The sequence below is a fragment of the Microbacterium arborescens genome (assembly GCF_049707515.1).
Taxonomy (GTDB): Bacteria; Actinomycetota; Actinomycetes; order Actinomycetales; family Microbacteriaceae; genus Microbacterium; species Microbacterium arborescens_B.
This window is the reverse complement of sequence record NZ_JBNAFI010000004.1, coordinates 115,344-223,668: the sequence shown is the minus strand read 5'-3', so window position 1 is coordinate 223,668 and position 108,325 is coordinate 115,344. Positions and strand designations below refer to the sequence as shown.

At 69.9% G+C, this 108,325-nt stretch carries 123 protein-coding genes, 1 tRNA gene and 2 pseudogenes (2 of these 126 only partly in view); 84 read left to right on the top strand and 42 right to left on the bottom strand.

Annotation, left to right across the window (positions count from 1 at the left end; translation table 11 throughout):
* From ACPYN5_RS10400 to ACPYN5_RS10385, 4 genes are all read left to right on the top strand, one after another.
* Positions 1–124: the final stretch of a cation-transporting P-type ATPase gene (locus ACPYN5_RS10400; protein WP_424448903.1), read on the top strand. It extends 2,585 nt beyond the left edge of the window; 124 of the gene's 2,709 nt are visible here — the last part of the coding sequence; the start codon falls outside the window, past its left edge; the stop codon is at positions 122–124.
* An 88-nt stretch (positions 125–212) separates the two neighbouring features.
* The gene (locus ACPYN5_RS10395) at positions 213–686 is read left to right on the top strand and encodes an FMN-binding protein (protein WP_424448902.1); all 474 of its coding nucleotides are present in this window, start codon (positions 213–215) and stop codon (positions 684–686) included.
* The gene (locus ACPYN5_RS10390) at positions 683–1,555 is read left to right on the top strand and encodes an FAD:protein FMN transferase (RefSeq protein WP_424448901.1); all 873 of its coding nucleotides are present in this window, start codon (positions 683–685) and stop codon (positions 1,553–1,555) included. Before ACPYN5_RS10395 ends, ACPYN5_RS10390 begins: the two co-directional genes overlap by 4 nt.
* Entirely contained in the window at positions 1,552–3,099 is a 1,548-nt protein-coding gene (locus tag ACPYN5_RS10385; RefSeq protein ID WP_424448900.1) for an FAD-dependent oxidoreductase, read from the top strand. The genes ACPYN5_RS10390 and ACPYN5_RS10385 overlap by 4 nt, the downstream gene beginning before the upstream one ends.
* A gap of 27 nt (positions 3,100–3,126) precedes the next feature.
* Here ACPYN5_RS10385 and ACPYN5_RS10380 read toward each other — a convergent pair whose 3' ends face one another.
* The 4 genes from ACPYN5_RS10380 to ACPYN5_RS10365 form a co-directional block, all read right to left on the bottom strand.
* Entirely contained in the window at positions 3,127–4,377 is a 1,251-nt protein-coding gene (locus tag ACPYN5_RS10380; RefSeq protein ID WP_424448899.1) for an HNH endonuclease signature motif containing protein, read from the bottom strand.
* Between the two features lie 225 nt (positions 4,378–4,602).
* A complete protein-coding gene (locus ACPYN5_RS10375) occupies positions 4,603–5,091 on the bottom strand; it encodes a hypothetical protein (RefSeq protein WP_424448898.1) in 489 nt (162 codons plus the stop codon).
* Positions 5,088–6,644 carry a sensor histidine kinase gene (locus tag ACPYN5_RS10370; protein WP_424448897.1) on the bottom strand — a complete coding sequence of 519 codons (1,557 nt, stop codon included), beginning with the start codon at positions 6,642–6,644 and terminating at the stop codon, positions 5,088–5,090. Before ACPYN5_RS10370 ends, ACPYN5_RS10375 begins: the two co-directional genes overlap by 4 nt.
* Positions 6,641–7,372: a response regulator transcription factor gene (locus ACPYN5_RS10365; protein WP_424448896.1), complete on the bottom strand. Its 732-nt coding sequence runs from the start codon at positions 7,370–7,372 to the stop codon at positions 6,641–6,643. Before ACPYN5_RS10365 ends, ACPYN5_RS10370 begins: the two co-directional genes overlap by 4 nt.
* 88 nt (positions 7,373–7,460) lie before the next feature.
* Between ACPYN5_RS10365 and ACPYN5_RS10360 the strand changes: the two genes are divergently transcribed.
* Positions 7,461–8,474, top strand: a complete 1,014-nt coding sequence (locus tag ACPYN5_RS10360; RefSeq protein ID WP_424448895.1) for a magnesium and cobalt transport protein CorA — start codon at positions 7,461–7,463, stop codon at positions 8,472–8,474.
* Between the two features lie 78 nt (positions 8,475–8,552).
* Here the strand turns inward: ACPYN5_RS10360 and gndA are convergent, their stop codons facing one another.
* The 3 genes from gndA to ACPYN5_RS10345 all read right to left on the bottom strand — a co-directional run bounded on the left by gndA (position 8,553) and on the right by ACPYN5_RS10345 (position 12,173).
* Positions 8,553–10,145, bottom strand: coding sequence for an NADP-dependent phosphogluconate dehydrogenase (gene gndA / locus ACPYN5_RS10355; protein ID WP_424448894.1), 1,593 nt, complete (start codon positions 10,143–10,145; stop codon positions 8,553–8,555).
* Positions 10,146–10,233: 88 nt separating this feature from the next.
* Positions 10,234–10,752, bottom strand: a complete 519-nt coding sequence (locus ACPYN5_RS10350) for a gluconokinase (protein ID WP_424448893.1) — start codon at positions 10,750–10,752, stop codon at positions 10,234–10,236.
* 20 nt (positions 10,753–10,772) lie between these two features.
* Complete coding sequence (locus tag ACPYN5_RS10345) at positions 10,773–12,173, bottom strand: GntP family permease (RefSeq protein WP_424448892.1); 1,401 nt, start codon at positions 12,171–12,173, stop codon at positions 10,773–10,775.
* A 127-nt stretch (positions 12,174–12,300) separates the two neighbouring features.
* On the opposite strand from ACPYN5_RS10345, the gene ACPYN5_RS10340 reads away from it, so the two are divergent.
* The gene (locus ACPYN5_RS10340) at positions 12,301–13,005 is read left to right on the top strand and encodes a FadR/GntR family transcriptional regulator (protein WP_424448891.1); all 705 of its coding nucleotides are present in this window, start codon (positions 12,301–12,303) and stop codon (positions 13,003–13,005) included.
* A 36-nt stretch (positions 13,006–13,041) separates the two neighbouring features.
* Here the strand turns inward: ACPYN5_RS10340 and ACPYN5_RS10335 are convergent, their stop codons facing one another.
* Positions 13,042–13,164, bottom strand: a complete 123-nt coding sequence (locus tag ACPYN5_RS10335; RefSeq protein WP_424448890.1) for a hypothetical protein — start codon at positions 13,162–13,164, stop codon at positions 13,042–13,044.
* Positions 13,165–13,378: 214 nt separating this feature from the next.
* Here ACPYN5_RS10335 and ACPYN5_RS10330 point away from each other — a divergent pair, with 214 nt between their 5' ends.
* The 3 genes from ACPYN5_RS10330 (at position 13,379) to mfd (ending at position 18,331) form a co-directional block, all read left to right on the top strand.
* Entirely contained in the window at positions 13,379–14,017 is a 639-nt protein-coding gene (locus ACPYN5_RS10330) for a 50S ribosomal protein L25/general stress protein Ctc (RefSeq protein ID WP_424448889.1), read from the top strand.
* A 65-nt stretch (positions 14,018–14,082) separates the two neighbouring features.
* Positions 14,083–14,664: an aminoacyl-tRNA hydrolase gene (gene pth / locus ACPYN5_RS10325; RefSeq protein WP_424448888.1), complete on the top strand. Its 582-nt coding sequence runs from the start codon at positions 14,083–14,085 to the stop codon at positions 14,662–14,664.
* A gap of 58 nt (positions 14,665–14,722) precedes the next feature.
* Positions 14,723–18,331 (top strand): transcription-repair coupling factor, encoded by a 3,609-nt coding sequence (gene mfd, locus ACPYN5_RS10320; protein WP_424448887.1) that lies wholly within the window; start codon positions 14,723–14,725, stop codon positions 18,329–18,331.
* Positions 18,332–18,358: 27 nt separating this feature from the next.
* On the opposite strand, the gene ACPYN5_RS10315 is transcribed toward mfd, so the two are convergent.
* The gene (locus ACPYN5_RS10315; protein WP_424448960.1) at positions 18,359–19,750 is read right to left on the bottom strand and encodes a basic amino acid/polyamine antiporter; all 1,392 of its coding nucleotides are present in this window, start codon (positions 19,748–19,750) and stop codon (positions 18,359–18,361) included.
* A gap of 129 nt (positions 19,751–19,879) precedes the next feature.
* Positions 19,880–22,552 (bottom strand): phosphoenolpyruvate carboxylase, encoded by a 2,673-nt coding sequence (locus ACPYN5_RS10310; protein WP_424448886.1) that lies wholly within the window; start codon positions 22,550–22,552, stop codon positions 19,880–19,882.
* Between the two features lie 113 nt (positions 22,553–22,665).
* Between ACPYN5_RS10310 and ACPYN5_RS10305 the strand changes: the two genes are divergently transcribed.
* From ACPYN5_RS10305 to ACPYN5_RS10260, 10 genes and pseudogenes are all read left to right on the top strand, one after another.
* Positions 22,666–23,475 (top strand): nucleoside triphosphate pyrophosphohydrolase, encoded by an 810-nt coding sequence (locus ACPYN5_RS10305; RefSeq protein WP_424448885.1) that lies wholly within the window; start codon positions 22,666–22,668, stop codon positions 23,473–23,475.
* Positions 23,476–23,506: 31 nt separating this feature from the next.
* A complete protein-coding gene (hisS, locus tag ACPYN5_RS10300) occupies positions 23,507–24,763 on the top strand; it encodes a histidine--tRNA ligase (protein WP_424448959.1) in 1,257 nt (418 codons plus the stop codon).
* 125 nt (positions 24,764–24,888) lie between these two features.
* Positions 24,889–25,632, top strand: a pseudogene (locus ACPYN5_RS10295) (SGNH/GDSL hydrolase family protein); the annotation flags it as partial.
* 96 nt (positions 25,633–25,728) lie between these two features.
* Positions 25,729–26,403, top strand: coding sequence for an O-methyltransferase (locus tag ACPYN5_RS10290; RefSeq protein ID WP_424448958.1), 675 nt, complete (start codon positions 25,729–25,731; stop codon positions 26,401–26,403).
* A 98-nt stretch (positions 26,404–26,501) separates the two neighbouring features.
* Entirely contained in the window at positions 26,502–27,782 is a 1,281-nt protein-coding gene (eno, locus tag ACPYN5_RS10285; protein ID WP_424448884.1) for a phosphopyruvate hydratase, read from the top strand.
* Between the two features lie 31 nt (positions 27,783–27,813).
* The gene (locus ACPYN5_RS10280; protein ID WP_424448883.1) at positions 27,814–28,284 is read left to right on the top strand and encodes an FtsB family cell division protein; all 471 of its coding nucleotides are present in this window, start codon (positions 27,814–27,816) and stop codon (positions 28,282–28,284) included.
* Positions 28,285–28,405: 121 nt separating this feature from the next.
* Positions 28,406–28,876 carry a DUF501 domain-containing protein gene (locus ACPYN5_RS10275; protein WP_424448957.1) on the top strand — a complete coding sequence of 157 codons (471 nt, stop codon included), beginning with the start codon at positions 28,406–28,408 and terminating at the stop codon, positions 28,874–28,876.
* Entirely contained in the window at positions 28,873–30,156 is a 1,284-nt protein-coding gene (locus ACPYN5_RS10270; protein ID WP_424448882.1) for a S8 family serine peptidase, read from the top strand. Before ACPYN5_RS10275 ends, ACPYN5_RS10270 begins: the two co-directional genes overlap by 4 nt.
* A 43-nt stretch (positions 30,157–30,199) precedes the next feature.
* Complete coding sequence (locus ACPYN5_RS10265; RefSeq protein WP_424448956.1) at positions 30,200–31,636, top strand: NAD(P)/FAD-dependent oxidoreductase; 1,437 nt, start codon at positions 30,200–30,202, stop codon at positions 31,634–31,636.
* A gap of 106 nt (positions 31,637–31,742) precedes the next feature.
* A tRNA-Leu gene (locus tag ACPYN5_RS10260) sits at positions 31,743–31,815 on the top strand.
* Between the two features lie 68 nt (positions 31,816–31,883).
* On the opposite strand, the gene ACPYN5_RS10255 is transcribed toward ACPYN5_RS10260, so the two are convergent.
* Genes ACPYN5_RS10255 through ACPYN5_RS10245 form a run of 3 tightly spaced genes read right to left on the bottom strand, consistent with a single transcriptional unit; the run spans position 31,884 to position 33,883 of the window.
* On the bottom strand, positions 31,884–33,044 hold the full coding sequence (locus tag ACPYN5_RS10255; protein WP_424448881.1) for a tyrosine-type recombinase/integrase: 1,161 nt from the start codon (positions 33,042–33,044) through the stop codon (positions 31,884–31,886).
* 15 nt (positions 33,045–33,059) lie between these two features.
* A complete protein-coding gene (locus tag ACPYN5_RS10250) occupies positions 33,060–33,518 on the bottom strand; it encodes an ImmA/IrrE family metallo-endopeptidase (RefSeq protein ID WP_424448880.1) in 459 nt (152 codons plus the stop codon).
* Complete coding sequence (locus ACPYN5_RS10245) at positions 33,515–33,883, bottom strand: helix-turn-helix domain-containing protein (RefSeq protein WP_424448879.1); 369 nt, start codon at positions 33,881–33,883, stop codon at positions 33,515–33,517. Before ACPYN5_RS10245 ends, ACPYN5_RS10250 begins: the two co-directional genes overlap by 4 nt.
* Before the next feature lie 94 nt (positions 33,884–33,977).
* Here ACPYN5_RS10245 and ACPYN5_RS10240 point away from each other — a divergent pair, with 94 nt between their 5' ends.
* From ACPYN5_RS10240 to ACPYN5_RS10155, 18 genes are all read left to right on the top strand, one after another.
* Complete coding sequence (locus tag ACPYN5_RS10240) at positions 33,978–34,223, top strand: helix-turn-helix domain-containing protein (protein ID WP_424448878.1); 246 nt, start codon at positions 33,978–33,980, stop codon at positions 34,221–34,223.
* Complete coding sequence (locus ACPYN5_RS10235; RefSeq protein WP_424448877.1) at positions 34,220–34,450, top strand: helix-turn-helix domain-containing protein; 231 nt, start codon at positions 34,220–34,222, stop codon at positions 34,448–34,450. Before ACPYN5_RS10240 ends, ACPYN5_RS10235 begins: the two co-directional genes overlap by 4 nt.
* A complete protein-coding gene (locus tag ACPYN5_RS10230) occupies positions 34,447–34,578 on the top strand; it encodes a beta/alpha barrel domain-containing protein (protein ID WP_424448876.1) in 132 nt (43 codons plus the stop codon). The genes ACPYN5_RS10235 and ACPYN5_RS10230 overlap by 4 nt, the downstream gene beginning before the upstream one ends.
* A gap of 102 nt (positions 34,579–34,680) precedes the next feature.
* A complete protein-coding gene (locus tag ACPYN5_RS10225; RefSeq protein ID WP_424448875.1) occupies positions 34,681–34,866 on the top strand; it encodes a hypothetical protein in 186 nt (61 codons plus the stop codon).
* The gene (locus ACPYN5_RS10220; RefSeq protein WP_424448874.1) at positions 34,863–35,081 is read left to right on the top strand and encodes a hypothetical protein; all 219 of its coding nucleotides are present in this window, start codon (positions 34,863–34,865) and stop codon (positions 35,079–35,081) included. The genes ACPYN5_RS10225 and ACPYN5_RS10220 overlap by 4 nt, the downstream gene beginning before the upstream one ends.
* Positions 35,078–36,034 carry a hypothetical protein gene (locus ACPYN5_RS10215; RefSeq protein ID WP_424448873.1) on the top strand — a complete coding sequence of 319 codons (957 nt, stop codon included), beginning with the start codon at positions 35,078–35,080 and terminating at the stop codon, positions 36,032–36,034. The genes ACPYN5_RS10220 and ACPYN5_RS10215 overlap by 4 nt, the downstream gene beginning before the upstream one ends.
* A gap of 3 nt (positions 36,035–36,037) precedes the next feature.
* The gene (locus ACPYN5_RS10210; RefSeq protein WP_424448872.1) at positions 36,038–36,781 is read left to right on the top strand and encodes a hypothetical protein; all 744 of its coding nucleotides are present in this window, start codon (positions 36,038–36,040) and stop codon (positions 36,779–36,781) included.
* The gene (locus ACPYN5_RS10205) at positions 36,778–37,248 is read left to right on the top strand and encodes a hypothetical protein (RefSeq protein WP_424448871.1); all 471 of its coding nucleotides are present in this window, start codon (positions 36,778–36,780) and stop codon (positions 37,246–37,248) included. Before ACPYN5_RS10210 ends, ACPYN5_RS10205 begins: the two co-directional genes overlap by 4 nt.
* Positions 37,245–37,589 carry an HNH endonuclease gene (locus ACPYN5_RS10200; protein WP_424448870.1) on the top strand — a complete coding sequence of 115 codons (345 nt, stop codon included), beginning with the start codon at positions 37,245–37,247 and terminating at the stop codon, positions 37,587–37,589. The genes ACPYN5_RS10205 and ACPYN5_RS10200 overlap by 4 nt, the downstream gene beginning before the upstream one ends.
* Complete coding sequence (locus ACPYN5_RS10195; RefSeq protein ID WP_424448869.1) at positions 37,586–38,677, top strand: DNA cytosine methyltransferase; 1,092 nt, start codon at positions 37,586–37,588, stop codon at positions 38,675–38,677. The genes ACPYN5_RS10200 and ACPYN5_RS10195 overlap by 4 nt, the downstream gene beginning before the upstream one ends.
* Positions 38,674–38,973: a hypothetical protein gene (locus tag ACPYN5_RS10190; protein ID WP_424448868.1), complete on the top strand. Its 300-nt coding sequence runs from the start codon at positions 38,674–38,676 to the stop codon at positions 38,971–38,973. Before ACPYN5_RS10195 ends, ACPYN5_RS10190 begins: the two co-directional genes overlap by 4 nt.
* Positions 38,970–39,272, top strand: coding sequence for a hypothetical protein (locus ACPYN5_RS10185; RefSeq protein WP_424448867.1), 303 nt, complete (start codon positions 38,970–38,972; stop codon positions 39,270–39,272). The genes ACPYN5_RS10190 and ACPYN5_RS10185 overlap by 4 nt, the downstream gene beginning before the upstream one ends.
* Positions 39,269–39,673, top strand: a complete 405-nt coding sequence (locus ACPYN5_RS10180; RefSeq protein WP_424448866.1) for a hypothetical protein — start codon at positions 39,269–39,271, stop codon at positions 39,671–39,673. The genes ACPYN5_RS10185 and ACPYN5_RS10180 overlap by 4 nt, the downstream gene beginning before the upstream one ends.
* Positions 39,674–40,030: 357 nt before the next feature.
* Positions 40,031–40,714: a hypothetical protein gene (locus ACPYN5_RS10175; protein WP_424448865.1), complete on the top strand. Its 684-nt coding sequence runs from the start codon at positions 40,031–40,033 to the stop codon at positions 40,712–40,714.
* Positions 40,715–40,718: 4 nt separating this feature from the next.
* A complete protein-coding gene (locus ACPYN5_RS10170) occupies positions 40,719–41,000 on the top strand; it encodes a hypothetical protein (protein WP_424448864.1) in 282 nt (93 codons plus the stop codon).
* Complete coding sequence (locus tag ACPYN5_RS10165) at positions 40,997–41,269, top strand: hypothetical protein (protein ID WP_424448863.1); 273 nt, start codon at positions 40,997–40,999, stop codon at positions 41,267–41,269. The genes ACPYN5_RS10170 and ACPYN5_RS10165 overlap by 4 nt, the downstream gene beginning before the upstream one ends.
* Positions 41,269–41,745, top strand: a complete 477-nt coding sequence (locus ACPYN5_RS10160; protein WP_424448862.1) for a single-stranded DNA-binding protein — start codon at positions 41,269–41,271, stop codon at positions 41,743–41,745. The genes ACPYN5_RS10165 and ACPYN5_RS10160 overlap by 1 nt, the downstream gene beginning before the upstream one ends.
* A gap of 44 nt (positions 41,746–41,789) precedes the next feature.
* Positions 41,790–42,659, top strand: coding sequence for a hypothetical protein (locus tag ACPYN5_RS10155; protein WP_424448861.1), 870 nt, complete (start codon positions 41,790–41,792; stop codon positions 42,657–42,659).
* On the opposite strand, the gene ACPYN5_RS10150 is transcribed toward ACPYN5_RS10155, so the two are convergent.
* Complete coding sequence (locus tag ACPYN5_RS10150; RefSeq protein WP_424448860.1) at positions 42,656–43,498, bottom strand: hypothetical protein; 843 nt, start codon at positions 43,496–43,498, stop codon at positions 42,656–42,658. The genes ACPYN5_RS10155 and ACPYN5_RS10150 overlap by 4 nt on opposite strands.
* Positions 43,499–43,608: 110 nt before the next feature.
* Here ACPYN5_RS10150 and ACPYN5_RS10145 point away from each other — a divergent pair, with 110 nt between their 5' ends.
* The 29 genes from ACPYN5_RS10145 to ACPYN5_RS10005 all read left to right on the top strand — a co-directional run bounded on the left by ACPYN5_RS10145 (position 43,609) and on the right by ACPYN5_RS10005 (position 69,492).
* A complete protein-coding gene (locus tag ACPYN5_RS10145) occupies positions 43,609–44,679 on the top strand; it encodes a DNA cytosine methyltransferase (RefSeq protein ID WP_424448859.1) in 1,071 nt (356 codons plus the stop codon).
* A complete protein-coding gene (locus ACPYN5_RS10140; RefSeq protein ID WP_424448858.1) occupies positions 44,676–46,823 on the top strand; it encodes a BbrUII/HgiDII family restriction enzyme in 2,148 nt (715 codons plus the stop codon). Before ACPYN5_RS10145 ends, ACPYN5_RS10140 begins: the two co-directional genes overlap by 4 nt.
* A 384-nt stretch (positions 46,824–47,207) precedes the next feature.
* Positions 47,208–47,504, top strand: coding sequence for an HNH endonuclease (locus ACPYN5_RS10135; protein WP_307221839.1), 297 nt, complete (start codon positions 47,208–47,210; stop codon positions 47,502–47,504).
* Positions 47,505–47,518: 14 nt separating this feature from the next.
* On the top strand, positions 47,519–47,911 hold the full coding sequence (locus ACPYN5_RS10130; RefSeq protein WP_424448857.1) for a LysM peptidoglycan-binding domain-containing protein: 393 nt from the start codon (positions 47,519–47,521) through the stop codon (positions 47,909–47,911).
* 2 nt (positions 47,912–47,913) lie between these two features.
* On the top strand, positions 47,914–48,264 hold the full coding sequence (locus ACPYN5_RS10125) for a hypothetical protein (RefSeq protein ID WP_424448856.1): 351 nt from the start codon (positions 47,914–47,916) through the stop codon (positions 48,262–48,264).
* Positions 48,265–48,383: 119 nt separating this feature from the next.
* Positions 48,384–48,857 (top strand): hypothetical protein, encoded by a 474-nt coding sequence (locus ACPYN5_RS10120; protein WP_424448855.1) that lies wholly within the window; start codon positions 48,384–48,386, stop codon positions 48,855–48,857.
* A gap of 40 nt (positions 48,858–48,897) precedes the next feature.
* Positions 48,898–50,352: a hypothetical protein gene (locus ACPYN5_RS10115; protein WP_424448854.1), complete on the top strand. Its 1,455-nt coding sequence runs from the start codon at positions 48,898–48,900 to the stop codon at positions 50,350–50,352.
* Positions 50,345–52,216 carry a phage portal protein gene (locus ACPYN5_RS10110; protein WP_424448853.1) on the top strand — a complete coding sequence of 624 codons (1,872 nt, stop codon included), beginning with the start codon at positions 50,345–50,347 and terminating at the stop codon, positions 52,214–52,216. Before ACPYN5_RS10115 ends, ACPYN5_RS10110 begins: the two co-directional genes overlap by 8 nt.
* An 8-nt stretch (positions 52,217–52,224) precedes the next feature.
* Positions 52,225–52,815 (top strand): HK97 family phage prohead protease, encoded by a 591-nt coding sequence (locus ACPYN5_RS10105; protein WP_282501189.1) that lies wholly within the window; start codon positions 52,225–52,227, stop codon positions 52,813–52,815.
* A gap of 61 nt (positions 52,816–52,876) precedes the next feature.
* Positions 52,877–54,109 (top strand): phage major capsid protein, encoded by a 1,233-nt coding sequence (locus ACPYN5_RS10100; protein WP_282501188.1) that lies wholly within the window; start codon positions 52,877–52,879, stop codon positions 54,107–54,109.
* Between the two features lie 86 nt (positions 54,110–54,195).
* The gene (locus tag ACPYN5_RS10095; RefSeq protein WP_424448852.1) at positions 54,196–54,780 is read left to right on the top strand and encodes a hypothetical protein; all 585 of its coding nucleotides are present in this window, start codon (positions 54,196–54,198) and stop codon (positions 54,778–54,780) included.
* Positions 54,777–55,100 carry a hypothetical protein gene (locus ACPYN5_RS10090; protein ID WP_424448851.1) on the top strand — a complete coding sequence of 108 codons (324 nt, stop codon included), beginning with the start codon at positions 54,777–54,779 and terminating at the stop codon, positions 55,098–55,100. The genes ACPYN5_RS10095 and ACPYN5_RS10090 overlap by 4 nt, the downstream gene beginning before the upstream one ends.
* 11 nt (positions 55,101–55,111) lie before the next feature.
* The gene (locus ACPYN5_RS10085) at positions 55,112–55,432 is read left to right on the top strand and encodes a hypothetical protein (protein ID WP_424448850.1); all 321 of its coding nucleotides are present in this window, start codon (positions 55,112–55,114) and stop codon (positions 55,430–55,432) included.
* Complete coding sequence (locus ACPYN5_RS10080; RefSeq protein ID WP_424448849.1) at positions 55,425–55,832, top strand: minor capsid protein; 408 nt, start codon at positions 55,425–55,427, stop codon at positions 55,830–55,832. Before ACPYN5_RS10085 ends, ACPYN5_RS10080 begins: the two co-directional genes overlap by 8 nt.
* A 5-nt stretch (positions 55,833–55,837) precedes the next feature.
* Entirely contained in the window at positions 55,838–56,635 is a 798-nt protein-coding gene (locus tag ACPYN5_RS10075; RefSeq protein ID WP_424448848.1) for an IPT/TIG domain-containing protein, read from the top strand.
* A 2-nt stretch (positions 56,636–56,637) separates the two neighbouring features.
* On the top strand, positions 56,638–57,078 hold the full coding sequence (locus ACPYN5_RS10070) for a DUF7426 family protein (protein ID WP_424448847.1): 441 nt from the start codon (positions 56,638–56,640) through the stop codon (positions 57,076–57,078).
* 290 nt (positions 57,079–57,368) lie between these two features.
* Positions 57,369–60,203, top strand: coding sequence for a phage tail tape measure protein (locus ACPYN5_RS10065; protein ID WP_424448846.1), 2,835 nt, complete (start codon positions 57,369–57,371; stop codon positions 60,201–60,203).
* A 171-nt stretch (positions 60,204–60,374) separates the two neighbouring features.
* On the top strand, positions 60,375–61,160 hold the full coding sequence (locus ACPYN5_RS10060; protein ID WP_424448845.1) for a hypothetical protein: 786 nt from the start codon (positions 60,375–60,377) through the stop codon (positions 61,158–61,160).
* Positions 61,160–62,293, top strand: coding sequence for a Gp37-like protein (locus tag ACPYN5_RS10055; RefSeq protein WP_424448844.1), 1,134 nt, complete (start codon positions 61,160–61,162; stop codon positions 62,291–62,293). The genes ACPYN5_RS10060 and ACPYN5_RS10055 overlap by 1 nt, the downstream gene beginning before the upstream one ends.
* A 2-nt stretch (positions 62,294–62,295) precedes the next feature.
* Positions 62,296–63,189: a hypothetical protein gene (locus ACPYN5_RS10050; RefSeq protein WP_424448843.1), complete on the top strand. Its 894-nt coding sequence runs from the start codon at positions 62,296–62,298 to the stop codon at positions 63,187–63,189.
* 83 nt (positions 63,190–63,272) lie between these two features.
* A complete protein-coding gene (locus ACPYN5_RS10045) occupies positions 63,273–64,220 on the top strand; it encodes a M23 family metallopeptidase (RefSeq protein WP_424448842.1) in 948 nt (315 codons plus the stop codon).
* Positions 64,217–64,360 carry a hypothetical protein gene (locus tag ACPYN5_RS10040; RefSeq protein ID WP_424448841.1) on the top strand — a complete coding sequence of 48 codons (144 nt, stop codon included), beginning with the start codon at positions 64,217–64,219 and terminating at the stop codon, positions 64,358–64,360. Before ACPYN5_RS10045 ends, ACPYN5_RS10040 begins: the two co-directional genes overlap by 4 nt.
* Complete coding sequence (locus ACPYN5_RS10035; protein ID WP_424448840.1) at positions 64,357–64,782, top strand: hypothetical protein; 426 nt, start codon at positions 64,357–64,359, stop codon at positions 64,780–64,782. The genes ACPYN5_RS10040 and ACPYN5_RS10035 overlap by 4 nt, the downstream gene beginning before the upstream one ends.
* Positions 64,779–65,198 (top strand): hypothetical protein, encoded by a 420-nt coding sequence (locus ACPYN5_RS10030; protein WP_424448839.1) that lies wholly within the window; start codon positions 64,779–64,781, stop codon positions 65,196–65,198. The genes ACPYN5_RS10035 and ACPYN5_RS10030 overlap by 4 nt, the downstream gene beginning before the upstream one ends.
* A 9-nt stretch (positions 65,199–65,207) precedes the next feature.
* Positions 65,208–65,666 (top strand): hypothetical protein, encoded by a 459-nt coding sequence (locus ACPYN5_RS10025; RefSeq protein WP_424448838.1) that lies wholly within the window; start codon positions 65,208–65,210, stop codon positions 65,664–65,666.
* Entirely contained in the window at positions 65,659–66,186 is a 528-nt protein-coding gene (locus ACPYN5_RS10020; RefSeq protein WP_424448837.1) for a hypothetical protein, read from the top strand. The genes ACPYN5_RS10025 and ACPYN5_RS10020 overlap by 8 nt, the downstream gene beginning before the upstream one ends.
* Entirely contained in the window at positions 66,183–67,208 is a 1,026-nt protein-coding gene (locus ACPYN5_RS10015) for a glycine-rich domain-containing protein (RefSeq protein WP_424448836.1), read from the top strand. The genes ACPYN5_RS10020 and ACPYN5_RS10015 overlap by 4 nt, the downstream gene beginning before the upstream one ends.
* Positions 67,208–68,518: a hypothetical protein gene (locus tag ACPYN5_RS10010; protein ID WP_424448835.1), complete on the top strand. Its 1,311-nt coding sequence runs from the start codon at positions 67,208–67,210 to the stop codon at positions 68,516–68,518. The genes ACPYN5_RS10015 and ACPYN5_RS10010 overlap by 1 nt, the downstream gene beginning before the upstream one ends.
* A 104-nt stretch (positions 68,519–68,622) precedes the next feature.
* Positions 68,623–69,492, top strand: a complete 870-nt coding sequence (locus tag ACPYN5_RS10005) for an HNH endonuclease signature motif containing protein (RefSeq protein WP_424448834.1) — start codon at positions 68,623–68,625, stop codon at positions 69,490–69,492.
* A 10-nt stretch (positions 69,493–69,502) separates the two neighbouring features.
* Here the strand turns inward: ACPYN5_RS10005 and ACPYN5_RS10000 are convergent, their stop codons facing one another.
* Positions 69,503–69,775: a hypothetical protein gene (locus tag ACPYN5_RS10000; protein ID WP_424448833.1), complete on the bottom strand. Its 273-nt coding sequence runs from the start codon at positions 69,773–69,775 to the stop codon at positions 69,503–69,505.
* Positions 69,776–69,887: 112 nt separating this feature from the next.
* Between ACPYN5_RS10000 and ACPYN5_RS09995 the strand changes: the two genes are divergently transcribed.
* On the top strand, positions 69,888–70,052 hold the full coding sequence (locus ACPYN5_RS09995) for a hypothetical protein (protein WP_424448832.1): 165 nt from the start codon (positions 69,888–69,890) through the stop codon (positions 70,050–70,052).
* 185 nt (positions 70,053–70,237) lie between these two features.
* On the opposite strand, the gene ACPYN5_RS09990 is transcribed toward ACPYN5_RS09995, so the two are convergent.
* On the bottom strand, positions 70,238–70,573 hold the full coding sequence (locus tag ACPYN5_RS09990; RefSeq protein ID WP_424448831.1) for a hypothetical protein: 336 nt from the start codon (positions 70,571–70,573) through the stop codon (positions 70,238–70,240).
* 159 nt (positions 70,574–70,732) lie between these two features.
* Positions 70,733–71,638 (bottom strand): EamA family transporter, encoded by a 906-nt coding sequence (locus tag ACPYN5_RS09985; protein WP_424448830.1) that lies wholly within the window; start codon positions 71,636–71,638, stop codon positions 70,733–70,735.
* Between the two features lie 42 nt (positions 71,639–71,680).
* Here ACPYN5_RS09985 and ACPYN5_RS09980 point away from each other — a divergent pair, with 42 nt between their 5' ends.
* The 4 genes from ACPYN5_RS09980 (at position 71,681) to ilvA (ending at position 75,273) form a co-directional block, all read left to right on the top strand.
* Positions 71,681–72,160 (top strand): MarR family winged helix-turn-helix transcriptional regulator, encoded by a 480-nt coding sequence (locus ACPYN5_RS09980; RefSeq protein ID WP_424448829.1) that lies wholly within the window; start codon positions 71,681–71,683, stop codon positions 72,158–72,160.
* Positions 72,161–72,238: 78 nt separating this feature from the next.
* A complete protein-coding gene (locus ACPYN5_RS09975; protein WP_424448828.1) occupies positions 72,239–72,805 on the top strand; it encodes a LemA family protein in 567 nt (188 codons plus the stop codon).
* A 63-nt stretch (positions 72,806–72,868) separates the two neighbouring features.
* Positions 72,869–74,050 carry an AI-2E family transporter gene (locus tag ACPYN5_RS09970; RefSeq protein ID WP_424448827.1) on the top strand — a complete coding sequence of 394 codons (1,182 nt, stop codon included), beginning with the start codon at positions 72,869–72,871 and terminating at the stop codon, positions 74,048–74,050.
* Positions 74,047–75,273: a threonine ammonia-lyase gene (gene ilvA, locus ACPYN5_RS09965; RefSeq protein ID WP_424448826.1), complete on the top strand. Its 1,227-nt coding sequence runs from the start codon at positions 74,047–74,049 to the stop codon at positions 75,271–75,273. Before ACPYN5_RS09970 ends, ilvA begins: the two co-directional genes overlap by 4 nt.
* 24 nt (positions 75,274–75,297) lie before the next feature.
* On the opposite strand, the gene greA is transcribed toward ilvA, so the two are convergent.
* Positions 75,298–75,789 (bottom strand): transcription elongation factor GreA, encoded by a 492-nt coding sequence (greA, locus tag ACPYN5_RS09960; protein ID WP_424448825.1) that lies wholly within the window; start codon positions 75,787–75,789, stop codon positions 75,298–75,300.
* 82 nt (positions 75,790–75,871) lie between these two features.
* Entirely contained in the window at positions 75,872–76,267 is a 396-nt protein-coding gene (locus ACPYN5_RS09955; RefSeq protein WP_424448824.1) for a DUF4307 domain-containing protein, read from the bottom strand.
* Between the two features lie 79 nt (positions 76,268–76,346).
* On the opposite strand from ACPYN5_RS09955, the gene ACPYN5_RS09950 reads away from it, so the two are divergent.
* The gene (locus ACPYN5_RS09950) at positions 76,347–76,592 is read left to right on the top strand and encodes a hypothetical protein (RefSeq protein ID WP_424448823.1); all 246 of its coding nucleotides are present in this window, start codon (positions 76,347–76,349) and stop codon (positions 76,590–76,592) included.
* A gap of 42 nt (positions 76,593–76,634) precedes the next feature.
* Here ACPYN5_RS09950 and trhA read toward each other — a convergent pair whose 3' ends face one another.
* The gene (gene trhA, locus ACPYN5_RS09945; protein ID WP_424448955.1) at positions 76,635–77,327 is read right to left on the bottom strand and encodes a PAQR family membrane homeostasis protein TrhA; all 693 of its coding nucleotides are present in this window, start codon (positions 77,325–77,327) and stop codon (positions 76,635–76,637) included.
* A 96-nt stretch (positions 77,328–77,423) separates the two neighbouring features.
* On the opposite strand from trhA, the gene ACPYN5_RS09940 reads away from it, so the two are divergent.
* Both ACPYN5_RS09940 and ACPYN5_RS09935 read left to right on the top strand, forming a co-directional pair.
* On the top strand, positions 77,424–78,200 hold the full coding sequence (locus tag ACPYN5_RS09940; RefSeq protein WP_424448822.1) for an isoprenyl transferase: 777 nt from the start codon (positions 77,424–77,426) through the stop codon (positions 78,198–78,200).
* Between the two features lie 191 nt (positions 78,201–78,391).
* Positions 78,392–79,747, top strand: coding sequence for an RNA 5'-3' helicase PhoH2 (locus ACPYN5_RS09935; protein WP_424448821.1), 1,356 nt, complete (start codon positions 78,392–78,394; stop codon positions 79,745–79,747).
* A 42-nt stretch (positions 79,748–79,789) separates the two neighbouring features.
* Here ACPYN5_RS09935 and ACPYN5_RS09930 read toward each other — a convergent pair whose 3' ends face one another.
* From ACPYN5_RS09930 to xseA, 7 genes are read right to left on the bottom strand one after another with little or no spacing between them, the layout of a single operon-like run.
* A complete protein-coding gene (locus tag ACPYN5_RS09930; RefSeq protein WP_424448820.1) occupies positions 79,790–80,443 on the bottom strand; it encodes a response regulator transcription factor in 654 nt (217 codons plus the stop codon).
* On the bottom strand, positions 80,440–81,414 hold the full coding sequence (locus ACPYN5_RS09925; protein ID WP_424448819.1) for a sensor histidine kinase: 975 nt from the start codon (positions 81,412–81,414) through the stop codon (positions 80,440–80,442). The genes ACPYN5_RS09930 and ACPYN5_RS09925 overlap by 4 nt, the downstream gene beginning before the upstream one ends.
* Positions 81,415–81,424: 10 nt before the next feature.
* A complete protein-coding gene (locus ACPYN5_RS09920) occupies positions 81,425–82,819 on the bottom strand; it encodes a class II fumarate hydratase (protein WP_424448818.1) in 1,395 nt (464 codons plus the stop codon).
* Positions 82,820–82,848: 29 nt separating this feature from the next.
* Positions 82,849–83,526, bottom strand: a complete 678-nt coding sequence (locus ACPYN5_RS09915) for a carbonic anhydrase (RefSeq protein WP_424448817.1) — start codon at positions 83,524–83,526, stop codon at positions 82,849–82,851.
* On the bottom strand, positions 83,523–84,164 hold the full coding sequence (locus ACPYN5_RS09910; protein ID WP_424448816.1) for a DUF4245 family protein: 642 nt from the start codon (positions 84,162–84,164) through the stop codon (positions 83,523–83,525). The genes ACPYN5_RS09915 and ACPYN5_RS09910 overlap by 4 nt, the downstream gene beginning before the upstream one ends.
* The gene (locus ACPYN5_RS09905; RefSeq protein ID WP_424448815.1) at positions 84,164–84,397 is read right to left on the bottom strand and encodes an exodeoxyribonuclease VII small subunit; all 234 of its coding nucleotides are present in this window, start codon (positions 84,395–84,397) and stop codon (positions 84,164–84,166) included. Before ACPYN5_RS09905 ends, ACPYN5_RS09910 begins: the two co-directional genes overlap by 1 nt.
* Positions 84,398–84,407: 10 nt before the next feature.
* Positions 84,408–85,730 (bottom strand): exodeoxyribonuclease VII large subunit, encoded by a 1,323-nt coding sequence (gene xseA / locus ACPYN5_RS09900; RefSeq protein ID WP_424448814.1) that lies wholly within the window; start codon positions 85,728–85,730, stop codon positions 84,408–84,410.
* 58 nt (positions 85,731–85,788) lie between these two features.
* On the opposite strand from xseA, the gene ACPYN5_RS09895 reads away from it, so the two are divergent.
* Both ACPYN5_RS09895 and ACPYN5_RS09890 read left to right on the top strand, forming a co-directional pair.
* A complete protein-coding gene (locus ACPYN5_RS09895) occupies positions 85,789–86,850 on the top strand; it encodes a 4-hydroxy-3-methylbut-2-enyl diphosphate reductase (protein ID WP_424448813.1) in 1,062 nt (353 codons plus the stop codon).
* Positions 86,847–87,428, top strand: a complete 582-nt coding sequence (locus ACPYN5_RS09890) for a DUF6264 family protein (RefSeq protein ID WP_424448812.1) — start codon at positions 86,847–86,849, stop codon at positions 87,426–87,428. The genes ACPYN5_RS09895 and ACPYN5_RS09890 overlap by 4 nt, the downstream gene beginning before the upstream one ends.
* Positions 87,429–87,571: 143 nt before the next feature.
* Here ACPYN5_RS09890 and fbaA read toward each other — a convergent pair whose 3' ends face one another.
* On the bottom strand, positions 87,572–88,600 hold the full coding sequence (fbaA, locus tag ACPYN5_RS09885; RefSeq protein ID WP_424448811.1) for a class II fructose-bisphosphate aldolase: 1,029 nt from the start codon (positions 88,598–88,600) through the stop codon (positions 87,572–87,574).
* A 213-nt stretch (positions 88,601–88,813) separates the two neighbouring features.
* On the opposite strand from fbaA, the gene glpX reads away from it, so the two are divergent.
* Both glpX and ACPYN5_RS09875 read left to right on the top strand, forming a co-directional pair.
* Positions 88,814–89,803, top strand: coding sequence for a class II fructose-bisphosphatase (gene glpX / locus ACPYN5_RS09880; RefSeq protein ID WP_424448810.1), 990 nt, complete (start codon positions 88,814–88,816; stop codon positions 89,801–89,803).
* Between the two features lie 164 nt (positions 89,804–89,967).
* Complete coding sequence (locus ACPYN5_RS09875; RefSeq protein ID WP_424448809.1) at positions 89,968–90,150, top strand: UDP-N-acetylmuramyl pentapeptide phosphotransferase; 183 nt, start codon at positions 89,968–89,970, stop codon at positions 90,148–90,150.
* An 89-nt stretch (positions 90,151–90,239) separates the two neighbouring features.
* Here the strand turns inward: ACPYN5_RS09875 and ACPYN5_RS09870 are convergent, their stop codons facing one another.
* Positions 90,240–91,505 carry a DNA recombination protein RmuC gene (locus ACPYN5_RS09870; RefSeq protein WP_424448808.1) on the bottom strand — a complete coding sequence of 422 codons (1,266 nt, stop codon included), beginning with the start codon at positions 91,503–91,505 and terminating at the stop codon, positions 90,240–90,242.
* 100 nt (positions 91,506–91,605) lie between these two features.
* Between ACPYN5_RS09870 and ACPYN5_RS09865 the strand changes: the two genes are divergently transcribed.
* Positions 91,606–92,268, top strand: coding sequence for a DUF6226 family protein (locus ACPYN5_RS09865; RefSeq protein ID WP_424448807.1), 663 nt, complete (start codon positions 91,606–91,608; stop codon positions 92,266–92,268).
* Between the two features lie 87 nt (positions 92,269–92,355).
* Here the strand turns inward: ACPYN5_RS09865 and ACPYN5_RS09860 are convergent, their stop codons facing one another.
* Positions 92,356–93,750, bottom strand: a complete 1,395-nt coding sequence (locus ACPYN5_RS09860; protein ID WP_424448806.1) for an HNH endonuclease signature motif containing protein — start codon at positions 93,748–93,750, stop codon at positions 92,356–92,358.
* A 78-nt stretch (positions 93,751–93,828) separates the two neighbouring features.
* Positions 93,829–94,425, bottom strand: a complete 597-nt coding sequence (locus ACPYN5_RS09855) for an exonuclease domain-containing protein (protein WP_424448805.1) — start codon at positions 94,423–94,425, stop codon at positions 93,829–93,831.
* Positions 94,426–94,533: 108 nt separating this feature from the next.
* Here ACPYN5_RS09855 and ychF point away from each other — a divergent pair, with 108 nt between their 5' ends.
* Both ychF and ACPYN5_RS09845 read left to right on the top strand, forming a co-directional pair.
* Positions 94,534–95,613 (top strand): redox-regulated ATPase YchF, encoded by a 1,080-nt coding sequence (gene ychF, locus ACPYN5_RS09850; RefSeq protein ID WP_424448804.1) that lies wholly within the window; start codon positions 94,534–94,536, stop codon positions 95,611–95,613.
* A gap of 259 nt (positions 95,614–95,872) precedes the next feature.
* Positions 95,873–96,415: a Dps family protein gene (locus ACPYN5_RS09845; protein WP_424448803.1), complete on the top strand. Its 543-nt coding sequence runs from the start codon at positions 95,873–95,875 to the stop codon at positions 96,413–96,415.
* 93 nt (positions 96,416–96,508) lie between these two features.
* Here the strand turns inward: ACPYN5_RS09845 and ACPYN5_RS09840 are convergent, their stop codons facing one another.
* Both ACPYN5_RS09840 and ACPYN5_RS09835 read right to left on the bottom strand, forming a co-directional pair.
* The gene (locus tag ACPYN5_RS09840; RefSeq protein WP_424448802.1) at positions 96,509–97,549 is read right to left on the bottom strand and encodes an alcohol dehydrogenase catalytic domain-containing protein; all 1,041 of its coding nucleotides are present in this window, start codon (positions 97,547–97,549) and stop codon (positions 96,509–96,511) included.
* A gap of 54 nt (positions 97,550–97,603) precedes the next feature.
* Positions 97,604–97,966 (bottom strand): hypothetical protein, encoded by a 363-nt coding sequence (locus ACPYN5_RS09835; RefSeq protein WP_424448801.1) that lies wholly within the window; start codon positions 97,964–97,966, stop codon positions 97,604–97,606.
* A gap of 203 nt (positions 97,967–98,169) precedes the next feature.
* Between ACPYN5_RS09835 and ACPYN5_RS09830 the strand changes: the two genes are divergently transcribed.
* A complete protein-coding gene (locus ACPYN5_RS09830; RefSeq protein ID WP_424448800.1) occupies positions 98,170–98,430 on the top strand; it encodes a hypothetical protein in 261 nt (86 codons plus the stop codon).
* Positions 98,431–98,452: 22 nt separating this feature from the next.
* Here the strand turns inward: ACPYN5_RS09830 and ACPYN5_RS09825 are convergent, their stop codons facing one another.
* The gene (locus ACPYN5_RS09825; RefSeq protein WP_424448799.1) at positions 98,453–98,812 is read right to left on the bottom strand and encodes a hypothetical protein; all 360 of its coding nucleotides are present in this window, start codon (positions 98,810–98,812) and stop codon (positions 98,453–98,455) included.
* 4 nt (positions 98,813–98,816) lie between these two features.
* Complete coding sequence (locus ACPYN5_RS09820) at positions 98,817–99,215, bottom strand: glucose-6-phosphate dehydrogenase (RefSeq protein ID WP_424448798.1); 399 nt, start codon at positions 99,213–99,215, stop codon at positions 98,817–98,819.
* A gap of 167 nt (positions 99,216–99,382) precedes the next feature.
* Here ACPYN5_RS09820 and ACPYN5_RS09815 point away from each other — a divergent pair, with 167 nt between their 5' ends.
* Complete coding sequence (locus ACPYN5_RS09815) at positions 99,383–100,294, top strand: alcohol dehydrogenase catalytic domain-containing protein (RefSeq protein WP_424448797.1); 912 nt, start codon at positions 99,383–99,385, stop codon at positions 100,292–100,294.
* Positions 100,295–100,365: 71 nt separating this feature from the next.
* On the opposite strand, the gene ACPYN5_RS09810 is transcribed toward ACPYN5_RS09815, so the two are convergent.
* Positions 100,366–100,914, bottom strand: a complete 549-nt coding sequence (locus tag ACPYN5_RS09810) for a type 1 glutamine amidotransferase domain-containing protein (protein ID WP_424448796.1) — start codon at positions 100,912–100,914, stop codon at positions 100,366–100,368.
* An 89-nt stretch (positions 100,915–101,003) separates the two neighbouring features.
* Between ACPYN5_RS09810 and ACPYN5_RS09805 the strand changes: the two genes are divergently transcribed.
* Positions 101,004–101,129, top strand: coding sequence for a hypothetical protein (locus ACPYN5_RS09805; protein ID WP_424448795.1), 126 nt, complete (start codon positions 101,004–101,006; stop codon positions 101,127–101,129).
* A gap of 96 nt (positions 101,130–101,225) precedes the next feature.
* Here ACPYN5_RS09805 and ACPYN5_RS09800 read toward each other — a convergent pair whose 3' ends face one another.
* The 6 genes and pseudogenes from ACPYN5_RS09800 to nadA all read right to left on the bottom strand — a co-directional run.
* Complete coding sequence (locus ACPYN5_RS09800; protein ID WP_424448794.1) at positions 101,226–102,731, bottom strand: DHA2 family efflux MFS transporter permease subunit; 1,506 nt, start codon at positions 102,729–102,731, stop codon at positions 101,226–101,228.
* 144 nt (positions 102,732–102,875) lie between these two features.
* Positions 102,876–103,832 carry a glycosyltransferase family 2 protein gene (locus ACPYN5_RS09795; protein WP_424448793.1) on the bottom strand — a complete coding sequence of 319 codons (957 nt, stop codon included), beginning with the start codon at positions 103,830–103,832 and terminating at the stop codon, positions 102,876–102,878.
* Positions 103,829–104,959, bottom strand: a complete 1,131-nt coding sequence (locus tag ACPYN5_RS09790; protein WP_424448792.1) for a cysteine desulfurase family protein — start codon at positions 104,957–104,959, stop codon at positions 103,829–103,831. The genes ACPYN5_RS09795 and ACPYN5_RS09790 overlap by 4 nt, the downstream gene beginning before the upstream one ends.
* Entirely contained in the window at positions 104,959–105,816 is an 858-nt protein-coding gene (gene nadC / locus ACPYN5_RS09785) for a carboxylating nicotinate-nucleotide diphosphorylase (RefSeq protein ID WP_424448954.1), read from the bottom strand. The genes ACPYN5_RS09790 and nadC overlap by 1 nt, the downstream gene beginning before the upstream one ends.
* Positions 105,817–105,894: 78 nt before the next feature.
* Positions 105,895–107,532 (bottom strand): annotated as a pseudogene (nadB, locus tag ACPYN5_RS09780) (L-aspartate oxidase); the annotation flags it as partial.
* Positions 107,418–108,325 carry the 3' portion of a quinolinate synthase NadA gene (gene nadA / locus ACPYN5_RS09775; RefSeq protein ID WP_424448791.1) on the bottom strand. Its footprint extends 406 nt past the window's final position, so the window shows 908 of its 1,314 coding nt (coding positions 407–1,314); its start codon lies beyond the right edge, outside the window — the gene reads right to left on this strand; its stop codon occupies positions 107,418–107,420. The pseudogene nadB and the gene nadA, both read right to left, overlap by 115 nt.

Sequence of the window (108,325 nt, the reverse complement as noted above, 5' to 3'; positions counted from 1 at the left end):
GTCGCGTCCCCTCGCCCTTCAGGCGTGGCTGCTTCCGATCGGCTTCGCGGTCGCGATCTTCCTGGCGGTGGAGGGGTTGAAGGCACTGCGCCGGTCATCCGACCGACTCGATGCAAACGCATAGGAAGCACAGGGGAGAGCCATAACGCCCGGCCGCTACCGTGAAACCAGCCCATCTCCCCCCGGAGGGGCACGACACAGGAGGACCCGCCATGATCCGCACCACTGCCGTACCCCGTTCTCTTCGCGTGACCGCCGCTGCGGCATCCGTCGCCGGACTCGCTCTGCTGGCCGGGTGCTCCGGTCAGGCCGAGGCCGAGCAGCCCGCGTCCGACCCGACGACGCCGTCCTCGGGCGGCGCGTCCTCGACCGAGTCGACCGGCGGCGGCGCGTACGCCGACGGGTCGTACACCGCAGAGGGCACCTACCAGACGCCGGAGGGGCCCGAGACGATCACCGTGACGCTCACCCTCGCAGCCGACACGGTGACCGCGGTCGAGGTGACCGGTGAGCCCACGCGCCGCGAGAGCAAGCAGTACCAGTCGCAGTTCATCGGCGGGATCGAGGAGGCCGTGGTCGGCAAGAGCCTCGACGACGTCGAGGTCGACCGCGTCGCGGGCTCGTCGCTCACGAGCGGCGGCTTCAACGCCGCCGTCGAGGAGATCCGTACCGACGCGGCGGCATGACCTCCGCGGCTGTCGCCCCCGGCCGGTGGCACTTCGACGCCATCGGGACGTCGTGGCGCATCGACAGCGAGGCGCCGCTGCGGGAACCCGAGCGCGCGGCGGTGTCGGAGGTCGTCGAGGCGTTCGACCAAGACTGGTCGCGGTTCCGCCCGGACTCGACCGTCAGTCGGATCGCGGCAGGCGGGACGGCCGCCGCGCTTCCCGACGCCGCGGCGATGCTGGCGCTCTACGACGAGCTCGCCGAGGCTACGGGCGGCTCGGTCAACCCGCTCGTCGGCGACGCGCTCGCGCGGCGCGGCTACGACGCGTCGTACACGATGCGTGATCGCGGAGCGGCGGTGACGCCCGCGGATTGGCGCGAGATCCTCGAGCTGTCGGAGAACCGACTGACCCTGCGCTCGGCCGCGACGATCGATGTCGGGGCCGTGGGCAAAGGGCGGCTCGTGGACCTGGTCATGGGCGCGCTGCGGCAGCGGGTGACCGGGTGGCTCGTCGTCGATGCGAGCGGCGACCTCGCACTGGACGGGGTGCAGCAGCGCATCGCTCTCGAGCATCCGTACGATCCGTCTCGCGCCGTCGGCGTCTGGACCCTCGATAGCGGGGCGCTGTGCGCGTCGGCGACGAACCGGCGCGTGTGGGGTGATGGGCTCCATCATGTGCTGGATGCGCGTACCGGCCAGCCCGTGCGGGAGTACGCGGCGACCTGGGCGGTCGCAGCCGACGCGATGACGGCGGATGCCGTCGCCACCGCCCTCTTTTTCGACGGCGGGCCGCGGTTCGCGGATGCCCGCGGGGCGTCGTGGGTGCGGATGCGCACCGACGGTTCCGTCGAATGGTCACCTCACTGCGAAGCGGAGCTGTTCGTATGACATCCCTCACCGCACTTCGGAACCGGACGGTCGGCGCCCTCGGGCGGGTCTCGATGTACCGGCTGGTCCTCGTGGCGCTCTCAGCGCTCGCCCTGATCGCGTTCGTGCTGACGCTCGTGGGGCAGATCGGGGGCGACCCCCTCGCTCTGCCCGTCTCACTGATGGTGCTGGCCGCGGCGATCATCGCGGTGGATGCCGTCGCGCAGCGTGCCCTCGGTCGGACGTGGCGCATCGAGTCGGCCGTGATCACCGCGCTGATCCTCCTGTTCGTCCTGCGTCCGACGCTCGAGCCGATCGGACTGCTGGGGCTGGCCGTCGCGGGCGCCGTCGCTTCCGCGTCGAAGTATGTGCTCGCGTGGCGCGGCCGCCACATCTTCAACCCGGCGGCGGCGGGCGCGACGGCGCTGACGCTGCTGAGCATCCCGTTCCCCGACCTGGGGGCGTCGGCGTGGTGGGTCGGTTCGCCCGTGCTCGCGGTGCCGGTGATCGTGCTCGGCGGGCTGGTGCTGGTGCGCACCGAGAAGGTGCGGGTCGTCGCCGTCTTCCTCGCCGTGGCGGTCGTCGTCGCGCTGGTGCGCACCGTGGTGCAGTACGCGCAGGTGTCGATCCCCGTCGACGCTACGGTGATCGGCCAGGTGCTGTGGTCGTCGCCGTTCCTGTTCCTGGGCGCGTTCATGCTGTCGGAGCCGTTGACCCTCCCGCCGCGTCGTCGCCAGCAGTACGCCGTTGCCGCGGTCGTCGGGGTGCTCGCGGGCTGGCCGATCCTCATCGGCGAGGTCAGCCTCGGCCAGGAGCGCGCGCTGCTGATCGGCAATCTGCTGGCCTTCGTCTTCGCTTACCGCGCAGCCGTGCGGTTGACGTTCGTCGAGCGGCAGGCGCTGACCCCGTCGGTTCGCGAGCTGACGTTCCGCGCGGACCGCGGCTTCCGTTTCCGTCCGGGACAGTATCTGGAGCTCGAGGTGCCGCACCGTCGACCGGATGCGCGGGGGACACGGCGCGAGTTCTCGATCGTGTCGGCTCCCGCGGAGTTGCCAAAGGTGCGGATCGCGATTCGTGAGGGCTCGCAGTCGAGCTACAAGCAGGCGCTCGCCGGCATCGAGCCGGGCCGTGACCTTCCCGTCACGGGGGTTTGGGGTGATTTCGTGCTGCCGGCGCGCACGGACGCGAAGGTGCTGCTGGTGGCGGCCGGAATCGGCGTGACGCCGTTCGTGTCGCAGTTGCGCGAGATGCGCCTGGCCGGAGAACAGCGGGATGTCGTGATGGTCTATGCGGCGTCGGGGGCCGAGGAGCTGGCGTTCCGGGAGGACATCGTCGCCGCGCGCATCCCGGTGATGGTCGTGACGCGCGATGAGCCGCGGGATCTGCCGCCGCACTGGACGTGGGCGGGAGGAGAGCGCCTGACTGCGGCTGCTCTGGCCGGGCTCGTGCCCGACCTCGCCGAGCGTCATGCGTTCATCTCGGGACCGCCGCGGCTCATCGCCGATCTCGCCCCGGCACTGAGTAAGGCGCGCTCGCTGACGACGGATGCCTTCGCCGGGTACTGAGCATCGTGGCACACCAGTACGGGGATGTCAGAAGGGTGGCGGGGCGTCGGGCGGCCCGCCCGTTCCCGCGCCCGGTGGTGGTGGGTTCGCGGTGTCGATGGTGAAGCACACCGCGGGTATCGGGACGTCTTCGCGGTAGATCCTGCCCAGGGGTGAGGTCCATTCGAGGACTCCGCCGCCGGCCTGCCGGACTTCCCATTTGGTGAACTGTTTCATGGAGTGGTGTCGTTGGCAGAGGTGGGCGAGGTTGAAGATGTGGGTGTGGCCGCCTGTGGCGTAGTCGATGGTGTGGTCGAGTTCGCAGCGGATCGCGGCACGCCGGCATCCGGGGAATCGGCAGTGCTGGTCTCGGGCGGTGAGGAGTTTCTTCATCGACGCGGTGGGCCGGTATGTGTCGATCTCGACGGGGGTGCGGGTGACGGGGTCGATGAAGAGCCGGTCCCACTCGGACACCTGTCCGGCGAGCTGCCGCGCCGTGTCGGCGTCGATCAGCGCGGCCCCCACCGCCTCGGCGGGGTGCTCGTCTTTGCCCATCAGTGTCTCGGCGGTGACGGCGACTTGCACGCGTCCGCGGATCGCGCCGAGCCCGCCGGCCCGATCAGTCCCGTACGTGGGGTCCACGACCGGCGCCCCGCCGAGCACGAGGTCGCTGAGGATGTCGGCGCGCAGCTGATCCATCGTCCGCACGTCGGGTGCCTCGGCAGCGCCCGCAGCATCCGCGCCACCCGCGCCCGCAGCATCCGCGCCACCCGCGCCAGCAGCGCCCGCACCGTCGCCCACCACGCCACCCGCCCCGGCTGGCACTCGTGCGTCCTTGACCGCCTGGCCCATCTGCGTGAGTCGGTCGAGCATCCCCACCGCGATCACCGTGGGGACGGTCGCGATCACATCCGACATCCCGTCGGGACCGTGCAGCATCCGCACGCACCGTCCCGCGGCAGCTTCTCGGTGCCGCTGTGTGAACGACCGCTCATGCAGCTTCTCCGTCAAAGCCCGCAACGGCTCTCGGACTCGGGTGGCGATGTCGCGCTCGCATACCGCGATCGCCGCGACCTCGAACTCCGCGCGCACTTCGGCGGGCACGCCGGCGCCGGTTTTCACGACGACGTCGACGTGGTCGCGGGTGATCCGGCGCGACTCCCACGCCGCGAACACGGCGGGGTAGTCATCCACGATCGTCAACGCGTGATCGATATCCGCCTGCAGTCGGCGGTCGCTGCGCCGCGCCAACCCTGCTGCCTCGGCCGCGACCGACCGCAGTTCCATGTCCGATGCCATCCCACGCACCCCATCACGGCGCGCCTCACGCAGCGCCGACCGACCCAGATCAGCCAGTGCCCGCGTTGTGAGGATGTCAGCGGCGTGCGACGCGTTCAGTGCCTCAGCGAACGTCGAGAACGCGTGGGCGTGTGGCGACGGACCGAGGTCCCCGCCCTGATCGCGCTCAACACGACTCGCTTGCATGTACCCATGATGACAGGGGGTACGACATTCCTGTCGTAATTATGTACGCCTGGGGGTAAGTGGCAGAAGAGCCCGAAGAGGGAGGAGCGGATGCCGCACACCGCCGCCGGAGCGACGACTCACGCGTCCCCCCCGGCGCCGCTGCAGGGCGGATCGCACCTCCTCGACCGCACTCTCGATTTCATCGATCTCGGACACGACGTCGTCGAATCCCTCCGTCGCGTCGCGTCCGGTCAGGCGCGCCCTGAGCACTCTCTTCGCCGCAGCGCGATCGACACCTTCGGGAAGCGCGAAGGCGAGCACGTCGAAGTCGCGCTCGGCGTAGCGATGCACCGTCGCCCGCACCCCGCCGAGGCGCGGCTCCTCGCTCTCGAGATGGAGGTGGGCGCGTAGCTCGGGGTCGTACCCGGTCGCGCCGACGTAAGCGACCTCACCCGAGTCGATGTCGATCCAGACGTACAGCCACGAGCCGCTCGGCTGCACTCGGCCCTCGCGAACGGCAATGATCCGCGTCTCCTGCTCCCTCATTCGGCATCCGCCGCATCGTCGTCTTCCGCTCGCGACGCAGCGGCATCGGGGTCGGCGGGCCGGGCCGTCAGGCGCAGCTCGAAGGTCGTCGAGCCGGGCTCGCTCTCGACGGTGAGAGATCCGCCATGCGCGGCGACGATGGCCCGGGCGATGGAGAGGCCGAGTCCGGTGCCGCCTGTCTGCCGCGCACGCGACTGGTCACCGCGCGAGAAACGCTCGAAGATCTCGTCGGCGATGGCCGGATCGATACCGGGGCCATCATCGTGGACCCACAGGATCGCCGTGCCGCCCTCGACGCGTACGCCCGTGGTGACGGTCGTCCCGGCGGGCGTGTGGACGCGCGCGTTGGCCAGCAGATTGGCGATGACCTGGGTGATGCGGGTGGCGTCCGCAGCGACGACGGCCGGCTCGTCTCCGACCTCGAGGCGCCACTCGTGGTCTTGACCAGCGGCGCGCGCATCGGCGACCGCGTCGACCGCGAGCGCCGTGAGGTCGACGGACCCGTAGACGAGCTCGTGACCCTCGTCGAGTCGCGCGAGAAGCAGCAGGTCTTCGACCAGGCTCGTCATCCGGAGAGACTGCGCCTGGATCCGCTCCAGCGCCGACGTCGTCGTCTCCTCGACGCCGGGTACGCCCTGGCGCATCGCGCGCAGTGAGAGCTCGGAGTATCCCCGGATCGAGGCCAGGGGAGTGCGCAGTTCGTGACTGGCGTCGGCGACGAAGGACCGCATCCGCTCCTCGTTGCGCTGGCGGGCGACGAGAGAGGAGTCGACGTGATCGAGGAGCGTGTTCAGCGCGGCGCCGACGCGGCCGATCTCGTCGTGGTCGTCGGTCTCCTCCTCGGGCACGCGCTCGGTAATCGAAACGGCGCCTTGGGCGAGGGGGAGGGATGCCACCCTCGTTGCGGTATCGGCGACGACACGCAACGGTCGCAGCGACCGTTGAATGACGACGGCGATCGCGGCGCTCAGCAGCAGCAGGCCGCCGATCGTGACGATGGTGATCGTGGTGACGACTGTCGCGACCGTCCTGTCGACCTGCGCCAGCGGGAGCGCGCCGAGACCCGTCACGTCGCCGGCCTTGTAGGTGACCACTCGGTAGGCGCCGAGGTCGCCGATCTCGATCGTGGCGGCGCCGGAGCCGAGGTCGGCTGACGCGAGGTCGTTCAACTCCGCAGCCGTGAGGCTTCGCACCCCGTCCTCGCCGTCGAAGGTCGCGCCGGTGACCGGGCCCCTCGGGTCCTGCACGAGCAGCGTGTAGCCGTAAGGCAGTCCCTGCGTGTTCGCGATGGTCTCCTCCGCCGAGCGCAGGCGCACGACGTAGCTGTTGCTGTCGAAGAGCTTCAGTCCTCGGGTCAGTGACTGCGCGTTCGTGTCGACGGTCCCGACGAGGACGGTCCCGATGGTCGTGGCGAGTCCGACCGCACTCGAGATCAGCGTCAGCGCGACGATGCTGACGACGGTGAGCATGAGGCGGGTCTGCAGCGTCCAGCGCTTGCGGGGGCGTGAGCCCGCGCGTGAACGCCCCGGATCGCGGTCGGACGAAGTCGTCACTGCGGCGCTTTGATCATGTAGCCCACACCGCGGACGGTGTGGATGAGCGGTTCCCGTCCGGCGTCGATCTTCTTGCGCAGGTACGAGATGTAGAGCTCGACCACCGAGGACCGGCCGCCGAAGTCGTAGTTCCAAACGCGATCGAGGATCTGCGCCTTCGACACGACGCGTCGCTGGTTGCGCATGAGGTAGCGCAGCAGCTCGAACTCGGTGGCGGTGAGTTCGATGCTCGTGCCACCACGCTCGATCTCGTGCGAGTCCTCGTTGAGGGAGAGGTCGCCGACGCGGAGGACGGGGTCGGCGCCGCCGGCGGTCGCGGTTCCTGCGCGGCGCATGAGGCCCCGCAAGCGTGCCACGACCTCCTCCAGGCTGAAGGGCTTGGTCACATAGTCGTCGCCTCCCGCCGTCAAACCGGCGACGCGGTCGCCGACGGAGTCTTTCGCGGTGAGGAAGAGCACCGGGACGTCGTCGCCCGATTGACGCAGTCGCTGCAGCACCGACATCCCGTCGAGGTCGGGCATCATGATGTCGAGCACCATCGCGTCCGGCTCGAATTCACGGGCGAGCGAGAGGGCTTCGAAACCGGATGCCGCAGCGCGGACCTCCCAGCCCTCCATCTTCAGCGCCATCGAGAGCAGATCGGTGAGCATCTGCTCGTCGTCGACGACGAGCACGCGCAGCGGGGAGCCGTCGGGACGCTTGAGAGGGGCGGGCGCTGGAGTGGTCATGGTGACATTCTGCGGTGTTCGCTATGGAGAAGCTATGGACGACGCTATGCCTGCGCTGTGAGCGACGGTGGTGGCATACGGTGACGTCATGACGAACGTCGAGACAGCGGTCTACGTCGATGGAGCGCCGGTGCCCGGCGACTTCTCGCCCCGGGCCGCGCTAGCGCTCGCGCGGGAGCGTCAGGGCTTCGCGTGGATCGCCGTCGTCGATGCCGACGCCTCCGAGATCGAGGCGCACGCCGCCGATCTCGGCCTGCATCCGATCGCCGTGAAAGAGAGCCTGCGACCACACCAGCGCTCGATCTTCGAGCGGTTCGACGACAACGCCTTCGTGGTGCTGCAGCCGGCGCACTACGACGACGCCTCCGAGACGGTGCGCTGCGATGAGATCGACGTGTTCCTCGCGCCGCAGCTGATCGTCACGGTCACGAGATCCGATCGGATCGACCTCGCCGAGCTGCACACCCGTATCGAGACGCACCCCGGGCTGCTCCGCCGGGGCTCGGCGTCGGTGATGTGGGTGCTCGCCGAACTCGTCACGAGCGGGTATCGCGCCGTGCTGGACGGCGTCGAGAACGACATCGACGAGATCGAGGACCAGCTCTTCGGCGACGACCCCGGGGTCTCGCGGCGCATCTTCGACCTGCAGCGCGAAGTGATCGACTTGGCCCACGCGACGACACCGTTGCCCGATGTGCTGACGCGTCTCGGGGCGATGCTCACGGCGGCCTCACCCGACGCCGAGCCGGCCGGATGGGACGATGTCCGTGCCCGCGCCCAGTACGTGTCCGAGCGCGTGCTGTCGATGCGGCACACGCTCGATGATGCCCTCACGATCCATGCGACCCTCGTCAATCAGCGACTCGACGAGAAGATGGCGGACATGACCGTGGTGCAGGTGCGTCAGAACGAGCAGGTGAAGAAGATCTCCTCGTGGGCGGCGATCGGGTTCGCCCCGACGTTCGTCGCCAGCCTCTACGGCATGAACTTCCGGTTCATGCCGGAGCTCGACCAGCCCTGGGGCTATCCGATGGCGATCGGCCTGATGGTGCTGCTGAGTGCGGGCCTGTACGGGATCTTCAAGCGCAACGACTGGCTCTGACTCCGACGGCGGAGGCCTCGACGGCGAAGGCCCCGACGAGCGGAGATGCTCGCCGGGGCCTTCGTCAGACGCGGTGGGTCAGTGGGTGTCCTCGGCCTCGACCTCGGACCGGTCGCCCGACCACAGCGTGTGGAACGTGCCGTCCTTGTCGATCCGCTTGTAGGTGTGCGCGCCGAAGAAGTCCCGCTGTCCCTGGATGAGCGCCGCAGGCAGACGCTCCGCGCGCAGGCCGTCGTAGTACGACAGTGAGGAGCTGAACGCCGGAGCCGGGATGCCTGCACCCGCGGCCGCCTGAACCACGTGGCGCCACGCGCCCTGTGCACGGCCGAGCGCCTCGACGAAGTAGGGCGCGGTCAGCAGGACGGGAAGCTCCTCGCCGGTCGCGTACGCGTCGGCGATGCGGTTGAGGAACTGCGCACGGATGATGCAGCCGCCGCGCCAGATCTTCGACACCGCTCCGAGGTCGATGTTCCAGCCGTACTGAGCGGCGCCGGCACGGATCTCGTCGAAGCCCTGCGAGTACGCCACGATCTTCGAGGCGTAGAGCGCGAGGCGCACCTGCTCGATGAACGCGTCGGTGTCCTCGACCGTGAACGCCGAGTCGTCGGGTCCGGGCAGCGCGCCCGACACGTCGCGCTGCTCGCGGTGGCTCGACAGCGACCGGGCGAAGACGGCCTCTGCGATGCCCGACACCGGGACGCCGAGGTCGAGGGCGGTCTGCACGGTCCACGCGCCGGTGCCCTTGGCCCCGGCCTGGTCGACGATGACGTCCACGAGCGGCCGGCCGGTGGCGGCATCCGTCTGACGCAGCACCTCCGCCGTGATCTCGATGAGGTACGACTCGAGCTCGCCACGGTTCCACTCGGCGAAGATGTCCGCGATCTCCGCGGGCGACTTGCCCGTGCCGCGGCGGATGAGGTCGTACGCTTCGGCGATCAGCTGCATGTCGGCGTACTCGATGCCGTTGTGCACCATCTTGACGAAGTGACCGGCACCGTCGTGGCCGACGTGCGTGACGCAGGGCTCGCCCTCGGCGACGGCTGCGATCGACTTGAGGATGGGGCCGAGGGTCACCCACGACTCGTCCGGCCCGCCGGGCATGAGCGAGGGGCCGAGCAGGGCGCCCTCCTCACCGCCCGAGACACCCATGCCGACGAAGTTGAAGCCGGCCTCGCGGACCGCCTTCTCGCGGCGGATGGTGTCGGTGAACAGCGAGTTGCCGCCGTCGACGATGATGTCTCCCGGCTCGAACACGCGCATGAGCTCGTCGATGACGGCATCCGTGGGACGACCGGCCTTGACCATGATGATCGCGGTACGCGGCTTCTGAAGGCTGGCGGCGAACTCCTCGTACGAGAAGGCCGGGATGAAGCCCGCTTCGGGGTGGGTCTCGACGAGCTCGTCGGTCTTCGAGCGCGACCGGTTGAACACGGCGACTGTGTTGCCCTCGCGGCTGGCGAGGTTGCGGGCCAGGTTCGAGCCCATCACGGCAAGACCTACGACGCCGATGTTCGCGGCACCCGACCCGGCCGTCGCGGGCGCGCCGCTCTCGGCGGGCGTCGGACGGTCGACGTCCTCCGGACGCGGTGCGCCCTCGTGGACCGTGGCCGCTTCGTGCGGTGCCTGATCCTGATCGGTCGAGGGTCCTGTCGGTGAGGGGGTCGACGCCATGCGTAGCTCCAGGTTCGCGTGCGGGGTGGGGTGTGCGGGGAGGAACCGGGGCTCCTGCCCACGGCAACTTTATCGGCTGGGGGTCGGCTCAGGCCGACGGTTGCAGACCGAGGCGATCGATGACCTCGGCGACCTGCTGCTGCGGGCTCTGGTCGAGGGTGACCGCGATCGCGTTCTCATCGGCATCGGGCACCTCGAGGGTGGCGAACTGCGAGTCGAGGAGGGCGGGCGGCATGAAATGCCCCTGCCTGCGCATGAGGCGCTCGCGAACCGTGGCGGCCTCTCCGTCGAGGAGGACGAAGGTGACGTTCTCGCGTCGGAGGATGTCGCGGTAGCGGCGGCGCAGCGCCGAACACGTGATGACCCCGGGTCGGCCGGCCGCGATGCTGTCGTCGATCCACGCGGCGATGGTCTCGAGCCACGGGCGCCTGTCGTCGTCGTTCAACGCGTGCCCGGCCGCCATCTTCGCGACGTTCGCGGCGGGATGCAGGTCGTCACCCTCCTGGAACGCCCAGCCGAGGCGACCCGCGAGCATCGCGGCCACCGTCGACTTGCCCGTGCCGGAGGGGCCCATGAAGACCAGGACAGGGGGAGCGGATGCGGTCATGACGAACCTTTCTGTTCCGGTCAGACGAACGCGCTGATGACGAGGACGCCGGCGAGTCCGGTGATGGAGATCGCGCACTCGAGCACGGTCCACGTCTTCAGGGTCTGCGGGATGTCGAGGCCGAAGTACTCCTTGATGAGCCAGAAGCCCGCGTCGTTGACGTGGCTGAGGAAGACCGATCCCGCCCCGATCGCGAGCACGAGGAGGGCCGTCATCGGCCCGTCGAGCGTTTCGGTCAACGGCTGCAGGATGCCGGCGGCGGTGATGGTGGCGACCGTCGCCGAGCCCGTCGCCACGCGGATGACGACCGCGACCACCCAGGCCAGGATGAGGACCGAGATCGACGACCCGGCGACCAGATCGGCGATGACCCCGCCGATGCCGGTGTCGACGAGCACCTGCTTGAAGCCGCCGCCGGCACCGACGATCAGGAGGATCCCGGCGATGGGGCCGAGGGACGAACCGACGACGGCGGTGAGGCGGTCGCGGTCGAACCCGGCGCCGCGTCCGAGCACGATGAAGCCGACGATCACCGCGAGGAGCAGGGCGATGACAGGCATGCCGAGGAAGTCGATGACGACCTTCCAGGCGGCCGTCGAGCCCGGAGCGGCGATGTCGGCCACGGCCTTGAGCAGCATGAGTGCGACAGGAAGCAGGATGCTGCTGAGCGTCGCGGCGAACGAGGGACGACGGACCGGTTCATCGCCCTTCTCCTCGGCGGAGACGAAGAGGTCGGGCACCGGCACGGGAGCCCAGCGCGCGGCGATGGGCGCGAAGAGCGGACCGGCGATGATCACCGCGGGGATGGCGACGATGACGCCGAACGCTAGCGTGATGCCGAGGTTCGCGCCGAGCGCGTCGATGGCGGCGAGCGGACCCGGGTGCGGGGGCACCAGGCCGTGCATCGCCGACAGGCCGGCGAGAGTGGGGATCGCGATCTTCATGAGGGCGACGCCCGAGCGGCGGGCCACGAGGATGATGACGGGGACCAGCAGGACGAGCCCGACCTCGAAGAACATCGGAAGACCGATGATCGCGCCGATCAGTCCCATGACCCACGGCAGGCTGCGCGGCGTCGCGCGCGCCACGAGCGTGTCGACGATGCGGTCAGCGCCTCCGGAATCCGCGAGCAGCTTGCCGTAGATCGCGCCGAGGGCGACGAGGATGCCCACCCCGCCCATGGTCGAACCGAAGCCGCCCGTGAAGCTGCCGACTGTGTCCGAGATCGCCATGCCGGCGATGACGCCAGTGGTCAGGGCTCCGATGGTGAGGGCGAGGAAGGGATGCAGCTTCCCCCAGGTGATGAGTACGACGATCAGGGCGACGCCGATGAGGGCCGCTCCGATCAGCTGGCCGGCGGGCGCGGGAGAACTCGCCTCTGCGGCGGCGAGGAGCACGGGGGGAGAGGGCAACAGGGCCATGAGCGTCCTTGATCTGGCGAGCGGCGACGAGGCCGCGGATCGATTTGTCGTACATATAAACACATGACGCGCGGGAATGCACGACATCCCTTTCGCATCGCTCCCATGTGCCGGGCATAATCGGAGGATGACGCAACGATCGGCGCCGCCGTCGCTTCACGACTCGCTCGTGGAGCGCGTCGGCGCGGCGATCGTGCACGGCGACGTCGCCGCCGGATCCCGCCTCGTCACGGCCGACCTGACCGAGGGGTCGTCACGCGGCGCGGGCCGTGAGGCGGTGCGCGTGCTCGAATCGCTCGGGCTCGTCCGCGTCCGGCGCAGAACGGGCGTCGAGGTGCAGCCGGCCGCGGCGTGGAACGTCTATGCGCCGGAGGTCATCCGCTGGCGGCTGGCAGGTCCCGAACGCGATCGTCAGCTGCATGAGCTGAGCCAGTTGCGCGGGGCGATCGAGCCGCTTGCGGCCAGACTGGCGGCTCACCATGCGAGCGACGAGCAGCGGCGGGAGCTCGTCGACGCGGTCATGGAGATGGCCCGAACGGAGCGGGATGCCGACGGGGCCGTGTACCTCGCCGCCGATGTGCGCTTCCATCGCGTACTGCTCGCCGCCTCGGGGAATCCGATGTTCGCGGCGCTCGGGTCGGTCGTCGAAGCGGTGCTGACCGGACGCACGCAGCACGAGCTGATGCCGCACGAGGCGAACCCGCTCGCGGTCCGCTGGCATCAGGACGTCGCGTTCGCCGTCGCCGGGGGGCGGGCGGAGGAGGCCGCGGACGCGATGGGTCTCATCGTCGCCGAGGCGGACGACGCGATGCGCGAAGCGGCGATCGGCTGACGGCCGACCGGGGGGAGCCGAAGCCCGAGGCGCGGATCAGCCCTTGCGGTAGCCCTGTCGTCCCATCGAGAACAGCGCCAGGGTGACGGAGACGATCGAACCGAGCGTCATCGCTCCGATGATCCAGAAGAGCACGTGTGAGAACCAGCCGTATTCCATTATTCCTCCGGGCGTAGACGATGTCTCGTCCACCTTACCCAGCGCTGGTAGAGTGAAGGAGCACTTCGGCGAGGGATGCCGCGTGCCCGCTCCGCGGGAACCGGGATCCGTGATCGACGAGGGTGTGTGCAGGTCGTTTCCTCTCCACGCGCTCGCGTTCGCGTCGAACCCGCATACCGCTAGCAGGGCCGCGAAGGCCCACAAGGAGAAACGCATGTCCACCGAGACCGACACCCAGGTCGTCGCCGAGACGCGCACCAACTTCGGCAAGGGCTTCGCCCGCCGTCTGCGTGCCGCCGGCAAGATCCCCGCCGTCATCTACGGCCACGGCACCGACCCCGTGCACGTCGCCCTGCCGGGCCACCAGATGCTGCTGCTCGTCCGCCGCGCCAACGCGGTCATCGAGCTGTCCGTTGACGGTGCGCAGCAGCTGGTCCTGGTGAAGGACGTCCAGCGCGACCCCGTGCGCCAGATCATCGAGCACATCGACCTCCTCGTCGTGAAGAAGGGCGAGAAGGTCCAGGTCGACGTTCCCGTCGTCGTCACCGGCGAGCCGTTCTCGGGCACCATCGCGACGCAGGATGCGTCGTCGGTCAGCCTCGAGGTCGAGGCGACCCACATCCCGCAGACCGTCGAGGTCGACGTCGAGGGCCTCGAGGACGGTGCCCGCATCACGGCGGCCGACCTGACGCTGCCCCGCGGTGCCGCGCTGGTGACCGACCCCGAGACGCTCGTCGTCGCCGTATCGGTTCCCGCTTCGACGATCGCCGCCGCCGACGAGATCGAGGCCGCCGACGAGGCGACCGCGACCGAGCAGTCGGACGAGGCCGAGGGCGACGCGAAGTCCGAGTAAGACTCATCCGTGCGGAGCCCGTTCTCACCTGGTGAGGGCGGGCTCCGTCGTTCGAAAGGCGTGCCATGGCCGACACCTGGCTCATCATCGGTCTCGGCAATCCGGGACCCCGCTACGAGGCGACGCGCCACAACGTCGGGCAGATGGTCATCGACGAACTGGCGAGCCGGCGCGGCGAGACCCTCCGCTCGCACAAGGCCAACGCGTGGGTCGCGGAGTCGTGGCTGCGTCCCGGCGCCGCCAAGATGGTGCTCGCCAAGCCCAAGACCTTCATGAACGTCTCCGGCGGCCCCGCCGCTGGCCTCGCGTCGTTCTACGGTGTGGCGCCGGAGAGGATCGTCGTCGTCCACGACGAACTCGACATCCCCTTCGACACCGTCAAGCTCAAAACGGGCGGCGGCCACGGCGGACACAACGGCGTCCGCGACATCGCCAAAGCACTCGCGACGCCGGATTTCGCGCGCGTGCGGGTCGGCATCGGCCGGCCGACGGGCGCGCAGGATCCCGCCGACTGGGTCCTCGACCCGTTCTCGGCCACGGAACGCAAGACGCTCGGCATCCTCGTCTCGGATGCCGCCGACGCGGTCGAGACAGTCGTGGGCGACGGGCTGCTCGCCGCCCAGCAGCGCTTCCACGCGCCCCGCTGAGCGGCGCCGACGCGGGCGTCGACGCCGCCATGTCAGTGGCCGGCGGTAGGCTTCTGTGGTGACAGTTCCCGGGATCGTGCGCGCCCTTTCGCAGGCTGACTCCTTCCGGGAGGCGGTGACCTCCGGCGCCATCGGCAGCGTCGACTTCTCTCTCGCAGACGGCCTCGACGCACCGCTCGTCGCTGCACTGCTCGAGCAGCGCCGGAGTGACGCTCGACCGGCGGTCGTGCTCGCAGTGGCTCCGACGGGCCGCCGTGCCGAGACCCTCGGTGCGGCGCTGCAGTGCCTCATGCCCGAGGCGGAGGTCGTGCACTTCCCGGCGTGGGAGACGCTCCCGCACGAGCGGCTCAGCCCGAGCCCCGAGACCGTGGGCCGGCGCCTCGCGGTCCTCCGGCGCGCAGCGGCGCACGACGGAAGCACGCCACTGGTGATCACGTCCTCCGTACGCGCGGCGCTCCAGCCGCTGGCCGCCGGCCTGACCGACGCCGAACCCGTCTCCCTCACGGTCGGTAAGCGGGGGAGCGACCTCGAGAAGGTCGTCCGGCGCCTCGTCGAGCTGGCCTACCACCGGGTCGACATGGTCTCGCGGCGCGGCGAGTTCGCCGTGCGCGGCGGCATCCTCGACGTCTTCCCGGCTGCAGCCGATCATCCGCTGCGCATCGACTTCTTCGGCGACGAGGTCGATCAGATCCGCGCGTTCTCGATCGCTGACCAGCGATCGCTGCCCGGCGAGGTCGGCGAGGCGGTGCTGCTGCCCGCGCGAGAGCTGCTGCTCACCCCCGCGGTCCGCGAGCGCGCCGGGGCGATGGCCCCCGCGTTCCCGAGCTTGACGGGGATGCTCGAGAAGATGTCCCAGGGCATCCCCGTCGAGGGGATGGAGTCGCTCCTGCCCGCGCTTGCCGAGGGCGTCGTCCCGCTCGTCGACTACCTTCCGCGCGGCTCGGCGGTCGCACTGATCGACCCGGAGCGCTCGCGCACCCGCGCCCGAACACTCGGCGAGACGAACCGCGAGTTCCTCGAGGCGGCGTGGAGCGCGGCGACGGCGGGAGCCGACAGCCCGGTGGATCTCGGTGCCGGAGACTTCCTGACTCTGCCCGCGCTCCGCGAGGCGACGCGCGAGCGGTCGGGCGTGTGGTGGGCGCTGAGCGCCTTCGACTCGGGCGCCGCGGATGCCGCTGACGAAGGGCTCATCGAGACCGGCGACGACCTGCGCATCGAGGGCAGCACCGTGCCGTCGTTCCAGGGCACCGTCGACGGCGCGACGGCGCACATCGGCGACCTGCTGACGCGCGGATGGCGCGTGGTCGTGTGCGCCTCAGGCCCGGGGCTCGTCGACCGTGCGCGCGACGTGCTCGCCGAGCGCGGGATCGCCGCCCGGACGAGCGAGAGCATCGAGCAGATCGGCGATGAGGCCGTCGCGGTCTGCGTCGTGGCATCCCTCGAGCGCGGGTTCGAGTCGGCCGAGGCGAAGCTCGCCGTCCTCACCGAGAGCGAGTTCTACGGCCGGACGATCGGCACCGACGGCCGCGTCGTGAAGAAGCTCGCGACGCGGCGCCGCAACGTCGTGGATCCGCTCCAGCTCAAGCCCGGCGACGTCGTCGTGCACGCGACCCACGGCATCGGTAAATTCGTCGAGCTCGTTCAGCGCGAGGTCTCCAGCGGCGGACGCAACGCGGTCAAGACGCAGCGCGAGTACCTCGTGCTCGAGTACGCTCCCGCCAAGCGCGGCTATCCCGGCGACAAGCTCTTCGTCCCCACCGACCAGCTCGACCAGCTCTCGCGCTACGTGGGCGGCGAGGCCCCGGTGCTCTCGAAGATGGGCGGCAGCGACTGGGCCGCGGCGAAGGGCAAGGCGCGCAAGGCCGTGCGCGACATCGCCGTCGAGCTCGTCAAGCTCTACTCGGCGCGCATGGCCTCGAAGGGGCACGCGTTCGGGCCCGACACGCCCTGGCAGCGCGAACTCGAAGAGGCGTTCCCGTTCGCGGAGACGCCCGACCAGTTGCAGACGATCGATGAGATCAAGGCCGACATGGAGAAGCCGATCCCCATGGACCGCCTGCTCTCCGGCGACGTCGGCTTCGGCAAGACCGAGGTCGCCGTCCGGGCAGCGTTCAAGGCGATCCAGGAGGGCAAGCAGGTCGCGATGCTCGTGCCGACCACCCTTCTCGCCAAGCAGCACCTCGAGACGTTCACCGAGCGCTTCGCAGGATTCCCGGTGAAGGTGCGACCTCTCTCGCGTTTCCAGAGCGCCAAGCAGGCGCGGGAGACGGTCGACGGCCTCGCAGACGGGACCGTCGACATGGTCATCGGAACGCACCGGATCCTGACCGAGAAGGTCGCCTTCAAGGATCTCGGGCTCCTCATCATCGACGAGGAGCAGCGATTCGGCGTCGAGCACAAGGACGCGCTGAAGAAGCTCAAGACCGGCGTCGACATCCTCGCGATGAGCGCGACGCCGATTCCGCGCACGCTCGAGATGGCCGTCACCGGCATCCGCGAGATGTCGACGCTGGCGACACCGCCGGAGGAGCGGCATCCGATCCTCACCTATGTCGGGCCGCGCAGCGACAAGCAGATCGCCGCGGCCATCCGGCGCGAACTGCTGCGCGAAGGTCAGGTGTTCTTCGTGCACAACCGCGTCCAGTCGATCCAGCGGGTCGCGGCGCAGTTGGGGGAGCTCGTGCCCGAGGCCCGGATCGCCGTCGCGCACGGCCAGATGGGCGAGCATCAGCTCGAGCAGGTGGTCGACGACTTCTGGGAACGACGCGCCGACGTCCTCGTCTCGACCACGATCGTCGAGACAGGTCTCGACATCGCCAACGCGAACACGATCATCATCGACCGCGCCGACAAGTACGGGCTGAGCCAGCTGCACCAGCTCCGCGGCCGGGTGGGGCGCGCACGTGAGCGCGCGTACGCGTATTTCCTCTACGACGAGAACAAGCCGCTCAGCGAGACCGCCGCCGACCGGCTCGAGACGATCGCCGTGAACAACGACCTCGGCTCGGGGATGCAGGTCGCGCTGAAAGACCTCGAGCTGCGCGGCGCAGGCAACCTCCTGGGCGCCGAGCAGGCCGGGCACATCGCCGGCGTCGGATTCGACCTCTACCTCCGGATGATCGGCGAGGCCGTCTCGACGTTCCGTGGCGAGGAGGTCGACGGTCCGGCCGAACTGCGCCTCGAGCTGCCGGTGGCTGCCCGGATCCCCGAGGATTACATCGATAGCGAACGGTTGCGTCTCGAGGCCTACCAGAAGCTCTCGGCCGCGGCGGCCGTCAGTGCCAAGGACGACGCGATCGATCTCGTGATCGACGAGCTCACCGACCGCTACGGACGTCCGCCCGGCGAGGTCGAGGGGCTGCTGGCCATCGCGCGCCTGCGTCGCCGTGCGGCTCAGTCGGGCCTCACCGATGTCGTCGCGATGGGGCCGAACCTGCGCGTGGCGCCGGCGCGACTGCCCGAGTCGATGCGGATCCGGCTGCAGCGGCTGTATCCCAAGGCGAAGCTGCTCGCCGGGGGCGAGGCCCTCGTGGTGCCGCTTCCCTCGGCGGGCGGATCGGCCCTCGGCGACGCCGACCTCATCGCCTGGACGGGGCAGCTGCTCGACCAGCTCTTCCCGGTGCCGGCGGCGACCACGGCGCCGACGACCTCGCCGGCCGCGTCCTGAGACGCGGTCTGCGACGCGGTCTGCGCGTCAGAGGCTGATGCGCCCCGTCGCGAGCAGGACGACGGCGCTCACCGCGCCCAGCACCGCGACGGCGAACACGACCCATTCGGTCGGCGTGAACACTCGCGCCCCCGCGCGGCGACGAGCCGCGGCGAAGAGCACCGTGCCGGGCACGATGATGAGCAGCGACAGCAGGAGGTAGTGGGCGCCGGCTGCGATCAGGAGGAAGGTCGTGTAGGCGGTCGCGATGACGGCGATGATGAGGTCGCGCACGCGTGCGCGGTCGCCGGTCCGGTACGTCTCCCCGGTGACGGTGAGCTTCAGCGCGTACGCGGCCGACAGGACGAATGGGATCAGCACGAGCACGCTGGTGAGATCGAGCGCCACCGAGAACGCGTTCTCGGCGAAGAGGACCACGATCAGCAGCACCTGGACCAGCGTGGTGGAGAGCAGAAGTGCACCGACCGGGGTGTCGTCGGCGTTGGTGCGCGAGAGGAATGTCGGCAGGTCACCGGATCGCGAAGCTTCGAGGAGCACCTCGGCGGCCATGAGCGTCCACGACAGGTAGGCGCCGAGGACGGCGACGATGAGGGACGCGCCGATGAAGATCGCTCCAGCCGGGCCGACGATCGTCTCCAGGACGCCGCCCAGCGAGGGCTCGGGAAGAGCGGCGATCTCGTCGCGCGGCAGCACCCCGAAGGAGACGATGGTCACCGAGGCGAAGACCGCGAGCACGCTGAGGAAGCCCAGCAGCGTCGCCCGGCCCACGTCTCGGCGTGAGCGGGCATGGCGCGAGTTGACGCTCGCTCCTTCGAGTCCGATAAAGACGAAGACCGTCACGAGCATCGTCGCTCGGATCTGATCCCACAGCGGTGCACCGGAGGGTCCCGCCCAGTTGGCGGCGAACACCGACGGGTCGAAGACCGTCGCGCACAGCACGACGAACACCACGATCGGCAGGGTCTTGGCGATGCTGACGACGCGGTTCACCGCGGCCGCCGCCCGGACGCCCCGCCGGATCAGGATGAAGAACAGCCAGAGCCCGGCCGACGAGACGGCGACCGCCGCGATGGTGTCGCCGGCTCCGAGGGCTGGGAACACGGCGCCGAGCGTGGAGGTGATGAACACCCAGTAGAAGACGTTGCCCGCGCACGCGCTCGCCCAGTAGCCGAAGGCCGAGAAGTACCCGAGGTACCGGCCGAAGCCGGCCCGCGCGTAGCTGTAGACGCCCGCGTCGAGGTCGGGTCTGCGGTTGGCGAGCAGCTGGAACGCGAAGGCGAGTGTGAGCATGCCGCCGCCGGCGACAGCCCACGCGATGAGCGTGCCCGCGACCCCGGTCTCGGCGGCGAAGCCGGCGGGCAACGAGAACACGCCCGCGCCGACCATCGAGCCGATGACGAAGGTCGACAGCGTGAGCATCGACACCGTGGCCGGACGGCCGCCGGCAGGCGCGAGGACAGGACCCGAGGGGGAGGGGGGATCGGAGGGCACGGGGAGAAAGCCTAACCCCGCTCGCGCACGCCGCCGTCCCCGGTCGTCCCCTCGGCATCACCCCGTGTTCTGGAGTCCCGCCGCCACGCCGTTCACCGTCAGCAGCAGCAACCGCTGCCATTCCGGCGGGGTCGGCGCGTCGTGCTCCGTCGCGCGCAGCACCCGGAGCGCACGCAGCTGCAGCAGCGAGAGAGCGTCGACGTACGGGCTGCGCATCTTCACCGCCCGCTGCAGCACCGGCTTGTTGGCGAGCAGTCCGTCACCGCCGGCGATCCGCACGACCCAGTCGCGCGTGAGCAGCATCTCGTCGACGACGAGCTGCGCGAGGTCGTCGCGGTCGGCGAGGGCGAGGTGGCGCTGCGCCATCCGGGGGTCCGCCTTGGCGAGGCTCATCGCGACGTTGTCGATGACGGTGCGCAGCAGCGGCCACTGCTCGTAGGCCTCGCGCAGCAGCGCCTCGTCGCCGACCGCCTCGAGGGCGGTGCCCAGGCCGAACCAGCCGGCGAGGTTGATGCGGGCCTGGGTCCAGGCGAAGACCCAGGGGATCGCGCGCAGGTCCTCGAGCGACTCGACCGAGAGGCCGCGGCGGGCCGGGCGCGAGCCGAGTGCGAGCAGGCCGATCTCCTCCATCGGGGTGACCGCTGCGAACCAGGGCGCGAAGCCCGGAGCCTTCACGAGCGAGAAGAAGCGCTCGCGCGAGGCGGCATCCATCGTCGCCGCGACATCGGCGTAGCGCTCTGCGGCACGGCTGTTGCGCTGCTCGATCGACGGAGCGGATGCCAGGAGGATCGCGGCGGCGACCTGGTCGATGTGCCGAAGGGCGATGTCGGGGTCGCCGTAGCGGGCGAAGATGACCTCGCCCTGTTCGGTGAGCTTGAACCGGCCGTCGACCGAGTGCGGGGGCTGCGCGAGGATCGCGGAGTTGGCCGGGCCGCCGCCACGACCGAGCGCGCCGCCGCGGCCGTGGAAGAGCGTCAGCTCGATGCGCTGCTCCTGCGCCCATGCCGCGATGCGCGCCTGCGCCTCGTAGAGAGCGAGATTGGCGGCGACCGGTCCGACGTCCTTCGACGAGTCGGAGTAGCCGAGCATGACCTCGAGGCGCCGGCCCGTGGCATCCAGTCGCGCGGCGAACGCCGGGTGGTCGACGATCTCGGCGAGGATGCCGGGAGCCGCCTGGAGGTCGGCGAAGGTCTCGAACAGCGGGATGACGTCGAGCACCGGGGGAGTCCCCTCGGGACCGACGGCGTGGCGGGCCAGCGCGTGGACGCCTGCGAGGTCGTCGGCGGACTGGGTGAACGACACGATGTAGCGGCCCGCGGCGCGGGGACCGAACCGCTTCTGCACCTGCGAGATCGTGCGGAAGACCTCGAGCACCTCGGTCGCGAGCTCGCTGAGCTCGCCGCCCGCCTCGCACTCGGCGAGGACCTTGGCGTGCACCGCCGAGTGCTGGCGAACCTCGAGCTCGGCGAGGTGGAAGCCGAACGTCTCCACGGCCCAGATGAGCTGCTGCAGCGCGCCGAAGGCCTGGCGCGTGGCGCCGGCCTCCTCGAGCGAGCTCTGCACGACACGGAGGTCGGCGAGGAACTCCTCGGGGTCGCGGTAGGCCAGGTCGGCGTTGCGGCCACGGGTCGCGCGGATGCGACGGGTCAGCAGCATCATGACGCGCTTGTGGTGCTCGCCCGGGGCGCGCTTCACGGCATCCGCGGCGCCCTCGTCGTCCGAGGCTGCGAGCCGGTCCCAGAGCGCGCGCAGGGCGGCGTTCGGGGGCGTCGTGTCTCCCGACATGGTCAACCCGCGCCCGACCCGATCGGTGCTGCGCTCGAGCCCCAGCAGCACGTGCTCGGCCGCGATCGCCGCGGCCTTCTTGGTCACGGATGCGGTGACGAACGGATTGCCGTCACGGTCGCCGCCCACCCAGGTGCCCAACCGCACGAAGGGCGACACGACCGGGGGCCGGCTGCCGGCCGCCTCGCCCTGAAGCGCGTCGTCGAGACGCCGATACACGAGCGGGATGGTCGTGTAGAGGGTGTCGTCGAACACGGCCATCACGGCGCGGACCTCGTCCGTCGGCGTCGGCTTCTCCGCGCGCAGCGGCGATGTGCGCCAGAGCGTGTCGATCTCCTCGAGCATGCGCCGGCGGGCACGGCGGTGCTCCGCACCGCCGGCGGCGGCGTTCTCGAGCGTCTCGAGGAGCGTGACCAGGCGGCGGATGCTCTGCGACACCGCGCGTCGCCGGGCCTCGGTCGGGTGCGCGGTGAAGACGGGATGGAACCTCAGCTCGCGCAGGCGGGTTGCGGCCTCGTCCTCGCCGACCTCGGAGGCGAGCTGCGCGTATGCCGCGGGAATCGAATCGCTCGCGCTGTCCTGGTCGGAGATGCCCGCGCGCTCGCGCAGGAGCCGCACGCGCTGGTGCTCCTCGGCGAGGTTCACGAGATGGAAGTAGACCGTGAACGCGCGAGCGACCTCGTCCGCGCGCGAGACGCTGAACGACTCGGCGATCGCCGCGGCCCGCTCGAACGCCTCGGGGGAATCGTCGGTGTAGGCCTGGATCGTCGCACCGCGCAGGCGCTCGACGTCGTCGAAGAGCCCGGGCGAGCCGCTCTCGCGCAGCACCTGCCCCAGCATCGAGCCGAGCATCCGGACATCGGCGCGCATCGCCTCGGGAATCTCCTGCTCGGCCTCGTATCGTCCGACGATATCGATGGCTTCTGTTCGGGTCAGCTCGCGCATGCCTCCAAAGTACTGGCACCGGCGAGTCCCATTTGACACGGCCGTCATACAGCGCTCGCGAACCGCCCGCGTGTCGGCGGACTAGCCTGAGACGGCCCGTACGAAGGAGCCTCATGTCCGATCCGCTGCGCGCCGCCGCCGACACGATGCGCACCGTGCGTGACCGCTGCGTGTGGACCGCGCGGGTCTCGCATCGCGATCTCGTGCCCTACCTCGTCGAGGAGTCTGCGGAGGTGATCGACGCCGTCGAGGCGGGGTCGCCCGCCGACCTGCGGGAGGAGCTCGGCGATCTGCTCTGGCAGGTGCTTTTCCACGCCGAGATCGCCTCGCGCTCGGCATCCGATCCGTTCGACATCGACGACGTCGCCCGCGGGCTGACCGAGAAGATGGTGCGGCGCCACCCGCATGTCTTCGGCGGCGAGACGGCCGAGACGCCGGAACAGGTGCTCGTGCTGTGGAATGCGGCGAAGGCCGCCGAGAAGCGGTCGCGCACGAGCGTGCTCGACGGCGTCTCGCCGCACATGCCGTCGCTCGCGCTCGCGCAGAAGATGCTCGGCAAGGCCGACGCCGTGCTGCCCGCGCCCACCGCCCGACCCGCCGCCCGACCCGCTGCCCGGCCCGCGAAACCTCAGGCGGGCCCCGAGAGCCCGGCATCGCCCCACCCTCTCGGGGCGCACGTGGGTTCTCGCGGGTCGGAGATCACGGGCGAGGCGGCGCTCGGGGACGCGCTGCTGGAACTCGTGGCCCTCGCGCGGGAGAACGGCTGGGACGCCGAGCGCGCCCTCCGGGAGCGGCTGCGAACGCTCGAGAGCCGGATCCGGGCGGTGGAAGCCGGAATCAAGCAGCGGAGCGCGGATGCCGCCGAGGGGGATGCCGACCAGGGGGATGCCGCCGAGGCGGATGCCGTCGACCTGAAAGGATAGGGCGGTGCCCACCGTGAACCCGCCGCGCGGCATGCGCGACTTCCTCCCTGCTGACAAGGCGCGCCGCGAGCGCGTCCTCGCCGTCGTCCGTGAGCGCTACCGGGCGCACGGATTCGATGAGATCGAGACCCCGGTGATGGAGGAGTACGGTCGTCTGCACGCCGGTATCGGCGGCGACAACGAGAAGCTCGCGTACAACGTGCTGGCACGCGGTCTCGACGCCGACGGCATCCGCGCCGTCGCCGACGACCCGTCCGCCCTCACCGACCTCGGGCTCCGCTACGACCTCACCGTTCCCCTCGCGCGCTTCTACGCCTCGCATCGGGCCGAGCTGCCCACGGTCTTCCGTGCCATCCAGATCGCCCCGGTCTGGCGTGCCGAGCGGCCCCAGAAGGGTCGGTACCGTCAGTTCGTCCAGTGCGACATCGACATCATCGGCGACCCCACTCCGCGCGCGGAGGCCGAGCTGATGGCCGCGAGCCTCGACGCGCTGGATGCGCTCGGCCTGACGGGGGCCTCGGTCCGGATCAACGACCGCCGGGTGCTGGACGCGATGCTCGCGACGTTCGGGTTCGCCGAGTCCGAGCGGCCGGGCGTCCTCATCACGATCGACAAACTCGACAAGCTCGGCGTCGACGGGGTCGTCGCCGAACTGCGAGAGCGCGGTGCCGCGGCCGCGGCCGTCGATGCCTTCGAGGCGTTCCTCCGCCGCCCGCAGTCGGAAGCCGCCGGCTTCGACGCCGACGGCATCCGCCGGAGCCTGCCGGACGGAATCGCCGAGGAGGTCATCGCGCACCTCGTCGGCATCGGCGATGCCGTGCGCGCCGCGCGCGGCGGCTCGGCCGAGGTGCCGCTCGTCTTCGACCCCTTCCTGGTTCGCGGTATGGGCTACTACACCGGCACGATCTTCGAACTGGCGCACCCGTCGGTCTCGTATTCGCTCGGCGGCGGGGGCCGCTACGACGGGATGATCGGCCGGTTCCTGGGATCGGACGTGCCCGCCGTGGGCTTCTCGTTGGGCTTCGAGCGCCTCGTCGATCTCCTGTCGGACGCGGCCGGCGACGAGCGCCCCGGGGTGGTGCTCGTGCACGATCGCGATGTGTCCCTCGTGGAGCTTCTGGCGGCCAAGTCCCACCTCGTCGCTGCCGGCTCCCGGGTGCGGGTCGAACAGCGTCCGAAGAACCTCAAGGCTCTGCTCGAGCGCGCGGCATCCGACGGCTACGGCGCCTTCGTCACCCTCCGGACCGGCGACGACGTCCGTTCGGCCGAGCTGCGCCCGATCGGCTGACGCCCCGACGTCCGCTGTCGGAGCTCCCGTCGCCCGACAGCCCCGGGCGTCGGTCGTGCGGGCTGTTCGCACGCCCGACGGCTGGACGTCGGCGCCCGTTCACCCGGCGGTGTTGTGCTGGAGGCATGAGCGCACCCGCCGTCCGCATGGCCACGGCGTTCGGCGGCGCGGTGCTGTCGGCCGGCGCCGTCGCCGTGGCCGCCCGCGCCGTGCTCGCCCACCAGGCGGCGCTCGCGCGCGAGCGCATCGGCAAGCCGCTCGGCGAGCTCGCCGTCGACGCCGACCGGCTCTGGCGCCGGTCGTACGCGGGAGAGCCGGTCCGTCTCGTCATGCTCGGCGACTCCCTCGCCGCGGGTCTGGGCGCCGACCGCCGCAAAGACACCCTCGGCGGGCGGCTCGCCCGCGGCCTCGCGCATCGAGCGCATCGCCCCGTGCGGCTGCGGACCGGTGCCGTGGTCGGCGCGGAGTCGTCGACCCTGCTCGACCAGATCGCCTCATTGGGCGATGACGCCGTCGCCGACGTCGCGGTCATCGTGGTGGGAGGCAACGACGTCACCCACCGCATTCCTCCTGCTGACGCCGCGCGCAGCCTCGCTGCCGCCGTCGAGCTCCTGCGCGCGCGGGGATGCGCTGTCGTCGTGGGGACCTGTCCCGACCTCGGGGCCCTCCGGCCGGTGCCGCAGCCGCTACGGAGTTTCGCCTCGCGCGCCTCACGTGCGCTCGCGGCCGCGCAGGATGCGGCGGCGCGTGCGGCGGGGGCGCGGGTCGTCTCGCTCCGCCGCACCGTGGGCCCGGTGTTCGTCGAGCACCCCGACGAGATGTTCAGTCTCGACCGCTTCCATCCCAGCGCCCTGGGGTACCGGCGGACCGCCGACGCACTCCTTCCCGCCGTCGCCGCCGCGCTCGACGAGGCGATGGCGACGCGGATGCTGGCGCGCGCCGACGTCGTGCGGTTGGCTGAGGGGATGACCGATCCCACCCCCGACGCCTGGAGGCGCACCGACGCGTACCTGACCGACACCCTCGTCGAGCCCGACGCCGCCCTGGCCGCAGCGCTTGCGGATCAACGGGCAGCCGGGCTTCCCGCGATCGAGGTCTCACCGCTGAGCGCGAAGCTGCTCCAGCTCCTCATCCGCATCGGCGGCGTGCGCCGCGTCCTCGAGATCGGCACGCTCGGCGGGTACTCGACCATCGCGATGGCCCGGGCGCTCCCCGGCGACGGACGCCTGCTCACGATCGAGGCGGAGCCCCGCAACGCCGGCGTGGCTCGTCGCAGCATCGCCCGGGCTGGTGTCGACGACCGCGTCGAGGTGCGGGTCGGTCGCGCCGCCGACGTGCTGCCGGGCGTCGACGAGGAGTTCGACCTCGTCTTCATCGACGCCGACAAGGAGTCGAACACCGTTTACCTCGACCACGCCGCGCGGCTGACCCGTCCGGGCGGGATCATCGTCGTCGATAACGTCGTGCGCGCGGGCCGCGTCTGCGATCCCGCCACCGAGGACGAGCAGGTCGCCGGCACGAAGCGGGGACTCGAGATGCTCGCCCGCGACCCGAGGTTCGACGCCACGGCCCTCCAGACACTGGATCTCAAGGGCTGGGACGGGCTGGCTCTGGCGGTGCGGGTCGATCCCGACGCATAGTCCCGGCACGCCCGGTGGCGGCGGCCCTCGTCATCACTAGACTCAGAGTGGACCGACGACGCTCCACGACTCACCCTCCACAAGCAAGGAGTACCCCTGTGGCACTGATCGAGGCTGTAGGCGCACGCGAGATTCTGGATTCGCGTGGCAACCCGACTGTCGAAGTGGAGGTGCTCCTCGACGACGGTATCGTCCAGCGCGCGGCCGTCCCCTCCGGCGCATCCACCGGCGCGTTCGAAGCGTACGAGCTCCGCGACGGCGACAAGAGCCGCTACAGCGGCAAGGGCGTGCTCAAGGCCGTCGCCGCCGTCATCGACGAGCTCGGCCCCGCCATCGAGGGCGTCGATGCGAGCGAGCAGCGCATCATCGACGAGATCCTCATCGAGACCGACGGCACCGAGAACAAGTCGCGCACCGGCGCGAACGCCATCCTCGGCGTCTCGCTCGCTGTCGCGAAGGCTGCCGCCGACTCGGCCGACCTGCCGCTGTTCCGCTACCTCGGCGGCCCGAACGCGCATGTCCTGCCCGTCCCGCTGTTCAACGTCATCAACGGCGGCGAGCACGCCGACAACGGCATCGACATGCAGGAGTTCTTCCTCGCGCCGATCGGCGCCGAGAGCTTCAGCGAGTCGCTGCGCTGGGGCACCGAGGTCTACCACGTCCTCAAGGGCGAGCTGAAGGCCGCCGGTTACGCGACCGGCCTCGGCGACGAGGGCGGATTCGCCCCCGACCTGCCCAGCAACCGCGAAGGCCTGGAGTTCCTCGTCAAGGCGATCGAGAAGGCCGGCTTCAAGCCCGGCTCCGAGATCGCTCTCGGCCTCGACGTCGCAGCCACCGAGTTCTTCAACGACGGCGTCTACCGCCTCGACAACAAGGACTGGTCGGCGGAGGAGCTGACGGAATACTACGTCCAGCTCGTCAACGACTTCCCGATCGTCACGATCGAGGACGCCCTCGCCGAGGACGACTGGGACAACTGGACCGCGCTCACCGAGAAGCTCGGCCACCGTGTGCAGCTCGTCGGCGACGACCTGTTCGTGACCAACCCGGCGCGTCTGGCCGACGGCATCCGCCGCAAGGCCGCCAACTCGCTCCTGGTGAAGGTCAACCAGATCGGTACCCTGTCCGAGACGCTCGACGCGATCTCGGTCGCGCACCGTGCCGGCTACACGACGATGCTCTCGCACCGCTCGGGCGAGACCGAGGACACGACGATCGCCGACCTGTCGGTGGCCGTCAACGCCGGTCAGATCAAGAGCGGCGCGCCCGCACGTTCGGAGCGCGTGGCCAAGTACAATCAGCTTCTGCGCATCGAGGAGGAGCTGGGTGACGCCGCGGAGTTCATCGGCCGTGCCGCGTTCCCGCGATTCCAGGGCTGATCTGCGCTGAAACGTACTGAGAGGGGGAGCCGTGGTCAAGACGACGGCTCCCTCTCCCCGTTCCCGCCGTCGGGTCGACGTCCGCGAATGGATGGGTGGCATCCGCGTGTCGGCCTTCGCTCTCATCATGCTCGGGCTCGTCGTTCTGGCAGCCTGCGTCCTGGTTCCGTCGGTGAGCACCTACCTCGATCAGCGCGCTCAGATCGCCGCGCTCGAGGAGTCGGTGCGCGTCGGTCAGGAGGAGGTCGACGCCCTCTCCGCCGAGCGCGACCAGTGGCGTGATCCGGCGTTCATCATGACTCAGGCGCGCGAGCGGCTGTATTACGTCCGTCCCGGCGAGGTCGTCTACCTCATCGACGACGACCTCCCGGCATCCTCCCTGCCCGACGACCCCGCAGCGGTGTCGAGCGACGTCGAGCGGACGCGGACGGACTGGATGTCGCAGTTCGTCCGCTCGGTCGTGACGAGCGGGTCGGCCCGCACGGCCTCTTCCGTTCCCTGACGTTGTGCGTGCACGACCGCGCGCGCAGGTGGTGACCCAGGAGTCCGCCAGCGGCGGGCGGTAACCTGTCAGCGTGACCGATACCGCGCTGACACCCGCGACCGACGCCGACCTCGAGGTCATGCGTGAGCAGCTCGGGCGTCCGATGCGCGGTGTCGTGGGCATCGCCGCCCGCTGCGCGTGCGGCAACCCAACGGTCGTCGCGACGGAACCCCGTCTGCCCGACGGCACACCGTTTCCGACCTTCTACTACCTGACCCATCCCGGTGCGACCGCGGCGATGTCGGCCCTCGAGGCGACTCACGTCATGCGCGAGCTCTCGGATCTCCTCGCTGAGGATGCCGAGATCGCCGCGAGCTACCGGCTCGCCCACGAGCAGTACCTGGCCGACCGCGCCGCCTACGGCGAGGTGGACGAGATCGCGGGGATTTCGGCGGGAGGCATGCCCACGCGTGTGAAGTGCCTGCACGCCGTCGCCGCGCACGCCCTCGCCGCCGGCCCGGGCGTGAACCCGATCGGCGACCTGTCGCTCGAGCGCGCGGACTGGTCACCTGAGCGCTGCACCTGCGCGACCCCTCGGGTGGCCGCGTGACGAGGCGCGCCGTCCGGTTCCTGCGCGCAGCCGTCGTCGGCGCGCTCGTCGTGACCGCAGCGACGGCCGGAGCGGTCGCGCCGCCCGCCGCGCCCACCGAGCCCGCCGACCCCGCGCGTCAGGCCGAGTACTGGCTCGACGACTACGGCATCCGCACCGCGTGGCAGACGACGCGCGGCGCCGGAACGACCATCGCCGTCATCGACACCGGCATCGGACGCGGTCCAGCCGAGTTCGACGGGGTGGTCAGCGCCGGCGCGGACTTCTCCGGCTCGGGGAGTGCCGACGGGCGGACCCCCGTCGGCGGGGATGACCGCGACCACGGCAGTTGGGTCGCGTCCCTCGCGGCGTCGCGTGGAACGGGACCCGACACCGGGATGATCGGCGTCGCTCCCGAGGCGAAGCTGCTGTCGCTGTCGATCGGGTTCGGCGGCAGTTCCGACATCCCCTTCGCAACCCAGGTCGCGGACGCCATGGTGTGGGCCGTCGACCAGGGCGCCGACGTGATCAACCTGTCCTTCACGACGAACCTGCTCGAGTGGGACCCGTCGTGGGACACGGCATTCCAGTACGCGTACGACCACGATGTCGTGGTGGTCGTCGCCGCGGGCAACCGCGGGACCGGCACCGACCGCGTCGGGGCGCCGGCGACGATCCCCGGTGTCCTCACCGTCGGCGGCGTCGACCGCACCGGCGTCGCGAGCCAGGAGGCCTCGACGCAGGGCATCACGATCGGCATCTCGGCCCCGAGCGAGGGTCTTCTCGGCGTCTCGGCCGACGGCCGCATCGTCGTCTGGGACGGCACGAGCGGTGCGGCGCCCATCGTCGCCGGCGTCGCGGCCCTGGTGCGATCCGCACACCCGGGTCTGGATGCCAACAACGTCATCAACCGCATCATCAAGACCGCCCGGGGGGTGCCGGGTGTGTCGGCCAAGCCCGATCCCCTTTACGGCTACGGACTGCTGGATGCCGCTGCTGCCGTCAGCTCGGACGTTCCGGCGGTCTCGGAGAATCCGATGGGCGATCTGGCGGAGTGGGTGCGTATCTACCGACGCGCGGAACAGGCGCCCGCCCCGCAGCCCACGACCACCCCCGTCGCGCTTCCCTCGCTTCCCGCGGCCGATCCGCCCTCTGCGCCCGCCTCGCCGCTGCTGCCGAGCGTGGACACGCTCCTGTACGGGACCGTCCCGCTCCTGGGCGTGAGCATGGCCGCTATACTGGTGGCGCTCGGCGTCACTGCTGCTGTCCGGCGCATCCGATCGGCCCGCGCGTCGCGCTAGCCGAGCCCCCGATCAAGGAGTTCTTCCGAACGTGTCCACATCTGTGCCCCAGATTCTCGTCGTCGGCGGCGGCTACGCCGGCTTCTACACCGCTTGGAAGCTCGAGAAGCACCTTCGCAAGGGTGAGGCCGAGGTCACCATCGTCGACCCGCTGCCGTACATGACCTACCAGCCGTTCCTCCCCGAGGTCGCGGCCGGCGAGATCGAGGGTCGTCACGTCGTCGTGGGTCTGCGCCGCCACCTCAAGCGCACCAACGTCGTCAACGCGAAGGTCACCAAGATCGACCACGCGAACAAGGTCGCCACCATTACGCCCGCCCAGGGCGAGCCGTGGGAGCACCGCTACGACCAGATCGTGGTGACCGCCGGTGCCGTCTCGCGCACGTTCCCGATCCCGGGCATCGCCGACAACGCGATCGGCCTGAAGACGGTCGAAGAGGCGATGGCGATCCGCGACCGCATCCTCATTAACTTCGACCGCGCCGCGAACCTGCCCGCCGGTCCCGAGCGCGACCGCCTGCTCACCGTCGTCGTCGTCGGCGGCGGATTCGCGGGCATCGAGGTGTTCGCCGAGCTGCGCGCGATGGCATCGTCGCTCCTGAAGAGCTACCCGCAGCTGCGCTTCGAGGACACGCACTTCCACCTCATCGAGGCGATGGGGCGCATCATGCCCGAGGTGTCGCTCGAGACCAGCCAGTGGGTGCTCAAGGACCTCGCGAAGAAGGGTGCGAACGTGCACCTCGACACGCAGGTGCAGGGCGCCGAGGGCGGCAACGTCGCGCTGTCGACCGGTGAGGTCATCCCCACCGACGTCATCATCTGGACCGCCGGTGTCATGGCGAACCCGACCGTCGTCCGGGGCAGCGACCTGCCCGTCGAGGAGCGCGGCCGCATTCGCACCCGCGCCGACCTCCGCGTGGGCACGCCGGAGGAGATCGTCGAGGGTGCCTGGGCCGCGGGTGACATCTCGGCCGTCCCCGACCTGACCGGCGGCGGCGTCGGCGGGTACTGCGTTCCGAACGCTCAGCACGCGGTCCGCCAGGCCAAGCTCCTCGCGAAGAACCTCGTCGCGGTGCTTCGCGGCGAGACCCCGCGCGAGTACTTCCACAAGAACCTCGGCGCGGTGGCCGGTCTCGGCCTCGGCAACGGCGTGTTCCAGTCCGGGAAGATCGCGATCAAGGGCTTCTTCGCCTGGGTCGCGCACCGCGGCTACCACGGCCTCGCGATGCCCTCGTGGGAGCGCAAGTGGCGCGTCGTGGGCGACTGGTGGATGAACCTCTGGCTCGGCCGTGACAACGTCGCGCTGCAGGCGTCGCTCACCCCGCGCGCCGCCTTCGAGGAGTTCGCCGCGCGTCCGCGCCCGGCGCAGCCCGAGCAGGCCAACCCGCAGCCCCCGATCGACCCGAAGAGCGTCGCGAAGGACGAGGGCCCCGAGACCGTCGCTCCCGCCGAGAAGGACAACAGGGTCGCCGCGAACTGACGTTCCTGCATCCTCGAGGCCCCCGCACCTTCCGGTGTCGGGGGCCTCGTCGTCTCCGAACCCGGAGGCGGACCCCGTCGGCGGCGGACGGGTAACGTGGAAGCGGGCCCCCGTAGCCCAATGGCAGAGGCAGGCGACTTAAAATCGCTTCAGTCTGGGTTCGACCCCCAGCGGGGGCACCGCTTAAATGCTGGTCAGAGGCAAAAACGGCCGCCACGAACTTCGGTTCGCGGCGGCCGTTCGCTATTTACTCGCTGTTTTGGCCGAACGCCTCGAGCGCTGAAGTCGCGTCGGGACCGATCGCGAGAGGTTGTGCGTAGTGCTTCCGTGTCGTGTTGTCGCTCGTGTGGCCGAGTTGATCTCGCGCGACGACGATGCCGAGTTCGTCCCGGAGACGGGTGGCGACCGCCTTCCGAAGCGACCGGGGCGTCACATCGGCGTACGGCGTGCCGGCGAGGGCATCTCGCCAGCTGCGCCGCAGGTTGTGGGGCCAGCGCAGAGTGCCGACAGCTGAGGGGAAGACCCAGTCGCAGTATGAGTCGATGCGTCGCCGAGTGAGTACGTCGGCCGCATATCCCGGGAGCTTCAGCACCCGACGCGAAGCGTCCGTCTTCGGGTGCTCCTGCCAGAACACCTTCCCATCGGTCCCGAGCACGACGATGCCATTGATTGCGATCGTCGCGTGCGGGAGCGCATCGAGATCGACGTCCTGCCATCGCAGGCCGAGCACCTCGGTCGTGCGCGCACCGGTGCCGGTGTAGAGGTCGAAGAGGTCACCGAGATCTGCGGTCCTCCGGTTGCCGCGCTTGTCCGGGGTGGCATCCCACGCCCTCATGAGCGCGCGCATCTCCCTGATCGAGTGCTCGTCGGGAGCGACGACCGGCTTGCGTGGCTGGACTATCCGACCGACGTCGCGAACCGGGTTGCTCGGGATGGCACCGTGCCGCACAGCTAGCGCGAAGACGTGTTGCAGCAGCGTGCGAGTCGTCTTGGCCGTAGACGCCCCGTTCGACTCGGTAACGCTCTTCAGGAAGCGGTCGACACGCGGGACCGTGGCTTCCCCGAGACGCACATTCCCGAACCCGACCCGAACGATCGTCGACAGGATGTCGGTGTATCGCCGGATGGTCGCGATCGCGAGCTCCGATCGCTCCGGCTCGGCGAGCCATTTCTCCGCGGCCTGCTTGACGGTCGTCGTGGGGCCGAGATCCTCGTCGGCGGGGGCGAGGTGCGCCTTCATCGCGCGTATGAGCGTCCGCTCGGCGTCGGCCGGCGTCTTGCCCTGGCGCTGCATCTTGCGCGTCTTCCCGTCAGATCCGCGGAGGTAGGCGACCGCGGTCGGTTTGCCGTCGACGACGGTCCGGCGGATCTTCCCCCACGTCTCGAGCTCTAGTGGTGGCCGTGCCATCGGCGCGCCTCGCTTCTAGTGGTGGTCGGCTGTCTCACGGTGGTGCCACATTCCGGCGCCCAATTTCGCGCCGAGGTAGACGGTGTCGCCAAAGCGGGTGAGGATGCGCTGGAACGCCTCGACGATGTCGGTGGTCACATCCAGCTCGAGCGCGATCGCGTCGACGTGGCCGGCGTGGATGATCTCCGCGAGCTTGTACTCGTCGATATCGATCAGCCGGAGTGCCGCCCATTCGTCCGCGCGTCGCTCCTGTTTGGCGTTGCGCGGGCCGAAGCGACTCGGGACGTCGGCGAACACCGCGTGCGCGCACTCGTGGGCCGCGACGGACCGGTGCAGGCGACGACGCATTCCGGGACGCAGTCGGATCAAGCTCAGGTGGTGGATGTACTCGCCGTCGCGGTCCTCGGGTAGCTCGGCGTAGATGACATCGACACCGAGCGCGTCGATCGTCTCGCGTATATGGTCGTCGATCACTCGTCTCCCTCGTCGCCGCCGCGGTCGCGCCCCTTGCGCTTGGCGACCGCGCCGAGGCTATCCGCGGCTTCCGACACCGAGCCGAAGCGGCCGGCGATTACGTTCGCCGGCGCCTCGCGCTCCTCGAGGTCGAAGCGCTCTTGCGCGCGCTGCACGATCACCTGCGCATCCAGGCCGACGATCTCGCCGATCTGGTAGGCGACGGGGACGGGGATCGATCGCTTGCCGGTCACGTAGTTGTCGAGTGCGCTGCGAGCGATATCCAATTCACGGGCGACCGACGAGATACTCATTCCCGCCGCTGCGATCTCGGCACGGATCTGCTTACCAAGAGCCGCGTTGAAGCGGTCGGCACGTGACTTCATATGGGCGACTCTAGCACCGCTGCGACTACGATGTGTAGTCAAATCGGGACACTCTTGCGTTGCATGTACCCATTTGACGATGTACTGTCCTCGTATGGCTACAGACACCCGACGCACCGTCGCCGCAGCGGTGGCATTCGAGATCGGTCAGGCCGACCGCTCGAAGCGGTGGCTCTCCGACCGCACTGGCATCCCGTACTCCACCCTCGACCGCAAGCTCAAGGCTCAGGTCGACTTCAACTTCAGCGAGCTGTTCCTCATCGCCGAGGCGCTTCGCATCGAGCCTTCCCGGTTGACGCCGCCGGCGTTCGTTCCCGCTCACGAGGCGGTCGCGTCGTGAGCGCCGCGTCGCAAGCGACGGAGCGTAGCGGGCCGGTCCTGACGACCGCGCGAGCCGCAGCGTATTGCGGGATTGCGAAGCAGACCCTCTACAACCTCATCTCCGAGGGCAAGCGACCGGGTGTCGACTTCCCTCGCTACTTCAAGCAGGGGCGGCTGAACGTCTTCTACGCAGCGGATCTCGACGAGTTCCTCTCGAACCGCATCACTCCGGCGTGCGCAGCATGAACGGCATCAACCCCGACGAGCTTCCGCTGTGGTTCGCGATCCCGGCTGGCCTGGTGCTGTGGGGCACGTGGATCGCCATCTGCGTCGGCGAGGCGCGCGAGAGGCTCCGCCGGATGAGTCAGCAGTGACACCGACCGCCACGCGCTGACTCACCACCGATCACCCGGGGCGCCGTCCCCGATGTTTCGTCGCGCCCCGGTGCGGCACTCGACCACCCGAAGGAAACAGGCATGACCATCGATCTCGCGGAAGCCGTCGAGCTTCCGACCCCCGTTCCGGCCCGCGTCGGCCAAGGCGTCGAGCTCCGCGTGAGCCGTGACCGCGACCTGCTGGCGCGTGCGGCCATTCTCGCGACGGGTGGTTTCGCTGCGGCGGTCGCCCTGCTCCTGATCCTCGGAGCGGCGGTGATCGCGTGACCCTCGCCGACGCCGCGCTGGTGACCATCCCGACGCGCCTCAAGGTCGACGACCCTCTGCAGGTGGGCGACATCGTCACCGTCGACGACGTGCGCTGGAAGATCCGCGCGCTGAGCCGCACGGGCGCTGCCCGGCTGCAGTCCATGAACACCAGCAACGTCGACATCTGGTGGACGACCACCGTCGACACCCTCCCGAAGCGAGAGAACCGATGAAGCAGCCCACCGCCCGAATCGTCGTCCCCGCAGGCGCTGACCGCGAGCTCTGGCTCGCCGAGCGCGGCGAGGGCGTCACCGCGTCCAACGCGTGGCGCATCGCCCGCGCCGGCCTGAAGGCCCGCCGCACGATCGTCGAGGAGAAGATGAACGGCGCCCGCTTCCGCGGCAACGCCGCGACCCGCGCCGGGTCCGCCCGCGAGGCCGCGCTGCTCGATGAGGCCGCCGAGCGCCTGCAGAGCGTCGTCGCGAACGACGCGCTCTGGGCGGCCGCCGACAACGATCTCCACCGCGCGACCCCCGACGGCTTCGGCTGGGACGGCGACGGCCGCCTCGCCGTCATCGAGGTGAAGTCGCACGAGCACGGCTGGGAGCACGACGGCATCCCGATCGAGCACTACGCACAGCTGCAGTTCCAGATCCGCGTCATGGGCGCCGACTTCGGCCTCTACGGCTTCGAGGTCCGCGACGAGGACGACCAGCCGCCCGTGGACGGCGCGACCTGGATCGTCGTTGAGCGCGACGAAGAGATGATCGCCTGGCTCACTGAGCGCGCCGACGACTTCATCGCCTGGCGCGACGCGGGATGCCCCGACGTCGACGACCTCCCCGACGACGTCGCCGCCGCCCTCGAGGCGTGGGTTCCGCTCAAGCTCGCGCTGACCAAGGCTGCCGAGGCGGAGAAGGCTGCGAACGCCGCGCTCAAGAAGGCGATCGCGAAGCTCCCGCACGCCGCCCGGTTCGGTGCCGTCGGTATGGGCAAGAGCGGCGGGTTCCAGCTCTCCGTCAGCGAGACCGTCGCGATCGACGAGACCGCATGGGCGGCCGCCGACCCCGACGCGCACGAGCGTGCCGAGCGCATCCGCGTCGAGCTGGCCTACGCCGAAGCCGACGCCAAACACCGATACCCGAAGACCTCGCGTCGCACGACGCTCAATTTCCAGGAGGCGTGAGCCATGCCCGAACCCCGCACCATCCCCGTCGAGGCCGCCCGCGCCGCCGTGCTCGCCTCCGGCCAGCTCGCCGCGATCGACGGCCCGCACTTTCTCGCCGACCCGGAGGCCGAGTGGCTCCGGTATCACGTCAAGCCCGAGCCGCCCCTGCTCGCCCGCGTCATCATCACCCGCACCGGCCAGCAGCCCCGCGAGATCGTCGTCAGCTGGGCCGAGTACGAGAAGCAGGAGCAGAACACCCCCGACTGGAACGCGACCCGCGCCGAGAAGCCGATGACGATCTTCGGCTCCGAGGTCGAGCGCCACGCGTACCGCGTCGTCTTCGCCGACATCCTCGCTCCGCTGCTCGAGGCAGGCACCGACCGGATCGACACGAGCACATACTCCGATGACCCAGGCGCGCCCAGCGAACCGACCGGCCGCGACTGGGCCGCCGAGATCGAGGCCGCGCAGACGATCCTCGACATCGACACGATCGACCGCGAGGCGCGCGCCGTCCGCGCCTTCCGCGCCGACGCCGAGGGCACCGCGCTGCACCGTCAGCTGAAGGCCAAGCGCAAGGCGCTCGCCGAGGCGCCGGCCGCCGACGACTGGGCACCCGCACCGGGGCCGAGCGCCGACGCGCAGGGACCGGCCGGACCCGAGCGCGCAGCCACGGTGCAGGCCGGCATCCGCCGCCCGCAGGATCACCTGCCTGGCAACCGCGCGACCCGCCGTGCCTCGAAGCGCAAGGGCGGCCGGCGATGAGCGACGAACCGAACCACGTCGACCCCGCCTCGGGAGTGCTCGTCACCATCCCGGCCGGGTTCGACATCGTCCCCCTGAACGTCGCGATGCTCGACGAGGATCTCCTCGCGCAGTGGTCGCCGACCCCGGCGCAGGTCGTCGGCGCGCTGTCGATCGCTCGGGCGAAGAACATCGCCGCGCCCGGTGCGCTCGCCGACTACCGGGAGAAGCTTAAGGACGCCGAGCGGGAGCGGAAGATCGCTCTCGGCTTGGCCGTCAAGAAGCTACGCGACGAGTACGGCCGCGGCGCGACGATGACCGAGCTGCGCGAGCTGGCGTACGGCGTCGACGAGCGCCTCATGCGCGCGGTCGACGCGTACGACGACGCGTGGCTGCTGTTCGAGTACGCGAAGGACTTCGCCGACGCCGTCGAGCGCGACGTGACCCTGCTGCAGTCGATCGCGAAGTCAATGCGGGGCGAGAAGTGACCGGCGCCACCGTCGACCCGATGGCCGACTCCCGCCCCATCGTGAAGGGCCGTTCCGGCGGCATGTGCGAGCGCTGCGGCCGCGAGCGCGCGACCGACATGCACCACCGGCAGCTGCGCCGCCACGGCGACCACCTGCCCGCGAACCTCGTGCACGTGTGCCGCACCTGCCACAACGCCGTGCACGCCGACCCCGCGAAGGCCGAGCTCGCCGGGTTCATCGTCCCCTCGTGGGCGAACCCGCGCCAGTGCCCGATCAAACACTCCGTCTGGGGGCGCGTGCGCCTCGACGACGACGGCGGATGGACCCCCGCCCCGACATCCCAGGAAGTGACCGCATGACCATCGGACCCGGAGCCCTCGAGCTCGCAGCGCTCGACCTCTTCGCCGGTACGGGTTGGGGCGTCGCCCTGCAGCAGCGCGGCATCCGCGAAGGCGGCGTCGAGATCATGGACGAAGCCGTCGCCTCCCGCGCCGCGGCCGGAATGGAAACGCCATTCCGCGACGTCTGGGACGTGCTGCTGAGCGCGCCGACCGACTCGCCGTGGTTCAAGGCGGCGCTGTCGATCGCCTCCCCGCCGTGCCAGTCATTCAGCGTCGCAGGCAAGGGAGCCGGACGAGCCGCGCTCGGCGACGTGCTCCGGGCCATCGACGAGCACGCCTACCGGACGCCCGAGAAGCTGCGAGCGCTGGGAGCGCAGACCGACGAGCGGACTGCGCTCGTGCTGACGCCGCTCGCGCAGGTCTATCGCGACCGGCCGACCTACGTCGCATGGGAGCAGGTCGTGCCGGTGCTTCCCGTCTGGCAGGCGTGCGCCGCGGTGCTCGAAACGCTCGGCTACTCCGTGTGGACCGGCATCATGCGCGCCGAGCAGTACGGAGTCCCGCAGGCGCGTCGCCGTGCCGTGCTGATTGCCCGCGCCGACGGCGTCGAGGCGGCCATGCCGACCCCGACGCACTCGCGGTTCTACGAGCGGCAGCCCGACCGCCTCGACCCGGGCGTCCTGCCCTGGGTCAGCATGGCGGCCGCACTCGGGTGGGGGCTCTCGCAGCGCCCGAGCCCGACGATCACCGGCGGCGGAACCGAGACCGGCGGCGCGGAGCCGATCGCCAAGCTCGCGCGCTACACCTCACGCCCCGACTGGGTCTTCCGTCGCCCCGCGACCACGGTCGTCGCGGACCCGCGCCTCGGCGGCCCCGGCCGGTCGGAGTTCGTGCGCGGGGGAGTCTCACGCCAGAACCGCCCCGGCTCGCTCCGTCTCGAGGCGCACGAAGCCGCGACGCTGCAGACCTACCCGAAGGGCTTCCACTTCGGCGGCGGCAGCGGCAAGCAGTTCCTGCAGATCGGCAACGCGGTCCCGCCCCTCATGGGAGGCGCCATCGTCGACGAGATCCTCGCCCCGGCGGCCGCGAGGAGCGCCGCGGCATGAGCATCATCGGGTCGGCCTTCGCTGATTGGCGGGAGGTGCGGGAGGAGTACGAGGAGGTGCGCCTCGCGGCGTACATGCTCGCCGAGGAGGCGACGAACGGCGCGCTGCTGAACGCGCGCGGCCGCGCGGCGGGGATCGACCCGGGCTCGCTGTTCATGGGCAACGAGCGCCGCGCCCGCGCGTACGCGTCGCCCGAGCTGCTCGAGCACTGGGAGAAGCACCCGCGCGTGACGTACGCCGACTACGAGCGGCAGTGGGTCCGCGAGCGTGAGGCCGAGATGGGGCTCGCGTCATGAGCGCCGCATGCAAGTTCGGCTGCTGCACCCCGGACGTCGCGGCCCTGCCCGACGGCGGATGGTCGTCGACCGAGAAGGGGTGGGTGCTCGACATCCGCCGTCAGGAGCACGTGCGCCGCGAGCGGGAAGCGGAGTTCGCGCGCATCGACCAGATGCACGCCGCGATCTACCCCGTGTGCGCTCTCTGCGGTCAGCGCACGATCCGGCTCGACACGTTCGGGCTCTGCAGCAAGACCACCGACGCACACAAGGCCCGCCGCGGCGGGCTCACATTCGCACCAGCAGGGAGAAGACGATGACCGATCAGTGGCTCGAGCGCGTGAACCGCGCTCTGCGGCAGTACGACATGGGGCTGCTCGACGTCCGCGGTGTGGCGGAGGTACTGATCCCCGAGCCGCCCACCGACGACGAGGGGGAAGCGCTGGTCGTTCGGCCTGGTGATGGGCAATGTCCGCGCTGTGGCACGCTTCCTCTTCTCGATGTGCACGTGTGCGCCTTTCCTTCGCCCAACCGTGGGCGCGGACCGATCACCGACGAGCTGATCAAGGTAGCTGCACGCGCCTACGCCGACGATGAGTTCTCGGACGGCGAGTGGGAATGGTTGCAGACCCAGCCCGAAGTCCTGGGGCCCTACCTCGACGGCATGCGCGCCGCGCTCGAAGCGTACGAAGCCGCTCGCAATGCGGAGGCCGGCCGATGAGTACCATGCCGCGCTTCGCGATGACGTACGTCGTCTACTGGCCCGCGTCCCGTGTCCTGAAGGTGGGGCGCGCGTGGAAGTGGAGCCGCGTCGAGAAGCTCATGCGCGCCGGCGCGCACGTGATCGTCTGCGCCCGGGGCACGGATGCCTCGTGGGAGCGCGAGGCGCTGCGTGTGCTGGCGCGCTGGTTCCCCCGGGCTTTCACCGGGTGGGACGACGCCGAGGCGGTGCTCGGCCGCGGCGGGAAGGGATGGACCGAGTGCTTCACGGTCCACGAGCACGACGTGCAGTTCGCCCTCGACAAGTGCATCGAGGGCTTCGCGAGAGGGAACGACCAGGGTGTCAACGAAGCAACGAATGATCAGCGCGGCCGACCTGGCGCACCTCGACGAGGTGCCGCACGAGGCGAAGCCGCTCGCGCTGTGGCTGTGGCTGAATCTCGACCCGCTGGGTCGGGGTCCGATGGACACGGGGCGGATCGCGCGGGAGATGTACCCGGCGGACGCGTTCCCGGGCCTCGATTGGTACGCGGCGCAGGACACGGTCCTCGAGCACCTCGTCGAGCTGATGGACGCCGGGTTCCTGACGACGTATGTCGCGGGCGGCGCCGAGTGGCTGTTGCTGCTGCACCCGCTGCGGGTGGACATGCGAGGCGTGCGGATCTCGACCCCGGAACCGCCGGCGCGGGATCGTCCATGGACGTCCGTGGCTGTGGGGCGGGGGAGCGCGGGCGGGCGCGAGCGAGCGCGGGAGCGCGCGAGGGCGCAGGTGCGGGCGGAGGACGCCGCGCGGGCCGATGCGTGGGACGCGGTGACGCAGGACCGCGAGGAGGAGCCCGTGCTGCCGGAGCGTCCGCTGATCCTGGATGCCCCGCCGATGTTCTGCGACGACCACATGCCGCACGGTGCCGGGAAGACGAAGTGTGGCCCCTGCCGGGATGCTCGCCTCAAGCGCGACGAGTGGCTCACCAGACGGGTCTACGAGGAGAAGCTCACCGTTCACTTCGAGCGGGCCGGGACGCCCGACGAGGAACCGTGGTGATCCCGTGCGCGTGACCGTCGACCTCGACCCCCGTGACGTGTGGCGCATCGAGGAGACCGCGCAGCGCCGCGGCATCACACCCGGCGAGGTGCTCCGGGCGGAGCTCTCCACCCGGCGATCCCATCTCGAGCGCAACGACCGCATCCGAGCCCGCGTACTCGCCGGCATGACCGACAAGCAGATCGCGGACGAACTGGGCGTCGGCGTCACATCGATCCGCGACATCCGGCAGAAGCAGCTTCGGCTGCCCGCCAACCGAACCCGATCCGAGAGGAAGACAGCATGAGCAAGAACACCGAGATCGCGGCCGCCGAGTGGCTGGCCGTTCGTGAGCGCGTCGTCGAGCGACTCCGCGAGACCTCGCCGCGTTCCGAGAAGGACACCCGTGTGCGGATGGCCGAGGGTCTCATCCTCGCCGGGTACGTCGACGTCGAGTACATCGCCGCCGAGATGGCCGAGGAAGAGGCTGAGCGGCAGCGCCGTGTGGAGAGTGCACGCGCCGCTCGGGAGGCCGCGGCCGCCGAGCCGGAGCAGGGCGACGAGGTGGCTATCTGATGCCCGGCGAGACCGTCCTGGCCGTCGTCGGCAACCTGACCGCTGACCCCGAGCTGCGCTACACGCAGGGCGGCCTCCCGGTCGTGAACTTCACGATCGCGAGCACCCCGCGCACCTTCGACCGTCAGGCGAACGAGTGGAAGGACGGCGAAGCGCTGTTCCTGCGCGCGTCGGCCTGGCGCGACTTCGCTGAGCACATCGCCGGGACTCTCTCGAAGGGCATGCGCGTCGTCGCGACCGGTCGCCTGCGGCAGCGGAACTACCAGGACCGCGAGGGCCAGACCCGCACCGCGATCGAGCTCGAGATCGACGAGATCGGCCCGAGCCTCCGCTATGCGACCGCGCAGGTCACTCGCGCAGCGGCAGGAGGGACCGCGGCGCAGTCGGCGGCATCCCAACGCTCGCAGGAGCCCTATGCCGCGCCCGTGTCCGAAGAAGGCTCGTGGACCGTCCCGAGCGACGACACCCCGTTCTGAGAGGAGATCCCATGTCCGAAAGAGGATGCGAGCTCGGATGCACCGTGCCCGACCTGCACTACGCGTCGTGCGCCTGGTGGGGTTTGGAGGAGGGCCTCGTGCCCGCGGTCGCGGAGCTGCCGAACGCGCCCGAGGCCTGCAAGGGGTGCGCCCCCGCACCCGCACGCGACGGCGTGATGATCTGTGATCGCTGCTATCGCCGGATGCGCGGGCACATCGACAACGCCGCGGATCTCGTCGGCCGTCTGCGGTCGCTCGCGGACCCGCGCAAGGCGATGGTCTACGACGCGATGCGCTCGTCGTCGGGGAAGGGGACCGAGGCGCCCGCGCCGACGCCGGCGGACCTCATCGACGCGTCGGAGGACGTGATGCGGTCGCTGCGGTCGTGGGCCGTGTTCGTCGACCCACGGTCCGGCGTCATCGGTGGCATGCCCGCCGGTGCCGGCTCCCTCGCTGCGTACGATTACGCTCGTCGTTGCGCGAACGTGATCCTCGGCGATCTCGACCGCATCGCGAGCGACGCCGACAACGTGAGGCAGCTGGCGGAGGCCGTCCTCGTGCGACATCCGGTGGGCGGCGATGGGGCGCGTTCGTTCTGGTCGATTCGTGACGCGGTCGTACGCTACAAGCTCGAGCGGCCCGGCTCGGACTCTGAGTTCTCCGACGAGTCGGATGCAGAGCAAAAGGTCTCCGCGGTCGCTGAATGGCATGACCGGCTGATAACGAGGGCCGAGGCGGTCAAGATCGCGGGATCCGAATCGACTCTCCGGAGGTGGCGGAAAGACGCAGGGCTGCAGCCGACTGCGGTCACCAACGGCGCGCTCGGGCGAGTCACGTGGTTTCGCGCGTCCCACGTCTTTGCGGTCCGCGATCGGATGAGGCAAAGTCGCGGAGGGAGGCCGAGGGTGCGCTAGCCAGCGTCGGACGGCGCGGTCGAAGCTTCGAGCTGTAGCTTTGCCTCCACGAGCCGCACTATCGCTTTTCTAGTAAGCGCTTCCGCGACGAAGGCGGTCGAAGTGATCCACTCGATGCTGCCCGAGACCTCGCCTCGGTTCCCTCCTTCGTCCTCTGGGTCGAACACGTGCGCGATCAACCCTCTCAGCGCAGAGGGATGGGTGAGCCCGCTGGTGAAACGCCATGCGCCCACAAGCGAGCCTCGCTGCTTCCCGTAGAGAATGTCTGACGCGTCCGAGACGATCGATTCCCACCCCGGCATGGCCTGCTCGTACTCTTCTGCCTCGATGCGGTGCGCCTTGGCGATCTCTCGCATGGTCGCACGGACAACCTTGGTTCCTCGAGCGTTGGCACGCCTTGCCGCAGCCTGGTGGCTCGTCGCGCCTTGGCCGGTCGCCGACTTGATGAAGGCTCGCTCGTACTTGAGTTCTGAGGAAGCTGCCTGCAGGCGCCGGACCACTCTGTCTCTTCGATCCGCCGGCTTCATCATCCACACGGCCAGGCTCGCGGACTCAATCGCGGCACGAGCAAGCGGATAGGAGGCCGCCAGCGGGATGCGCAGGCCATCCTCGTCCGCAAGCAAGGTGCGGATCCCCTCGCACATGTCGACGGCCTGGACGAGGCAGTACTCAGCGTGAATTCCGATGGTCAGACCGTGGGTCGCGACGTCATCCTGAGCCCGTACACTGCCGCTCAGGATCGGCGTTTCGTACGCACGGTTGTAGCCCGCGGAGAGCCGCGATACGCGCTCCAGCACTGCTCCTAGGTCGCGTTCCCAGTCGCCATCCGTGTCTGACATGCCTCCATGCTGTCGTAGCTGGACGAAACGAGCGAGCGGACGCGGCGCGGCGTGAGCTGGGATGCGGGTCGCTCGCTCTGACCAGCGCGCTACCGATTAGCATGATCGACGTGGGAAACAGTCCGGAGATAGCCGCGGTCGACCTCTTCTGTGGCGCAGGCGGTCTCTCGATCGGTCTACAAGACGCCGGTGTGCGTGTCGTCGCCGGGATCGATATTGAACCGGCTTGTAAGTATCCCTACGAGGCCAACATCGACGCTCCGTTCATCGAGCTCGATGTCCGAGAGGTCACCGCGGCCCACCTCGAGGGCTTGTGGCCCGAGGGCGCGACGAAGCTTCTCGCTGGATGCGCCCCCTGCCAACCTTTTTCGCCGTACCGGCGCGGTGTCGATACCTCTCACGAGGAGCAGTGGCCGCTCCTGAGAGAGTTCGCGCGCTTGGTGAGGGAAGTTGATCCCGAGCTGGTCACGATGGAGAACGTGCCCAGGGTAGGGACGTCCGCCGTCTTCGAGGAGTTCGTGGAGGCTCTCCGTTCGATGGGGTACAGCGTGGACTACCGGTCGGTCTATGCGCCGAGCTACGGCCTGCCTCAGCACCGACGACGCATGGTGCTAATCGGGTCTCGGCTCGGCCCCATCGCTGTTCCAAGTGGTGACTTCGAGCCCGGGAACTACCGGACCGTGCGAGACGCCATCGGGGGGCTACCAGCAGTCGAATCCGGTGAGACACATGCCGATGATCCATTGCACGTAGCGCGTTCACTTTCCGACTTGAACCTCCGCCGGATCCGCGCATCGCGGCCCGGCGGTACATGGGCGGACTGGCCGGAAGAACTCCTGGCCGCCTGCCACCGACGAGCCTCTGGCGCATCGTTCAAGAACGTGTATGCGCGGATGGAATGGGATAAGCCTTCACCCACCATCACGACCCTCGCTCACAATTTCGGAGCTGGTCGGTTTGGGCACCCGCAGCAGGACCGTCCCATCACTCTGCGGGAAGCGGCGCTTCTTCAGGGATTCCCGAACGGCTACCGCTTGATCAGACCGGGTGCGAAGGTCAACGTCTCAGCTCTCGGTCGCCTTATTGGGAATGCTGTGCCACCCCCCATCGCGGAGGCGGTGGGCCGTCAAGCGATGCGCCACGTCTTGGAGCATGAGGCATCCACTACGCTAAGCGCGTGACTGAGACCAATGAGGTAATACAGGGGGAGTCCTCGGACCCAGGCCACAAGTACACAATGACTGTGGACTTGTCGGTGCTGGAATCTCTGGGGATCAACCTCTATAGCAACGCCGCAGCAGTGCTGTCTGAGCTAGTCGCGAACGCATACGACGCAGATGCTGGCGCGATCGACATCACGTGGCGAGATCGGGCCGGCGCGGGCGACCCGACGCCCGAAGCGGAGTCGGACAGCGCGGACGATGCCGATGACGTGGCTGAACAACCCCCAGCCGTGGCGCAGGCTGAGCCCGCCGAGCTGACCGAGATTGTGGTGAGTGACGACGGCTCAGGGATGACCGTCGAGCAGCTGAACGAGCGTTTCCTTACCGCGGGGTATAAGAAGCGTGACAAGGAGGGGCACAGCTCGCCGAAGTGGCATCGCCCGTTCATGGGGCGGAAGGGCATCGGCAAGCTTTCGGTGTTCTCGCTGGCGCGGACGATTGAGGTCTACAGCCGAGTCCCGGGCGGCGAAGCGAACGGTCTCCGTATCGACGTCACAGACCTCGAGGAAGCCATTCGCGACGGTAAGGCCTACCATCCCGAGTCGATCGCCGTTCCTCACGAGTTCGATCGCGATGGCACGACGATTGTTCTGAGCGATCTCAAAAGGAAGCGCACAGCGATCACCGCGGCAGCGCTCCGTAAGCGTCTCGCACGTCGGTTCGATGTGATGGACACCACGAGCCCCTCAGAAGGCGGGTTCCACATCAAGGTCAACGGGACACGGGTGACCTGGGCGGACCGGCAGGAGCTGAAGCGCTTGCAGCTGATCTGGGAGTTCAATGGTCCAGTGTTGCCGGACACCGCGCTGCCCCGAGACATCAAGAGATTCAGTCTCCCTCGAAGTGTGGTCAACGCCGAGAAGGGTTGGCATGTCTCGGGCTGGTTCGGCACGACTGGCAAGCCGACGGACCTAGTCGCCGACGAGGAGGCGGGGTCGCTCAAGAACATCATCGTGCTGGCACGGAAGCGGCCTATTCAGGAAGGCATCATCGAAAAGCTTGACTTTTCACGTATCTTCGGGAACTACGTCACCGGACAGATCGAGGCGGATTTCCTCGATCTAGACGAAGCGGGTTACGACGATATTGCAACAAGCGACCGGCAGCGGCTGATCGAAGATGATGAGCGTGTCGTCGCCCTCCAAAGCTTCCTGCGAGAGATGTTCGTGGTGGCAGCTGATCAGTGGAGTGCGGAACGCCCGAAGCAGGCGGCGAAGGATGCGGTCGCCGCAACGCCGAAGCTGCAGGAGTGGCTCGATTCGCTCGAGGCCTGGCAGAGACCCAGCGCGGAGCGCATGATCGGAACAATCTCCTCGCTAGACTTTGAGAAGACGAACGAGAAAGAAAATCGATCGACGCTTTACAGGTCGGGGATACTCGCTTTCGCGCGTGTCGGATTGCGGAAGAATGCCGAGGAGTTGGACAAGCTCGCCGACGTCACTGCGGACCGGCTACTGCCCCTTCTTGGCCAGCAGGACGCATACGAAGCGGCGCTGTGGGCGGATATCCTTCGGTCCAGGGTTGAAGCCATCACCCAGTTCCGTGGATTGACGGACGCGAACGAGAAGGAGCGAGTGCTTCAGACGCACCTTTTCGACCACATGTGGTTGCTGGACCCATCCTGGGACCGACCAACGGCGAACACGACGATGGAAGAGAATCTGCGTCGTTTCCACCCGGACGTGATTCCGGAGGATCCCGAAGGAACGCCGATCGATGGTCGAGTAGACATCCGCTACCGGGCAGCCAGCGGCAAGCACATCATCGTCGAGCTGAAGAGGTACGGACGACGCACCACTGTTGAGGAGCTCGCCCAGCAAGGCACGAAGTACTACACCGCTCTTGCTGATGTGCTGAATCGCACGGACCGCGCCCACGAGGTCCCGATGATCGAGGTCGTTTTCGTCGTCGGATCGGAGCCAACAACGACCCTGAACGGCCGGTTGTCGCTAGATACGTACCGTGAGGGGCAGTTTGCCCCGAGCAACGGTCGACGCGTCCTGTACGACGCACTCATCCATAACGCGCAAGTTCAGTACGAGGAGTACCTCGACGCTAGCGAAGCCGTTCGCAAACTAGACGACATCGTCAAGGAGCTCTGAACAGCGACACGCCGCCGAGCAATAGAAAACCGTGGAGGGGACGCGTGATAGGCTGTGCCTTGCACAAGAACTATGACCGAAAGCCTCACCCCGAGCGGGTGGGGCTTTCGGCGTTCTCGGGGTCGCGTTCGCCTCTCGCGCATCGGGCGCGGCCCCGCCTGATCTTCCGGTCCGACTGGCCGGGATCTCGCCTCACCGTTCACGCGACGCTCGCACTTCCAGCCCGACGGCGCCCGGCCACCTTCCCAAGCGGTGGAGTCGAGGAGCGCTGATCGTCTTGCATCGGGGGCGATCGCGGCCGCGTGAGGCGCAGACGTTAACCGGCGAGCGCCCGAGTGTGGATGACCTCGGGCGTTCGCCGACAATCCTGCATCGGGGGATCGCATGGCTGCCGGCGTCCCGGGGCGCACGACCGCGGCCCATCGGAAGAACCGAGCCGACCTGAAGGCGCTCACCGCCGAGCACGGTCTGCCCTGTGCTCTCTGCGGGCAGCCGATCGACACGACGCTGAAGCACACCGACAAGTGGGCATTCGCGTACGACCACATCAAGTCGATCAAGGTCTATCCCGAGCTGGCCGACGACCCGTCGAACGGGCAGCCGTCGCACAAGATCTGTAACGAGAACAAGGGCGAGGGAGACCCGAAGCCCGGGCTCGGCGATCCGTCTGAGGTTTGGTGAAGAGGGGAGCACTCGTGTCGATCGCGCTTGCCAGTCCCGACGACGAGCCGCTGCGGATGATCGGCGACGACCGCGCCGAGGCGTACATCCCGCTGCGTCCTGACCCTGACCGCACCGTGCGCAACCTGCGCATCCTGAGTGAAGTGAGAGAGAAGATGGCGAACACCCAGAGCACGAAGCAGACCGCGACCGCGAACCGGCCGCCCTCTCCCGAGGACCGGGGCGCCGACCACGGCAACGAGACGCACGAGGTCAAGGAGGGGGAGACCCTCGACGACATCGCGAGCGCGCACAAGGTCGAGCCCCGCACTGTCCAGCGCCTGAACGGCATCAAGCGTCCCGACCTCATCTGGCCCGGCATGGTGATCCGCATCCCGCGCCGAGAGCCGCACGAACCGAAGGGCTGAGCATGGACCGCTTCACCGCTGCTGGCCTGGTCCTGCAGGCTGCGCTCCACGGGCACCGCGTGCACGTCGTCGTGGCATCCGGCGTCCGCGTGTTCGAAGCGATCGACGCGCTCACTCGGGCAGCTGACGAGATCGCCCTCCCGGCCGAGGTGTCACGCCGCAACGGGGATGCGTTCGTCCGCCTGCTCACTGGGGGACGCGTCACGGTCGAGAACGCCCACGCATCTGTCCGTGGTCGTTCGTTCGACTGGGTGTACCTGACCGAGGGTCTCGCCCGTTCCCTCTCCGATCGTCAGCTCGACGACCTGCGCGCCAGCGTCGCCGCCGGCGCGGGCGACCTCGTCAGCGCCTGACCCGCACAGGGGTAGGGGGGTTCGATCCCTACCCCTGGGGGCTCCGCACACCGCCGGGGGTGATCTGTCCCCCTCCGCACGGTCGTGTCCCGTGTCCCGCCCCGTTGGAGGTGGTCGTGATGGCCATGACGCCCGAGGAGCGACGGCAGAAAGAGCGGGAGCGGAAGGCCCGTCAGCGCGCGGAAAAACGCAAGGCCGCCGAGCTCGAGGCGCTCCCTCGGATCGGCCCCGGCGGGCGGGACACACCCGGGACAGAAAACGGGACAGACGGCGGGACAGATGAGCACCCGCTGATCTCGAACGAGCTCGCGGCGCGCGCGTTCGTCGAGGCGCTGCAGGTGCCACCGTCGGCGATGCCTCGAGTCGCGCTGCTCTACACCCTGGCCCGCGACCTCGACTCGGGCGCCGTGGCGCAGCGGTCCGCGATCGCGCAGCGCTACGACGAGACGATGGAGAAGCTCATCGCGGCCGCGAAGCCGCGCGAGCGGGACGAGCTCGACGAGATGCGCCTCAAGTTCTACACGGGGGGCGTGGATGGCATCGACGACGACCCGGAAGCGCCCCAGCGGCGCTCAGTCCGCAAGAAGGCGTAGTGCGCGGCCGCGGCGGGTGTACGGGCACACCGTCCCGCGTGTGTTCACCCCGCCGCGCCGCAAGCTGACGCCCGAGACCAGCGCCGGATACGCCGCGATCCACTTCGCGACGTGGCTGCACCTGCAGCTCGCCGGCACCCGGTTCGCCGAGCTGGCACCGAAGCTCAACCCGTGGCAGCGCTGGTTCCTGATCCACGCGCTCGAGCTGAACCCCGACGGGTCGTACCGGTTCAAGACGGTGCTGCTGTGGGTTGCTCGCCAGAACGGCAAGACGTTCATCGCGGCGCTGCTGATCCTGTTCCGCATGTTCGTCGACGGCGACGCGCAGATCATCGGCGTTGCCCAGAAGCTCGCCACCGCCAAGAAGACGTGGGAGCACGCGCAGAACATCATCGACGCGATCCCGCGGCTGCAGCAGGAGCGCGGCGGGTTCTCGAACACGAACGGCGAACTCTGGTTCGAGCTCACCGGCGGCCAGCGGTACTGGGTCGACTCGGCCGACAACGGCGGCCGCGGTCTGACGTTCGACCTCGTGTTCGTCGACGAGATCCTCAAGCACAAGACGTTCAAGGCGTGGTCGGCGCTGTCGAAGACCACCGCCGCCCGCCGCCGCTCGCAGCTGATCGCCGCGTCGAACGCCGGCGACATGGAAGCGATCGTCCAGCGCCACCTGCACAAGATGGCGATGGATGCGATCGAGTCCGGTGACACCGAGACGACGATCGGGCTGTTCTGGTGGTCGCCGCCGCCGGGGATGCCGCTGGACAGCCCCGAGGCGTGGGCGTACTCGAACCCGTCGATGAACCACAACCTCCCGCAGGAGAACCTCGCGGCGTACTGGGTGTCAGACCCGGCGCCCGTGTTCGCCTCCGAGGTCGGAAACGTGTTCGTCGACTCCGCTACCGGCGGCCCGTTCCAGCCCGGCAAGTGGGCGGCCGGGTTCGACCGCCTCTCCAAGCGCGCCGACGGCGCCCCGGTGTACATCTGCATCGAGGTCTCCCACAACCGTGAGATGGCCTACATCGGCTTCGCCGCCGAGCGCGCCGACGGTGCAGCGCACGTCGGCATCATGGCCAAGGCGCCCGGCACGGACTGGATCATCCCGTGGCTGACTTCGCCTGACCGCACCTTCACGCCGGCCGCGATCACGTTCCAGACCAACGGCGCCCCGGTGTCGTCACTCGTCGCCGACTTCAAGGCCGCCGAGCTCGAGGTCACCGAGTGGGGCGGCCCGGACCTCGGGCGCGCTACCGGCATGATCCTCGACGGCGTGAACCTCGGCCGCGTGTTCCACCGCGCGCAGCCCGTGCTCGACGTGCCCGCCGGCGCCGCCGTGATGAAGGCGCTCGGCAACGCGTACGTGATCGACCGCATCAAGTCGCCCGGCGACGCCGCGCCGCTGTCCGCCGTCACCGGCGCGCATTGGCTGCTGAAGAACCCGCCGGAGGCTCCCGAGCCCCGCATCCGCACACTCAAGAGGAGGTCACGTGGCTAACTTCACCCAGCGAGTCACCTCTGCGTGGCGCGCCCTCGTGCGTCGCGCGAACAGCCGGCTCCCGTCGCTGCGGGGCACCCGCACTTCGGCGGGCGTGAACGTCACGCCCGAGCAGTCGCTGCAGGTCATGGCCGTGCTCACCTCGGTGCGCCTGGTCGCCGAGGCGATCGCGACCCTGCCCGTCTCGGTCGTGGTCCGCCGCGGCCGAGACCGGGTCGCCCCGAGCCCGAAGTACCGCAAGCTCGTGAAGCTGCTCACGGTGCAGGCCAACCCGGTGCAGGACGCCGCCGAGTTCTGGCGGGTCGTCGTGACCTGGCTCCTCATCCGCGGCAACGCGTACGTGTTTGTGCAGCGCAACGGCGCCGGCGAGGTCGAGGCTCTGTGGCCGGTCCCGCCGACCGATGTGACCGTGCTGCGCACCCCGACCGGGCAGCTGGCCTACAAGCTCAACCACGACGGCAAGGAGACGTGGCTGCCGGTCGAGAAGGGGTACATCGCAACCGACCTCGAGATCCTGCACTACCGCTGGTTCGGCACCGGCCCCGAGGCGCTCTCGCCGATCGGGGTCGCCCGCCAGCAGGTCGGGATCTCCGTCGCTGCGACGTCCTACATCGGCGGGTTCTTCGAGCGCGATGCGACACCGGAGACGGTGCTGACCACGGCGAACAACCTCAGCGACAAGCAGTGGGAGCGCCTCGTCGCGCAGATGGAGGACCGGCACCAGGGGTTCGAGAACTCGCACCAGATCGCCGTGTTCGAGGGCGGCGCGAAGCTCGAGCGGGTGTCGCTGTCGCCGGCGGACGCGCAGTTCCTCGCGATCTACAAGCTCACCGAGGGCAAGATCGCGTCGATGTACGGCGTCCCGCCGCACAAGATCGGCGACCTCGAGCGCGCCACGTTCTCCAACATCGAGCACCTGAGCATCGAGTTCGTCCAGGACGCGCTGCTGCCCCCGATCACTCGCCTCGAGAAGGTCACGCAGCGGCTGTTCGACGACGAGGAGATGCGGCTGAAGTTCGACCCGAAGGGCCGGATGCGCGGCGACACCGCAGCGCAGACAGCGGCGTACGCCGCGGGCCGGCAGTGGGGGTTCTACTCCGCGAACGACATCCGCGCGATGGAGGACGAGCCGCCGATCGAGAACGGCGACATCTACCTCGAGCCGGTCAACATGATCCCCGCCGGATCGTCGCCGGTGCAGCGCGACGGGCTCCCGCCCGTCAGCATCCCGCAGCTGCAGCCCACGCAGTACCGCGCGCTCGAGCAGATCCGCCGGAGCGCCGTCGACGACGCGCCCGCGTGGGTCACCCGCGTCGAGCGCACCCTCGCCGACTTCCTCGGCGACCAACGCGAACAGGTCGACGCGGCACCCTCCGACGACGAGCGGGCTGTGTGGGACGAGCTGCTCGCCGAGCAGCTGGCCCCGGTGCTCGCTGGCGTCGTCGGGGAGTTCGGGTCGCGGCAGGCTGAGACCCGCGGTGACGTGTTCATCGCCGCGCAGACGGCCAACTGGGTCGACGCCGTCGCGGCATCCGAGGCGCGCGCGTTCAACACCGCCGCCATCCGCCTGCTCGACAAGGTCGGCGACGCGACAGCGTTCGAAGTGATGCTCGAGTCGGTCGCCGTCTGGGCGAGCCGCATCGTCACCCGCGGCGGCGCGTTCGGGCGTCACGAGGGCGCGGTGCAGACCGGCGCGACCGGCAAGCGGTGGCGTTCGGGCGACGACGGGATGCACGACTCGATGCACGGCGAGACCGTCGCGATCGACGCGCCGTTCTCCAACGGTGCGCAGTGGCCGGGCGACCTCGCCGCCGGCGCCGACAACGCTGCAGGGTGCACCTGCGGCGAGGACTTCGACTACTAGGAGCAGACATGGAACGCACCTTCGAGCGCCGCGTCTTCCCGCTCACGGATATCCAAGTCCGCGCGGCGAACGACGACGAGCGGCGCCTGCACTTCACCGGCCGGGCGGTCGTCTACGACCAGCTGTCCGAGGATCTCGGCGGGTGGCAGGAAGTCATCCGCCCGGGCGCCGCGACCCGCACCCTCGCCGGGACGCCGGATGTCCGGTTCCTGATCAACCACGACGCGAACCTGCTGCTCGCCCGCACCCGGTCGGGGACGCTGACGCTGTCCGAGGACAGCGACGGCGTGCTCGTCGACGCGGACATGGCCGACGTGTCCTACGCCCGAGACGCCGCGGTGTCGCTCGAGCGCGGCGACCTGTCGCAGATGTCGTTCGGGTTCTGGGTCGTCTCCGACAGCTGGTCGGGGAACCTCCACGAGGTCCGGGAATTCGACTTCGACGGCGGCGACGTCTCCGTCGTCACCTACCCGGCATACACGCAGACCTCCGCCGAGCTGCGCGCGATGGCGAAGCGGCACCTCGCCGCCGAGACCGGCTACCCGCTGCAGCGCGCGCAGCACCGACTCCACGAACTCGAGCTGCTCTCGCAGCTCTGACCCACACGTGCCCGTCCGAACGGTGCGGGACACCACCCAGAAAAACGAAAGGGGAGCGGCTATGGCCACTTCTGTTCAGCTCCGCCAGGAGCGAGCTCGCACCGTCGAGGCGATGCGAGAGATCACCGAGCGCGCCGAGGGCGAGAACCGCAACCTCAACGCGGACGAGCGCACCGCGTACGACCGCGGCGAGACCGAGTTCCGCGACCTCTCCGAGCGCATCGAGCGCCAGGAGGCGCAGGAACGTCGCAACGCCGAGCAGGGCCAGACCATCGGCGCCGGTGGCGACGAGCTGGGCGGCAGCGGCACCGAGGCTGAGCGCCGGTCGGCGTCGCAGCGCTCGGCGTTCCTGCGGTTCGTTCGCGGTGCCAGCATGGCACCCGAGCAGCGCGCGCTCGTCGAGAACGCCGCCGGCGAGATCCTCGTGCCCGAAGATCTCGAGGCCGAGATCATCCGAGCGGTCCCGCGCCTGAGCGCGATCCGCCCGATCGCCGGCCAGCGCAACACGACCTCCAACCGCGTGCGTCGCCGCTCGCTCGACGAGGTCCGCGTCGGCTGGGGCAAGCTCGAGACCAACGAGCAGGATCTCGAAGACTCGATGCCCGACACCCCCGAGGAGGAGTGGACGTACATCGAGGATCTCTACGGTCTGGCCAAGATCGGCGAGGACGAGCTCGACGACTCCGACGTCAACCTCGAGGCATTCGTGCGCGACAGCTTCGCCCAGGCCGCGGCCGAGGCCGAAGATGTCGCGTTCACCATCGGCGCCGGCCACACCGCCCACCAGCCCGTCGGCATCTTCTCGACCGCTGGCGGCGTCTCGAGCATCGTCTCGGGCGCGACCGACTACTCGGGCGCGAGCGGCGCGAACGCACGGAACCAGATCCTCGACGACCTCAAGGCTCTGATCTACGGCGTGCCGGCGCAGTACCGCGCGAACGGCAGCTTCCTGCTGCCCTCGCTCACCGAGCTGCACATCTCGACGCTGAAGGACGGAAACGGCCAGTACCTCTGGCAGGCATCCGTCCAGGCGGGCCGCCCGAACACGTTCCTCGGTTACGCGATGCACAACCAGGACAACATCGACGGCATCGCCGCAGGCAAGGCGATCGCCGCGTTCGGTGACTTCGCCCGCGGCTACCGGGTGTACGACCGTCAGGGCGTCACCGTGAAGCGCCTCGAGGAGCTCTACGCCGAAGAGGGCATGATCGGCTTCAAGTTCAAGAAGCGGGTCGGCGGCGACGTCGTTCGCCCGCAGGCGCTGAAGCTGCTGAAGACCAAGGCATCCGCGTAAGCGACGCCGAACGTCAGGCGGCCGGGAGTGACGCACCCGGCCGCCACCACCCTCCGGTGGTGCGACCCGACATGGGAGGAACCAGCATGCCCGAGCAGCCCACCGAAGAGCAGACGGACCTGCTGCTCTCGGCCGCCGAGATCCAAGCCGTTACCAACCGCGATATGCCAGACGAGCTCGCGCAGGCGATCGCCGGTCTGGCGACCGACGCCGTACGCGACTACTGCGGATGGCGCGTCGCGAAGACCGCGACCGAGACGATCACGCTCGCCTCCCGCGGCACCCGAACCATCTTCCTGCCGTCTCTGCACATCGTGCGGGTCGACGCCATCACGGAGAACGGCGTCACCGTCGCGCCCGTCGATGGATACGACTGGGACGAGGCCGGCATCCTCCACCGCGTCGGTCGCCGCCGCTGGCACGCCGGACGCCGCACGGTCGAGGTCACCCTCACCCACGGGCACCCCCGATGCCCCGGTGGCATCGCCACCGCGATCGCGTCCGCCGTCGCACGAGGCGCGTTCACGCCCGCCGGCGGCCTCGTCTCCGAGGGCGCGCTCGGGCAGACCAACCAGTACGGCCGCACCGCGAGCGGGGCCGCTATCGACATGGCTTTCACGCCCGAGGAGCTGCTGCGCCTGGATGCCCACCGGATCGGTGCGAGCCGATGACCCTGCCCGACCGGTTCACCCGACACAGCGCGGTGGTCCGCGCCAAGCGCCGAGGTGGCGGCATGGGCGGAGGCGGCTACGCCGATCCCCGCACCATCCCCGCCTGGGTCGTCGACGAGCAACAGACCGTCGTCGGGGTCGACGCGACAGAGGTCATCTCAAGCACGCAGGTGTCCGTAGCTCTGGACGAGAACATTCCGCAGGGCTCTCTCGTGACCGTCTGGCACGGGCAACCGAATGAGCGCGAGGCGGTCGTCCTCGCAATCAGCGTGTTCCGACACGAGCGGCTGCCGACATTCCAGACCCTTCACCTCAAGTAGGAGGCACGCCCGTGGCGAAGTTCAATCCCGTCATGACCAAGCTCGAGAAGTCGATCCAGGCGGGCATGCGAGGGGCAGGACGAGCCGTCCTCAAGCGCTCGCGGGAGCTGGCCCCGAAAGACTCAGGTGACCTCCACAAGGGCGGCTCCGTCGCCGTAGATGACCTGACGATGCAGGTGTCGTACCGCGGCGACTACGCGGTGATCCAGCACGAGAACCTCGACTTCGAGCACGACAACGGGCAGGCGAAGTTCCTCGAGACGGCGGCCGATCAGGTCAACATCGGCCCGATCCTCGCCGAACGAAACCGGAAGGACCTCGGCGGTGGATGACCGGGCTCTGACGATATGGGTCTGCGAGCAACTCGGCGAGATCGACGGGTGGTCGTGGGACACCGACAGTTACCCGGCCGACGTCTTCGGCGTGCATTACGGCAGCATCTCCGCGACCACCGCTCAGGGAGTCGGCGTCCGCGTCTACGGCGGGACCGACGACCGAGTCACCACGACCAAGACCCGCCGGGTGCAGCTGCGTTTCCGTGGCGCCGAGGGCGAAGTAGACGGCGCCGACGTCCGCGCGGACCAAGCGTTCCAGCACCTCGACGATCTCCAACGGGAGGGCGTCATCAGCGAGGTGCTCCGACAGTCGTTCTCCCCGGCGGGGAGCGACGCAAATCAGCGTGAAGAGCGCACTGATAACTACCTGATCATCTTCGACAATCCGGAGGCCTAACCACCATGAGCAAGAAGGTTCCCCTGCCCGAGGGCTTCGTCCAGGGCAAGTCCTACGAGTACGGCATCGACGTGAACCTCGCACCCCGGGGAGCGGAGCCGATCTGGCAGCCGCTGCGCCGGATGTTCGGCTACCAGCCGAGCGAGACCCCCACGACCAGCGACTCCCGCACCTACGACGACCTTGGTTCGTCGAACAACAGCGTCGACGCGTGGTCGTTCGGCGCGACCGTCTCGACGCACGTCAACCGCTCCCGCACCACGGGCGAGTACCTGCCCGAGATCGAGGCGCTGCGCGACCGCATCCGACCGAGCGCGATCGGGGAGGACGCGGAGATCGAGATCCGCGAGTACCACAAGCCCGCGAAGGGCGCCCCGAACCTGCACGACGCGCGCCAGGGCTTCGTCACCGTCTCCCGCCAGCGAGGCCAGACGGGCGCCGACGGTCAGACCGAGACGTGGAACTGGACCTTCACCGGTGTGGGCTCCGCGACCGAGATCGAGAACCCGTGGGGCGGCTGGGACGGCGACGCGCCGCTGCTCACCGGCGCGACCCCGGCCAACGCAGCCGCCGGCACGCAGATCGAGATCCGAGGGACCGGGTTCCGAAACGCGGACGGCGAGGACCTCGTCACCGGCGCCGCGGCCGTGAAGATCGGTGGCACGAACGCGACGACCTACCTGGTGGTCAGCCCGACGAAGATCGTCGCGGTCGTCCCCGCAGGCGCCGCCGGTTCCGCCGCGATCGTCGTCACCTCGACCGAGGGCGCGTCGAACCAGCTCGCCTACGTGCGCGGCGCCTGACCGTGTCCACCGCGGTCGACTTCGCGGAGTGGGCCGCACCGGATCTCGTCCTCACGCTGGGGGAGCGCGTCTACAACGTCGCGCCCCCCAGCGTCGACCGGGCGAAGAAGATCCTCGCGCTCGCGGTCCGCGCCGAGCTGAACCTCAAGATCGTCCGAGGCGACATGCCCCAGACGGTCGCCGATGTCATCGCGACGATCGGCCCCCTCGAGCGTCCCGCGCTCGGAGACGTCGCGGCGCAGATGACAGCCGACGACGTACCGGTCGAGACGATCGACCGAATGGACTACTACGCGGTCTTCTACTGGGCACGCGGCAAGGAGTACGCCGACGCTCTCGCGGTCGTCCTCTGGGCGCCGCGAGCCGACGCCCCAGGTGGTGATGCGCCGGCCCCAAAAGCGCGTCTGCGCTCACCTCGGAAGAGTGGGCGCAGTACGGCGTAGGCAAGCCGATCGACGAGGACGAGAACGGGGTCCCGATCTTCGCGGACTACCGGCTCCCGCCCGAGGTTCAGGCCGCCGCGCCCACAACCGTCGGCGCCGCCGTCGACGGCTCGTGGTTCGCCCTCGTCACGCACTGGCGCCTCGTCATCGCCGACCTCCGGAAGGAGGAAGGCATCGACCTCTACGACCCCGATGTCCTCGCCGGTTCGTGGCTGCCCGTGCGTTCCGCGATCTTCTCCCTCCTCGACTCGCCCACACGGCTGAGGAAGGCACTCACCCGGAGGTGACCCATGCCGCTGCGCGCAGCCGAGCTCGAAGTCCTCTACACGGCGAACACCGTCGACGTCGAGAAGGCCGAGAAGAAGGTCAAGGACTCCGCCGACCGAATCGAGAAAAAGCCGGTCACCCAGAAGGTCGGCGCCGACACGAGCGACGCCGAGCAGGGCATGGACCGTGTCGAAGCGGAGGCGAAGAAGCTCGTCTCCGAGCGCGCGATGCTGCAGATCGATGCAGACATCACCCGCACCGAGAAGAGCCTGCAGCGCGCTCGCGACAAGGTCGAGGACCTGCAGATCCGCGGCGAGGCGGGCTTCGAGGTCACCGCGGAGACCAAGCGCGCCGAGGCCGCCGTCACGCGCCTCGAGCAGCAGGCCGAACGGCTCGGCACGCTCCGCGAGTCGATCACCGTCGACGCCGAGACGGAGAAGGCCGAGACCGGCCTCAAGCGCTTCCTCTCCCTCTTCAAGCGGGAATCCGAAGAGGCCGGCGAGGAGAGCGGCCGGTCCCTGTCGCGGGGGCTCGACAGCGCGACCCGCGGCGCCGGCGAGAAGGTCGGCCAGGTGGTCGGTGGCGACATCGAGGGGTCCCTCATCGCCGCTCTCACCGCGATCCCCATCGCTGGCGGCATCATCCTCGGCGGCGTCGCGATCGGGAAGGCGATCATCTCCGGCGTGCAGGACGGGCTGCAGCAGGAGGTCAACTTCGACCGCCTCGAAGCCCTCACCGGCATCAGCCCCACCGACGCGATGCGCATCGGCCGGGCAGCGGGGGAGGCCTACACGAACGTCTTCGGCGAGTCTGTCGAAGCGAACATGGACACCGCGCGGCTCGCGCTGCAGTTCCGCATCATCGACCCCGACGCATCCAACCGTGACGCGCAGAAGGTCGTCGAGGGGCTCTCTGGCATTGCGGACGTGCTCGGCGAAGACGTCCGGCCGGTCGCGACCGCTGTCACCCAGTTGCTCCGGACCGGGCTCGCCCGCACCTCGCAAGAGGCGTTCGACATCCTCGCCACCGGCGCCCGGAACGGTGTCAACGCCAGCGAGGACCTCCTCGACACCTTCACCGAGTACCCGGCTCTCTTCCAGCGTCTCGGCCTCACCGGGCCGGAAGCGCTCGGCCTGATCAACCAGGGCCTCGCCGCCGGCGCCCGGAACAGCGACCTCGCGGCCGACGCCCTCAAGGAGTTCCAGATCCGGGCCACCGATGGCACCGCCGGGCCGGCTGAGGCGTTCCGATCGCTGGGCCTGGACGCCGAGGAGATGACGGCGAAAATCGCCCGCGGCGGGACCGAGGCTCGCGATGGACTCGACCTCGTCCTCGACAAGCTCCGCGACACGGAGGACCCGGTGCTCCGCAACGCGGCCGCCGTCGGACTGTTCGGCACACAGGCTGAGGATCTCGGCGAGGCGCTATTCGCCCTCGACCCCTCAAGCGCGGTCGCCTCGCTCGGCCAGGTGGAGGGCGCCGCGCAGCGGATGTTCGACACGCTCGCCGACAACGACGCGACCAAGATGGAGCAGGCTTCGCGGAACATCGAGGTCGCGGCGGATGGCATCAAGGGCGCCCTCGCCGCAGCGTTCTCGGACCCGCTCGAGGACTTCGCCGACTTCGTGTCTCAGAACCGCGGTCCCGTGCTGCAGTTCTTCCTCGACATGGCGAACGGTGCCCTCGACTTCGCCGAGACCGCCTCGGACGGGTTCGGCGACTTCGTCTCCGGGCCGCTGCGGGAGACTCTGCAGGGGCTCCGAGACTTCATCGAGTGGCTGCCGGGCGACGCTGACCTCGACGGTCTCGACGCGGTCATCGCGGGCATGGAAGACGTCGACAAGACCACGGATGCCATGTCCGACAAGATCGCGGAAGCCCGTGATCGCCTCAACACGTTCGGGGAGCCCGCAGTCCAGCTCGGCTACCTGAACGACGCTCAACTGCGGCTCGCCGAGGCGATCGACATGGTCGGGGAGTCCGCCACCGAAGGGCGGTCGATCCTCGACGACCTGACCGAGTCGCAGGACGGCAGCACCCGCGCAACGGGAGAGCTCGACGCGCAGATCCGTTCCGCTGTCGATGCGCTGATCGCGCAGCAGACGGCGGCCGCAGCGACCGGTGAGGAGCAAGACGTCCTCAGCGGGCGGTGGCGTGACGGTGCCGGCGCGATCGCCGAGCAACTGCAGCAGATGGGCCTCACCGAGGTACAGGCGTGGCGGCTAATCGCGGCGTACGCCGGCATCCCAGAGTCCGAGATCACCGAGATCATCTCGAACGCGCCCGACGAGCAGTCGAAGGTGCAGGCGCTCGTCGACCGGGTCAACACGATCCCGGACGGGGAGACGACCATCTACGCCGACACCTCGCCCGCCGAGGCCGCGATCCGTGCGCTCCGCGCGGGGATCTCTGCGGGCGCAACCCTCGGTGTCACGGTCGCGACCTCGGGCGGCGCGCGCGATCGACCCGGCGGCGGCCAGTTCGCCAAGGGAGCGATCGTGGAGTTCATGGCCGAGGGCGGCCTGCGCGGGCTCAGCCCGATGGAGCCGCTCGCGCAGATGGTCCCGGCGAGCTCCTGGCGCGTCGTGGGAGACCGAACCGACGTCGCCGAGGCGTACATCCCCCTCGACGGGTCTGCACGGTCCCTGGCGCTGTTGGCGGAGACGATCCGTCGGATGCCCGGTTTCGACGACGACGGGATGGCGGGAGCCGGCGCCCCCAGCGGGCCGCGTCCGCCGTCGCTCCCGCCGCTGCAGGTCATCGATCAGAGCACGTACTACTCGTACGACCCGACTGACGTCGCCCGGCAGCGGGACGTGCGTCTCGCGCAGGCCATCACCCGCCTGCCGCGCCGATAGGAGGCCCGTGCCATGACGATCGTGCTGTCATCTCCGCTCACGTCCGAGGAAACCGTTCCCGTCGCTGGGAACCGGCCGATGACGTGGACGGGGTTCGACGGTACGGTGTGGCGCCTGACACGCCCCGGGAGCCCGAACCCTCGGATGCTCCCGGGCGTGCAGGGCCTCCACATGCCCCGCATGGACGTGCACACCTCAACCAGCCCCGGCGTCCCTGGGGCGATCATCACCGGGTACGAGCTGCCCCCGCGCGCGGTCTATTGGCCGCTCAGGTTCGCGAACCGCTCGATCCCCGAGTGGGAGGACGAGCACGCCGGGTTCTTCGATTCGTTCCACCCCGCGCTCGAGGGCGTGTGGACCGTGGGCGAGGGGGGCGATGCCCGCACCCTCCCGCTGACCGGGTCGTTCGACGGCACGCACTCGTTCGAGCGTGACCCGTTCGTCACCGGGAAAGCGGTGATCGGTGTGCAGCTGCTCGCGCCCCGTCCGCTGTGGCGCGGCCGTCCGATCCGACGACAGTTCAAAGCGCCCGAGCCGTCCCCGTTCTACCCGGGACCTCCGTTCATGATCAGCTCGGGCGCGTCCTACGGGAACGCGACAATCCCGAACCCCGGCCAGGAGCCGAGCTACGTCACGTGGGAGATCGACGGTCCGCACCCCGCGGGCGTGAAGGTCGGAGTCGGCGACGCGCTCGTCGAGGTCCCATTCGAGATCCCTGCGGGCCGGCGTCTCGTGATCAACACCGACCCGTCCGAGCAGTACGCCCGCGTCGGTGACCTCGTCGACGACGGGGCGGGAGTGCTCGTCCTGGCTGATCCTGTCGACGCTGCGCGCGACCTCGGGTTTCAGATCTTCGCCCCGATCCCGGCACGCGGGGATGTCTCCCTCACCCTCGTCACCGCGGGGACCGGAGTCATCGCTGCCTCCCACACCCCGCTGTATTGGAGGGCGTTCTGATGCGGCAGCTCATCGCCGAGTTCATGGACGCCGAGAACCGGTTCGTCGGCCAGGCGGTCGCGCAGCGCACCACCGCCGCGCTGCTGTGGAACGCGGCATCAACCGCGACGCTGCAACTGCGCGACACGCACCCGATCGTGCGTCCAGCGGTCGAAACCGAGGGACTGCGGTGCGCGCTGTGGATGGTGAACATCGACGGCGGCAAGCTGCATAAGCAGCGGCTGATGGAGGGCGCGGTCCAGCCGATCACCGGCCGGGATTCCCCGTTCGGGCTGGTCGAGATCGACGTCGTCGATGACTGGGCTGACCTCGACACGATCCTCGGATGGCAGGTGCCCGCCGCCGGCGCGTCCGGGCAGGGCGCGGCCGAGTACTGGCGGACGTCGGGGCCGTCCGAGACCCGGGCGAAGGCGGCCATCGCCGCGAACGTCGCCCGCCTTGGCCTCCCGTGGGACGTCGCACCGTCGCTTGGCCGGGGCTCGTCCGGGACCACCGAGCTGCGGATGCACACCCTCGCGGAGAAGGTCGTCGAGCCGCTGGTCGCCGACCGGCTGCAGTTGACCGTGAGGCGTGACAGGACGACGAACCGCCGCGTCGTGGACGTCCGGGCAGGTGACACGTTCCCCCGCCCGATCACGCCAGCGTCAGGCGTCCTGGGGCCGTACTCGTGGATGCAGCGACCGGCGACCGCGACCCGTGCTGTCGTCGGTGGGAAGGGCCAGGGAGTCGAACGGGAGTTCGCGCTCGTCATCGACCACGCCCTCGAGTCGAAGCTCGGGCGCGTGATCGAGGTCTTCGTCAACGCGACCGCCGCGGACGAGGGCGCCGACCTCACCCCGTACGGTCGGGCTGCGCTTGAGAAGCACGCCGCCGCATCGTCGTTCTCGGCGGAGCTGCGGGAAACGTCCTGGTTCCGGCTGGGAGAGACCTTCCAGCTCGGCGACCGTCTCGCGGTGAAGATCGGCGCGCTCGAGTTCGAGGACGTCATCTCACGCGTCGACATCACCCACGACGTCGGGAGCGGATTCACCGCCGTGCCCACCGTCGGCCTCGCAACCGACGACCCACAAACGCAGCTCGTGAACTACGTCCGGTCGATCGCGACGGCCGTGGCCGAGCAGGAGAGGAAGTGACGATGACCTACGTCATCACCGACAGCGCCGGCTACGAGGGCACCGTCGACGAACCGCAGTGGTCCGATCTGCTCGCCATGTCCGGCGGCCGCCAGTACGGCGTCGGCAGCTCCGCCGACTGGACAGCCAGCGTCGGGGGCGCCGACCGCGAGGTGCGCCTCACCCCCGGCCGCGGCTTCGGGTACGGGGTGCGCGACAAGACGACAGAGGAAGCATCCCTGCTCCTCCCGGCGACCGCATCAGGGTCGGTGTGGCACCTCATCTGCGTGCACCGGGACTGGCAGGCCAACCAGTCGACGTTCGAGACGCTCCCCGGATCGAACGCCCGCGCCATCCCGGTGAGAGAAACCACCCCCGGCGAGGTCGACGACCAGCCCCTATGGCTCGCCCGTGTCGACGCCGGGAAGTCGCAGGTCCAGGAGCTCGTCGACCTCCGGGTGTGGGGCGGTGACGGCGGGTCGCTCGCCGCGAACGACCTGGTGCTGCAATACCTCAACCGTCTGGGCACCTCCGTCCGGTACGGCGACATGCTCGCGATGCGCATCCGCAACGCGCAGGGCAGCCCGGTCTGGAAGCGGTTCGACCTCACCGAGGACACCAAGTGGGTCGACGCGACCCGCAACCCGGGCTGGTCGTGGGGCTGGTGCCAGGTGCGACGCATCGGCGCGATCGTGTTCTTCCGCATCTCAGCGTCCCGAGCCCAGGGATGGGGACCCGACAACAATCTCGCTCTCCTGCCCGAACGCTTCCGCCCCTCGGTCGCTACCTACGTCAACTCGACACACGCGAATGGTGGCAAGAGGGAGTTCAAGATCCTGACGAACGGTCGGGTCGACGCGTCCGAGGGCTCCGGCGGCGCCACGGGCGTCACCCTCACGGGGTCGTTCCCCGTCTGAGCCCCTCTGCACGGTCCCGGAGCACACCGCACCCCGCCCTCGGCACTCGCCGGGGGCTTTGTCATCCCTCGAAGGAGAAGACCATGACCAAGATGCTGGCACCCGCGCCGCACGGGCGGCACGAACGCGGCTGGATTCCCGGCGTGCACCGCGGCCGCGACGACGGCTGGCGCGACCGTGACCCCGAAGGCACGAAGCTCGTCCAGGCCGTGGCCGCGGGCGTCATCGTCGCCGCCTCCAAGGGCGGCGCGTTCAACGGCGGCTGGGGGAACCAGTTCGTCATCGACCACGGCCACGGGATCTTCACGACCTACAACCACTTCCGCACCGGCTCGATGTCGAAGAAGGGCGTCGGCGATCACGTCACGGCGGGCGAGTTCCTCGGCCGCATGGGCTCTACCGGTGCCGCGACCGGCGATCATTCGCACTTCGAGGTCCGCGTCGGAGGCGCTGGCGAGCAGTTCCGCGTCGACCCCGCGCCGTGGCTGAACGGCTCGAAGGAGATCCCTGGCGGCCAGCCCGCCGCGGGCGGCCTCTCCCGTCAGCAGCGCCGCGTCCGCGCGAACGTCGGCACCGAGGGCTACCTTAACGGCCGCCTCTCGCCCACCGTCGGCGACAACGTCCGCCAGCGCCTCGCATCGAACGTCGTCGGCAACTTCGACGGCTTCATCCGCGGCCAGGAAGTCACCGTCGACGGCGTCACCTCGAACATCTGGTTCCGAGGCGCGTTCAACGGCAACTTCTTCGCGGCGGCCGGATTCACCTCGCAGTCCACGGACGGCCTGACCGACCTCGGCGGCTCGAGCGCCCCGGCGCCCGCACCGATCGACGTTCGCCTGTTCGCGTTTCTCTCCGAGGCGTGGTTCGTTTTCCCGTCGGCCGAGGCAGCCGTGAACGCTCCCCGCGGCCACCGCGGACCGACCGTCGGCCCCGGCGAGTTCTACGTCCACGAGATCCGCCACGGCGCCTACCGGATCGACGCCGGCTGGCTGCACCCCAAGGCGGGCGCACATGTTCGGCGCCGCGGGTGAGTGATCGCGGCATCGCGGTGTCCGCGTGGTCGATCGCGGGGGCGGCATCCGTCGTGCTCGCGATCGGTCTCGCGTATGCCGCTGAGCTCGTACGCACCTGCATCGCCGTGCTCGCCGTCATCGGAGGAGGTGCGCTGTGACCAATACCGACAGCGTCAACGTGAGCACACGCGACGGCCGGCACACCCGGTACATCGTTAAGTACGCCCTCATCGCGGTCTATGGCGCGTGGTCCGCACTCGTGGGCATCCCCACGATCCGCGAGATCTCCGGTGCGCTCGTCGAGTCGATATGGCCGTGGCTGATCGTCGTCGCGGCAGTGGTCGCAATCGCCGGCGTCGTGCGCTCCAAGCTCACGAACCGGCACGCGGTCGAAGTGACCGGGATCATCCTGCTGCTCGCCTTCCTCGCCGGCTACGCGATCACGATCTACGCCCGCTGCGTCTTCGAAGGCACCTGGACGCGAGCACCCACCGGGCTGCTCCCGGTGATCGTCATGGTCACCCCGTTCGGCCGGCTCCTCGACATCGCCCGCCGGCACATCAGGAAGGCCGATACGTGATCCTTGCCCTCATGCTGGCCGCAGAATCCGGCATCCCGCCGACGGCATGGATCACCTTCGGCGGCGCCGTGCTCGTGGCAATCATCAGCGGCGTGGTCGCGCTGATCGTCCGCGTGACACGTACTCCGATCCAGATCCAAGACCTGTGGGCCGAGAACGCCAAGCTCCGCGACCGCATCGACAGCCTCGACGGCACAGTGCGGCGGCTCATCTCCGACCGAAACCAGCAGATCGACATCAACCGCATCGTCGGTGAGGGCTTCGACGCGCTCTCCAACTACGTCGAGCGGGAAGCCGAAGCCGCCGGACGCTCGCCGCGATTTACCCCGCGCGAGCACGAGGCGATCGAACGCGCCAAAGCGATCCGCAACGACGACGACCTATGGGCCACCACGCCCACCAACGCATCGACCTAGGAGGTCATCATGAAGACCATCGCCGTATGGTTCACCCCGGAACGCCGCCAGGCGATCCAGCTGTTCTTCGGCGCGCTCGCACCCCTCGCGATCCTGTTCGGCTTCGGCACACAGGGCGTGTGGGAGCAGTCGCTGATCATCACCGGCGCCGTGATGCAGTTCGCATCCGGCGTCCTCTCGCTCGTGAACGTGCGCGACGTCGCAACCGCGTGGGCCGTACTCCGTGGCGCTGTGTACGCGCTCGCGGCGACCGCATCGCCAGCGCTCGTGCTCCTCGGCCTGTACGACGAAGCGACGAACGCGACGATCCTTCTCGCCGTCTCTCTCGGACTCGGCGCCCTGTCGAACCTCCTGGCGATCTTCGTCGGCAAGCAGCAGCAGCTCGACAACGCGCTCAAGATGGTCCAGGCCGAGGACGGCACGTGGCGATCGGACGCCGGCTACGGGAGCGTGAACCCGCATGGCTGAGTTCGTCGGCGCGTTCCCCTCCACCCTCGCGCTCGACGAGCGGAACAACGTCGTGACCGAAGCTGAGGCCTACGTCTACGACGTCGAGGACGCCACTCTCAGCTCGCCGTTGCCGGTCACCGACCTGCAGGGTGTGCCGTTCACCGGTGGGAAGCTTGTCGCCGCGAACGGCATCCTCCCGCAGTTCCGCGCACCGACCGGGATCACTCAGGTGTATGTGCGCTCCGGCGAGCGTGTCACGCAGCTCACCGACCTCAGCGTCTACGCCGACACGTCGCGCGAAGCCGCTGACCGCGCCGGGCAGGCAGCGACGGATGCCGCGTCGGCGAAGACCACCGCCGAGACCGCGTCGGCTGAAGCGCTCGCGGCGGCGGAGCTGCTGCAGGAGATCGCGCTGCAGCAGGGCGCGCCTTTGGTGGAGGACCCGGCCGAGCCGGGCACCTTCACGATCCTCAACCCCCGAGCTATCCGAGAGGACCCGGACGAACCGGGCACGTTCCTGATGGGAGTCACCGCATGAGCTCGAAGCCGATCGGGATCACCGACGATGGCCAACTGCCCAAGCGCGCACTCGACGCGATCGCCGCATCGACCGAGGTCAAGGCCACCGTCAACGGTGCCGTCGCGCCGAAGATCGACCGCACGGAGGCGCTCGACACGTTCGCCGCGTTCGATCAGGGCCGGACGATCGTCGTCGACTACGTCAACTCGGCCGCCGCGCAGGCCATCCCGGAGGGTGTGACCGGCGCGTACGTGTCGATCATGGGCGCCGGCGGCGGCGGTGGCTCCGGGCGCCGTGGCGCTGCGGGCACCGTCCGACAGGGCGGCGGCGGCGGATGCAGCGGCGTGTTCCTGCACCGGGTGTGGGTGTCGCTGGCATGGTTCGACGGCTCCACGTTCGAGATCGTCATCGGCGCCGGTGGTGCCGGTGGCGCAGCGCGCACCGCGGACAACACCGATGGCCAGGCGGGCGCCGCCGGAGGGTTCTCCGCGCTGCGCCGCAACGACGGCGCGGTCATCCGCGCAAGCGGCGGCAACGGTGGCGGTGGCGGTACGACGGGTGCCGGGGGAGCAGCGGGCGCCCCGCCGTACACCGGGACGTCGATGCTCAGCGGCGGCGCCGCGTCCTCAACGGGCGGCCCCGGCGGCTCCGCCCCCGCACAGGCTTCGCTCGGCGCGAGCGGTGGTGGTGCTGGTGGTGGCATCACCGCGGCGGATGTTCCCGGCGCGGGCGGCTCGGGTGGTGCGGTGTACAGCATCGGCCTCGCGGCATCCGTCCTCGCCGGCGGCCTCGTCGACGGCACCCTCCCGGGACGCCCGGGCGGGTACTACCTCCCACCGAGCTCCGGCGGCGGTGGTGGCGGTGCAGCGTCGATCACCGCGGCGGCACAGTCCGCTCGCACGGCCTCGACCTCGACCGCTGGCCTGCTGTCCTACGGCAACGGTGGCGGCGGTGGCGGCGCGTCCGTGAACGGCTTCGCGTCTGGCGCGGGCGCCGCTGGTGGTCCCGGCTACGTCCGCATCGAGTGGGTGTACGGCTGATGCCCCTCGACCCGGCATGGACACCCCTCCCGCTGCGCACCCTCGACCCCGCCAGCCGCGCCCTGCTGAGGACTGCGGCGAACTCGCCCGTCGCGAGCCGCCTCAACTGGGTCACCGCGACGTACGGGGCGGGTTCGGCACTGATCCCGAGCTTCGCCCCGCAGGACGAGGACGCCCTCAAGCCGCCCGCGATGGTCGCTTACTCCCTCGCCGTCATGGTTGCGACGGGAACGCATGATCCCGACGTGACGGGCAAGACCGACGCGGCGGTGCGCGCCGCAGTCGTGCGGCTCGTGTGGTCGCTGGCGAAGTCCCACCGCGCCAACGGCGGGACGTGGGGCGGTGTGCCCCTCGCCCCCGGTGAGACGATCCGGGCGGGCGACGCACCGGACCACCAGAACTGGCAGGGCGCGCTCTGGGTATGGCTGACCGCCGTCGCCGCCGAGCTCGTCTGGGCAGACCTCAGCACCGCGCAGCGCGACCTCGTCAACGCGATGGCGATCCTCGAGGCCGACCGGTTCCTGCAGTACACCGTCCCGTACATGCGCGACCACGGCGGAGTGATGCTCTCACCCGGTGACACCCGGGCGGAAGAGAACACCTGGCAGGCGTCCATCCTGCTGTTCTGCGCCGGCAAGTTCCCCACCCACGCCCGTGCACAGCAGTGGATGGCGAAGGGCCTCGAGCTGACGCTCGCGGCCGCGGCAACCTACCTGCACCCGTCGAGCCGGCGCTTGTGGCACGGGATGAGCGGCTGGGGGCTGCGAGGCGGGTCGAACCTCGACTTCAACGGCACCGCCACCAACCACGCCGCGTACGACCCGCACCCGAACTACATGGCCTCGATCGTCAACCAGGCCTGGTCGAACCTGCTCGTCTTCGCGTGGCTGCGGGGGAAGTTCCCCGCTGTCGGCCAGGCGTGGGGGTTCCGTCGGCTCTTCCGCGCGTTCGTCGACGTGGACTTCCCCAGCTACGAAGGCGGCCCGTACCTCCCGCCCGGGGGGACGATCTACGACAAGGCCGGCGGCACTCACGCGATCTACTGGCCGCAAGGGGACGACGGCAACGGCACCAACGTCGCGATGTTTGCGTGCATGGACGTCCTCGCCCACCTCACCGGAAGCGACGACCTCGCGTCGACGCCGGCGGCGGCCTGGGCACCGGTGCACCTGCAGCGGCAGGTCGACCTCACTCGCACCAGCTACTGGGACTTCTGGAACTGCTCGATGGCAGTCTTCGGAGACTGGGCCACCCGCACCAAGCCGGCCCTGCAACTCAGCAACACGACCCCCATCGAGCTGCTGACCTGACACGCAGCGGCTCACGAACGCCCCCGGCGTCACTCACCCTCGGGTGGGTCGACGCCGGGGGCGTTTCGTCGTTATGACGGGCGCGCCGCTGCTAGATTCCCGGCATGAGCGACACGCCGAGCCGGACAATACCGCGGCCCATCAAGCGCGAGGTGCGGCAGCGGTGCGGGTTCGGCTGCGTGCTCTGCGGAAGTGCGATCTACGAGTACCACCACATGGTGATGTGGTCGGAGGAACATCGACACGTCGCTGAAGAGATAACGCTCCTCTGCCCGTCCCATCACTCCGAGGTGACCAACGGTCGGCTCCCCGCGTCGCGGGTCTTGCAAGCGGACGCGGACCCGTTCAACAAGCGCGCGGATCTGAGCCCGGGATATGCGCTGCACTACGCCGGCTCAGAGGCGCTTGTCGCCCTCGGTTCCAACCACTTCCGCGCACCTGGTGGCCGTGATCTGACCGTGGTTCGGGTGCTCGGACAGACCCTTCTCGGCATGAGGTTCGAGGACGGCAACTACCTCCTCAACTTTGTGGGCTACGACAAGGAAGGCCGCGTCGCAGTCCGCATCGACGACAACGAGTTGTCGTTCCGAGCCGACTCCTGGGACATCGAATTCGTGGGGACTACCCTCGTCGTCCGGGACGGACCAGGGGAGGTCTTCCTCGATATGACCTTCCAGCCGCCCGATGGGATCATCGTGCATCGCTTCTTCTTCCATCGGAATGGCATCGGCGTGGACGTCCGCGACGGCGTGGTCAACGTCGCGCGAGGCGCCATTGGGCTCGAAGGCAACTTCTGGGACGGCGCCACGGACGGGATCAACCTGTATGAGACTGCGATGCAGAAAGTCGCGGGGTTTGCGATCTCGGTCGATCTGTCGCCCGATCCTCGACGGACACAACCCCTTCCGCAATACCGCCCGAACACCCCGGGCTGGCTCGCTACGGTCCCGCTTCCCCGTTGGAGGGGGAATTAACTCCCTCGGCTTACGGCCGGATCAGCGGAGCGGAATGCCGCGGGATGCCGCGGCGGCGACGCCCTTCGGCAATCCACGCCTCAACGCCTGGGATACGGCGCAGCGCCGCGGACAGCGGAGCCGTCTCGCTCGACTCGAAGTAACCGATCCAGATACCGGCGGTGCGAGCAAGCACTGCGTCTTTCCCCTCCGCAGCGGCGAATAGCTCCTGAACCACGGGTTCAGGGTCGCGCGTGTACTGGTTGCGGCCGCAGATCGCGGACAGCAGCACGTCGAGCTGCACCTCTGGATCAAGCGGTGACCTCATAGCCGGTTCCCCATTCCTCCGGCCGAGAGGGTTTCAGCGTACGCCGAGGCGGCGACACGGGCATGCGCGCCCCCGCTACGGTGTGGTCATGCCGAACTCTGACCTGCTCTGGGTGTTCTCCGTCACGGCGGGGCTGCTTGCCCTCGTCATCACGCTGCTCGTCACCTACTGGGTGCTGCGGCTCGCGATCTTCCACGGGATGCGCGCTCACACGCGGTGGGTAGAAGAGGGCGGCGACGCGGCCTATCACTGAGATGTCGCTCGACGACGACCCGGACATCGGTTCCGAGCCGCGCTGCGAGGTCTGCCGCACCGTGATGCGCACGGTCGACGGCGGCTACCGGTGCGGAGGCTGCGGATGGGAACTTGAAATCCCGTGGATCGAACGCCCAACGGGCGGCGATGGACTGCCAGGCGTCCTAGGGGGCTGACGCTCGTCTATCGTTGACGTTCGTCTACCGGCCGCCCACGGAATGTGTCCCACTCCGTTGCCCGCCTGCCACTCCGGCGCCGTTCGATCTCGTCGTGCGCCGCGATAGTGCCCTCTCGGACGGCTGAGACGCCGAGGCGGTAGCCGATCCAGATAAGGACGAAGAGGATCGCGAGCACGAGAGCCAGGGCAACCACGCAGACGAGCACCGGCCACAGGACGATGATCGCCATCGGGTTGCTGCTGATGATCGCGAGAAGCACGACGATCACAATCCCGAAGACGGCAGCAGTGATCCCCGCGGCGAAGACGGGCTTGGAGACGGGCTGACGGTCACGTGCCATGCCCGCCAGTATGACAGCGGGGGTGGCACGCGAGGAGCCCGAGTCGTGTCGCCATTTACTCGCTAGATTGAGGCGCGTACCTTCGATTACCGGAGGTTACCGTCGAGCGATTTCCAGCCGGTCGGGTAGGCAATAGTAGATGCCGGTAAAGTCGGCCCCTCAACGCTTCAGTGTGGGTTCGAGTCCCACCGGGGGTACCAACGGGGTCCTCGGCCGCGGCTGTGCGACCGCCGCCGTCACGGACGCGAGCACGATCACCAGCCCGGCGGCCTGCAGTGCCGAGAGGGTCTCGCCGGCGAAGAGCAGGCCGAGCAGCACGGCGACCATCGGGCTCAGCAGCCCCAGGAACGCGGGAATTCGCGTCGGCAGCGAGGCGACCCCGCGGAACCAGAGGGCGTAGGCGAGCGCCGTCCCCACCAGCGACAGGTAGGCGTACGCGGACAGTTGCGGCGCCGTCGGAAGCGCGACCGGCAGCGGCTCGACGAGGGCCGTGAGCGTCGCGAGCAGCAGGCCGCCGGCGAGCAGCTGCCAGGCCGTCATCGCGAGGGGTGGCTGACCCGTGCCCCAGCGCTTGGTCAGAACCGTGCCGACCGCCATCGAGACCGCTCCGCCCAGAGCTGCCGCCACGCCGATCGGGTCGAGCGGGGCACCGCTCGGCGCCACGATGAGGGCGACCCCGACGACGCCCGCGGTTCCCGCGATCGCGGTGATGACGGTGAGGCGCTCTGACAGCAGGCGCCAGCCGAGCAGTGCCACGAGCAGCGGTTGGATGCCGCCGACGACGGCGGCCACACCGCCCGGGAGCCGGTCCGCGGCGACGAACAGGCACGCGAAGAAGATCCCGATGTTCACGGCGCCGAGCACGCACGACCGCCACCACCACGACCCCGTCGGCAGTCGACGTGCGACGAGCAGCAGGATGAGCCCGGCGGGGATGGCTCGGATGGTTGCGATCAGCAGCGGATGGCCCGAGGGGAGGAAAGCGGTCGACGTCATGTAGGTCGTTCCCCACAGGGCGGGAGCGATGGCGGTCGTCAGCACGACAGCGAATCTATTGCTAAGCACTTAGCCACTATAGCGAAGCGCTTAGCGACTAGACTCGGGCGTATGGACCATGTCGACCGCATCCTGGAGCAGTGGGCACGCGAGAAGCCGGGCCTCGACGTCAGCCCGATGGCGGTGATCGGCCGGCTCGGCCGCGCCGCGGCATCCGTCGATGCCCGTCTCGCCGCCACATTCGCGCACCACGGCATCGATGCCGCGACCTTCGACGTGCTGGCAACGCTCACACGGCAGGGGAGTCCGTACGAGCTCACCCCGGCAGAACTCGCCGCCGACGCGATGATCACCTCGAGCGCCGTCGCGCAGCGACTGAACCGACTCGAGGGCCTCGGGTACGTCAGCCGTCATCCTGATCCGGCCGACGGACGCGGCAAGATCGTGCGCCTGACGGCAGCCGGTCGCCGGGTCGTCGAGAGGGTGCTGCCCGACCACCTTGCGACCGAGGAGGCGCTGCTCGCTCCGCTGTCGAGGTCGGAGCGACAGCAGCTGGCCTCGCTGCTCTCGCGGCTCGTGGCGGGTGGGTAAGACCTGCGAGTTCGCGCCCGCGTCCGAGTGTGCTCGGAAGGCCCCCGTTAGGATGGTCGCGGAGAAGGGGGACATGCAATGGAGTGGCTGATCCCGGTCATCGTCGTCGTCGGACTGCTCGCGGTCGTCGGCATCTACCTGTGGGCGACCTACAACTCGCTCGTGGCGCTGAATGTCCGCGTCGACGAGGCGTGGAGTGACATCACGGTGCAGTTGAAGCGTCGCGCCGACCTCCTTCCCAATCTCATCGACACCGTTCGCGGATACGCCGCCCATGAGAAGGCGGTGTTCGAGAACGTCACACGCGCACGCGCCGAGATCCTCGCGGCGGACGGCCCCGCCGAGGCGGGAGTCGCCGAGGGGCATGTCCAGCAGGCGCTGAAGTCGCTCTTCGCGGTCGCCGAGGCGTACCCCCAGTTGCAGGCGAGCCAGAACTTCCTGCAGCTGCAGCAGGCCATCGTCGACACCGAGGACAAGATCCAGGCCTCGCGCCGGTTCTACAACGGCGGTGTCCGCGAACTCAACACGAAGATCAAGGTGTTCCCCAACAACCTCTTCGCGCGCAGTCTCGGATTCTCCGAGCGCGAGTTCTTCGAGGTCGAGAACGGCGCCGCGATCGCCGAGCCGCCCCGCGTGCAGTTCTGAGCGCCCGCTCCGAGAGCGCCCCGCCCGGTCGGCGCGGGCACGCCGGAGTCCTAGACTGACGGGATGAGCGACGACAAGGCCGGGCGGTCCTTCTTCGACGCCCTCCGCACTCGAACCGTTGCCCTGGACACGTCGGCGGCCATACCCCGTGGCCTGCGCATCGCCACCGCCTACGCCTGGCGTCTGCTCGTCGTGGCGGCCGCGGCGGGAGTGGCGATCTGGATCATCATCCAGCTCAAGCTCCTCGTCATCCCCCTCCTCGTCGCGATCCTGATCGCCGCCCTGCTGTGGCCCGCCTTCCTCTGGATGCTGGAGCACCGCGTACCGCGCTGGCTGGCGATCGTGGTGAGCGTCCTGGCGACGATCGCCGCCATCTCGGGTCTGCTGTGGCTCGCGATCTGGCAGATCAGTCAGCAGTGGGCCTCCGTCCAGGCCCGCACGGTGGAGGCCGTGCGGGAGCTCCGTCAGTACCTCATCGACGGCCCGCTGCACCTCACGTCGACGCAGATCGACGACCTGCTCCAGCAGGGCTGGGGCTTCCTCGAGCAGCAGGCGTCGCTCCTGTGGTCGGGCGCGCTCGCTATCGGATCGACCGTCGGGCACGTGGCCACGGGCGCACTGCTCGTGCTGTTCATCCTGCTGTGCATCCTCGCCGACGGCGCACGCATCTGGAGTTGGGTCGTGCGCCTGTTCCCGCGTGAGGCCCGGCCCGCGGTGAACGGGGCCGGCCGCATGGGGTGGCGGACGGTCGTGACCTACGCCCGCACCCAGCTCCTCGTCGCGACGATCGATGCGACCGGCATCGGCCTCGGCGCCCTGTTCCTCGGAGTGCCCCTGGCCGCGCCCATCGCCGTGCTGGTGTTCCTCGGTGCCTTCATCCCGTTCGTCGGAGCCGTCGTGACCGGAGCCCTCGCGGTCTTCCTCGCGCTCGTCTACAACGGCCCCTGGATCGCGCTGTGGATGCTCGTCATCGTGCTCGGCGTGCAGCAGCTCGAGGGACACATCCTGCAGCCACTGCTCATGGGATCGGCGGTGAAGGTCCATCCCCTCGCGGTCGTCATCGTCGTCGCTGGCGGAGCGATGATCGCCGGCATCCCGGGCGCCCTGTTCGCCGTGCCCCTGGCAGCCTTCGTCAACGTCGTGGTGCTGTACGTGTCGCGGCGTTCGTGGGAGACGGGACTCGCGTTGAGACCCGATGAGATGATCTGGAGCACTGTGCCCCGAGACCGGAGGAAGAACACATGACCGGACCCACTCCGGCCGACTTCGACGACGCGGCCGCCGTGCTGGATGGCGTCGTCACCCGCACCCCGATGGAGTACTCCGAGCACCTCTCGGACGTCCTCGGCGTTCCCGTGCACCTGAAGCTCGAGAACCTCCAGCGCACCGGCTCGTTCAAGATCCGCGGCGCGACCTACCGGCTCTCACGGCTGACGGAGGAGGAGCGCGCCCGCGGCGTGGTGGCCGCCTCCGCCGGCAACCACGCGCAGGGCGTCGCCCTGGCCGCGCAGAAGCTCGGCATCCGCGCGACGATCTTCATGCCGCTCGGCGTTCCCGTCCCCAAGCTCCTCGCCACGCGCGGCTACGGCGCCGACGTCGTGCTCGAGGGGGCGACGGTCGAGACGCCGCTGCGACTGGCTGCGGAGTTCGCCGAGCGCACCGGCGCCGTGCTCATCCATCCGTTCGACCACCCCGACGTCATCACGGGCCAGGGCACTCTGGGCCTCGAGCTCGTCGACCAGGTGCCCGACCTCGAGACGCTGATCATCCCGATCGGCGGGGGCGGCCTCATCGCCGGCGTGGCCGCGGCCGTCAAGGGCCGTGCCGCCGCCGCAGGGCGGAAGGTCCGCGTCATCGGCGTGCAAGCTGAGAACGCCGCGGCATACCCGTCGTCACTGGCGGCCGGATCGCCGCTCGCGATCGAGACGACCCCCACGATCGCCGACGGGATCGCCGTCGGACGCCCGGGCGATGAGCCGTTCGCGGTCATCCGCGAGCTGGTCGACGAGGTCGTCACCGTCTCGGACGACGACATCGCCCGAGCGCTTCTGGTGCTGCTCGAGCGCGCGAAGCAGGTCGTCGAGCCCGCCGGGGCGGCCGGCGTCGCAGCCATCCTCGCCGGCAAGGTCACCGCGTCGGGACCGACCGTGGCCGTCCTGTCCGGCGGCAACATCGACCCGTTGCTGCTGCAGCGTGTCGTGGCCCACGGCCTCGCCGCATCCGGTCGCTACATGACGCTGCAGGTTCCGCTGCCCGACCGTCCGGGTCAGCTCGCGCGGGTCTCGGAGCTGTTGTCGGTCGCGGGAGCGAACGTCATCGAGGTGCTGCACACGCGGCACGGTCAGGGTCTGCAGATCAGCGAGGTGATCCTCCAGCTGAGCGTGGAGACCCGGGGTGAGGAGCACCGCGCTCAGGTGATCGCGATCCTCGAGGATGCCGGCTTCGCGCCGACGGTCGTCTCCGATTGACGATCGCCGGCGCGAAGCCGCCGGTCACTGACCCGAGTAGGTCTCGACCTTGACGATCTCCACCGAGATGTCGCGTCCGTTGGGCGCGGTGTACGAGGTCTTCTCGCCCTCCTTGAGGCCGAGGATCGCGGCGCCCAGCGGCGACGCCTCGCTGTAGACGTCGAGTTCGGAGCCCGCGGCGATCTCGCGGCTGCCGAGCAGGAAGACCTCCTCGCCGCCCGCGACGAGCGCGGTGACGACGGTGCCGGAGAGGACGGTGCCGTCGGATTCGGGAGCCTCGCCGACGGTGGCGTCCTTCAGCAGCTGCTGAAGGGTACGGATGCGCGCTTCCTGCTTGCCCTGCTCGTCCTTGGCCGCGTGGTAGCCGCCGTTCTCCTTCAGGTCGCCCTCTTCGCGCGCGGCCTCGATGCGCTTGGCGATCTCCTCGCGGCCGGTCGTCGAGAGGTGTTCGAGCTCCGCGACGAGACGGTCGTACGCGTCCTGGGTGAGGAAGGTGACGGGAGCGTCGTTCGACATGTGATCTCCTTGCTGGCGCGGCCGACAGCCGCCTATGGCGAACGCCCCGGCATCCGACCGGGGCGCACAAGAAACACCTAGACTACGGGATCCAGCAAGAGGTCACCAAACCATTGGTGGCCAGGGCGACGGTCGGGATCGTCTCGGTGAAGGAGCGCGACAGGCCGTCGGCGGCGGGGTACTCCACGACGCGCCAGCCGACCACGCCGTGCTCGGTGTCCTGCGCCTCCAGTGCGCACGCGAGCGGCTTGTCGCGCGCGCCGCTGACCTGGAACGAGACGACGACGGAGTGCTCGTCCACCACGTCGAAGCCGGTCGCGTCGGTGTCGACCGAGTCGATCGCGCCGGTCACGGTCGTCCAGGCGACCAGGCCGAGGAGTCCCGCGCCGATGACCCCCGCGACGCCGATGAGCACCCGCCGAGAGCGCCTCTCGTGCGTCCGACCGTAGCGGTGGTCGAGCTTGAGCTGCGTGGTCATGGCGCGGTCTCCGAGACGGTTCGGACGGGATTAGGCTGGAGGTTCCAGGCTAAGCGCTTCTCGCGCAGATCGAGGAACCATGAACTCCCTCCTGTGGCTCACGTCGGCGGCGACACCGATACCCGAGATCACGGTCGACCCCACCTCGGTCACACCCGGCCCGTGGGGCTTCGGAGCGATCGTGATCCTGACGATCGCCGTCGTCCTGCTGCTGCTCGACATGCTGCGCCGGGTTCGTCGCGGCCGGTACCGCGCCGAGGTCCGCGAGCAGCTCGACGAAGAGGATGCCGCTGCGCGCGGCGAGCGCGACACCGACGCTCGGTGAGGACACGTCGCGGTCCGGTTCTCAGCCGGCGCGGGTCCAGCCTCAGCCGGCGTGGTAGGCCGGCTCGAGGGCGATGAGCAGGCTGGCCGCCCAGTGGCAGAGGAACGCCAGCACCGTGCAGACGTGGAAGATCTCGTGGAAGCCGAAGTGGCCCGGCCACGGGTTCGGCTTCTTCAGGGCGTAGACGACGGCACCGCCGCTGTACAGCAGCCCTCCGATGACGACGAGCACCATCATCGCCGGGTTGGCCTGGAACAGCGGCACGAGGTACATCACGGCGGCCCACCCGAGCACGAGGTAGAGCGCGACGTACAGCCAGCGCGGGGCGTGGATCCAGAACACGCGGAAGATGATCCCCGCGATCGCGCCGGTCCAGACGAGGGACAGCAGCAGCACCGTCTGGTCGGTGGGGAGCGCGAGCACCGCCAGAGGCGTGTACGTGCCGGCGATGAGCAGCAGGATGTTCGCGTGGTCGATGCGCTTGAGGATCGCCTTGGTACGCGGCTTCCAGTCGAAGCGATGGTAGAGCGCCGAGTTGCCGAAGAGCAGCAGCGAGGTCGTCATGAACACGGCGCTCGCCCACTTCGCCGGTGCGCCCTGCGCCAGCGAGATCAGGACGATGCCGGCGACGATGGCGATGGGGAAGGTGGCGGCATGGATCCAGCCGCGCCAGGACGGGCGCAGCTCCACCTGCGCGCTCGCGGCGGCGGCGTCCAAGAGGGGCAGCTGGGGCATCTCGGCGCCCTCATCGGGTGCAGGTCGGGTCACAACACGAGAGTACGCGCCGCCGTATGCCACCGCTCACATGAGGGCGGGGAGTAGCGTAGGGGAGTGGCTGCGAACCGCGGACGAGGACCGCTTTACCGACTGTACGCGTCCCGCCTGCGCCGGAACCTGACTCCCGAGACGGTCCCGCATCACGTCGCGATGATGATCGACGGGAACCGGCGGTGGGCGCGGCAGGCGGGATTCCCCACGCCGGCGGAAGGGCATCGCGCCGGCGCCGCGAAGATGCACGAGTTCTTGCGCTGGTGCGACGAGCTCGGCATCCGCGTCGTCTCGCTCTACCTGCTCTCGCACGACAACCTCGCCAAGCGCGACTCGCGCGAGCTCGCCGACCTGCTCGAGATCATCGCCGAGCTGGCGGAGGCCCTCTCCAACAAGCCGGGCTGGCGGGTGCAGCACGTGGGACGCGCGGCGCAGCTTCCCGACGATCTGGCTCGGGTGCTTCTGAAGGCGCAGGAGAGCACGCGGGAGAACACCGGGCTGCACGTCAACCTCGCGGTCGGATACGGCGGCCGCGGCGAGATCGTCGACGCGGTCCGGAGCATCATCACGAGCCATCACGAGCGCGGCGGCTCGATGGAGGAGCTCGCGGAGAGTCTCACACCCGAGCAGATCGGCGAGCACCTCTACACCGGGGGCCAGGCCGATCCCGACCTCGTCATCCGCACCTCGGGTGAGCAGCGTCTCAGCGACTTCCTGCTCTGGCAGTCGGCGCACAGCGAGTTCTACTTCGTCGAGGCGCTCGGGCCCGACCTGCGCGAGGTCGACTTCCTCCGCGCCATCCGCGACTTCGCGACGCGCGACCGCCGCTTCGGCGGCTGACACGACGCACCGGCACGCAGAGTTCACCTGCACGAAACCTCCGCGGGCGTGTCGCGGTGGCGCGTCGCCCGGCGCCGGTCGTACTGTCATCGCAACGGGCACGGCGCCCGTTCGAGTCGGCCTTCTCACGACTCGTGACCCACGGTCGACTCGTGTCAATCGGGTGAGACACCCGAGGCGGGGAGTGGGTTGTGGCCGCACGAGCAACTGAGCAGCAGCGTCGCGTCATCCACGGCGGGGGTGACGAGCTCGACCAGGAGCTGCGCACCTACGTGCTGGACACGTCGGTGCTGCTGAGCGATCCGCGGGCGTTGTTCCGCTTCGCGGAGCATTCGATCGTCGTTCCGGTGGTCGTCGTCACCGAGCTCGAGGGCAAGCGGCACGACCCTGAGATCGGCTACTTCGCGCGGCAGGCGCTGCGCCACCTCGACGACCTCCGCGTCGAGCACGGCCGCCTGGACTTCCCGGTGCCGGTCGGCGAGGGCGGCACACTGCGTGTCGAGCTGACGAACACCGACCCCTCGGTGCTGCCGGCCGGGATGCGGCTGGGCGACAACGACACGCGCATCCTCGCTGTCGCGATGCACCTCGCGCAGGAGGGACAGCCGGTCACCGTCGTGTCGAAGGATCTGCCCATGCGGGTGAAGGCGGCGTCGCTCGGCATCAGCGCCGAGGAGTACCTCGCCGAGCAGGCCGTCGACTCGGGCTGGACCGGCATCGCCAACCTGGACCTGTCGGGCGACGAGATGAGCGACCTCTACGAGAGCGAGGTCGCCACGAGCGAACAGGTGCGAGGAGTGCCCGTGAACACGGGGCTCGTCATCCACTCCGAGCGCGGCTCGGCACTGGGACGCGTGACCGGCAACGCCTCGTTCCGTCTCGTGCGGGGCGACCGCGACGTCTTCGGCCTGCACGGGCGCTCCGCCGAGCAGCGCATCGCGATCGACCTTCTGCTCGACCCCGAGGTCGGCATCGTCTCGCTCGGCGGTCGTGCGGGAACGGGCAAGTCGGCGCTCGCGCTCTGCGCGGCGCTCGAGTCGGTGCTGGAGCGGCAGCAGCAGAAGAAGATCATCGTCTTCCGCCCGCTCTTCGCCGTCGGCGGGCAGGACCTCGGCTACCTTCCGGGTGACGCGCAGGAGAAGATGAACCCCTGGAGCCAGGCCATCTTCGACACGCTCGGCTCGGTCGTCTCGGGCAACGTCGTCGAGGAGATCATCGCGCGCGGCCTGCTCGAGGTGCTGCCGCTCACCCACATCCGGGGACGTTCGCTCCACGACGCGTTCGTCATCGTCGACGAGGCGCAATCGCTCGAGCGCAACGTGCTGCTGACGGTGCTCAGCCGCATCGGTCAGAACTCGCGGGTCGTGCTCACGCACGACGTCGGCCAGCGAGACAATCTGCGGGTCGGACGCCACGACGGCATCGCGTCGGTGATCGAGACCCTCAAGGGGCACGACCTGTTCGGACACGTGACGCTCACGCGTTCGGAGCGGTCGGCGATCGCCGCCCTCGTGACCGACCTCCTCGAGGCGGGCGAGCTCAGCTGAGCGCGGTGTGGGGCCGGCTCGGCGGCGTGCCCCGGGCCGGCCTCACTCCCAGCGGTAACCCTCGCCTCGCACCGTGACGATGCGGGACGCGCCGACCTTGCCGCGCAGATAGCGCACGTAGACGTCGACGACGTTGGAGCCGGGGTCGAAGTCGAGTCCCCACACCCGGCTGAGCAGGGTCTCGCGGCTGAGGACGTCTCCCGCGTGACGGAGGAACTGCTCGGCGAGGGCGAACTCGCGTGCCGAGAGATCGATGTCGCGGCCGTCGACGGTGGCACGGCGGGTCAGCATGTCGAGGCTGACGCCGTCGCGGGTGAGGACGGTCGCCGGTCCCGCGCTCTCGCGCAGCCGCGACCGCACGCGCGCGAGCAGCTCGGCGACGACGAACGGCTTCGGGACGTAGTCGCTCGCTCCGGCATCCAGGGCTTCGACGGTGTCGTTCGTGCCGCTGCGGGCGGTCAGCATGATGACGGGCACGGCTGAGCCGGAGGCGCGGATGCGTCGCAGGACGTCGAACCCGTCGATGCCGGGGAGCCCGACGTCGAGGATCACGAGGTCGATGTCGTCGCCGGCCAGCACCTCGAGTGCGGTCTCGCCGTCTTCGGCGGCAACGGGCTCGAGTCCGTCACCGCGCAGCGCGCGCTCGAGGAGGGCGATGATGTGAGGCTCGTCGTCGACGAGAAGCACGCGGGTCATCCGATCTCCTTGCGCTGCAGGACGACCTCGTCGGCCCGCACCGGAGCGGGGAGGCGCCGGACCGAGCGTAGCGGGATCGTGATGGTGAACGTGGCGCCGCCGCCCGCCGTCTCGGTGACGGCGCATGATCCGCCGTGGCCCTTCACGATCGCGTCGACGATGGCGAGACCGAGACCCGAGCCGCCCGCCGATCGGCGGCGACCCCCGCGATCGAACCGGCGGAAGATGCGGTGCCGGGCTGCCGGCGGGATGCCGGGGCCGTGGTCGCGCACCCAGAGGTGGAAGGCGCCGGCGTAGACTCCGCTTCCCAACTCGATCGCCGTACCCGCGGGCGTGTGCTTCGCGGCGTTGTCGGCGAGCTGGAGCCAGGCCTGCAGGAGCCGGTCCGCGTCGCCGTGCACGATGCCTCGCTGGGTCTCCTCGACGGCCCATTCGTGGCCGGGGATGACGGTGACGAGGTCGGCGACGCGCTGCGTGAGGCTTTCGAGGTCGACCTCGTCCATCGTGAAGCGCTCGCCCTCCACGGAGGCGAGAAGGTCGATGTCGCCGATGAGCCGCGTCATGCGATCGAGCTCGCCGATCGCGATGTCGCGCACCGCGGCGACGTCCGCCGGATCTGCGGCGTCGACGAGCTCGAGGTGTCCGCGCACGATGGCGATCGGGGTCTTCAGCTCGTGACGGACGTCGTCGAGAAGCCGCCGCTGCGCTTCGACGGCCACGTCGAACGCATCCTGGGCGGCCGCTTCGCGCGGCGGGGTGGCGAGCAGGGGCCAGCTGACCAGTCCCACCGTGACCAGGGTGCCGGCAGCCGCCACGGCGAAGACCGCGACAGCAGGCCAGGGCAGCTCGGCTCGCAGCAGGATGAAGACCAGCAGCGCCGCGATGGCGGCGACGACGAAGCCGGCGCACACGACCGCCAGGACGATCCCCAGGATCCGTGTGCGCCGGGCCTCCGACCGCGACGGGCTCACACTCCGATTATCAACCAGGGTGGGTCATCGAGAGCAGGTCGAGCTTCTCGTCGAGCTGCGCCTCGGTGAGCTCGCCCCGCTCGATGTAACCGAGGTCGATCACGGCTTCGCGCACGGTGATGCCCTTCGCGACCGCGTGCTTGGCGATCTTCGCAGCCGCCTCGTACCCGATCAGCTTGTTCAGCGGCGTCACGATCGAGGGCGACATGCCGGCGAAGGCGGCGGCACGCTCGACGTTCGCCTGCAGGCCTGCGACGGTCTTGTCGGCGAGTACGCGCACGGCGTTCGACAGGAGGCGGATCGACTCCAGCAGCGCCGTGCCCATCACCGGGATCGCGACGTTCAGCTCGAACGAGCCCGACGCGCCCGCCCAGGCGACGGTGGCGTCGTTGCCGATGACCCGCGCCGAGACCATCAGCACGGCCTCGGGCACGACGGGATTGACCTTTCCGGGCATGATCGACGAGCCCGGCTGCAGGTCGGGGATGTGCAGCTCTCCGAGTCCCGTGTTCGGGCCCGAGCCCATCCAGCGGATGTCGTTGTTGATCTTCGTCAGCGACACGGCGATGGTGCGCAGCGCTCCGGATGCCTCGACGAGGCCGTCGCGGTTGGCCTGAGCCTCGAAGTGGTCCTTCGCCTCGGTGATCGGCAGTTCGGTCTCGGCCGCGAGCAACTCGATGACCTTCTGCGGGAAGCCGAGCGGCGTGTTGATGCCCGTCCCGACAGCGGTGCCGCCGAGGGGGACCTCGCCGACGCGGGGCAGCACCGCCTGGACGCGCTCGATGCCCAGCCGCATCTGGCGCGCGTAGCCGCCGAACTCCTGGCCGAGGGTCACGGGGGTGGCGTCCATGAGGTGGGTGCGACCCGACTTCACGACGTCCTTCCACTCCTCGGCCTTCGACTCGAACGCCACGGCGAGGTGGTCGAGCGAGGGGATGAGGTCGTCGATCAGCGCCTGGGTCACGGCGATGTGCACCGAGGTCGGGAACACGTCGTTCGAGGACTGCGACGCGTTGACGTGGTCGTTGGGGTGCACCGTGCTGCCGAGGGCGCGCGTCGCGAGGGTTGCGAGCACCTCGTTCATGTTCATGTTCGACGAGGTGCCCGAGCCGGTCTGGTAGGTGTCGACAGGGAAGTGAGCGTCGTGGCGACCGGTGACGACCTCGTCGGCGGCGTTCGCGATGGCGTCGGCGATCGCCGGGTCGAGGGTGCCGAGGTCCTTGTTGGCGAGGGCGGCTGCCTTCTTGATGCGCGCGAGCGCGGCGATCTGGCTCGACTCGAGTCCCGAACCCGAGATCGGGAAGTTCTCGACCGCCCGCTGGGTCTGGGCGGCGTAGAGGGCGTCCTTCGGGACGCGCACCTCTCCCATGGTGTCGTGTTCGATGCGGTACTCGATGTCGGTCACGTCGTCGTTCCTCTCTCGGTGGGGTGGCGTCAGGATGCGGCGTCGTCGTGGACGTCGCCGAGGATGATGGAGGGCACGGCAGCGCCCTCGCCGAGGCGGTAGTTCGCGCCGATGATGGCGAGGCGTCCTTCGGCCACGGCGGTGCTGATCAGCTCGGACGCGTGCAGCAGCTGCCCGACCGTGTCACGCAGGTGCTCGCGGCCCACGGCCTCGGCATCCACGGTCTCGGGGGTCACGCCCTCCTCGGCTCCGGCACGGAGCACGCGGCGGACGGCGGGCACGATGGGGGAGATCTGCCGCCAGATCAGGGGCGGCAGCGAGGGCGCGTCGATTCCCGTGCTGTCGATCGCGGCGCGGACGGCGCCGCACGCGTCGTGGCCCAGCACGACGATGAGCGGCACGTTCAGCACGGCGACGGCGTACTCGAGGCTGCCGACGACCGAATCGGAGATCACCTGTCCGGCGTTGCGGATGACGAAGAGGTCGCCGAGTCCCTCGTCGAAGATGATCTCTGCGGCCAGGCGCGAGTCGGAGCATCCGAAGAGCGCGGCGCGGGGCGTCTGCAGCCCTGCGATCTCGTGACGGCGCTCGACGTCCTGACGGGGGTGGCGGGGCGTGCCCTCGACGAAGCGGGTGTTGCCCGCGCGCATCTCGTCCCAGGCCTCCTGGGGGGTGGGGGATGCCGGAGTGGCCGTGGTCGACGTCATGATCTCTCCTCCTGCAGTTCGGCGATCTGGCTCGCGAGGCCGCGCGCGGCGGTGCGCACGGTCTCGGAATCGATGTCCCCGCCGCCGTAGACGAGGAGCGTGTCGGTGCCGGCGGTGGTCGTGAGTGCGTAGGAGATGTTCCCGGCTCGCGCGGGGTCGGGGATCTCGAAGACCTGCCAGTCGACGCCCTCGATCGTCTCGGTCGACGTCGTGCGAGAGCCGCTGATCTGGCGGGAGGCCCAGCCCGCGTCGGCGTCGAACGCCTGCTGGACGTTGACGTAGCCCCTCGCCGGGGCGTAGACGATCTCCCAGGTGCGGACGTCGTCTCCCGCGAGCTCGGCCTTGTTCACGCGCCACGACTCCGGGACCTCCGGCGCGACGAGCAGTCGTTCGATGCCCGACCCGACGTCGGCCGCAACGGCGGCGACGTCGATTCCCGGGCGTTCGGGCACCGAGCCGCGCGGTACCGCGAAGACGATCACGGCGACGACGGCGACCGTCACGATGAGCGCGGCGACCAGGTTCCGGACGTTCTGGCTCGAGCGATAGACATGCGATGACGCGGCCTTGCGTGCTGCGGTCTCATCCGGAGTCTCGGGACGCCCGAGCTCCGCGACGACGCGGGGACCCTTCGCCATCACTCGTCGTCCGGGCGGGTCGCGCGGGCTTCGTCGAGCCGGCGCTTCGCGCCGAGCAGCCACTCCTCGCACCGGGCGGCCAGCTGTTCACCACGGGTCCACAGCGCGAGCGACTGCTCGAGGGTCGGCGCCCCCTGCTCGAGCTCGGCGACCACGCGAACGAGCTCGTCGCGGGCCTGCTCGAAGCTGAGGGTCTCGACGTCGGCGGAGAGCCCATCGGCCGGCGGAGTCATGTCTTCCATCCTAGGACGGGTCCGCCGGTGCGACCGTCCCGCCGACCCCGTCCGGCGCCTCGGCGTCGGATTCGGCGAGCTCGCCCTCCGAGCGGGCCGCGAAGGCGCCGCGGGCGACCGTCACCGTCACGTGCGAGCCCTCGGGCGCCTGCGACGCGTCGCGGATGATGACGCCCTCGTCGAGGTGGGCGATCGCGTAACCGCGGTCGAGCGTGGCGCCGGGGGACAGGGCGCGGAGCGTCGCACGCAGCCGCGCGACGTCGTGCCCGGCTGCATCCATGCGCCGGCCGACGACGTCGCGCCCGCGCGCTGTGAGCACGTGCAGCTCGTGCGCGCGCGTCGTCATGAGCGACTCGGGGTTGCGCAGCACCGGCCGCGAGCGGAGCTGTTCGAGCTGAGCGAGGTCGTGCGCGACGCGCTGTGTCAAACGGGTACGGGCTCGGCTGCGGAGCTGTTCGACGACCGCGCGCTGCTCGACGACGTCCGGGACGACCCGCTTCGCGGCATCCGTCGGGGTGGAGGCGCGAAGATCGGCCACGTCGTCGAGGAGGGGATGGTCGTTCTCGTGTCCGATCGCCGAGACGACGGGCGTCGTCGCGGCGACGACGGCGCGGAGCAGGCGCTCGTCGCTGAACCCGAGGAGGGTCTGCGGGTCGCCGCCGCCGCGGGCGATGATGATCACGTCCACCTCGGGGTCGGCGTCGAGGACGCGCAGCGCGGCGATCGTCTCGGGAACGCAGCGATCGCCCTGCACGGCCGCGTGCACCGTGCGGAACGCGACGTGAGGCCAGCGCAGTTCGGCGTTGCGGTGGACGTCGCGCTCGGCGTCGCTGCGCTCGCCCGTGATGAGGCCGATCGTGTGCGGGAGGAAGGGCAGGGGCTTCTTACGGGACGGGTCGAAGAGGCCCTCCCCGCGCAGCTGCGCGCGGAGGCGCTCGAGCTGGACGAGCTGGTCGCCGAGACCGGTGGGCCGCATCGCCGACACGGTGAAGGAGAAGTCGCCCGACTTCACGAAGTAGTCGCTCTTCACGCACGCCACGACGCGGTCGCCGACGCGCGGGCTCGAGCCGAGCCGCTGCAGCGTGCTCGACCAGAGTCGGAACGACAGCGCCGCGTCGGCCTCGGCATCCTTCAGCCGGCCGAACACATGGCCGCCGCGGACGTTCCACGAGGTGATCTCGCCTTCGACCCAGACGGCGTTCCATCGCTGCACGAAGTCGCGGATCGTCTCGTTCAGGCGCGAGATCGACGTCGGGGTCTGCGGCGAGGAGTCGCGGGGGTGGACGGCGTCGGGAGGAGGCGTCTGATCGGGCGCGGACTCGAACGACGGCATGGGGCTCCTCACGGCCGGTTCCGAGCGGGTGACAGGATGCGCCTCGTAGAATCGAGGAGTGAGCACTCCCGCCGTCCGGCTGCCCGTTCCCCGCGTGCCGGGGCGTCACGGCCGTCTCCAGGATATCCCTGTGGGCGCCGCCAAGCGGGTGCTGCTGGCGGCCCCCCGCGGATACTGCGCCGGGGTGGACCGCGCCGTCGTCGCGGTGGAGAAGGCGCTCGAGCGGTTCGGAGCGCCCGTCTACGTGCGCAAGCAGATCGTGCACAACATCCACGTCGTGCGCGAGCTCGAGGAACGCGGAGCGGTCTTCGTCGACGAGGTCGACGCGATTCCCGAGGGCGCTCACGTCGTCTTCAGCGCACACGGCGTGTCGCCTGCCGTGGTCTCTGCGGCCTCCGACCGCGGCCTGCAGGCGATCGACGCGACCTGCCCGCTCGTGACGAAGGTGCACCGTGAGGCGGTGCGGTTCGCCCGGGACGACCGCGAGATCCTGCTGATCGGGCACGAGGGCCACGAAGAGGTCGAAGGGACGGCGGGGGAGGCTCCCGAGCACATCACCGTGGTGACGTCACCGGAGCACGCCGACACCGTCGAGGTGCGCGACCCCTCGCGAGTCGTCTGGCTCTCGCAGACGACATTGTCGGTCGACGAGACCATGGAGACCGTCCGCCGGCTGCGTGTGCGCTTCCCCGAACTGCAGGACCCGCCGTCGGATGACATCTGCTACGCCACCCAGAACCGGCAGGTCGCGATCAAGAAGATCGCCGCCGAGACCGACCTCGTGATCGTCGTGGGGTCGGCGAACTCCTCCAACAGCGTGAGGCTCGTCGAGGTCGCGCTCGAGTACGGCGCTCGCGCCGCCTATCGGGTCGACTACGCCGACGAGATCCGTCAGGAGTGGCTCGCCGGCGTGCGCACCGTCGGGGTCACGAGCGGTGCTTCGGTGCCCGAGGTGCTCGTGCAGCAGGTGCTCGCGAGCCTCGCCGACGCGGGTTACGGCGACATCGACGAGGTGCGCACCGCCGAGGAGGACCTCCTGTTCTCGCTGCCCAAGGAGCTCCGGACCGACGCCACCGGCAAGCAGGACGCGCGTGCGCGCGGCGGTCGGGGCCGGGCATGAGCGAGCAGGAACGGCCGCGTCCCCAGTACGGCGAGTACGCGACCCCCGAGGAGCAGCGGGCCCGTATCGCTGCGCTCGGCGGCGCGGCGCCGCATCCGGATGTCGCCGAGACGGCGCATGTGCCGGCCGTAGGCCCGGACGCCCGCCCCGGCGGAGCGTCCCGAGCGCCGCTGCCCCCGTCCCGGCCGACCACGACCGCGGCCCGCCCGACCCGACTCGCCGATCGGGTCATCACGGTGGCGCTGCTGGCCTACGGGTTCGTCACGGTCCTCGGCGCCATCCCGCAGCTGGTCGACTTCGCCGGGTTCGCGCAGACCTGGATGGACATGGCCGGCATCGACGCCAGCCTCACCGATCCCGCGGGCGGACGCGCGTGGGGCATCGCCGCCGCGGTCGTCTACGGTGCGGGATGGCTCGTGACCGCCGCGCTCTCGTGGTGGTCGTTGTCGGCGCGGCGACTGTCGTGGTGGATCCCGCTCGTCGGCGCCATCGTCACATTCATCATCGTGAGCATGCTGCTGGCGGCTCCGCTGCTGTCGGACCCGGGCGTGCTCGACGGCCTGTCCTCCGTGCGCTGAGCCACTCCCGAGAACGAGAGACGGCGCCCCGCGGACGAATCCGCGGGGCGCCGTTTCGTGTCGGGCGTTGGTCAGTTCTGCGACTGTGTCGTTAGTCAGCTTTGCGACTGTGCCGTTCGTCAGCTCTGCGACTGTGCCGTCCGTCAGCTCTGCGACTGGCCGAAGGAGCCGAGCTGCCGGGTCGCCTCGACGACGCGGGCGGCCATGGCCGACTCGGCCTTCTTGCCCCAGGCGCGCGGGTCGTAGGCCTTCTTGTTGCCCACCTCGCCGTCGACCTTGAGGACGCCGTCGTAGTTCTGGAACATGAAGCCGGCGACCGAGCGCGTGAACGCGTACTGGGTGTCGGTGTCGATGTTCATCTTGACGACGCCGTTGGCGACCGCGAGCGCGATCTCTTCGTCGGTCGAGCCGCTGCCGCCGTGGAAGACGAGGTCGAGGGGCTTGTCGCCGGTGCCGAACTTCGAGGCGATGCCCGCCTGGATCTCGCCGAGCAGTTCCGGCTTGAGCTTGACGTTGCCCGGCTTGTAGACGCCGTGGACGTTGCCGAAGGTGAGCGCGGCGATCCAGCGGCCCTGGTCGCCGAGACCGAGGGCTTCGACGACCTGCGACACGTCACCGGTGGTGGTGTACAGGGCATCGTTCGAGCCCTCGTGCTGCACGCCGTCCTCTTCGCCGCCGACGACGCCGATCTCGACCTCGAGGATCGCGCGGATCGCCTTGATGCGGGGGAGCAGCTCCTTCGCGATCTCGATGTTCTCGGCGAGCGGCACGGCCGACCCGTCCCACATGTGCGACTGGAAGATCGGCTGGCCGCCGTCGGCGACCGCTTCCTCCGACGCCGAGATGAGCGGCAGCAGGAAGTCCTCGAGCGCGGGCTTCGGGCAGTGATCGGTGTGCAGGGCGACGGTGACGGGGTAGTTCTTGGCGACCTCGTGTGCGAACTTCGCGAAAGCGAGCGCTCCGGTCGCGCGGCCCTTGACGGTGTGACCAGCGAAATAGTCGGCGCCACCGGTGGTGACCTGGATGATGCCGTCGGAGCCGGCCTCGGTCAGGCCCTGGAGGACGGCGTTGATGGACTGCGAGCTGGCCGCGTTGATGGCGGGGTAGGCGAAACCACCGGCCTTCGCGCGATCCAGCATCTCTGCGTACTGTTCGGGGGTGGCGATGGGCATGAGAGCTCCTCAGATCGGCGGTGTTACCGAGCCCACTTTAGCGAAGGCCGCCCGCGCGGTCCGCGGTGCCGCCGGATAAACCACGTCGCTCATCGCGCGGCACGCGAGGCCGCCGGGGGTGAAATGCCGATCCGATAAGAATCGCGATTTCTTCGTCTCAGCGCGCACCGAAAACGGCGGTCTTCGCCACGTGTCGCACCTATGCTGTGGCGCATGGTGAGTTTGACCGCCGACATGAGTCCGCTGCATCCCGACCGAAATCTTGCGCTCGAGCTCGTGCGCGCGACCGAGGCGGCTGCGATCCGTTCGGTGCCGTTCATCGGCCGCGGGCAGAAGGAGCTCGCCGACGGCGCGGCTGTCGACGCCATGCGCGCATTCCTCACGACGGTGAACTTCGACGGCGTCATCGTGATCGGCGAGGGCGAGAAGGATGCCGCGCCGATGCTGTTCAACGGCGAGAAGGTCGGCACCGGCCGGGGCCCGCAGGCCGACATCGCCGTCGATCCCATCGACGGCACGACCCTGACGGCCGAGGGCCGGAACAACGCGCTCTCGGTCATCGCGGTGGCCGACCGCGGCGCGATGCTGGATGCGTCGTCGGTGTTCTACATGGACAAGCTCGTCACGGGCCCCGCGGGCGTCGGCGTCGTCGACATCCGCCTGCCGATCGCCGAGAACATCCGGCTGCTCGCCAAGGCGCTCGGCAAGCCGATCGACGAGCTGGTGGTGTCGGTGCTGAACCGTCCGCGGCACGCGAAGCTGATCCAGGAGATCCGTGACGCCGGCGCCGGTACGCGCCTGATGAGCGACGGCGATGTGGCAGGCGGCATCAACGCCGCGCGGCACAACGCACGGACCGACATGTGCGTCGGCGTGGGCGGCAGCCCGGAGGGCATCGTCACGGCGTGCGCCATCAAGGCGCTGGGCGGACATATCCAGGGACGGCTGTGGGCCCGTGACGACGATGAGAAGCAGCGCGGGATCGACGCGGGACTGAGCCTCGACGGACACGTCTACGAGGCCGATGACCTGGTGCGCGGCAAGAACACCATCTTCGTCGCGACAGGCGTCACCAACGGAGAGCTCGTGGGCGGTGTGCGTCGCGAGGGTGACTTCGTCTACACCGAGAGCGTGGTGCTCCGCGGCGCATCCGGAACCCTTCGGCGCATCTCGTCCGAGCACCTCACCTCGAAGTGGCTCTGACCGCGGACACATCGAGCGGCGCCGTCGCTGTGCGTCGCCGGTTGTAACTATCACGACACGACCGCGTGTCAACCACTGATGCTCCCAGGAACGCTCTGTCAGAATGGGCGACGGTATCAACGGCGATGACCACCCTCACGTCAGCACCCGGGAGAACCATGTCGATGACTGCGAACAACCCGCCGACCGGTCAGGTCGCGGTGACGATCGACCCCGCGCGACGCCCGGACGTGCTGCTGCGCCGCCGCCACCCCGAGGGACATCAGATGAGCGCTTGGTGGATGATCGGCGCGTTCCTCGCCGTCTCGGTTACGGTCGTCGCGCTCGTCAACATGTTCCCCGGCTGATCCGGTCCGGATCACTTTGTCCTTGCGGGCTCCCGTATCGGCTGCCCGTGCCACAGCTCTGTGTCGAGGCCACGTCTCCCTCGTCGAGCTCACGTTCCGGTGGACGAACCCAGCCGTTCGCGCAGCTCGCCGACGTCTGCGCTGAGCAGCTCGGGCGCCGTCGTCATCCGCGTCGCCGTCTCGATCGGTGCGGGCGCGCTCGTCGCATCGAGCCGGGTCTCGTCGATGCCGGGGAACTTGCGAGCCGTCACGAGCACACGGCTCTCGAGCGTCCCGACGAACTTGTTGTACGACTCGACGGTGCGTTCGATCGCGCGACGCAGGTCGCTCGCGTGGGATGCGAGCCCGCCGAGACGCTGATAGAGCTCGTTACCGAGGTCGAACAGGCGCCGGGCCTCGTCTGAGACGTCCTGCTGCGTCCAGGTGTAGGCGACCGTCTTCAGTACTGCCCACAGGTTGACGGGGGATGCGAGGGCGACGCGTCGGCTGAACGCGTAGTCGAGCAGGGCGGGATCCTCGTCGAGCGCGGCCGCGAGGAGCGACTCGCTCGGAATGAAGCAGACGACGAACTCGGGACTCGAGCTCAGTCCCTGCCAGTACGCCTTCTTGGCGAGCGCGTCGATGTGGGAGCGGACGGCTTTCACGTGGGCTGCGAGCAGGGCCTTGCGGCGTCGCGCCTCTTCCCCCTGAGCCGTGACGGGAATCGCGCTGGCCTCGAGATAGGCGTCGAGCGGAACCTTCGCGTCGACCGCGAGCGCCTTGTCGCCCGGGAGGCGCACGACGAGGTCGGGGCGGCCGGCGCCGCTGTCGGAGGAGATGGCGGACTGGAGCTCGAAGTCCACGTAGCGCGTGAGCCCGGCCGACTCGACGATGCGGCGGAGTTGCGTCTCGCCCCACACCCCCCGCGCGGCGCTCGAGCGCAGGGCGCCGGCGAGCGACTCGGTCGTCGACCGCAGTGCCTCGTCGGTTTCACGCCCGAGTCGCAGCTGCTCGGCGACCGAGCCGAACTGCTCGCTGCGCTCTCGTTCGAGGAACTCGACCTTCGCCTGCATGGCCTGAAGCGACTCCTGCACCGGGGCGAGCGCGCGGAGCACGGCCTGCTCGCGGCGCTCGCGTTCGTCGCGCGCCGCCTGATCGAGACGCGCCTGAGCTCCCTGCTCGCGCTGGATCTCGCGCTGGCGCTCGAGCTGCTCGGCGTACGTGTCGCGTTCGGCCCGCGCCACCGCCGCGCGCGCCTCGAGCTGCGCGCGCTCGGCGCCGGCCTGCCGAGCGGCACGGGCGGAGCCGGCGAACCAGCCGCCCGCGGCGCCGATCGCGGCGACGACGATGAGGATGAAGACGAAAGCGGCGTCCATGTGTCCAGGATGCCGGGTGCCTCCGACATCGTCCGGACGTGAGCCGCGTGCGGCGCGGCGCTCTCCGTGGCGGGAGCGTCGCGTGCGGAAGGATGTGGGTATGAACGGCTACGAGCGGCCCGAGATCCACGCACCGGTGTTCCGCGATGCCGACGGGGTGGACATCGAGTACGGCAACCGCTGGCCGGGATCGCCTCCCGAAGACACCTACTCGGTGGACACGCATCCGGAGCGCTTCGCGCCGTTGCACACTGTCGCCGACGCCCTCATCGCGCATCTGCGCGAGACCTTCGAGGTCGAGGTCGAGGACGGTGTCCACGTCGCCGCTGATCTGAACAGGCCGAGCTCCTTCGCCGTGCTCCGTGCGGTGCGCCTTCGCCCGGCCGATCCGCGGTGCGCGTCCGTGACTTTCGTGTTCGATGCTTATCCGGGTCTCTCGGTGCACTCGGGACTGCTGCACGACGCTCACTACCCGAATTGCGGGTGCGATGCGTGCGATGAGGAATGGCAGGCTGTCGCAGACGAACTGGAGGAGCAGGTGTTCGCGGTCGTGGCCGGGAGCTTCCGCGAGGCCGTCGTACCCGGCGTGGAGCTTCCGGTGCAGCACGCATTCACATTCCCCGAGGGCCGCCGGTCCAGCCAATCGCGCGCGGAGGGCTTCCCGGTGGAGCGGCTCAGGAATGCCCCCGAGGTGCTGCGCGACGTACCGGACGGGTGGGCGCCGTGGCCACGCGCGCAGGGGTCGCCGGGTGGCGGCGCGTAGTTCCGCACCCACGGGCACCGGCGCCCTACGGTGCCACGCGCCGGGCGCGCCGAGCCGGCGACCAGCGCCGTCTCAACGCCGAACTCGTCAGAACGGCGGAGGCAGTGGGCCGGGCGGGCCAGTAGTGAAGGCGACGAGGGGTGGGGGTGCGTCTTCGCGGTAGATGCGTCCGGTGGGTGACGTCCACACGAGCCTGCCGCCCGCGAGTTGCCTCACCCGCCAGCGTGTGTGGTGTTTGACGTCGTGGTGGCGCTTGCAGAGGTTGGCGAGGTTGCACACGTGCGTTGCCCCGCCGTCGGAGGCGGCGGTGGTGTGGTCGAGCTCGCACCGGATCGCGGGCTGGCGGCATCCGGGGAATCGGCAGTGCCGGTCTCGGGCCCGCAGCAGGCGGATCATCGCGGCGGTGGGCCGGTAGGAGTCGCATTCGAGCACGGTGCCCGTGACGGGGTGGGTGAGGAGCCGGTCCCACGATGTGCTGTTGCCTGCGAGTTCGCGGGCGGTGGCGGCGTCGATGGGGGAGCGCCCGGCGAGGTCGGCAGGACCCTCGTCCTGGCCCATCAGCGTCAACGCGGACATCGCTACCTGCACGTGCGCGCGGATCGCGCCCAGCGTTCCGGCACCGTCGCCGGTCGCGGTGGGATCCAACGCGGGCGTACCCGCAAGCAGGAGGTCGGAGAACACGTCGGCGCGGACCTGGTCGATCGTGCGGGAGTCATCCACGAACGAAGACCCGTCGCCGCCGTCGGCAGAGAAGATCGAGCCGCCCGTCCCGTTGCCGCTGTCGGACGCACGAGCCGAGCCGTCCACATCGGCGTGTGCCCGCGCGTTGATGATCTCGCGTGCCTGCCGGCTCAGCCGGTCGACGATCCCGTCGGCGATGACCGTCGGCAGCGTCGCGATCAGGTCTGACATCCCGTCCGGCCCCGCCTGTAACCGCACGCACCGTCCGTCGGCGGCTTCTTCGTGTCGCTCGGTGAACGTTCGCGGGTGCATCCGCTCCGCGAGCATCCGCAGGGCATCCCGCACCCGGTTGGGCGTCTCGCCCTCGCACTTCTCGATCGCGAGCCGCTCGAACTCTTCCCGATCCTCCGCCGGGATGATGCATCCCATCTCCTGGATCACCCGCACGTGCCCGCGCACGATCTGCCCGGCCTCCCACGCCGCCATCGTCACCGGGTAGTTCTCGACCAGATCCCGCGCCTCATCGATGCGCCGCTGCAGCGTTCGATCGGTTGCGACGAACACGCCCGCGAGCTCGGCTGCGATGCCGCGCAGCGCCATCTCCCGCGCCTTCACCTTTTCGGACGCCCCAACGGACTGCGACTCGGCGAGCCGGCCGGCAGCAGCGAGGAGGTGAACCTCCTGCACCTGCGCCGCGCGGGCGGCATCCGCTATCCCCGCGGCGTCCGCGACGAGCCGGGCGAGGGCGGCGACGTCGCCGTCACTACCCGTCCCGCCGCCGAGCCCGCCATTCGAATGCATGTTCGAATGCTGCCACGGCCCTCCGACATCGCGCCGGAATCATCCACAGGACCGAGAAGCGCGGGCCGCCGAGCTGTGTCAGGCCGGGCTGAGGAGCGATGCGCCGATCGCCTCGTGCTCGGGCACGCGAACGCCCAGCAGCATCGCGAGCTCGACGATGTCGTGCGCGCCGGCCCGCCGTGCCGCGTCGATCGCGATGTGGGCGCACGCATGAGCGTCGGCCAGAGCGTCGTGGTGCGCGAAGTCGAGGAAGCCGACGGCGGCGGCCACGAGCGGCAGGCGATACGAGTCGAGCTGGTAGGTCTTGCGCGCGAGTTGGACACTGCAGACCGAGCGTAGAGCGGGGAGTGCGGCTTCCGTCGCCTCGCAGGCCCGGCGGAGCACGGCCATGTCGAACCCGGCGTTGTGCGCCACGAGCACGTCGTCGCCGATGAATTCGAGCAGACGCGGGAGCTGCGCCACCCAGCCGGGCGCCTTCTCCACCGCATCCGCGGTGATCCCGTGGATCGAGACGTTGATGTCGAAGAAACGGTCGTGTCCCGCGGGCGGGCGGATGAGCCATCCGTCCGAGGCGACGACTTCGCCGTCGCGGACACGCACCAGTCCGACCGAGCAGGCGGATGCGCTGGAGGAGTTCGCCGTCTCGAAGTCGATCGCGGTGAAGTCCAATGCCACGTCCCCAGCGTCACCCGCGACCCGCAGCCGGCCGCGGAGGCGCGCCGCCGATCCATCCGATCGGGCAGGTCGGAGGCGACGGCGGCGGGCCACGTAGACTCGATGCCCGTGGCTCTCACCATCGGAATCGTAGGACTGCCCAACGTCGGCAAGTCGACCCTCTTCAACGCCCTGACCAAGAATCAGGTTCTCGCGGCGAACTACCCGTTCGCGACGATCGAGCCGAACGTCGGCGTGGTGAACCTCCCCGACCCGCGCCTGAAGGTTCTCGCGGACATCTTCCACTCGGAGCGGATCCTGCCCGCCGCGGTGTCGTTCGTCGACATCGCGGGCATCGTGCGCGGTGCGTCGGAGGGTGAGGGCCTGGGCAACCAGTTCCTCGCGAACATCCGCGAGGCCGACGCCATCGCGCAGGTCGTCCGCGGATTCGCCGACGACGACGTCGTTCACGTCGAGGGCGCGGTGAACCCGCAGAACGACATGGAGACGATCAACGCCGAGCTGCAGCTCGCCGACCTCCAGACGCTCGAGAAGGCGATCACGCGCTACGAGAAGGAGGTTCGCGGCAAGAAGCTCGACCCCTCCGTGCTCGAATCGGCCAAGGCTGCGCAGGACGCCCTGCAGCGCGGCGAGCTGCTCTCGGGGTCGGGATCGACCGTAGACCTCGCGCCGATCAGGGAGCTCGGTCTGCTGACGGCCAAGCCGTTCATCTTCGTCTTCAACGTCGACGAGGCCGTACTGACCGATGACGCCCGCAAGGCCGAGTTGGCGGCGCTGGTCGCACCCGCGCAGGCGGTGTTCCTCGACGCGAAGATCGAGTCGGAGCTCATCGACCTCGACCCCGAGGAAGCCGCTGAGCTGCTCGCCTCGACCGGTCAGGACGAGTCGGGTCTCGACCAGCTCGCCCGCATCGGCTTCGACACGCTGGGCCTTCAGACCTACCTCACCGCAGGGCCCAAGGAAGCGCGTGCCTGGACGATCGGCAAGGGCTGGAAGGCTCCGCAGGCCGCCGGCGTGATCCACACCGACTTCGAGAAGGGCTTCATCAAGGCCGAGGTCATCTCGTTCGAGGACCTCGTCGCGACGGGCTCGGTCGCCGAGGCGCGCTCGAAGGGCAAGGCGCGCCTCGAGGGCAAGGATTACGTCATGCAGGACGGCGACGTCGTGGAGTTCCGCTTCAACGTCTGACACCCCATGGCGCTCGGTCGCGCCTGCCGCGAGCCGCCAGGGCCGGCACGCCCACCGAAACAGCCCTGGTTGTGGCTCATTGTCGTGTGGCCCGGTGGCCGAAGGGAGACGTCGCCGCTCGTCGTCGGCACGAGCTCGGGCTCTGTGACGAAGACCTTTGAACGTCCGTTACCAGCCTCTGCGCGATCCATCAACCGGTGGGCGCCTCGGCGCTGCCCCGCATAGCGTGGACGTCATCTCGACTCGAGGAGGCAACACCATGGCCACGAACACCACCACGTCCACGCGGAACAAGCGCCGCGCTTCCGGCGCGGGTCTCACGAACGAGCAGAACGCCGAGAGCGGCTTCCGCGCCTCGCAGAAGCTCAGCGAGAACACCCAGAAGGTGCTCGTCGACCTCATCGAGCTGTCGCTGCAGGGCAAGCAGGCTCACTGGAACGTCGTCGGACGCAACTTCCGCGACACCCACCTGCAGCTCGATGAGATCATCGAAGCCGCGCGCGAGTTCGCCGACACGGTCGCCGAGCGCATGCGGGCACTGCACGCCCTTCCGGACGGCCGCAGCGACACCGTCGCCGAGACGACGACGCTGCCGGAGTTCCCGCAGGGCGAGATCGACACGGCGGAGGTCATCGACCTCATCACCGAGCGGCTCGAGGCGACGATCGCCACCTGCCGCGACGTGCACGACGAGGTCGACGAGGAGGACCCGACGACCGCCGACATCCTGCACTCCATCCTCGAGCGCCTCGAGCAGCTCGCCTGGATGGTCAGCGCCGAGAACCGCAAGCCCCAGGGCTGACACCCCGCGGCTCAGCCACGCATCGAAGGCCCCGCTCCGTCGCGCACCGCGACCGGGCGGGGCCTTCGGGCATCAGGACGGGTCTCTTCGCCGTCAGGGCAGGCGCGGGTCGATCATCGTCATGCCGGAAGCGCCCGCCGCGTCCATGGCCGGCAGCAGGCGCGCGGCCTCCTCGAGGCCGACGACCCGGCGCACGAGGTCCTGAGGTCGCAGGCTGCCGTCGTCGATGAGTGCCATCATCCCGGGGTAGTCCACCGCGGCCATGCCGTGGCTGCCGAGCAGATCGAGCTCCCACGCGATGACGCGCGCCAGGGGAGCGGCGGTGCGCCCGGATGCCGAGGGCAACAACCCGACCTGCACGTGACGTCCTCGTCTGCGAAGACTCAGGATCGCGTCGGATGCCGTCTGCTCGCTGCCGACGGCATCGACCGAGACGTGGCTGCCGCCATTGGTCAGCTGGTGCACGATCGCGGGAATGTCGCGGCCGTCGGCCTCGACGGTGTGCTCGGCGCCCAGTTCCGAGGCCACGAGCAGCGGCTCGGGCGACCGGTCGACGGCGACCACCCGGGCCCCGAGAGCTCGCGCGATCATGACGGCGCTCAGCCCGACGCCCCCGGCGCCGACGATCGTGATCCACTCGCCGCCGCGCAGCGCGGCCCGCGCGATCAGCGCGCGGTAGGCCGTGGCGAAGCGGCATCCCAGCGCCGCCGCCGCCTCGAACGAGACCGTCTCGGGGATGCCGATGAGATTCGTGTCGGCCGCCGGTACGACGACCCGCTCGGCGAACGAGCCGGCGTAGGTGATTCCGGGTTGCTGCTGATTCGGGCAGACCTGGGCATCGCCTCGCCCGCACCATTCGCACTGCCCGCACGCCACGACGAACGGTGTCGTGACGCGGTCGCCGACGCGCCAATCGCGCACGCCCGATCCGGTTTCGATGATGACGCCCGAGAACTCGTGCCCGGGCGTATGCGGGAGGGTGATGTCATCGTGGCCCGCCCACGCGTGCCAGTCGCTCCGGCAGAGACCCGTGGCGCGCACCGAGACGACGACACCGTCGGCGGGCGCGACCGGATCGGCCACCTCGCGAACCGCCGGCGCGCCGCGGATGCTGTCCATGACCATCGCTCGCACGATCGCCCAGGCTACGGCATCCGATACCGACGCGTGCGTGGGGCCAGACGAACCTCAGGCGTCGCGGAAGCCCTCGAGGTCGGGATCCCATTGCGTCGACGTGTCGTCCGTGACGGCGTACAGGTGCGCCCCCTCGGAGCTGCGGCGCGGGTAGCTTTCGTGCGTCCGGAGGTCTTCGGCGCCTTCGGAGAAGTCGGGCTCGTCGGCTTCCCAGTCGACCGGGGCCGAGAGCACATCGTTGCCGACGCCGATGACGAGTTCGGCCTCGTCGGTGCGGCCGCTCGCCTCGAGGACGATCGGAATCCGCACGGCCTCGGCGCGCCCGTAGTTCGCGACCGCTGCGGTGAGCTCCACGAGCGCCTCCGCAACGTCATCCGTCGTGATCACCGTGTCGCCCGCGTACGTGATTCGTCTCATGCACTCCACTGTGTCGCGTCCTCACGCCGGGCCCAGCCTGCTTGCGGGGGGTTCGGGGATGGGATAGGTGGGACACGACGCGCGGCGGGCCCGGATCCTTGCACGCGGGCCCCTGATGGTCAACGCGCCTGACGTCGACGGGCCGTGAGCTTAGCGTTGCTGCACGCGGCGTCGCCGACGCGCACCGACAGTGAGGACACGCCATGACGGACCACGACCCGGCAGCCGAGCAGCAACCTCTCTCCGAGCCCGACGCGGTGCGCAAGGACATGCGCTACAGCCCCGCCAGCGACACCGAGACACGCGAGAAGCAGGACGAGGCGCCGACGAGCCCCGACGCGGACGTCGACGACGACCTCGTCCGCGCTCGGCCCGGCACCGGTGGCCCCGACGATGTGGGCGACGTGGATGTGCCCGCGGAGGACCTCAACCTGCCGTGGCGCGACGACGAAGCGGGCGCCTGACGCCTCACGCGGGCTCGACGGATCAGTTCCAGCCGACCGTGTTGAACCATTCGGCGCGTCCGGCGGCCTCCGCGGCGTCCGTCGTCCCGCGGAACGCATCGTGCTGAGCGAGGGCGCCGCCGCGCAGCGCAACGAAGGCAGAGCAGGCGGGGCAGAGTCCCCGTCCGTGGGGGAAGCCGTCGGGGAGGACGGGCGCGGGGTCGGCGTGCTCACCGCTGCCTGGGCACACCGGCGGATCGGCCTGCACCTCCGACCACATCTGCGACGTGCCCAGCCGATTGTGCAGCCCGGAATGACCGCGCGGGCGGGTGCAGAGCGCCGAGCCTCGACGGGACCGGCACCACAGCGCGGTCGGGTAGTTCGCTGACGTTGCGGCGCTCACTCGCTCAGATGCGGATGCCGCAGATGCCGCACTCGCCGGCTGCCGACACCTCGACGAAGCAGTCGGGGCACATGGCGCGTACGACGTCGGAGGGCGCGGGCGCCTTGGGCGTGCGGGGAGCAGTCGCGCGCGGAGCGGCACGGCGCGCAGGTGCGGTGCGCGTCACCGTCGCCGCTGGCTGCTTGCGCTCAGGCACGTGGTCGTCGCAGTAGAAGCGCACGAAGCCGCCGTGGTTGGTGGGATGCCGGTGCTTGACCGCCCACAGGTGGTCGCGGTCGTGCGCGGCGACAGCGGCGGGACATGACGCGCACCGCGCGGGGTCACCGGGCATGACGTCGGCGACGCGGTACGGCGTCTCATAGGTGAGGCGATCACGCCAGTCTGCCGAATCGACGATTCTCATGGGGGTCCTTCCCGGCACTTGCACGCCGGATTCCAGCGTACCCGCGGCCCCGGGAAGTCGCTTCGCCCACGTCTGGGTGAACATCCGCGAAACGGCGCGCGCCGCCGGAGCAAGGACACCGGGGCTCTTGCCACAGTGGAGGCGTCACCACCGGCGAGAGGGCGCGAATGGCAATGGCGACCCGAGCACCGCTGGACGTGCTGCTGCGTCCCGCAGCCCTGGCCCGCGCCTGGATGGGGCCCGGCCGGAGCCAGGAGACGATCGCCGTCCCCGGCGTCGTGCTGGGCGACGGCGAAGCCCTGGTGCGCGTCGACCTCGTGACGATCGCCGAGGAAGACCTCGCCATCGCCGACGGCGATGAGGAATGCCCGGTGCCCACGGTGCTCGGGCGGGAGTTCGTCGGGCGGATCGCAGCCCTCGGCGGGCGCGTCGACGCGACCGACGGCACTCCGCTCGAACTCGGTGAGCGAGTGGTCAGTGCTGCCGGCCCCCACGAGCGGATCGCCGCGCACCGCGAGCTCGTGGGCGGTTTCGCCACGCACGTCCATCTGGTTTCGGGGACCGCGATCGTCCGGGTCGGCGAGAACCTCCCGGCCTGCATCCTCGCCCCCGTTCCCGGGGCCGTCGCGCGCGCCGCGGCGACCCTCCGTGCCGTGGAAGCGGAGGCCGATCCCGAGGACCTCGTTGCGACGATCGGCGGCACGGGCGCCGACCCGCTCGCGTTCGCCGCGCTGATCGTCGAACGCGGCGCACGAGCGCGGATCGCGTCGGCGGACCCGCGGGTGCGGGCTCGCGCCGCGCGGTTCGGCGCCGAACTCGCGCCCGAGCACATCCTCGAGACCGAGCTCAGCGCGCGCTTCGTCCGCCCGGGCACCGCCGAAGAACGCGTCGTCCGTCCGAGCGAACCGACGCCCGTCGATCTCGAGGCAGCCGTCGCGTTCATGCGCGCTCCCGGCACCCGGCGCTACCCGTTCGCGGATCTCGTCTCGACGCCGCTGCCCCTCGACCGGCTCGAGGACGCGATCGAGCTCGCGCGGTCGGGGCGCCACCTGCGCGTGGCGATCGCCCCTGGAGCCTGAGCTCGCGAGGGCGATCGGATGCCGCGGCGGCGGCGGGTCGAGTGGGGCCGCGGCGGGTCGGGTGGCGACCGTCAGGCCGTCTGGCCCGCGTGCTCGCCCTCTTCGATCTCTTCGATGACCTTCGCGTTGAAGGCCGGGAGGTCATCGGGCGTGCGGCTCGACACGAGACCCTGGTCCACGACGACCTCCTCGTCGACCCAGGTCGCACCGGCGTTGACCAGGTCGGTCCGCAGGCTCGGGAAGCTCGTGAGCGTGCGCCCCGACAGCACGCCGGCCTCGGTCAGGATCCATGCCGCGTGGCAGATCGCGCCCACGGGCTTGTGCTGCTCGAAGAATGCGCGCGTGAAGTCCACCGCGTTCGGGTCGAGACGCAGATTGTCGGCGTTGACGACGCCGCCCGGAAGGACGAGGGCGTCGTATTCGTCCGCCTCGGCGTCAGTGGTGACCACGTCGACCTTCTGGGCGTGGCCGTTCTTCCCCGTGATCTCGCCCGCCTCGGGCGCGATCAGGACGACGGAGCCGCCGGCGTCGGAGACGGCCTGCCAGGGCGAGGTCAGCTCGCTGTCCTCGAAGCCGTCGGTTGCCAGGAATGCGATCTTCTTGCCATCGAGAGTGCTCATGCTCTCGACGCTAGACACGGCCGGCCACGGTCGCGACGCGCTTGACAGGCTCGGCGACGCATGGTGGCCAACGGGGTTACGATGGCGATATGTCCACCGCATCCACGCCCCAGACTCAGACACTGCAGCCGGTTCCCGATGAGAAGAACCTCCTGGTGAACACGAACGACGACGCAGCCTCGTGCTGCGGCGGCGGGTGCTGCTCGACATCCTGAGCTCCGCCCGTGACGGGCGAACGACGAAGCCGCCGATGCGTGACGCATCCGGCGGCTTCGTCGTTTCGGCGGGCCCGTTCGGCACGCGCCGCGCGGTCAGTGCCCGGCGGGGATCCCTTCCGGGCTGTCAGCGGGCTTGCGGATGAGGAAGGCCCCGATGATCAGCGGCGACGCGATGATCGCCGCCACGAGGAACGCCGCCCGTGCACCGGCCGCGCCCGCCGCCGTCGTTCCCGGATCGACGGCACCGGCTTCGGCAGCCGCCATGACGGTGATGAGCAGCGCGATGCCGGCGGCGCCGGCCACCTGCTGCATGGTGGAGACGATCGCGCTGCCGTGGGAGTAGAACCGCGGCTGCAGCGAACCGAGGGACGCGGTGAACAGCGGCGTGAACGACATGGCCAGACCCAGCGAAAGCAGGGTCTGCAGCGACAGCAGCAGCCACACGGACGTGTGGTCGGTGAGGGTCGTGAAGGTCCACAGGATGCCGGTGACGATGACGGCGCCCGGAACCAGCAGCACCCGCGTGCCCCACCGGTCGTAGATGCGCCCGATGAAGGGACCCGCGATGCCCATGGCCAGCGATCCCGGAAGGACGATCAGGCCGGACTCGAGCGCCGTGAGCCCGAGGACGTTCTGCATGTACAGGGGCAGCAGGGTGATCGCACCGAAGAACGCCATCGACATGACGGCGAGCTGAGCGACCGCGAGCGAGAAGTTCGCCGACCGGAACACGCGCAGGTCCAGCAGCGCCACGTCGGAGCGCTGCAGCGTGAGCTGGCGCCAGACGAACGCGCCGAGGGCGAGCACGCCGACGGAGAGCGCGATGATGAGCGGCAGGTTCGAGGCCGGGGCCGCGGCTCCGGCATCCCCGCCGCCGTGGCCGCCTGCGCCGATCTGGCTGAGTCCGAAGACGAGTCCGCCGAAGCCGAACGCGGACAGCACGACGGAGAGCACATCGAGCGGCGCACGCCGCGTCTCGCCGAGGTTGTGGATCCAGCGGACGCCGATCGCGAGAGCGATGAGCGCGATCGGCAGGACGACGCCGAAGATCCAGCGCCAGCTGAGCGTGTCGAGCAGGAAGCCCGACAGGGTCGGCCCGATGGCGGGGGCGAGCGACATGACGATGCTGACTCGGCCCATCATCCGCCCGCGCGCGTGAGGGGGCACGACGGTCATCAGAGTGGTCATCAGCAGCGGCATCATGATCGCCGTGCCCGATGCCTGCACGACGCGGGCGACGAGCAGGAACTCGAAGCCGGGTGCGAGAACGGCGATGAGCGTGCCCGCCGAGAAGAGGCTCATCGCGGCGGTGAAGACCACGCGCGTCGTGAATCGCTGCAGCAGGAAACCGGTGACCGGGATCACCACGGCCATCGTGAGCATGAACGCGGTCGTCAGCCACTGCGCCGCCACCGCGGTGATGCCGAAGTCGTCGATGAGGTGCGGGATCGCGACGCCCATCGTCGTCTCGTTGAGGATCGCCACGAAGGCTGCCACGAGCAGGAGCCAGATGACCCGGTTCGCCTCGGCGGAGACGACGGTGGGAACGGCGGGCGGCGCTGCGGATGCAGACGTGGTGGATGACGGCGCGACGGCCATGGGCAAGCTCCTCGGTCGGGAAGATCGGTCGTCACCCGAGGGCGGACTCCGCAGGGGGAACAACCCCGCACAGGGATTATTCCCGGCCGTGCGTCGCCGCGCCAGAGAGCGCCCGCTGTCCACGCCCCGGCAGCGCGCCGCGGTTCACCACAGGCGCGCGATCGCCCAGAGCTCCGCCGTCGCGGGATCGGCGGCGGGGTGGGCGATCGCACGCTCGTGGAATTCGCGGACGAGCGCGCCGACCTGCCGGCGGTACTCCGGATCGGGATGCGTCGCAGCGATCCGCACGAGCGGGGGGATGTCCATGTCGAGCACGAGGCGGACCCGGGCTTCGGCGGCGGCCCGCGCATCGGCGGCATCCAGCACCGCCAGCCCTGACCGCAGCGCCTCGGCGTAGTCGGAGAGCACCGGCAGCTGCGCGCGGTGCTGAGTGATCGACGACCCGTCGGCGCGCTCGCGCCAGTGGACGACGACGTCGGGGATGACGTCGAATGCGCGCGCCCGGGTGTACATCTGCTGCGCGACCACCTGGTCTTCGTACAGGCGGTCTTCGGGGAAGCGCAGCCGGTGACGACGCCAGAACTCGATGCGGCTCGCCTTCGACCACGCCACGATGTTGCCGCTGGCCTCGGGATGGTCGGCGAGCGTCGTGGCGGTGCGGGCGGGCCGCGTGGACGCCGCCACCCACGGCTGGACGGGCCCGGCGACGTAGCCCTCGTCGGTCGGCCGCAGCCGCACGTACGCCCCCGCGACGAAGTCGGAGCCGGACGCGTCGAGCGTGCTCACCCAGCGCTCGAGGGCAGACGGGGTCAGGATGTCGTCGGCGTCGAGGAACGCGACGAACGGGGTTTCGACGCGGTCGAGCCCGACGTTTCGGGCGGCCCCGAGACCGACGGCGCGCTCGTGCGAGACGACGCGGAACCGCGGGTCGGAGTCGGCCGCCGCGGCGAAGATCCGCCCGGTCGCATCGCGCGAGCCATCGTCGATGAGGATCGCGGTCCACTCGCCGAGCGTCTGATTCCGAAGCGAGGAGAGCGCGTCGTCGGCATAGGGTGCCACGTCGCGGCCGGGGACGATGACGGTGACGACGGGCGAGCTCACGACCCCGATCGTACTGCCGCGACGGCCGCCGACACCGCCTCGGCGAGCGCGGCGGCATCCGGCGGTGCGGCCCGATCGAAGCTGAACCGCACGGCGGTCCGCGCGGCATCCGCGTCGAGTCCGATAGCCGTGAGGACGTGCGAGGGCTCGTCGCTTCCCGCGGCGCAGGCCGAGCCGCTGCTGGTGACGATCCCGCGCCGCTCGAGCTCCAGCAGCACGGCCTCGCCGGAGGTCGCAGCGAAGACGAACGATGCGTGGCCGGGCAGCCGGCGGTCGGGGTCGCCGGTAAGGCGCGCCCCCGGAACGGTCGCGAGCACCCGGGTCGAGAACACCTGGCGCGCCGTGATGGCACGCGCGGCCGCATCGGCCCGCTCGCGTTCGGCCAGGTCGAGCGCGAGCGCGAGACCCACGGCGCCCGCGACGTTCTGCGTGCCCGAGCGGCGCCCCCGCTCCTGGCCGCCGCCGTGGAGGAGGGGTTCGAGCGGGAGGCGTCCGCGCACGGCGAGCAGACCGATGCCCTGGGGGGCGCCGATCTTGTGCCCCGCGATCGAGATCGCGGCAGCGCCGGTACCCGACAGGGGCAGCCAGCCCGCCGCCTGGACGGCATCGACGTGAAGCGGCACTGCTGCGACCGCGCGCGCGATCGCGTCGATGTCCTGGACGGTTCCGATCTCGTTGTTGGCGTAGCCCACGCTCACGACGGCGGTGTCGTCACGGACCGCGCGCGCGACGGCATCCGGATCGATCCTTCCCTCGGCGTCGACGGTGAGGATGTCGAGGTCGTACCCGTGCATCCGCTCGAGGTAGCGGCAGACCGCGAGGACCGATTCGTGCTCCACCGCCGTCGTCACGACATGACCGGGACGACGGCCGCGGGCGCCGAGGGCGATGCCCGCGATCGCGAGATTGTTCGCCTCCGTGCCGCCGGAGGTGAAGACGATGTCGCCCGGTCGCACGCCGAGCACGGCGGCGGCGCGTTCTCGCGCGTCGGTGAGGGCACGGGCGATGTCTTCGCCGACCGTGTGGACGCTCGACGGGTTTCCGAAGCGTCCGGTGAGGAAGGGCGCCATCGCCTCGAGCACCTCGCGGCGCACCGGTCCGCCCGCGGCGTGGTCGAGATAGAGCATCAGTGAGCGTCGACGACGAGGTCGAGGCCGAGGTCGAGAGCGGGCGCCGAATGGGTGAGTGCTCCCGCCGAGATGACATCGACTCCGGTCTCCGCGATCGCCCGGACGGAGTCCAGCGACACACCGCCGGACGCCTCGACGGTCGCGCGGCCGGCGACCAGGCCGACACCGCGGCGGAGATCGTCGAGGGAGAAGTTGTCGAGCATGATCGTGTCGATGCCGGCGGCGAGGACCGGCTCGATCTGGTCGACGCGGTCGACCTCCACCTCGACATGAGTCGTGTGCGGCAGGCGCGCCATCGCTCGCCGGAGCGCATCGGTCAGCCCGGTCCCGTCGGCGGTGAGGATGCCCAGGTGGTTGTCCTTCAGCATGACCGCGTCCGAGAGGGAGAAGCGGTGATTGCGGCCGCCCCCGTCGCGGACGGCCTGACGCTCGAGCATCCGCAGGCCCGGCGTGGTCTTCCGCGTGTCCGCGATGCGCGCCGACGTGCCCGCGACGGCGTCGACGTAGCGGCGCGTGAGCGTGGCGATCCCCGACATCCGTTGCGCGAAGTTCAGGCCGACGCGCTCGGCGGTGAGCACGGCCCGAGCCGGACCGTGCACCGTGGCGAGCACGTCGCCGGAACGGATGGCCGCACCGTCCGGCATCCGGAGATCGATCCGGCAGGTCGGGTCGGTCAGTTCGAAGGCGGCGGCGAACAGCGACCCGCCGCTGAACACCCCCTCCACGCGTGAGACCAGCGCGGCCGTGGCCCGCGCGTCCGCGGGGATGAAGGCTGCGCTGGTGAGGTCGCCCCAGGGCGCGTCCTCATCGAGGGCGGGGCCGACGACGGCGGCGATCTGGCGGGGAGTGAGCATCATGCGACCTTTTCGGGGAGGGGGGGCTGTCGGGCCGGACCGGCGGCGGGGGAGAGCCGAGGTGTCATCGCTCCGGTGGTGCGCGCCAACCGAGTGGCTGCGCTCGAGCGCCGCTGCCGTGACGGCACGGGCTACCAGCAACAGGTTGGCATCCTCGTGTTCTCGCCGGGTGCGGGCGGCGCCGTGGGCGCTCGACCAGGCATCGAGCGTGTCGAGCGCGAGCGCCAGGCCGTCCGCGTCGCGCTGCAGGCCGACATGGCGCCACATGAGCCTCTGCAGGGCCGCGCGCGAGAACGGGCCGGTCATCGGCGGAATGGGCCGAGGTGGTGCGCCCGGGCGTCGACGCGACGCTCGGGGCTCGGACTCGGGAGGGCATGCCGCACCGGCCGTCGTCCCCTCGGTCGAACTCGCGTCGGTCGAGAGGGCGTCGGCCGCAATGGCCTCGGCCGCCCGCATCCCGAACACGACGGCCTCGAGCAGCGAGTTCGATGCCAGCCGGTTGGCGCCGTGCACGCCCGTGCGGGCGACCTCTCCGGCAGCGAACAGCCCGCGGAGGTCCGTCCGGCCGTCGAGGTCGGTCACGACCCCGCCCATAAGGTAGTGCGCGGCGGGGGTGACGGGGACCGGATGCCGGCACCAGTCCCACCCCCGCGCCCGCACGGCCCGGTCGATCGTCGGGAACCGCTCGGCGAGGAAGGCCGCGGTCGCAGCCGGCGTCGCCCGGAGCCTCGTCGCGTCCAGCAGCACCGGGCGCCCGCCCTGCCGTGCCATGGCCGACGCGATCGCGCGGGCGACGACGTCCCGGGGAGCGAGTTCGCCATCGGGGTGCGCATCGAAGCAGAAGCGCCGGCCGTGCTCGTCGATCAGCACGGCGCCTTCACCGCGCACGGCCTCGGAGACGAGCGTCCCGTCGGCGAGCGCGGTCGGATGGAACTGCACGAACTCCAGGTCGGCCACCGTCGCGCCCGCGCGCAGTGCGAGGGCGATCCCGTCCCCGGTGGCGACGGCGGGATTGGTCGTGTGCGCGTAGAGGTGACCCGCGCCCCCGGTGGCGAGCACCACCGCGTCGGCGGCGAGGGTCTCGGTCCGGCCCGCTGCGATCGCACGGACGCCGTGCACCGCACCCCCAGCCACGAGGAGCTCGGTCACGAACGTCTCGGTACGGATGTCGACTGAACTCGCGACGAGCGCACGGCTCACCGCCTGCTGGATCGCCGCACCCGTCGCGTCGCCGCCGGCATGCAGGATGCGGGGCCGTCGGTGCGCCCCCTCCAGGCCGAGCCGCAGCTCGCCCGATGCGTCGCGGTCGAACGCGACGCCGAGAGCTTCGAGCGCCGCGATGGCGCCCGGGCCGGCCGATACCAGTGTGCGCACCGCGTCGCGCTCGCCGAGCCCGGCGCCCGCGACGAGGGTGTCGTCGACGTGGGCGGAGAACGTGTCGGCGGTCGCGGTCACGGCGGCGATGCCGCCCTGCGCGTGCGCGGTGTTGCCCTCGCCGAGCGATCCCTTGGTGATGAGGACGACGTCGCAGCCGGCGTCGGCGGCGCGCAGCGCACAGATGCCGCCCGCCAGCCCCGAGCCGACGACGATCACGCGGCGGGTCACGGCCGGGCCGCCAGCATCCGTTCGAGAGCAGCGCGCGCGGGCACCGCGACATCGTCCGAGACCTGGATGCGGTTGGGTGTCCGCCCCGCGCGCAGCTCGTCGAGCACCCATGCGAGGTAGCCGGGGTGGATGCGGTACATCGTCGAGCAGGGGCAGACCACCGGGTCGAGGCAGAAGATCGTGTGCTGCGGGTACTGCGCCGCCAGCCGCTGAACGAGGTTGATCTCGGTGCCCACGGCGAAGGTGGTGGGCTCCGCGGCCGCCTCGATCGCCCGGCGGATGTACTCGGTCGAGCCGGCCTCGTCCGCGGCATCCACGACCGGCATCGGGCACTCGGGGTGCACGATGACACGCACGCCCGGGTGCTCCGCGCGGGCGCGCTCGATCTGCTCGACCGTGAACCTGCGGTGCACCGAGCAGAAGCCGTGCCACAGGATCACCCGCGCATCGCGGATGCCGCCCGCGTCGTTCCCGCCGAGGGGGCGTCGCGGGTTCCACATCGGCATGCGCTCGAGGGGGACGCCCATGGCCTTGGCGGTGTTGCGCCCCAGGTGCTGGTCGGGGAAGAACAGCACGCGGCGACCCCGCGCGAAAGCCCACTCGAGCACCGTCCGCGCATTCGAGGACGTGCACACGATCCCGCCGTGCCGCCCGACGAATCCCTTGATGGCTGCTGAAGAGTTCATGTACGTGACGGGGATAATCGGCAGCATCCCGTCCGCATCCGGGGTGTCGAGGTCGCCGTACACCTCCGCCAACTGCTCCCAGCACTCCTCGACCTCGTCGATCGAGGCCATGTCGGCCATCGAGCAGCCCGCCGCGAGGTTCGGCAGGATGACGGCCTGCTCGGGCGCCGACAGCAGATCGGCCGTCTCGGCCATGAAGTGCACGCCGCAGAACACGA

What these genes read in the sequence shown, in the direction of transcription:
- ACPYN5_RS09975 (WP_424448828.1), top strand. Translation starts at nt 72,239, where the DNA reads ATGGAGTGGCTGATCCCGGTCATCGTCGTCGTCGGACTGCTCGCGGTC.
- ACPYN5_RS10290 (WP_424448958.1), top strand. Translation starts at nt 25,729, where the DNA reads ATGACCGATCCCACCCCCGACGCCTGGAGGCGCACCGACGCGTACCTG.
- ACPYN5_RS09830 (WP_424448800.1), top strand. Translation starts at nt 98,170, where the DNA reads ATGACGGACCACGACCCGGCAGCCGAGCAGCAACCTCTCTCCGAGCCC.
- ACPYN5_RS10020 (WP_424448837.1), top strand. Translation starts at nt 65,659, where the DNA reads ATGGCTGAGTTCGTCGGCGCGTTCCCCTCCACCCTCGCGCTCGACGAG.
- ACPYN5_RS10005 (WP_424448834.1), top strand. Translation starts at nt 68,623, where the DNA reads ATGAGCGACACGCCGAGCCGGACAATACCGCGGCCCATCAAGCGCGAG.
- ACPYN5_RS09870 (WP_424448808.1), bottom strand. Translation starts at nt 91,505, where the DNA reads ATGGACGCCGCTTTCGTCTTCATCCTCATCGTCGTCGCCGCGATCGGC.
- ACPYN5_RS09860 (WP_424448806.1), bottom strand. Translation starts at nt 93,750, where the DNA reads ATGCATTCGAATGGCGGGCTCGGCGGCGGGACGGGTAGTGACGGCGAC.
- ACPYN5_RS10375 (WP_424448898.1), bottom strand. Translation starts at nt 5,091, where the DNA reads ATGAGGGAGCAGGAGACGCGGATCATTGCCGTTCGCGAGGGCCGAGTG.
- ACPYN5_RS10100 (WP_282501188.1), top strand. Translation starts at nt 52,877, where the DNA reads ATGGCCACTTCTGTTCAGCTCCGCCAGGAGCGAGCTCGCACCGTCGAG.
- ACPYN5_RS09990 (WP_424448831.1), bottom strand. Translation starts at nt 70,573, where the DNA reads ATGGCACGTGACCGTCAGCCCGTCTCCAAGCCCGTCTTCGCCGCGGGG.
- ACPYN5_RS10160 (WP_424448862.1), top strand. Translation starts at nt 41,269, where the DNA reads ATGCCCGGCGAGACCGTCCTGGCCGTCGTCGGCAACCTGACCGCTGAC.
- ACPYN5_RS10165 (WP_424448863.1), top strand. Translation starts at nt 40,997, where the DNA reads ATGAGCAAGAACACCGAGATCGCGGCCGCCGAGTGGCTGGCCGTTCGT.
- ACPYN5_RS10390 (WP_424448901.1), top strand. Translation starts at nt 683, where the DNA reads ATGACCTCCGCGGCTGTCGCCCCCGGCCGGTGGCACTTCGACGCCATC.
- ACPYN5_RS10315 (WP_424448960.1), bottom strand. Translation starts at nt 19,750, where the DNA reads ATGCTCACGCTGTCGACCTTCGTCATCGGCTCGATGGTCGGCGCGGGC.
- ACPYN5_RS10120 (WP_424448855.1), top strand. Translation starts at nt 48,384, where the DNA reads ATGGCCATGACGCCCGAGGAGCGACGGCAGAAAGAGCGGGAGCGGAAG.
- nadC (WP_424448954.1), bottom strand. Translation starts at nt 105,816, where the DNA reads ATGCTCACTCCCCGCCAGATCGCCGCCGTCGTCGGCCCCGCCCTCGAT.
- ilvA (WP_424448826.1), top strand. Translation starts at nt 74,047, where the DNA reads ATGACCGGACCCACTCCGGCCGACTTCGACGACGCGGCCGCCGTGCTG.
- ACPYN5_RS09800 (WP_424448794.1), bottom strand. Translation starts at nt 102,731, where the DNA reads ATGGCCGTCGCGCCGTCATCCACCACGTCTGCATCCGCAGCGCCGCCC.
- ACPYN5_RS09910 (WP_424448816.1), bottom strand. Translation starts at nt 84,164, where the DNA reads ATGGCGAAGGGTCCCCGCGTCGTCGCGGAGCTCGGGCGTCCCGAGACT.
- ACPYN5_RS10210 (WP_424448872.1), top strand. Translation starts at nt 36,038, where the DNA reads ATGCCCGAACCCCGCACCATCCCCGTCGAGGCCGCCCGCGCCGCCGTG.
- ACPYN5_RS10195 (WP_424448869.1), top strand. Translation starts at nt 37,586, where the DNA reads ATGACCATCGGACCCGGAGCCCTCGAGCTCGCAGCGCTCGACCTCTTC.
- glpX (WP_424448810.1), top strand. Translation starts at nt 88,814, where the DNA reads ATGGTGAGTTTGACCGCCGACATGAGTCCGCTGCATCCCGACCGAAAT.
- ACPYN5_RS10385 (WP_424448900.1), top strand. Translation starts at nt 1,552, where the DNA reads ATGACATCCCTCACCGCACTTCGGAACCGGACGGTCGGCGCCCTCGGG.
- ACPYN5_RS10275 (WP_424448957.1), top strand. Translation starts at nt 28,406, where the DNA reads ATGCGTGAGCAGCTCGGGCGTCCGATGCGCGGTGTCGTGGGCATCGCC.
- ACPYN5_RS09790 (WP_424448792.1), bottom strand. Translation starts at nt 104,959, where the DNA reads ATGCTCTATCTCGACCACGCCGCGGGCGGACCGGTGCGCCGCGAGGTG.
- ACPYN5_RS10010 (WP_424448835.1), top strand. Translation starts at nt 67,208, where the DNA reads ATGCCCCTCGACCCGGCATGGACACCCCTCCCGCTGCGCACCCTCGAC.
- ACPYN5_RS10025 (WP_424448838.1), top strand. Translation starts at nt 65,208, where the DNA reads ATGAAGACCATCGCCGTATGGTTCACCCCGGAACGCCGCCAGGCGATC.
- ACPYN5_RS10150 (WP_424448860.1), bottom strand. Translation starts at nt 43,498, where the DNA reads ATGTCAGACACGGATGGCGACTGGGAACGCGACCTAGGAGCAGTGCTG.
- ACPYN5_RS10330 (WP_424448889.1), top strand. Translation starts at nt 13,379, where the DNA reads ATGTCCACCGAGACCGACACCCAGGTCGTCGCCGAGACGCGCACCAAC.
- ACPYN5_RS10015 (WP_424448836.1), top strand. Translation starts at nt 66,183, where the DNA reads ATGAGCTCGAAGCCGATCGGGATCACCGACGATGGCCAACTGCCCAAG.
- ACPYN5_RS09905 (WP_424448815.1), bottom strand. Translation starts at nt 84,397, where the DNA reads ATGACTCCGCCGGCCGATGGGCTCTCCGCCGACGTCGAGACCCTCAGC.
- ACPYN5_RS10135 (WP_307221839.1), top strand. Translation starts at nt 47,208, where the DNA reads ATGGCTGCCGGCGTCCCGGGGCGCACGACCGCGGCCCATCGGAAGAAC.
- ACPYN5_RS10125 (WP_424448856.1), top strand. Translation starts at nt 47,914, where the DNA reads ATGGACCGCTTCACCGCTGCTGGCCTGGTCCTGCAGGCTGCGCTCCAC.
- ACPYN5_RS09865 (WP_424448807.1), top strand. Translation starts at nt 91,606, where the DNA reads ATGAACGGCTACGAGCGGCCCGAGATCCACGCACCGGTGTTCCGCGAT.
- ACPYN5_RS10240 (WP_424448878.1), top strand. Translation starts at nt 33,978, where the DNA reads ATGGCTACAGACACCCGACGCACCGTCGCCGCAGCGGTGGCATTCGAG.
- xseA (WP_424448814.1), bottom strand. Translation starts at nt 85,730, where the DNA reads ATGCCGTCGTTCGAGTCCGCGCCCGATCAGACGCCTCCTCCCGACGCC.
- ACPYN5_RS10185 (WP_424448867.1), top strand. Translation starts at nt 38,970, where the DNA reads ATGAGCGCCGCATGCAAGTTCGGCTGCTGCACCCCGGACGTCGCGGCC.
- ACPYN5_RS09930 (WP_424448820.1), bottom strand. Translation starts at nt 80,443, where the DNA reads ATGACCCGCGTGCTTCTCGTCGACGACGAGCCTCACATCATCGCCCTC.
- ACPYN5_RS10095 (WP_424448852.1), top strand. Translation starts at nt 54,196, where the DNA reads ATGCCCGAGCAGCCCACCGAAGAGCAGACGGACCTGCTGCTCTCGGCC.
- ACPYN5_RS10055 (WP_424448844.1), top strand. Translation starts at nt 61,160, where the DNA reads ATGCGGCAGCTCATCGCCGAGTTCATGGACGCCGAGAACCGGTTCGTC.
- ACPYN5_RS10075 (WP_424448848.1), top strand. Translation starts at nt 55,838, where the DNA reads ATGAGCAAGAAGGTTCCCCTGCCCGAGGGCTTCGTCCAGGGCAAGTCC.
- ACPYN5_RS10065 (WP_424448846.1), top strand. Translation starts at nt 57,369, where the DNA reads ATGCCGCTGCGCGCAGCCGAGCTCGAAGTCCTCTACACGGCGAACACC.
- hisS (WP_424448959.1), top strand. Translation starts at nt 23,507, where the DNA reads ATGCGCGACTTCCTCCCTGCTGACAAGGCGCGCCGCGAGCGCGTCCTC.
- ACPYN5_RS09980 (WP_424448829.1), top strand. Translation starts at nt 71,681, where the DNA reads ATGGACCATGTCGACCGCATCCTGGAGCAGTGGGCACGCGAGAAGCCG.
- ACPYN5_RS10245 (WP_424448879.1), bottom strand. Translation starts at nt 33,883, where the DNA reads ATGAAGTCACGTGCCGACCGCTTCAACGCGGCTCTTGGTAAGCAGATC.
- ACPYN5_RS09995 (WP_424448832.1), top strand. Translation starts at nt 69,888, where the DNA reads ATGCCGAACTCTGACCTGCTCTGGGTGTTCTCCGTCACGGCGGGGCTG.
- gndA (WP_424448894.1), bottom strand. Translation starts at nt 10,145, where the DNA reads ATGGCGTCGACCCCCTCACCGACAGGACCCTCGACCGATCAGGATCAG.
- ACPYN5_RS10350 (WP_424448893.1), bottom strand. Translation starts at nt 10,752, where the DNA reads ATGACCGCATCCGCTCCCCCTGTCCTGGTCTTCATGGGCCCCTCCGGC.
- greA (WP_424448825.1), bottom strand. Translation starts at nt 75,789, where the DNA reads ATGTCGAACGACGCTCCCGTCACCTTCCTCACCCAGGACGCGTACGAC.
- ACPYN5_RS10180 (WP_424448866.1), top strand. Translation starts at nt 39,269, where the DNA reads ATGACCGATCAGTGGCTCGAGCGCGTGAACCGCGCTCTGCGGCAGTAC.
- ACPYN5_RS10395 (WP_424448902.1), top strand. Translation starts at nt 213, where the DNA reads ATGATCCGCACCACTGCCGTACCCCGTTCTCTTCGCGTGACCGCCGCT.
- ACPYN5_RS09915 (WP_424448817.1), bottom strand. Translation starts at nt 83,526, where the DNA reads ATGACGTCGACCACGGCCACTCCGGCATCCCCCACCCCCCAGGAGGCC.
- ACPYN5_RS10380 (WP_424448899.1), bottom strand. Translation starts at nt 4,377, where the DNA reads ATGGCATCGGACATGGAACTGCGGTCGGTCGCGGCCGAGGCAGCAGGG.
- ACPYN5_RS09815 (WP_424448797.1), top strand. Translation starts at nt 99,383, where the DNA reads ATGGCAATGGCGACCCGAGCACCGCTGGACGTGCTGCTGCGTCCCGCA.
- ACPYN5_RS10310 (WP_424448886.1), bottom strand. Translation starts at nt 22,552, where the DNA reads ATGCGCGAGCTGACCCGAACAGAAGCCATCGATATCGTCGGACGATAC.
- ACPYN5_RS10340 (WP_424448891.1), top strand. Translation starts at nt 12,301, where the DNA reads ATGACGCAACGATCGGCGCCGCCGTCGCTTCACGACTCGCTCGTGGAG.
- ACPYN5_RS09955 (WP_424448824.1), bottom strand. Translation starts at nt 76,267, where the DNA reads ATGACCACGCAGCTCAAGCTCGACCACCGCTACGGTCGGACGCACGAG.
- ACPYN5_RS09950 (WP_424448823.1), top strand. Translation starts at nt 76,347, where the DNA reads ATGAACTCCCTCCTGTGGCTCACGTCGGCGGCGACACCGATACCCGAG.
- ACPYN5_RS10045 (WP_424448842.1), top strand. Translation starts at nt 63,273, where the DNA reads ATGACCAAGATGCTGGCACCCGCGCCGCACGGGCGGCACGAACGCGGC.
- ACPYN5_RS10190 (WP_424448868.1), top strand. Translation starts at nt 38,674, where the DNA reads ATGAGCATCATCGGGTCGGCCTTCGCTGATTGGCGGGAGGTGCGGGAG.
- fbaA (WP_424448811.1), bottom strand. Translation starts at nt 88,600, where the DNA reads ATGCCCATCGCCACCCCCGAACAGTACGCAGAGATGCTGGATCGCGCG.
- ACPYN5_RS10365 (WP_424448896.1), bottom strand. Translation starts at nt 7,372, where the DNA reads ATGACCACTCCAGCGCCCGCCCCTCTCAAGCGTCCCGACGGCTCCCCG.
- ACPYN5_RS10060 (WP_424448845.1), top strand. Translation starts at nt 60,375, where the DNA reads ATGCCCCGCATGGACGTGCACACCTCAACCAGCCCCGGCGTCCCTGGG.
- trhA (WP_424448955.1), bottom strand. Translation starts at nt 77,327, where the DNA reads ATGCCCCAGCTGCCCCTCTTGGACGCCGCCGCCGCGAGCGCGCAGGTG.
- ACPYN5_RS10360 (WP_424448895.1), top strand. Translation starts at nt 7,461, where the DNA reads ATGACGAACGTCGAGACAGCGGTCTACGTCGATGGAGCGCCGGTGCCC.
- ACPYN5_RS09805 (WP_424448795.1), top strand. Translation starts at nt 101,004, where the DNA reads ATGTCCACCGCATCCACGCCCCAGACTCAGACACTGCAGCCGGTTCCC.
- ACPYN5_RS10335 (WP_424448890.1), bottom strand. Translation starts at nt 13,164, where the DNA reads ATGGAATACGGCTGGTTCTCACACGTGCTCTTCTGGATCATCGGAGCG.
- ACPYN5_RS09810 (WP_424448796.1), bottom strand. Translation starts at nt 100,914, where the DNA reads ATGAGCACTCTCGATGGCAAGAAGATCGCATTCCTGGCAACCGACGGC.
- ACPYN5_RS09820 (WP_424448798.1), bottom strand. Translation starts at nt 99,215, where the DNA reads ATGAGAATCGTCGATTCGGCAGACTGGCGTGATCGCCTCACCTATGAG.
- ACPYN5_RS10105 (WP_282501189.1), top strand. Translation starts at nt 52,225, where the DNA reads ATGGAACGCACCTTCGAGCGCCGCGTCTTCCCGCTCACGGATATCCAA.
- ACPYN5_RS09970 (WP_424448827.1), top strand. Translation starts at nt 72,869, where the DNA reads ATGAGCGACGACAAGGCCGGGCGGTCCTTCTTCGACGCCCTCCGCACT.
- ACPYN5_RS10230 (WP_424448876.1), top strand. Translation starts at nt 34,447, where the DNA reads ATGAACGGCATCAACCCCGACGAGCTTCCGCTGTGGTTCGCGATCCCG.
- ACPYN5_RS10345 (WP_424448892.1), bottom strand. Translation starts at nt 12,173, where the DNA reads ATGGCCCTGTTGCCCTCTCCCCCCGTGCTCCTCGCCGCCGCAGAGGCG.
- ACPYN5_RS09875 (WP_424448809.1), top strand. Translation starts at nt 89,968, where the DNA reads ATGACTGCGAACAACCCGCCGACCGGTCAGGTCGCGGTGACGATCGAC.
- ACPYN5_RS10215 (WP_424448873.1), top strand. Translation starts at nt 35,078, where the DNA reads ATGAAGCAGCCCACCGCCCGAATCGTCGTCCCCGCAGGCGCTGACCGC.
- pth (WP_424448888.1), top strand. Translation starts at nt 14,083, where the DNA reads ATGGCCGACACCTGGCTCATCATCGGTCTCGGCAATCCGGGACCCCGC.
- ACPYN5_RS09845 (WP_424448803.1), top strand. Translation starts at nt 95,873, where the DNA reads ATGGCCACGAACACCACCACGTCCACGCGGAACAAGCGCCGCGCTTCC.
- ACPYN5_RS10090 (WP_424448851.1), top strand. Translation starts at nt 54,777, where the DNA reads ATGACCCTGCCCGACCGGTTCACCCGACACAGCGCGGTGGTCCGCGCC.
- ACPYN5_RS10050 (WP_424448843.1), top strand. Translation starts at nt 62,296, where the DNA reads ATGACCTACGTCATCACCGACAGCGCCGGCTACGAGGGCACCGTCGAC.
- ACPYN5_RS09835 (WP_424448801.1), bottom strand. Translation starts at nt 97,966, where the DNA reads ATGAGACGAATCACGTACGCGGGCGACACGGTGATCACGACGGATGAC.
- ACPYN5_RS10305 (WP_424448885.1), top strand. Translation starts at nt 22,666, where the DNA reads ATGTCCGATCCGCTGCGCGCCGCCGCCGACACGATGCGCACCGTGCGT.
- ACPYN5_RS10205 (WP_424448871.1), top strand. Translation starts at nt 36,778, where the DNA reads ATGAGCGACGAACCGAACCACGTCGACCCCGCCTCGGGAGTGCTCGTC.
- ACPYN5_RS09890 (WP_424448812.1), top strand. Translation starts at nt 86,847, where the DNA reads ATGAGCGAGCAGGAACGGCCGCGTCCCCAGTACGGCGAGTACGCGACC.
- ACPYN5_RS10225 (WP_424448875.1), top strand. Translation starts at nt 34,681, where the DNA reads ATGACCATCGATCTCGCGGAAGCCGTCGAGCTTCCGACCCCCGTTCCG.
- ACPYN5_RS10175 (WP_424448865.1), top strand. Translation starts at nt 40,031, where the DNA reads ATGATCAGCGCGGCCGACCTGGCGCACCTCGACGAGGTGCCGCACGAG.
- ACPYN5_RS10255 (WP_424448881.1), bottom strand. Translation starts at nt 33,044, where the DNA reads ATGGCACGGCCACCACTAGAGCTCGAGACGTGGGGGAAGATCCGCCGG.